This window comes from Bradyrhizobium sp. 192 (genome assembly GCF_023100965.1).
GTDB classification, from domain to species: domain Bacteria; phylum Pseudomonadota; class Alphaproteobacteria; order Rhizobiales; family Xanthobacteraceae; genus Bradyrhizobium; species Bradyrhizobium symbiodeficiens.
The window spans coordinates 1,708,764-1,824,106 of the sequence record NZ_CP064690.1; the positions used below are offsets into that span (position 1 = coordinate 1,708,764).

Here is a 115,343-nt window from a genome sequence, read left to right on the forward strand (position 1 = left end):
CTCCTCATGGAGCCTGACCACAACCTATTCACAAGTTCCGAGAGCAGCAGAGTCCCGGGGCTTTTCTTTCCAGGCTGTTGCACGGCGCATCTCCGCGGCATTGTTCAGCGATAGCGGCCCGAACGTAAATCGCATGGGAGGAGGGGCTCTCTACAGCAAATGCTGCTCGGATGATCCGCTCGACAGCAGCTATCGCCTCGACGCGATCACTGTGGCGGCGCTCTTTGGCTTGCGCTGTATAGGTTTCTGATTCCTGGTGGAGCGAGTAACTCGAACCTCAACCAGACCATTATGAGCGGCAGGCTATCGATCGGATTGGTTGATTTTGCTGCAGTTTCGTTCGAGCTCGATCGCTTTCTTTGCGGTTTGTTCACGCCGTTTCTGGTGCGATATTGGTGCGGTTGAATTTCGACCTTCAGTCTGTGGAACAGGAGGTCGGTGGTTCGAGCCCACCCAACTGTACCAAATAAATCATACAGTTACAGATAAATTCGGGGGACGGTAAATTGTTGCAGCTACCAGATAGCTACCACGACAATCCTGGTGCGTTGTGCTGTTAGGGCGCGACCTAATTTCGATCGTATGGCACGTCGTGCAAATGCGCCCTCAGTCCGGCCTCCAAGTGTAGGTTACGGTCGGCGTGTGTCTAAGGAAAAAGATGCACTCGCGCCGACATCGTCTCGGATCTGCCGGTCGATCAAACTCAACTTGCACGTGGAACGACAAGATACCCGCACCGAGACGAACGAGGCGACCGGCGAGAGTCTGAGCGCGATATTCCGTTCATGAAGAGTTGCACCGTGTTCAACGTCGAGCAGGTGGAGGCCTGCCGCCAGTTCGCGCTGACCAGCTGCCGATCTCGATGCATGGCTTAAGGTGTTGAAGCAGGACAAGCGCGCGATCTTCATTGCAGCCTGCAACGCATAGCGTGCGGCTGACTACCTAAACAGGCTGCAATCCGGTAACGAATAAACGCGGGCCGCGTGAGCGGCCCGTACGGTTCCACCGTTATTTGGCGGCTGCTTCGAACGCGCAAGTATACTGGTATGTCGCGTGGCCGATCCAATCCTTGTTTCGGCCTTCGCCAAGCGCCCGCCAGGTTATATTGAAATCGGGATGGATCTGGCGGTAACGCTGCGCTTGCGGTTCGCAAAAGTCCGCCGTGTTGTGACCTCCATCAACCCATGGTGACTGATAATTAGGAATGGATGGCGGTGACGGCTTTGCTGCCACGCAAATCCCCATCGCCTCACAGATTGGTTTCATCTGGCCGCCGAATTGTTCCATCGCGCCGAAGAACGCGACAACGGCGAGCAAAATTCCTGTTGGAACGCCGAAAAACACAACCAGCTTGTTCGCCCACCGAGGCCAGCCTTTTTGCGGCGCAATTACAGCTTCTGACATCATACGACTCCGTGCGCACAGATGTTGGGGCTGCAACGCTCGGGAGTCGGCGCGCGTTGCTTGACAACCCTTGTGAAGGTGCGGCGCGCAATGGGCCGCCCAGTCAGACCGCAGGTAAGCCGTATTGGCTGAGGGTCGGAAATAAGGGTGTAGGTTCCAGTTTCGTCGACGTGTTCGTCAGCGATAATGCGTTCATGGGCTTTCCGGCGCCGGACGCGCTCCTGCTCCGCATTGCGGATCCGTTCACGGCAGGTCCGCTGCCGCTGCTCCAGGCTCCGGCAGGCGTCTCGGTGGGCCTCAACCGAAGCCAGCGGGGGAACCAGCGTCGATTCCAGGACGGCAGCATCGGCGACTGCCGGCCGCAGGGTCTTCAGCAAGCGTGCAATTGCGGTCCTCGCCTCTTGTTCCTCGCGCTTCGAATTGGCGATCTGCCCGGCGGCATCGCCAAGTTCGCGCGTGGCCTTGATGACCGTCGCGAGCTCCGAGACGTCCGTCACCGGCCCTTGCGCTTCGATTTCCGCGGCGATCTCGCCGAGTTTCTCCTCGGCCTCGGCCTCGGCGCTCTTCGCATTCTCTACCGCGCCGGATTGCGCTCCGCGGCGGTTGAGCAAGCCGCGAAGGATCGCAACCTTGGTCTTGGCGGGAATGCGTGCGATCAACTGATCGACATCTTCGCTCCATTCGAGCTCGCCGGCGAGCCGGTTGAGAGTTGCTTCTGCCGCGGCCAATTCCGCCTGCCGCTTAGGCAGATCGGCTTTCCCGGCGCGAACCTGAATACGGCGATCTCGGAGCTGTGCGATGTCTTCGGCACGTGCCAGGAAGGCTTCGTCGAAGATCAAGGCCGTGCATTCCGCCTCAAGCGCCACGATCTGCTCGCTCAAGGTTGCGATGCGCGCCGTGGCGCCCGCTTCATTCTTCGCGGCCTTCTCCAGAATCTTGGAAGCGTCAGCATCAAACGGGATGACCTCTCGGAGCGCGTCGACAGCGCTTTGAATCTCCGCGCGCTTGCGAACGTCGCGGTAGACCCGGCGGATGCGGTTGAGCTTGCGCAATTCCGCCGATTTCAACTCGATTTCGCTTTCGATGACGCCATAAGCATCGTTGGCCGTCTCGAACGCGCTCTTGAGCGACTGCCACTTGGCGGTCGTCACGACATCGTCGCGCATCGAGGCTTCGGCAGCCTTCAGACGCTCCTCTGCCTGGAAATACTTTCGGTGCGCCGCGCGGCGCGACGCCCAAAGTGCGTCGGCTTCAACCTCCATAGCCTTGAGCGTTTCGCGCAGGCCCATGATCCCGGCGCTCGCCGAGAATAGCATCTGGCCGACATCGTCCTGCGCTTGCAAGATTTCCTTGCCGCCTTGGCGCAAGCGCTCGTGATCGAGGCTAAACATCCGCGTGTAAAATCGGCGATCGGCGCCCGCAAGAAACGGGGCAAGCGCCCCCTCGCCCGAAGGGATCGGCGTATCATCATCACCCAGCAACGTGTCCTTGTTGCCCTTGCGGCGGCGCACCTTGAGCGTATCGTTTCCCTTCTCCAGAAGCGCGCCGACGCGCATGGCGTTGTACTCGTGCAGGAAGTTACGGGACGAGTTGGCCGGGATGCCGAAGAGCAGGTCTTCGACGCCGTTCATCGCCGTCGACTTTCCGGCTTCATTCTCGCCGAGCAGCATCTGCAAGTCCGGCTTGCCGGCCGGCAGGGCGATGATGGCGTCCGTGAAGTGACCGTATCGAAGCAGATCGAGCTGCCGGATGCGCATGATTACACCTTCTCCGCTGCGAGACGTGCGCTGAGATACGCACCGCCATGGGCGATCAAGCTTGCGATGTTGCCGTCGATGGCTGCTTTCAGCACGGCGTCGTCCACATCCGTGCGGATGTCGTGGGGCAGCTTGCGGACGAGGTCGCCAAGATCCGTCGCGAGCCGCGCCTGCAGCTCAGCATCGCCGCCGGCGCTCTCGATCATGCGCTGAAGGTCGCCCAACGCATCTTTGCGTGAGGCTGCAGTTTCGGGGCTCGCGGTCGCAACGACGAGACGCTCGATCCACGCGACCTCCTCGCCCAAGCCCAGAGCTGCGGCCTTTGCTTCGGCAAGGAGGTGATCTGCCGACGTGAGCAGCTCGCCGTGCAATCCAGTCTGCCCCGTAAGCTCAATTCTGCAGGCGAGCAGACGCCCTTGCGCGTCGCGCTCGACGGCCATTTCGATGGCCTGCCGGACACGATCGACCGCATCGGCAACTGCGCTGCACCGTTCCACCGGAACCGGCAAATGGATCCAGCGCACGCAATCAACATAGAGCGGCGAAATCTCCTCGACCTCGCCGTCCTCGACCGTAACCAGCGAAGCGCCTTTCGGGCCACTTTCGCGGATGTGGCGGCCCTGCAGATTGCCGCAGAATACGACATGCGGCCGCTCGTGAAGGACAGCGGCTTGGTGCACATGCGCGAGCGCCCAGTAGTCGTAACCCTTGTTGATCAGGTCTTCGATGGCGCATGGCGCATAGTTCGCGTGTCCCGGCATGCCGCCCAAGCCGGTGTGCAAGACGCCGATGTTGAAGTAGCCCGTAATCGGTGACGGATAAGCCGGGACCAAGTTGTCTGTGATGTCGCGCTGCCGGAAGCTCTGACCGTGCAGGGCGACGTTGAGATGCGGCAGCCGAAAGGTCTCAGCCTTGCGCGCCGGAAACACGCTGACATTGGGCGGCAGTGTGAGCTTGCGGGTGATCTGGCTTTCGGCATCGTGATTGCCGTAAAGCAGGAAGACGGGGATCTTGGCCTGCGCCAACCGGCCCATCTGCCTCACGAAGTAGAGTCCGGTCTGGTAGTCGCGCCAATCGCCGTCGTAGAGGTCGCCGGCGATGACGATGAAATCGACCTCGTCCTCAATCGCTTGGCTAACGAGGTTGTCCAGTGCCATGCGAGTGGCAGTTCGGATCCTTTCAGCGGATGCGCCCTGTTGTCCGGATAGCCCTTTCAGGGGGCTGTCGAGATGGATGTCGCCGGTATGGATAAAGCGAAACGACTTCAAGGCGGAGCTCCTCCAATTCAACAAAGCGATGCTGGCAGAACATTTGTTCCGCAGCTGATCTTCACTGGGTGATCGAAAATCAGAGGGGTACCCGAAAAGCCAGACTCAGCAATCTTCAAGTGATAACCGCAATCGAACATAAAGTGAACGATCTGGTAGCATCGAAGCTGGGAACCCTCAATATCTTGTGGGCACAGACCCTTCTGAACCACGTTTTGGCTGCTCAACCCCGCTTAAAAGGCATCCGTCGCATTTTAACAAGTGTAAACTTATGATGGTTGCGTCCATATTTAACAAGTGCTAATTCTCGATTTTGGTGTGAGGAGGAGATATTGGCGCTTCCTTTTGATTATCGGGAAAGAATCCGAGGACTTCGCCGGACCATGGGCCTCAAACAGCCTGAGTTCGCCGCTCTGGTCGGGGTGTCTCCCATAACTGTCAGTCGTTGGGAAAATGGTCAAAACGATCCCACCGACCTCGCATGGACGCGGATCGAAGATCTAGCGGGCCGCTCTGCCGTGCCCGCGGGGACGCCCGGTGCGGACTCCCTCAACAGTCCCCAAATGGACTTTGGTGCCGACCCGGAGTCCGTCGCTGCTGTTGCCGAGTCCACTCGTCTCCTTAGCGGTCACCTGGCGAGCCCGACTTTCGCAACCGAAATTTCACTAATCGATCCGCTCCCGCATCAAAGGGTCGCGGTTTACGACCAAATCTTAAAATCGTGGCCTATCCGTTTCTTGCTCGCTGACGATGCGGGCGCCGGTAAGACCATCATGACTGGACTCACCATCCGCGAGCTTCTCTCTCGTAGGTTGATCCAGCGGGTGCTTATCGTTCCTCCAGCCGGCCTGGTGGGAAACTGGCAGCGTGAATTGCGCATCCTGTTTCGAATCCAGGCGCGCATCATCCGTGGCAGCGAAGCGGCAAAGGGTAATCCCTTCTTAGAGCCCGATGCAAATTTTGCAATTGTCAGCCTCGACACACTTCGGTCGAAAGGGACCTTTGCGCGCCTTCGCGAAGCAGGTTTAGCCGGCCACGGCTACGACCTTGTCGTCTTCGACGAAGCTCACAAGCTCTCAGCCGATCGTGATCCGATCGATATGACTGTTCGCAAGACAGCGCGCTACAGATTGGCTGAATCTCTCGCTGGCATTGTTCCCGAAGAGCCCGAGTTCGACTTGGGTTGGGCGCCTCAGTCAATGATGCTGCTGACCGCTACGCCGCACATGGGTAAGCCATATCCATACTTTGCCCTTTGGCGTCTGCTCGAACCAGATGCGCTGAGCACGCCGGAGGCGTTGGCTGATTTTCCGCGGGAACGCCGTGCACGCCATTTCATTCGACGTACCAAGGAAGAGATGGTTAAACTTGATGGAACGCCGCTCTATCCGCAACGCATCTGCGACACTCTCGGATTCGATTTAACTCAAGGGCCGGGTAGCGAACAGGAACTTTACGACGAGACGAGCAAGTATATTCGCGATATCTACAACAAGGCATCCACGCTGAATAGATCGGCCGCTCGGCTTGCGATGGCGGTTTTCCAGCGTCGTCTTGCGTCCTCGACATTCGCACTGAAAAGATCGTTCGAACGGCGCGCTGAAAAGCTTTCTGCAGCCATCAGAGCGATCGAGGAAAATGGCCTTGAGGCAGTAAGGAAAACGCAACGGGATCTTCAAAAGAAGGCCGAGAATAACGAACTCGATCTCTTCGCCAATGCCACGGCTGATGACGATGCCGGAGATGGTGGCGAGGCGGTTGAAGCGGGTGAATCAGAGACTCTTGGCGCGCTAGTTACCGAGAACCTCGCCGACCTGATCCACGAGCGGGATCGCGTCCTCAGTCTACGGCAGATGGCACAGGACCTACTCGATGCCGGACGAGAGTCCAAGTTCGCGAAGTTGCTTGAGACGATGAAAGATCCGCGCTTTACGAACGAAAAAATGCTGATCTTCACCGAGCACCGCGACACAGCGAATTATCTCACCGAACAACTGGAGCGCCTCGGCTTCGCCGGGCAGGTGGCTCAGCTGCACGGAGCCATGGACTATGTGGAACGCGATAGACAGGTCGACTTTTTCCGAAAACCCATCGATAGCGGCGGCGCTAAGTATCTCATCGGCACGGACGCAGCCGGCGAGGGCGTAAATCTTCAGTTCTGTTGGCTGATGATAAATTACGACGTTCCTTGGAATCCTGCGCGGCTTGAACAGCGCATGGGGCGGATCCACCGCTACGGCCAGAAGAAAGACGCCGTCTACATCGCGAACCTCGTGGCGTGGAAAACCCGCGAGGGCAAGGTCATGAAGATATTGCTCGACAAGCTGGAGACAATCCGTAAGGAACTCGGTTCGGACAAGGTGTTCGACGTCATCGGCCGGCTCTTCGAGAACGTATCACTGAAATCCTATTTTGATGCGGCCATTCGAGGCGAAGAAGTCGCAGACGGGATCGAGGGCGTGCTGACGATAGAACAGCTACGCGCACTCGAAGCTAAGGAGCGCACGCTTTATGGCGACGGCGGTGATGTGAAGGCCCGATTGCCTGTCATGCGCGAGGACATGGAGCGTGAACAGTATCTCCGTTTGATGCCGGGCTATGTACAACGGCTCGTCGAAAGGTCCGCGCCTTTGCTTGGTCTCGGAATCGATGGAGATGTGTCATCCGGCTTTCGCTTTAAGGTGCGGCAGCACGGCGCGATGGACACTATTGCGCCTGAGATAGAAACCTATCCCTACGAAGCGCGTCAGAAATTGATGGTCCATCGTCCAGGTTTTGGCGAGGAGGCGATCTGGCTGCACCCGGGTGAACCCGTTTTTGACGCGATCTCCAGTGAACTGCAGGAGCGCTTCGGTTCCGATGCGCTTCGTGGTGCTGCCTTTGTAGACCCGCACGCTAAGGAAGCGTCGTTGTTCCATCTCGCGACGACAACCGTTCTCCGCCGAGGTCCCACCGGGGAGGACGTGCTGGAACATCGTCTCGTTGGCCTTCGCCAAGATTCAGACGGATCGATCCGGGAGTGCCCCGTTGAGTGGCTGCTCCTCCTTAGGGGGGCGAAAGACGTCAAGCCGGGAGCATATCCTGTCGGCCGAGAGTGCCAGAGACTGTTGCGCGAGGCCGGTGAGTGGCTGTCCGACGTGTTCGGCGCGGGCTTGGTTACTTCGCACCGATCGATTGTCGAGACCGATCTGCCCCAACGCATCGATCTCGTGAAGGCAGGTTTCAACCGCCAAGAAGCGGAGTTGACACGCGCCCGCAATCGTCTCCGCCAAGCTGCTCAGGATGGAAAAAAACAAGCGTCGGTTCAGTTGGAACTTGTCAAAACCCGCCACTCAGCTCTTTCCGGAGTCCGAGAGAATCGGCTTGCAGCGATCAAGGCCGAACCAGATCAGATCATGCTCGGCCCCGTACGCTTCGTCGCGCACGCATTGATCGTGCCATCAGTCGACGCCGAAGACGAAAAGCGATTTGACGCCCAGGTTGAGGCCGTCGCCGTGAAGCTATCGATTTCGCATGAGGAAAATGCTCGGGGCAACGTCCGCGATGTTTCTACAGCGGCGCGCGCTCGGGCGGTTGGTCTATCGGACTTTCCTGGCTTCGATCTCCTGTCTGAGCGTCCCGGCACTACGCCGCGATGCATTGAGGTGAAGGGTAGAGCAGATCGCGGCGAAGTCTTCATGACCCAGAACGAGTGGGCAAAGGCCGCAAATCTCGGTGAACGCTATTGGCTTTACGTTGTTCTCGACTGCGCCTCACCCAAACCAAATCTATTTCGAGTGCAGGATCCCTTCACTCGGCTTCTTGGTGCATCAAAGACCGGGATGACGTTTACTGCCGGAGACATTCGCGCTCTGGCGGAACAGGATTGAGACGAGCCAATGTCAGACAAACGATTGATCGAAACTGCGTTCCCGCTGGCCGAGGCATCAGCCGCTTCTCTGCATGAGAAGAACATGCGTCATGGGCACATTTCCACATTGCATCTGTGGCCGGCTAGAAGGCCGTTGGCGGCATCGCGCGCGGCAATCGCTGCAGCGCTCCTCCCCGATCCAATTGATGACGAGGCGCGTAATCAACTGGTCCGTCGGCTGGGCGGCCGGCTTAAGCTGAAGAAGCAAACCAAGACTGAAGCTGGCAGTAAGGTTGAGGCCGCGAAGGTCGAAGCGGACGGTGGAATCTTATGGTGGGGTCAGGAGGCTTCGCCCGATGTCGCTTGGTTTCGCGAAAAGATTTCCAACGCAAACGGGGGGCGGCCTCCCCGTGTTCTTGACCCTTTCGCTGGAGGAGGCGCCATCCCATTGGAGGCAATGAGGCTCGGTTGTGACGTCGTGGCTAACGACCTCAACCCTGTCGCGTGGCTTATCCTAAAATGCACTCTTGACTATCCGCAACGTTTGGCGGGTCAGAAGTTTCCGTTGCCGAAACATGCCATGCGTGACCCGAGTTTCGCTACGACCTTCTTGAAGGCTCTGGATCTTAAGGGCGCTAGACTCGAACAAGCAGTGGAGGCGATGTCCGCGGCCGGACGTGGCGAAACGATTCAGCATGGTCTGCTAGACGACCATCCTTGGGAAGAGGCACCATTAGGGTGGCATGTCCGCGCTTGGGGCGGATGGGTTTTAGCAGAAGCTCGCCGGCAACTCTCTGCGCGCTATCCTACGTTCGCCGAGTGGCAAGCGTTGGATGGTGCGACGGCCGTTGAACCGAAATTACTCAAGCGCCTGCCATCAGATAGGGACAATTCAATTGCGATAGAGGAACTTAATAGGGACCTCACAGGTGCAGAGCTCCGTGATTCTCGCACTCCACGATGGATTTCTAAACCGACCGTAGCATACCTTTGGGCCCGCACACTTTGCTGTCCCGCCTGCCGCGCGGTTTATCCGCTCCTCAAGACAAGGTGGCTCTGCCAGAAGCGCACTAAGCGAGCGTTGTTGAAAATGGAGCCAAATGGAAAACGCGACGGAGTAAACCTTAGTGTCTACTCTGACGTTCCTGTGCCATCTGGTACCGCTAACCAGCGCAATGAGATCGATCGGGTAGCAGGGCAGGGAACATTGTCGCGGGCTGGCGCAACGTGTCCGTGCTGCAATCACATCACAGCACTAGAAAACTTGAAGTACGAGTCGGTAGCGGGACGACTAGGAACGAGGATGACTGCCGTGATAGTCGAGGGGCATCACGGAAAAGAGTACCGGAGTCCTCAACCTGAGGAAGAACAGGCTGCAGCGTCGGCAGCCGCGGACCTATCCGAAGTTTTTCAGACCGTTCCATACGGTATGCCAACAGAGCTTATACCGCTGGGCGGAAGTCGAGGTGGCGGCGGTACTCGGTTTTCAACGCCGCCATATGGGCTGACCCGGTGGGAGCATCTCTTTCTGCCGCGCCAACTCGTTTCATTGGGTACGTTTGTTAACATCATACGACACGCACCCGCTATGCTCCGCGACCACGGATATCCACCTGCTTGGATCGAGAGTCTGACGGCATATCTTGCCCTTGCGATTGACCGATTGGCTGATTATGGAAGCGTGATCTGCAGCTGGAATAACAAAAGAGAAACGCTTCGCGGAACGTTTGCACGCTATGCGATTCCGATCGTGTGGGACTTTACCGAAACGAGCCCGCTATCCAGTAGTACCGGGAATTATCTCGGCGGTATCGATTGGATCTCGAAAGTCGTTCTCCGTAATTCCGAATCTCTGCAAGGTGCTTCACCGCCTAAAGTGTTGTGCAGTAGCGCGACTCAAGTAGATGGTGAGTTCGACGCGATTATTACCGACCCTCCTTATTACGATGCGATTCCTTACTCGGACCTGATGGATTTTTTTTACGTCTGGCTGCGACGATCGTTGGTCGGCCTATCTCCCGAAATCGATGCAGCATTCAATGCGGCAGCCGGCCCAAAGTGGAATCACGCGGAGGGAGATGGTGAGCTGATTGATGAGGCGAGTCGCTTCGGCGGTAGTAAGGAGGCTTCGAAACGAAATTTTGAGGACGGAATGGCGACTGTATTTCGGAGATGCAGCGCGTGCCTACGTCCAGATGGTATCTTCGTTATTGTCTTTGCCAATAAGAATCCTGATGCATGGGAAACCCTTGTCAACGCGGTTATTCGGGCAGGGTTTGTTGTTGAAGGAAGTTTGCCTATTCAAACGGAGCGATCTAGTCGTCCGAACGCACTTACCGCGGCTGCGTTATCTTCCTCCGTTTGGCTCGTTTGTCGCAAACGTCCAGCAGTTGCGCGTCCGGGCTTTTCTGGTCCTGTGTTAGCGCAAATGCGAGAGAAGATTCGCACCCAGATGCATCGGTTTTGGGACGCCGGCATTCGTGGCCCAGATTTTCTTTGGGCTGCCACAGGCCCGGCACTCGAAGCGTTCAGCCGTCATCCGGTAGTCTACCGCGAAACTTCTAGCTCTGGTCAACGTGAGCAAATGCCTGTGTCTGAGTTTCTTCGCGAGGTGCGTCGCCTTGTGGTGGAATTTGCTGTTGGTCGCGTACTTAAACCCGCTACCGGGTCTGACGAGGACGTGCAGCGTATCGGCATGGACGACATCACAACTTACTACGTCTTGCACCGCGACAGCTTCGGTATGACTGAAGCGCCGATTGGCGCTTGTATCCTTTATGCGTTGTCCTGCGGGCTTTCGGACGCAGATCTTGCTGACCGTTTCGATATCCTCGTGCGCGCTGGCGGCAAGGGTACGATCGGGTCTAGTGACGCGGGCACGGAACAGGACGAGGAGTCAGAAGACGAAGAAGTGGCGGATGCTGAGAGCAGTGGCACTGGGAGCAAGGTGCGGCTTCGGCGTTGGGATCAGCGGAAACGTAAGTCTCTAGGTTTGGAGGGGGTCGGTGGGCTTCCGGTGCCCATGATAGATCGCGTGCACCGACTCATGCAGTTGTGGAAAGTCGGAGATTTATCGAAAGTAAATGCATATCTCGACCAAAATGGATTAGCGCGCGACACAATTTTTGCTCAACTCGTGCAGGCCTTAATCGAACTAGCCCGCCGCGACGACAAAGGCGATGAAGCGCCGATTCTGGAGTCCATTAGCAATCATCTGAGGTCGCGGGCTGGCATTTCCACGCTTGCACAAGCGCCCCTTATTTTTTGATAACCCAGGAGAAAGACCATGTCGGCGAACACTGTTAAATCCTGGGCGCAAATTGTTAGGGTCCGCGAAGATGTGCGAACTGGGCAACTTTCCTTGCAAGAATTTGCGGCGGATCTGTTCGACGTTGTTAATCGCACGGGTAAACGTCCGCTTTATGAAGACCCAGCGAAATTTTTCTCTCTCAGCTATGCCACGAGCGCTCAACGTGACATCGCAGCGGCCACCGCTGAACGCCTTCGCGGGAAGAGCGATAAGGCGATACGTCAGCTGGAGTTAACCTATGGTGGCGGCAAGACGCATACTCTAATCACGTTAACCCATCTTTTTCGAGATTCAGCGGCTCTTCCGGAATTACCTGCCGTGAAGGAATTTTTAAGCGCGATGGGCGGTGATTTTCCCAAAGCACGTGTGGCGGCCGTGTGCTTCGACAAACTCGACCCGGAGCTTGGCGTGCCGGTGCGGAGTCCGTCAGGCGAGCAGCGCACCCTGAAGTATCCGTGGAGTATCATCGCCTTTCAGGTCGCCGGAGCTGACGGCTTGCGAGTCCTACGCGCCGATGGAAAGGACGAAGAACGGGAAACTCCTCCGCGTGACTTGGCATTGGAAAAGCTCCTAGAGATGCCCGGCGAGGAAGGCCTTGCTACACTCATTCTATTCGATGAAGTGCTCATGTATGCGGGCGAGATGGCGAAGGATCCGATTCGCGGTGAGCAGTTTCGTGAGCAGTTCTTGAATTTCCTCCAGTCGTTGACCCAGGCTGTAGCAAAGGTGAGCACTGCTTCGATGATCGTTTCGCTCCTTGCATCAGATCCTAAGCGCGATGATCCGTTTGGGCGTCAGCTTCTTTCTGATATGTCGAACATTATGGGACGTAAGGAGGATGAACCGTTTCAACCGGTCGGAAAAGATGACGTCGCTGAGATTCTTCGACGCCGGCTCCTTGACCCAGATACAATAAGAGACCAAGAGGCATTTCGCCCGAACGTTGTTGCCATGGTGAAGGCACTGTCTGCAATCGACCCGGAGTTTGCCAAGACAGCAAAACAACGTGACGACAGAGAGAAACAGTATCTCGCGAGTTTCCCATTCGATCCGGCAATGATGGAGGTGTTCTACACAAAGTGGACAAGTGGCCTTCCCTTGTTCCAGCGCACTAGAGGTGTGCTTCGTAGTTTTGCCGTCGCGTTGCGCGATGCTGAGACTTGGGACACCGCACCGATCGCGGGAGCGTCCATACTTTTGGCGCAACCGGGAGAAGACAAGCTTTCACCCGCGCTCAGCGACCTCGCGGGAGTAGCGCGGGTTGATCAGGTAGACGGCCCCCCACAAGATTGGGTTGCTATTCTGCAGGGAGAGCTACGATTTGCTCGGGAAGCTCAAGAACAGTTACCGGCGCTCACGGGGCGTGAGGTCGAGCAGGCCGTGGCCGGTACGTTCCTGCACTCGCAACCTCAAGGCGCTAACCACGCGAGCATCACGGATCTCTATTCGCTTTTGGGCGCATCGAAACCCGACAAGATTGCGCTAGAGAAAGGTCTGCAGTCTTGGGCCACTCGCTCTTGGTTCTTGGATGAAATGCATCTCGACAGCGCCGAGAAGCGCGCGGACGGATCTCGTGGCGTTCCAAAAACCTGGAGACTTGGCTTCCAGCCGAATCTTAAGCAGATGCATGACGACGCCCGAGTGAATCGAGTTGGCAAATCTGCTGTCGACGAGATGCTTCTTGATGAAATAAAGATTGCTAAGTGGCTGGATGCCGGAGCGTCGACGCTAGGCGCTCGCGTTCACAAACTGCCGACCGGTCCGGATCAAGTGCCAAACGATGGTGAATTTCGGTACGTTATTCTTGGTCCGAATGCACAGTCTGAATCTGGAAAACCGTCTGCGTCAGCGGTGCGCTTCTGCGAAGAGGTTACTGGTCCTCACAACCCTCGTTCTGCCAAAAATGCCATTGTGATTGCCGCGCCGGATCGTGCGGGAATGGCCCAGGCTCAGGAAAGGGTGAAAGATTATCTGGCTTGGCTGGAGGTGAAAGCGCAGCTTTCGTCCCAGGCAGTTGACCCGGTTCGATCTTCAATGCTGGACAGTGCCGTCTCTGGGTCGAAGAAGGACATCGTCGACGCTATTAGGCAGGCATATTGCATCGTGGTTACAAGAGGGAGCGACGATTCAGTCATTGCTTTCAAGGTAACCGTAGATCCAGCCAAGCCGTTGTTCACGACGATCAAGGAAGATTCGAAATCTCGCATTACTGACGTAGCTCTGGCGCCCGATGCATTACTGCCCGGTTCGGGAAGTGGTTTCGATCTGTGGCGCGAAGATGAGGATAGGCGGAGGGTAAAAACCATCGTGGGTGCTTTTGCCGAACAGCCGAAGCTTCCAAAGATGCTTCGCCGTAAGGATCTGCTGGATACTGTGGCAAATGGTTGCGAGCAGGGCCTATTCGTACTTTCGCTTCAACGGCCCGACGGAAGCGCGCGCACCTGGTGGCGTACACAGATCGATGAAGAGGCGCTTAACGACGATGCATTGGAAGCCGTGCAGAACCCGGCGGCTATTCTTGACGGTATCGATGCAAGCCTGCTGGCACCATCGAAACTGGAGGGCCTCGACTGGAAAAATGGAGTCAAGGTCGCTGATCTCATCTCCTATTTCGGCGGCTATGTGCTTACGATTGACCACCCCGAAGATGGCTGGACCGAACAAAAGCCCATTCCGCGTTGTCCCGAGGGTAAAATTCTGGAGGCTGTGGCAGAGGCGGTAAAGGCAGGTTCCGCTTGGTTGGCGAGCGGAACAGCTTCAATTTGGGGCGAACTGCCACCCCCGGGGATTGTTTCGAAGACAGCTATCCTTCGAATTCCCCCACAGCCGATCGACGTTTCATCCCTTACCCCTGAGGCCTTGCCTGACGCATGGAGCGGAGGAAAGGCGACAGCACATTCAATCGAGCAGGCCGTCGCTGCGCAGCGTGGCGTGACATCGATGCCTTGGAAGTTAGTCGAGGCTGCCATAACGGGCGCGCTGAATAGTGGCTTTCTGCGTGTATTTCCTGGAGCCGTATCATGGCCATGTCAGTTTCATGAAGCAGCATCTCTCGAACTTGGGTTGCCTGAGGTCACACCTGCTGGCGGACAATATTCACCGGTCATGCAAGAGGCGGTTCCAAAATCGACTTACGGCCAAGCCGGATTTCGATCAGGGGTGCTGGATAGCAGTCAGCTGACAGAGCTTGTCGAAGCGATGGGAGATGTGTTGGCTGCGGCAGGCAATCTGACCCTTCGATTCAAAGTGACTGTTGAGTTCGCTGAAGGTGAAATGCCAACGCCCGAGGTGGCCGTGAAGCTTGGAGCTGCACTGAACAAGGCAACCGAAGCGTTCGGTTGAATGCGCCGAGTTCGTTCGCTGATATAAGCCCCCTAGCTCGTGATGCAGCGTCTGGGCTTTTAATCGCATGGAGGCTGGCCTCGCTTTCGGGCCGATCGCCGGATCACGTGACCTTGGAGGACCACATTCGCGCGCAACGCGGCAGGAAGAGCGTGATCGTCTTCTCCCAAAGATCCTGTCGGGACAGATCGAACTCAACGATCGACCTGAAAAGGAAATGACATGACGCGATCACATCGGCAGCGCTAGCTGCGATTCCGCGTCGTCGACATGCTGCAGCGCCTATAGCGAGACTCCCAGAAGCCGGACCGGCTTTGGGACCGGTATCTCGTTCTGCAGCAAAGCGACGGATAGGCGTTCGAGATCGCTGCGGCTCGAAACCGCGACGGGGACGGATTTGCTGCGCGTGATGATCTCGAAGTCGTTGAACTTCATTTTAAGCGTCACCGTGCGTCCCCGGTTTCCGGCGCCTTCGCAGTACCGCCAGACCTTGTCGATGAGCGGCTCGAGTTCGAGGACCATGGCGTCGAAGTCGGTGAGGTCGGTGGAGAATGTGTTTTCGGCGCCGACGGATTTCCGAATCCGGTCGGCGCGTACCTCCCGGTTATCGACAACTCTCGAGATCCAATAATAGTAGCTCCCGGCCTTGCCGAAGTTAGTTTGCATGAATTCGAGCGACTGGTTACGCATGTCGAGGCCGGTGTGGAGGCCTAGGGAGTTCATCTTGGCGCTGGTCGCCGGCCCGATGCCGTGAAACTTGCCGACGGGGAGGGCTTCGACGAATGCCGGCCCGATCTCCGGCGTGATGACGTACTGGCCGTTCGGTTTCCGGTAGTCGGAGGCGAGTTTCGCCAGAAACTTGTTGTAGGAGATGCCGGCCGAAGCGTTGAGGCAGGTAACTTCTTTGATCTTCGAACGGATCGCTAACGCGACGTCCCGTGCCAGCGATAGTCAACGGTCCTCGGTCTGCAACTGAGGACAAGGAGGCAAGTTGTGTGGTTCATATGGTTTCCATCTCCCCGGAATTTCAGCTTCCAGGGGAAAGTCGGGATTTAGGGGAGGGGAAATGTCTGAGAGAGTTAAAGAAGCAGTCGTCACGGAGACTTTGAGAGCATTCGTAGCGTACATGTCGGGAGGCAGAGAGATCGCAAAAGCTAAGGAAGCGGCGGGAAAGCTGCATTTCTGGGGCGAAGGAATGCTGGATGAAATAAAGCAGATCGCGAATGGGAAAGCGAAAGCCAAAACGTACAAGGAATTGCAGAAAGAATTCGACGAGAACGATGAGCCTGCACGGGAAGCGATGCTACGGTTGCGGCAGATGCGAAACAAGTTCGCCGGCAATCACATTGCCAGGGCAATTGAGCGATGCATTAACGCGGATGGGCAGGGCAAGAACAAAATCCTGAGCGATATTTCTGTCCTGCTGAACAAGAAAAAAGACTCTGACGCCCCAGCTTTCGCAAGCGAGGTTATCAGGGACATAGAAGTCCTTAACGCCAACCTCGATCATTTGCATCGTCTTCTGGAGGCGGAGCGTTAAAATGGCGAGTTTCAAAATTAATGATAAGTACAGCGCGAGATATTCGCTCGAAAAGGAAGGCAGCGGATGGGTAGCTGAAGGCGAGCTTTGGAAAGGCGACACGAAAACCAAAATTCGCTTCAGGGCGACGGGTAAGACGCGGCAAGCTGCCGTGAACAGCGCTCACAGGGAGGCGCGCAACTGCGTGCCGGACTAGTCGGGAAAAGGTGGCGTGCAACACACTTATACGTACGAGGTTTTCAAGGATTTCACTGCTCCGCTAGTGGCACTGGCAGGGATTGCGGTTACAGGTACGGTGGCGGCGCTCGGGTTGAGGTCGTTCTCGAAATTCAAACGAGAGAAGATCGAAGAGCGCAGAATTGAAGTTGCTCTGGACGCGCTGACACTCGCGTACGAATCGAAATTCGTCTTTCAGGCGATCCGAGCAAGAGCGATTGGAAGCCACGAATACGAAGATGGCACGGATGTAAGCCGATCCGTGCCGGGCGGCATCGTTGTGAAGATCAAAGAGGGGCAGCAGGGCGCTTATGCGGTCATACGGCGTATTGAAGCGCGGGAGGATTTCTTCGAGCGATTGCGCAAGATCGAGCCGCGGTTCATGGCAGTGTTCGGAGCCGAGACCGATAGTATTTTCGAGATGGTCTATAACGCGCGGACACAATTGGCTGGCGCAGCCGGGCAGCTCTTCGACATCGACAGAATCGAATATGACGAACAGGACCGGCGGATTAAAGAGGAGAAGCGAGAATTGCGCGAGCTGATCTTCCGTGGCCCAAACGAGGACAAGAAGAACGACAAGATCGGTGATCTCACTGACGGGTTTCGGACGCGTATCGAGGCGATTTGCCGCCCTATAGTCGATCACCAGTATGGAAAGACGAAGAGCCCCGGCTAGGGGCTCTTGTACTTAGCCATTCTGCTGTAACCTCGTTGAGGTAGTCGCGGATGAAAACCACCATTATTTGCGCTTGCTTTCCCATGTGCCCAAGTTGGGATTAGCGTCGTTCACTTGGTCAACATCGAGCGTCGGGTCTTGGCCGTGAGGGACAGGCGAGCGAATTCGATCCAGCTCGCCCGAAAACGGTGCCCAGCAGAGAAGCGCGGTGTGGAGTGTTTATTTTTCGTGGGTAGGTATTTTTCAATTGACATAACGCCTACCTGTCCCTTCTACTCTAGATAGATAATTTTTTTTGGACTTTTTAGAGAACGTTTTTGAGTTCTTCCAATCCCTGGGGGCGGGATGACGAAGATTTTTTTTCACGGAGACGGCAATAGTCCGGTATCTGCGTGGCTTGAAGCCGCACAGGATCAACCGCCGTTCAACGTCACCACGTTCAAGCTCAAGTTTTCCGGCGAAACCGGAGCGCTGGTGCTCGGTTCGCCGTTCTTGATCGACGCGATGCTTGTCCGCGACGCCGGTGGCTCCGACAAGCGCCTTGTCAACTGGAAAGAGGCGGTCGAGCAGGCGAGCGGCGAAGCGAAGCGCCTCGCGGCCATTGCGCTCAACGAACTGCACGACCGGCTGCGCAGCCTTCAGCTGAAGACGGACGGAACCGCGCAGGATGGCGTCGTTGCGGACTTTCTCGGCATCACCGGCGTTGCCGATGTCGCTACCAGCTTCGACCTGGAGCTGAATCCGGCCGGACTGCTCGGAGACACAAATTCCAATGAACCGGTCTTTCGCGCGCGCGCGACGGCGGTATTTTCGGCAGGACTCGACTCGCCCTTCGCCGTTGCCGGACTGGATGCGGCGGTGCACATCGAGGTGCAGCTGACGCGCAGCAACGTGCTCGAGGCCCTGCCACGCATCGAAGTGCCGGCGCTGCCGCACCTCGGCTTGCACTTCCCTCATATCCCACTGCCGAAATGGTCGCTGCACGCGCTGAAGATCCCCTTTCCGGATCTGCCTTTGCTTCGCCTTCCGCCGCTCCCCCACCTCGATATTGTCGTTGAATGGGACCCCAAGCCCAATCTGGATTTTTCGGTTGTTGGCAACAAACTGACGCAATCTTCGACGAAGTCGAAAGCGACGGTCAAATTTTCCGGCACTGAAATCCTAATAGCCGAGGATGTCGAGATCGCCGTCAACGGTAACAAGGTATCGATCACCGCGACAAACATCTCCACGGGCACGGCGGAGCAGACTCTTGCCAAGATCGACCTGCTAGACAAAGCGAACCCGTTCGTGGTCACGGCGTTCGGCGTGAAAGTGTCCGCCACAGCCTCCTTCTCGCAGATCGCAGGGCTGACGGTCGTGGTGACTATCAAGGTCGAGCGGCTGGTCATTAGCGCAAGTACTGATTCGAATCTGGTGCTGGCCGTATCGCCGGAACTCGAACTGACTTTTGCCGGCGACAAGCTGACACCTAAACTGACCAAATTGGACTTGGTCGAACCCTATCCGATCAAGCTCGCCCTCTTTGCCGCGCATGTCATCGAGGACGGTGCGGAGCGCTTGATGTCGCTGATCCACAAGTTCGAGGTGCCCAAGCAGGATTTGCCGGGCACGCCGGACCTGCCTTCACTCGACGGCTTCCTCAAGGTGCTGCGGCGGGTAGGGGAGCTTGCAGCGTCGGCCGCTGCCTGGCTGGCGCAACAGGGGGCGGCCGGTGTCCGGGCCCTGGCCGGTCTCGCCGAGGCAGCGTTCAAGATGATTGCCGAGTTGGTCTCCACCCTGGCTGAGGCAATCGCGAAGGAAGCGCAGACGGTCGCCAAGTACATCGTCGTGGAAGTCCGCGTCGATCTCGGCCAATGGCGCATCGTCCAGATTGTGGTCACCCCCAGTGATCCCGGCGCCAGCCTGAAGTCTTTCACGCGCGAATTTCTCGGGTTCAAGCTCGATTTCCCCTACAACCTGTCCCCCGCACTCGTCTGCGATCTGGATAAGGGCTGGCTGGCGCTTGCACTGCAGCCTGAGAGCGCCGGCTCCAGCAAGGTGACGCTTTCGACCGATCTCTGGCTTGGGCACGAGAACGGGCCGGCCGAGCCGGTGTCGGGACAAACGAACGGCACGGCAGACGCGCCGCTCATGAAGCTTGACGTCACGCCGAAGGATCCCAAGGCGGCGGTAGCGCTGATTGTCGTCGACAACGGTCGGGTAAAATTTCTTCAGCAGTTGAAGACCGTGCCGGTCTCTGCGCAACTCCCGGGTCAAGGCCCCAATGGGGGCGTGGTCGTTCCCGTCGGTCACCTGTTGCTGGCGGCCCGCTGGGTTGAACTCACAAACCTCGACGCATCGGCATTCGATATCGATGCCAAAATCGATCCCGATCGCATCCTCTCGCTGTTCCGCAAGCCGAAGGCGGACGCGACCCCCGGGGGGAATCTGTTGGATCAGTTCAGCCAGCACGTTCGGGTCAAGGCGAGCAACAAGCCTGTCATCAATCTGCCGACGATCCGGATCCCGATCGATGTCGAGGTCAAGATTTCCGACACGGCCGTCGATACCAAGCTGGACCTCGTCATCGACGTTTACACGCTCGCGATGGCGATCAAGGGCGGCAAGTTCGAAATCAAGATCGACAAGAATGAAATCAATCTGCTCGGTCTGCACGGCACATTCCTCACGAAGGACGGCGGCGATCCACCCGTGGATTTCGCGCCGCTTTTCCTCGATTTCAGCGACGGCGATCCACGGCTGGGCCTGAGCGAGGCGGCGAAGATCAAGCTGTCTTATGACAAGCTTTCGACCAGCGGCAGCACGCTCGATTTCGAGGTCGATAGCTTCATCGTGTCGCGCGACGGCATCGACCTCAGCGCGCAGGTGCAGTCCAACCCGGTGACGCTGGCCGGCGTCGACATGCCGTTCCGCTTCGACAAGGGGCAGCTCGCGGTCAAGCGCAGCCAGATCCAGACCTTTGGTCTCGCAGGACACGGCAATCTGCCGCCGGCGCTGGTTGGCGAAGCCAAGGCGTCGATCGAGCTCAACTTCACCCAGGAGAACGGCGCGCTTGCACTCCAGGCCGCCAAGGCGGTGCTGGACAAGAGCGGCGATCCGCTGCGTTGCGAGGGTACGCAATTCACCATCACTGTCACCAAGCTCGGCCTGAAATACGTCCGGCAAGGGCAGTATCACTTCTACTTCACGCTGACCGGATCGGCGGAATTCCGGCCAAGCTCCAACGCGTTCGCCGATGGCCTTTTGAAGAACATCTCTGCGCTGCGCATTGTGCTGGACGAAGCGCCGCTTGCCTCCGATCCGCGAGTGTTGATGAACCACATCGAATTCCAGGTCACGGTGGAGCCGCCGAAGCGGTCGACCTTCTTCGACCTGTTCTCGTTCGAACTCCGCGGCGTCGGCTTCCACCCGGCGTCGCCGGCGTTCGGAGGCACGCCGGCATTCTCGATTTCCGGCCAGGTGAATTTCACCGACTTCGGGGACATTGTGACGCCCCGCTTCGATTTCCACAAACTCTGGGTGGCGCCGCCCGAGCGTGGCAAGGCCTTGCCTCGGGTGCGGTTCGACGGGCTGGGAGTAGGCCTTTCGCTCGGCTCGATGGCGGAAGCATCGGGCACCGCGATCGCGGTCGACGGCAAGCTGCCGACGCTGTTCCAACCCGACGTCCTGCCGGCGGATGTGACGGCCAAGGGCTTTCTTGCCTCGGGATCGCTGCGGATATCAGGTTGGGCGTCGATGTCGGCCTCGATGGGATTCCTGCAACTCGAGAAGAAGGGCGTCGACGAGAAGCGGCCGGCGTTCTTCCTGTACGTTCAGCGCAACGACATGGCGGAGAAGATTCCGACGCCGATCGGAACCATCTATCTTCGCGAAGTCGGCTTCGGCTTCGGCTATCGCTACACGCTGGCGGGAATTGCCGCCGCCGAGCGCGCCGAGACGCCGAAAGAGCTTGTCAAGATTCTCGACGAAATCTCGAAATATCAGGGCAGCCTTTACGACGTGAAGGCGTGGTGGCCGACCTACGACAACTCCGCGATCACGCTCGCCTTGCGCGGAATGTTCTCGTTCACCTCGGTGTCGACCACTTCCAAGTACAACGAACAGGGCGAAAAGAATCTGCCGAACCTGGCGTTGTTCGACATCGTGGTCGCGCTCAGGACGGATCTCACATTCCTGCTGAACCTTCGCATCTGGATCGCCTACAATTATGCCGACTGGCGCGACGGCCGGCGCAACAATTCGGCATGGACCAACAATCCAAGCCTGACCGGCTACATGTATCTGTCGGTGCCGCGCCGCGAGTTTCTGGCCCGTGCGGTCTACAATCCCGGCGCCGAGATCGGCGACCACCCGATGCTGCCTGCCGAACTGAAGATGGCGATGAAGGCGGTGAAATGGTCGTCCACGCTCTATATCAGACCGGGCCTGTTCCACGCGGAATATGGCTGGCCGTATGAGCTGGGTTTCTCGGTCGGCAAGCCCAACGGCAATTTCTTCCTCTCGGTGGAGGGAGGAACCGTGCTGCGCATCGAGGACCTGTCGGTGCTGTACGGCCTGGCATTCCGCGCACGCGGCTTTGCGGCCTTCGCCTATGACACCGGCGGCGACTTCGGCGCGGCCATTACCGCGCGCGCAAATTTCGCGCTCGGCGCCAAGCTGATCGCCTATCTGTCGGCCAATATTTCCGAGTCGATGTTCTACGGCGTCATCACGCTCGACCTGTCGCTGGAATTTTCGGTGCGGATGTGGCTGCGCACGAAATGGTTCAGCCTGTCCTGCGGCTTCTCGCGATCGATCACGATCCATATCGGCGTCGAGCTGCTGATCGAGCCGGGCGGCCTTGCCGCGCGGATCGAGGCATCGGTCTCGGTGGGCGCGTTTGGACGCAACCTTTCGCTTGGAATCGGCTTCTCGCTGGGCAGCAGCGGCCGGCTCGCCGAGGCGCGGGTCAGGGTGGAACGGTTCCTGGCGCTTGGTCTGGCGACCAGTTACCCCAATCCGGAGGCCGGCGCGCCGGTGTCACGGCCGGCGCCATTGCCCGAGCCGTCACGCGCCGACAATGCGCGCAAAGCCGAAACCCGGCTCGACGAGGGCGTCGACAGGCGCGAAGCGACGTCGAGCACGGAGAAGCCGGTCCCGGGCAGCGAAACGCTCGAGTTCGTCGGCGTCGAATTCGGTCCGGTGTCGTACTGGGCGCTGCTTGTTCCGATTCCTCGGTCCGATGGCGCCAGCCCCGAATCCTACGTGGTCCAGCTGATCCCGCGTGACAATTGTCCCTTGGCCAAGGGCGAAGCGAGCGACCGCAGTCACTTTTATGCGGCCCCGATGGAGAAGGAGGACGAAGCCACCTATGTCTTGCAGGGAATGGCCAAGAAGGATGCTCTGCTGAGAAACGGAATGAGGTGCGATGAGGTTGGCACCGCGCTTCACGTCTGGACCGACTGGGACGCGCCGTTTGGCCGTGACGGCGACAGCGCCGGCTTCAGCGCCGAGGACAGCAAGAACGCCCGCCAGAATGCCAAGTTGAAGGAGATTTTCCAGCACTGCTGCTTCATGGTTGCGGGCAAGATAGGAGGAGTCGATTACGAGGCAACCGACATCAAGTCCGTGCAATGGGAAGACGATCCGGTCTTGCTGCCGGAAGACGCCGAGGCCGCCAATATCATGATCGCGCAGGCGGCGCGCTCGCGCGCCGACTGCGGTCCACGATTCAAGCGCATGCAGCAAGTCGACGAGGCGCGCTCGTCGTTCATTGCCACGGTGGCCGAAGCAGCGGAGCAGATTGCGGCTCTGGTGACCTTCCGAGCCGGTATCGCTGAACTGAACAAGGACGCCGAAGACTATATCGCCTCAAAGCTTGAATTCGATTTGAGGGCGCTTGGTCTCACTTTTGTCCTGCGCGGCGACCGTGTCGAAGAGCTCTTCGACACGAAGACAAAGTCCTCCGACTCTCCGATTACATCGGAAACTTTCACGATCAGGACCCGCATTCCACGTCAGCCGGGGCCGTCGATCGATCCGCCACCGCCCGGCGTCGTACTGTTCAATCCGCCCGACCGCATGTTCCGCATCATGTCGCCTGTGCTCGATCAGCCGGAGCTCGAGATCACGACCAAGGGCGTGCGCGCGACCTGGGATCTGGAGCCTGCCTGGAAAAAACCGTCCCCGCTCGAAAAATCGCTCTATAGCGATCCCGAATTCCACTTGAAGCACTACCGGGTGGAACGCCGAATCGAGGGGTTGGCGGATCATCCGTTGCTCAAGCAGCGGCCGGCGCCGCTGGAATTGACGATCAAGCCCTCGGATCACACGGCCATCGTCGTTCTGAAAGACAAAGACGGAAATCCCGATCGGGACGCCGACGGAAATCTGCAGCTGCGCAAGCGGCGCCTGCGTGAAGCAAAACCGCTGCAGTTCGTCGATGATTTCAAGGACATCGACCCTGGCTTGCGCGCGGCCTTGTTGCCGCCGGTCCTGCTGAATAACGGCGATGAGGCCAAACAGGCAGCGAAGTGGAAGGACGTGGTTGATCCGGACACGACACGCATTATCTATGCGATCGTTCCGGTCGATTGCGCGGGCACCCGCGGCCAGGTGGATACGCATGTCGTCGCGTTCGAACGGCGCAAGGAGATACCGAACAATCTCTTGAAGGCCATCGCGCGGTTCAGCTATCCGTCGATGCCTTCGGTTCTGAATACGCCTGTACTTTCCGGCACCTTCCTTGCACTCACCGTTGAGGAGGAGGAGACCCCCACGGAGGCGTCGAAGACGGACGAAAATTCAAAGCCCGAGCTTTCGCCCGCCCGGAATTATGTTTTTCGTGTCAGGACCGAGCGCACCGTCCCCGTCGGCGTGTTTGGGGCTGATGCGGTCTCCCAGGCGCGCAACGAGCCGCCGGTGCCGGATCGTCTGGAGCCGGGTGCGGATGAACTGGATGTCGTGCTGCAGACGGGTGCCGGGGCTGGCAAGAAGATCAGGGTCAACCGTATCGCGCGCCGCCTCAGGGCGCGAACGACACCGGGCCCGTTGCCCGAACCGGCAACGGAAACGATCGACTACAGAATATCGGACGGCGACTGGAAGAAGCTGCTGGCAAGGCTCGAGGTCGTGGTGGACGATCCGGCCAACGTCGCTCGCCTGCAGGCGGCGCGGATATATCTGCGGTTCGACGGCACCGAGCCTCGCAGCCCGGCATGGGTGCCGGCGCAACTCCAGTTGATGATCGACGATCCCCAAGCCAAGCCTGAAGAAGAACCTCCGGTCAACGTCACGATCGAGCGGTTTGAGCATCCGGTCGACGTCAAATTCCGGCCGTTCAAGTCGAACTTCATCTTCCCCGCGAGCGGGCGGCTGCATTTGTACTATCCTACGGCGGACGCCACGATCGACAGCTTTGTCGCTTCCAACGCCGATACCGTTCGGTTGCTGTGCGATGGCGATCAGCGCACGGCCGTCAAACTTGCCTGGACCGCGCGGCCAGACGAGATGACGGTTCAGGGAGATGAACAGGGCAGACTCAAGGCATCGGATCTGCACACGCTGATCGCAGGCTATGACCTGTTCTCGCTCGATGCGACCACGGTGCCGAAAAACGATGAAGGCGCAGATGCCTCCCTGCGGCTGGTCAAGCCGATCGGCCGGGTGCAGCGCCAGCCGGCGCTGGAGCGCGGCCAGGAGCCGTCCGAGACCGGCGACTTCGCGCGGGTCGAGGTGCTCTATCCCAGCGAAATGCAGCGCTTGACCGATCCGGCGCTTGATCGGCGCTTCGGCAAGCGGCGTACCAGCTGGTACTCGCCGGCAGAATCCTTCCTGGTCTGGCCGACGCGTCCGTTGCGGCGCTCGCTGCTGACCCTGCCGGAGGAGAACGACATTGCCGCGCTGTTTGCGCGGAGGCAGCCGCTCGCCATCCGCGTGGAATGGACGAAGGCGAAGCCGGGCGGACCGGAACTACCGACGTTGCCAACCACGTTTGGATTCGCGTCCGAGACGCCTGGCACTGGTCCAGCGTCTCTGCACGACGGAAAGCTTTCCGCAGGTCTTCTCGGCGGAGACGACAATAAACCGCTTACGGTGGATCAGGCGCGGCGTCTGCTTCGCGGTCTGGTCCTGATGGAGAGCCCCGAAGTAAAGGCGAAGGACCAGGAAGCCTACGCGAACCCCGATGGATTCTCGAATCGGGTGCTCAAGCTGACCTCGCTGTATAACGACCCGAATGACAATAGCGATCCGAGCACCGTTACCGTCAATGTCTCCCTGGCGACGCCTCAGCACCCGATCCTCGCCGACGTTCTCGACGTCGTCCAGTATCACTACGAGGGAATCGAGTATCGCGGCAAACAGCTGGTCTATCGCCGCTACGAGCCGGTGGTCGATCCCGCTCCCCAGCTCAATGCCGAGGAGATACTTGCGTTCCTCGACGAAACGGCGCCCGACCGCGATCCCGCGGGCTGGGGCATCCTGCGCACGCTCGGACTCGCGACGGCATTCAGGCTCTACGACATTGAAACCGGTAACTTCCTGGAGTCGGGCGAGGCGCTGAAGCGTCTGAATGTCGCCCTGAAGCTGGTGTTGCCGCGGTACCAGGGCACGCAATTCGGCGCGCCGTTTGTCGACGTCATGTTCACGACCGACGGTCTTTCCGAGGTGGTATCGCATTTCGGCACCGCACCGAGTGACGAAACCGCGGCAAAACAGCTTTGCCAGAACAAGGCACTGGCTCTGGTGCAGCTTGAACTGCGGCCGGCGGTGCAGCCGTTGCTCGGCCTCGACGGTCAGTTGAAGAAGCGTCGCGTTCGCTATGCAACGCTGAGGCTCGCAAAGGCGACCGAAACTGTTTCGATACAGCCTGCAAAGAGCGGTGACAGGATCGTCATCGAGTTGGAGCCTCTGGTGCCCACCGACGGCTCCAGCCAGCGGCGCGTCCTGATGGCGCAGGGCTGGAAGAACGAAAAGCAGTTTCCGATTGAAGGCGAGCCGATCAGCAACAAGCTGACGCTGCGAACCGCCGGCATGAACCCCGACGATGCGCTGGCCTATGTCCGTCTCGTCGCGCTTGATGATGCCACGGATTTGTCCGAACTTGGGGCGCTGACGCTGCCCAGCGACGTCAAGCTCGATCCGAGCGATACGCCGAAGGAAGACGACGGCACGCAGAAGGGCAGCAGTCCCTGGGGACGCTTTGCGAACCTGCCCGACAGCTGGCTTGCGGCGCTGATGTTCGGCGACAACATACAGATCGATCCCAAGATCGACCCGACGCTGCCTGATCCCGAGCGGTCTGCGCCGTTCAACACGGTTGCAACTCTGATCCGGATTCTCGGCCACTTCCCCAACAAGCCGAACATGAAGATTCCGAAAGAGCCAAAAAAGCGTCTGCAGATTGCTGCGCAGCTTGGATCGTGGACCCGCCGCTTCATGGAGCAGGGGTCTGCGAAGCCTGCAACCAGTCAGGCCGGGCTCGCGTTTGCGATGCTGACGCGGCCCAATCCCTGGCGGCTCGCACCGGACAGCGACGGACGGCTGTCGGTCACGCTGCTGGAGACCGATCGTTGGGGCAAGGCGCGGAAATATGCGGTTCGGCCGTTCGGACGCTACGAGAACCTGGCGATCGGCGCGGAAACAACGGTCGAAAATAGGAAGTCGGAGGCGAACCAGCCGGCCAAGACTGCGATGGCCGTCCAGGACTTCGCGGCATCGCTTCCGAAACCCATCGACGCTGACGTGGCTCTGCGGCAATTCTTTGCCGATGTGAGCATCGAACGCACCGAAGGGCTGGCTGCGCCCGTGATTTTGGCGACGCGCCGAAACAACAGGGCCGATAAGGGCGGCGTCGTGCGTCCCGGCGATTCAGTTCAGATCGTGGTGTCTCGCCACCCGGAAGAGATCCTTTCCGACGCCAACATCCGTGTGGACGCGGGACTTTCGATGCGCCACGTGGCCGTCGGCTTCTGGCGCGAGTTCTCGGCGCCGCAATGGGCCAAGCTCGTGCAGAAGAGTTCGGGCGATCCTGAATTCGATCTGCTCGAACCTTTCGGGCCGTTCAAGGACAATGGACGCGACTACAGCCGCCTGCCGGTGCCCAAAGGACTCTCCATTATCGAGGAGTCCAAGCGCGACGATTACCAGAACATCGAGCCCAAGGACGTCGACATCGGCATTATCCGCGAGATGTACGAGCGCCATCCCGATCTGTGGCGTGGCGCCTACGTGCTCAACATGTCCGCGATGCCCTATGGCTTCCGCCTGCATGCAACGGCGCATGTCGCGGCAGGCGTGGTGGTTTCGCCGCCCAGCGTCGCCACGGTGGATGAGGCCGGCTATCGGCTGGTCTTACCCTGGAAGGCCGGTGTAGATGGAGCCGTTGCCTGGCAGGACAAGAAGGTGATGCCGCCGTCCTGGCGGATCGACCGGCCGACGAGCGACGACAAGAAGGTGAAGGTCGTCGTCGAATGGCCGATGGTTCGCATTGTCGACGGGATGTTCGAGGACGCGCTCAAGATCTGGTTCGGCAAAAACGACGCCGGCCTCAGCAAGGACACAGCACCACGGCTTTACCAGATGCCAGATCCTGCGGTCAGCTACCGGATATCGGTCGAAACCGACGACGGCCAGGTGCGCGTTGGCGAGATCGAGCTCGGCGCGCTGAGCAGCGATCCCGACGGCAAACCGCGCGACTTGCTGTATCTGCCACAGTTGATCGGCGCCCGGTTCGACAAGCCCGACCTCAAAGCGCCCTCTGGCCAGGCCGTCAACGGCACCCATTATCCTGCGAGCCTCACCCTGGAGGTGAAGGGTGATCCGGATGCCAAAAAGCCGCTCGGGAAATTCGCGCCGGCGGCTCTCGATCCGGCGTTTGTGCCGGCCGATCTCTTGCTGGCTGCCGCAAACACTGCGCCGTGGGGCGATGTCGCGCCGGGGACGAGCAACGAAGAGATCGACGCGACACTGGACCTGACGATTACGCCGCCGCTCAATGTGCCCGATCCGCTTCCGCCGCCGCTTCCGCCGCCGCCGGCGCCGCAATGGACTGCATTCCGCCAAGACGTCGAGGCCTTCGTCAAGGAGATGCGGACCTACGAGACGACCGCATCGGCGTCACCGCGCTTCGCGAAAATCGCCAAGGAGATTGCAGACGCGGTCGAGCCCTTTGCCATTGACAAGGCAGCCGAGTGGAAGGCCAAGACCGGCGTGTTGCTTCCGCATACGGTCAAGGTGCACTGGGTCGCCGGCTTGCCTGTCGACAAGTTTCCCTCCATCACGCTTGGCCCGATCGCGTGGCGGTGGTTCGCTGCGCCCGAGAAGACCGGCACCATCAACGGGGCGGCGCGTGAAAAGATCAAGGCGGTGCTCGACGCGGCCATCGCAGCGGCGGCCGGCAATGCCGGCCGGGTCAAGTTGCTCGAGGAACTGAGACGTACCGTCCTCAACGCGATGCGCGCCCGCATGATAGCGCTTCGCCGAGACAGTGATGAACAACCAAAGCACAACCTCGTGCCCCTGCGCAGCAACCTTCCGGCGGATATCAATATCAATCTCGACGAGCTTCGAAAGCTTTCCGAGACAAGTCCCGTCGATTTCGTTGCGACGGTGCACTTGCCGGAAAATGCGGCGCGCACGGCCGACGAGATCGAGGCCGCGTTCACTGCGCTGGAAGACAAGGCCAATGCGGCCGACACGCTGGAAAGCCTGGCGGCGATGATGGACCGGCCGGGCGAGGCAGCCGATATCGCGATGCGCTGGTCAAGCCGCAAGGCGGTGGAGCCGGAACTCGACAAACTTCATCCGGAATCACCTCTGGCCCCGAAGACGATGATCCTGATCGAGCCAGCCACCAAGGATGAGATTGCCGAACTCAAACCGGCCCATGCCAGTTTGCCGGCCCTTGCGGGCGACCTTACCCAGACGATGGTGCTCGGTCCCCGGCGTCACCTGGTAATCCAGGCGTTCCACGGCCTTGCGCAGCCGCAAGACGACGTCGTGCAGCGGGAGCATTAAGCCATGGCGGAAACCACCGACCTTCGCACCATCAGGCTTGTGGGACCGAAGCAGCCGCTCAAGGCCTCGAACGAATTGGCCGACTTCTGCTGGAGCGCCGAACTCGCGCTGTCCTATCTCGGACCGAGCCGCACGGACCTTTCGATCGTCAATTCGACACCGGGATTGCGCGTGCTGCTGCAGGATCCGGAATCGGACAAGGTCAAGAGACAGATCGATATCAAGATCGACGACGCTGGCGGGACGGTGCAGGACAAGGTGTCGCTGCGCGTGCCCTATCTGTTGGCGGCAAACGCGCAGGCCCGGCAGGACCCGGATTCCAAGTCAAGTTCGAAGCTCTGGATCGCCGACAATACCAACCCCTACACCATCTTTGCGGCGAAGCCCGATTTCAAGCCGGATGTCGGGACGGATACCCGCGGCTTTTCGCATCTCCTGGTGGCGCCGCTCGATCGTTGGCCGACGCCGCAGAAATCGCGCGAGATCGAAATGCCGCGGTTAGCGCTTGCCGCCAACCGGATTCGTGTCCTGGTCAACGCCAAGGGCGGGACCAGCACCAGCCCGCTGGGCTTCCTTCGTCTCGTCAAGCAGTCGGCCGACACCGTCGCAGCCTTCTTGGGCATCGCGGACGGCGTCACCGCGCCCTCCAAGCTGCCAAGGGTCGAACTGCCCGCGGTCAGCCTCAACGGCTCCGCCGAAGGGCCGTTCGTTGCGCTGGATCTGACGCCCGACGGCATCGAGTTTCGCGGCACGATCGTCAACCCGCTGCGTGCGTTCGACGAGACCGCCGTACCGGTCCGCATCAATGTGGTTCTGCGCCTTGTCTGCATCGTCGACCCGCTGCGGCCGACCAAGACGCGATGGACACTCGAACTGGTGCGCGAGGAAGACGATAGCAACGCCACCACCGGGATCGGCAGGCGGATCCGCGACGCGCTGGGCAGAGTGAGATCCGAGATGCGGCCCGGTGTCGGCAACCCGGTCTTTCTCGATATCAACACGGTCGCCGATGACCTCGCGGTACGCTGGCCGCTGACGCTGCAGGACAACGCGCTGCAACTCCCCGGCACGAGCGCGGATGTATGGAGCATGTGGGTCGATCGCGCGGCGCTCCGAACCAGCCTGGCCGGAACACCGGTGCGGGGCGGCGAATTGCCGACCGAGGTCGCGATTGTAGCCAACCGCCTCGAGCTCAATGGCTCCAAGGGCAGTGTTGGCCTCATACTCGACGCGGACCGCCGCGAAGCGGCGTCACAGGACGGCAAGCCGGACGACATTGCGGGGCCGCGAGTTACGCTCGGCGCGAGAACCACGATCAGTGCGAGGCCGGAGGCCGGCAAGACCGTTGTCAACTGGTTCGTCGACCAGAAGCGCCTCGCGCGCAGGCTGGTGGAGCGTTACGCCAAGGCGGGCGTGCAGCCTGATGCCGCCAAGAGAACCTATGCTTTCCTTCCGCTCACCGACGGATGGCTGCAGCTGCCGTTCGATTTGCCGAAACCCGATTCGGATGCCACCGCGTTGGGCTTGTCGGGTGCCGCCTCCAACTCGATCGGTTTCGCCGGCGCGGTCGACTATGTCCTCGACGACGGGACGTTCGGGGACGGGCCGGTCGGCCGCCGGATATCGATTGCCGCCGCGGACTATGTCCGGGTCGACGCGACCCTCAAGCAAGGCAAGCTCACTACCGTCAAGGTCGAACTCAAAGGCGCGGCGGGCACGGCAGACGGCCTGCTGTGGCTGGCGGCCGGAAGTCCCACGGCTGAAAACATTCTGCCTGGCTTTGGCGCCGGACCGGCGGCGTTGGAGAGCCCGGCGCTGACCTTCTCGCGCAAGACCGCTGCAACCGGAGAACTCTTAGGGATCACCTCGGGAGTGTTCACCCCCGGCAAGGCTGTTGAATTCTCGATCCCGAAGGGTGGCGCTCCGGCTCCGGCCTATGTCTGGCAAGGCTATTCCGAGATGCCTTTCGTCACCGCCATTGGAATCACGCGAACCTCGGAAAGCTCGGGGCTTCCTTCGTCCACGCGCGACCTGCTTTGCAGGGAACTCGATCGCACCCAGTTCGACATCACGCTCAAATACGACGGCATTCGCGGCATTCCCGCACTCACGCTCGCGAAACCGGTGAACGAACTGCCGCTGGCGGGCAAGAAGCTGTTGCCGAACGTGCCGCTTGTTCCGGTCACCTTGCCCGGCATCGAGATGAAGCCGGCCGCCGCCGCCTACGCCGGCTTGCAGACCCGGTTGCGCTTCGATCTTCCGATCCTCGATGAACTGTTCGCCACCACGCGCCTTCCGGAGAAGCCGCCGGTGCCGTCGAACGATGCACCCGCGCCGCAGCCGCCTCCCGACCTGCCGACATCGCTCGATTTCGACTCCCTGCTGCTGGCCTGGCAAAAGGCGGTCGACCGGCTCGATCTGTCGCGCGTGCAGATTGCGAGCGCGTTCGAATTCTCCGGCCAAAGCGGGGCGGTTGAGATCAAGACCATGATCGAAGGGATCACGTGGTCAACAAACTTCGCGCTCGAGTCGGCAAGCGACATTGGCGGAAGCAAATACGCGTTCGGCACCTATGCGCTTGGCAGCAGGCGATTCCAGGGACGCACTGCGCTCGAAGGGCTGACGGAGACGACGTTCGATCACATTCATGACGTCGCGAACGGAGACGGCGATCGCGTCAAGATCATCGGCTTCGCCGCGCCGCTTCGCAATCAGAAGTTCGATGGATTGCCGCTGTGGCGCGATACCCGCGCCGCACTGATGGCGAGCATGCCGACGACCGACAAGTTCGGCGACGAGCCAAACGGCATCCTGTTTCGAGAAGCCGGCTACTTCCTGCGAACAGGCGGTGCCGTGCAGGGGACGACGTCGCGCTATTCGTGCACGACCATCTTCGAGCCGGTCGAGATTGTCACGGCAAATGACAAGCGCAAGCTGGCTCTCTGGTTTCGGGACCTTCCGCTGGAAGCGACGGCGGGCGGCAAGTCGCTGGTGGACGACCCCGGCGGGCCAGAGCTCAGCATCGGTCCGCGCCAGGAGGCGTTCGACGCCGAGCAGCTGCCGCGGGCGCTGTACGAGTGGCGAGTTTGCAACGATGCGGCAACGCCGCCGGAGCAGGCGTTGCCGAAGAGCGCCTATGATTTCGATATCGGACCGCTGCGGTTGCGGCCGCTCCGATTGCTGGACCTGAGCGTCAGCAAGCAGTCCGGCAACTGGCAAATCGACTCCGCCAAGATCGTCTTTACGGCATCGCTGCGCTCAAGCCTGGCGAGGACGAGCGATCGTGGCCCGTTCGAGCCGGAGCTCGCCTATGCGACCGGAAATCTTGTCGCGGTTTTGTTAAGTCTTGTCACGGTTTCGGTGGACGGAAAGGACCGCAAGCTGCTGAAGTTCTCGGAATGGGAGGACGTTCAGGTTGCCACCTCCGAGCCGGCCGCGGGCAAGGCGGCTGTCACGGCCGGCGGCCTGGCATCGGTCTCGTTCCGGATGGCGGCCGTGCGAACGAAGCTCGGCAGCGCGCAGGAATCTGTCGGCAACACCACCGCCAAATTGACCCTGAACATCAAGCAGGCCGCCGGTGAGGGAGGCGTTCCCCAGTTCGGCGTCGCATCGCTTGAGACCGTGCTGTTCGGCTGCAGCGTCGCTCTGACCAACGGCACGGTCACGCAGCCCGCAGGCAAGACTCTCGCCGTCGAGTTCAGGGCGCCGGTGGACGCCAACCCGGCGAATTTCAGCGGCGTGAAGCTCGACACCATCAAGCTGGAGATTGCCGACAAGCCTGAAGCTGGCGAAGAGTCGGCGTGGACGTTGTTCCTGCAGGGGACGTTGGCGATATCCGCCAACGACCCCCAGCCGAAAGCGGCGCCGCCGAGCACAGGCAAGAACGTGGTCGTATACACGCTTGGTGGCGCGCTGCGGTGGCTCAACCAGCAGATCACGGCGGCGACGGTCGCCATCGATCACCAGCGCGGTGTGATGACCTGCCGTATCGACGCGGGGCAATCGAAGCTGCAACCGATCGTCGGGTTGATTGCAGAGCAGGGCTCGGTGCGAGGCATCCTGATGGTGGCGGTTGCTCCGCGCATGCCGACTGACCCACAATTTCGATTCCGATCCTTCTCGGGCTTCGGTGAGCTCAATTTGCTCTCCGAGAAAGGACCGCTGCAGCGGTTCGATCACATGATCGCCGGACAGGAGCGGCGTTCCGGGCAGGAGCCGCCGTGGTCTTCCGAAATCACTGTCGATCTCGTGCTGGAGAAGCGCCTCAGCCGGATTCGATGGCCGATCAAGAGCCTGCCGGATAACGTCAAGACAATCGATAACAAGGATGTAAAGCTGGAAAATCTCGGCGCCCGGCTGACGGGGGCAGCCTTGCGCGGCGAGTTGAAGGCGTTCGACGATGCAAGTGCGCTCACCCACAGCTTCACCACCTCCGTGAAGGGGCAGGCCATCGAAACCGATGCGCTCGACGCAAACGGCGCCAGCCTGGTCAAGCCATGGTCGTTCCACGCGGTGACCGAGCATACCGTCAATGATGGGGCGCAAAGACAGCTGACCTGGATGTCGCTCGATCATGTCAGCGCAGTCGATGCGCGCGCCCTGGTGAGCGCGGCGAAGGCTGCGACGAAGCTGCCGCCGGCGGCGACCGACCGTATGTTCGCGTTTGCGCCCCGCTACAAGTTGATCGACGACACGCACGAAAACGACGCGATTGCCGTCAAGGCTGGGCTGGTGTTGCGTGCATTTGCCCAGGCCGGTTTCCCGGTCGAGGCAATGGCGCGGGCGATTGCCGACAAGTTCAAGACCAAGGACCCCGGCGATGCAATCGTCGTCAGCGGCGCCGGGCCGGCGATCGTCCAGACATCGGACCAGAAGGAAGGACCGTTCTGGCCCGCCGCTGCGCCGGCTTACATTTCCAGCGATTCCCAAGGTGTTGTGCTTGCTCTGCCCTGGATCGGTGCGGTGGACGATTCGTACAAGCTCGACGGCCTGATCGAGAAGTTCTGTCAGGCGCCGAGCACGGGTATCGCCAAATGGGATGCTGGCGACGCCGATTGGGCCGTCGGATCGCCGACGCCGCTCGAGCGCAAATCCGTTCCGGTTCAGGCGGTCGGAAGCGCCAGCGACGAAATAAGGGCGCTGCTTGGGCGCGCAATGGGAAATGCCGGCGAGAAGGATGCCAACCGGGCCTTGGCGGCCGTCGAACAGCTGTTCCTTCGCCTCTCGAGCGGCGGCGGGACACTCGGCGAACGGCCGATGTGGTTGCGCAGCTTGCTGGCGCTGCGAACGGTCTGGGACAAAGTACCCAGTGACGACAAGCGGCCGTTTGCCGAGCGCGTCACCACGGTACTGTCATCCGGAAAAGCCGACGGCAGGGCCGCTCGCGTCAGGCTCAAGCGACGCGATGAGGCTCCCGACAAGCTTCCGTTGATCCTCGCCCGGCGGGGCGTGCTCGTCGCCATCGACCGCAACGTCACGCGCTTCGAGGAATTACCTCCGGGGGAGGGCCAGCCCCAAGGCGTCAAGGACGCCGCGCTGGGACGCGCGCGTCAGGTGGCGCGCGCCGACCGTCTGGTCAGCGAGGCGGTCGCCATCGTCGTCATTGCCGAAACGCAGCGCCGCGACATCGGTGCAGGCGAATTGTGGATCGAGGTCGACGTACCGCGCGATCCCGATAATTCCGTGCTCGACATGCCGATCAAGATTGATCCGTCCGATCGCCTCTATGCCTCTCCCGCGCTGGGCTGGCCGACCAGGGACGGAACAAGGGCCGCTGCCTCGGGTGCATTGGGGATGGGCGGCGACTGGCCGTTCCAGGATATCGTTCCCAAACCAGATCCGGTTCCTCCCGCATCCGAACATGACAAGGACGACGTCAAACGCTACGGCTCCGGCCTGTCGGGACGTGCCGCCAGCATTTCCCTGCCGGCGCGCGCTGACCGCGATAGCCGGTTGACGGACGAGGACGTCGATACGATCTCGCCAACATTCTATACGCTTTCGCGCAAGATGATTTTTGATCGCCCAAGTTCTGCTCATCTGCCCCTGGTGTCGCCTCCGGCACGCTATCTGACCTCTTCCGAGGCGCGCGCGGTCGTGCCGGTTGCGCGAGAGCTCAGGTCTGCGCTAGCGCGAGTCGTCAAGGGGAAGGCGGCGCCGATCGTCCCGCCGCACCTGGAGCGCATCACCTTCGGCTTGCGCCCCGGGACGATCCAGGCTGAATTCGACACGCTGCTGTTTACGGACGGACTCTTCACCCCGCCGGCGCAGCCGCAACCGCAGCCGCAGGAGGACATGAGCGGCGACACGTCGCGATATGGCCGCCCAGGGCATGGCGGGCCGCGGCTGCTGCGCCAGTTGCGGCCGCCGCGTGCGCCGACGCTGCCGCGGGTGCCGAAGAAGTTCGTCGAGACGCACGGACGGCGCACCTTCGTCGAACTCGACGATCTCGACAGTGAAGGAGGCTTTCCCGCGCCTTTCCGGGTGTTCGAGGGTGTGGCCACCGTGCTGCGCAAGGGCAACAAGAGCTACCGGATTCGCGTGCTGGATACGCCGCTCGTGCCGGAATGGAACCTGCCGGCGTTCGGTGACTGGAAGCAGGGCAATGTGACGCTTGAGGTCACTTCGCCGAGCTTTACTGCCGATAACGATGAGTTGGCGAAGGCTCTTGCGAATCTCGGCTTGCTGCGCGGCAAGCCCGGATTGTACGCCGCGTTGTCGATCGACCGATCGGTCGTGACGTTCAACAAGGCCAGATGGTCGAAGGTCGGGAAAGACGCCATCAGGCTTACACTGCATGCCGACGACATAGCGGGTGCCCAGGCGCGGCTGGATGCAGTGGATGGCGACTCCGTCGTCGCGCTGATGCTGCAATGTGGCCAGGACAGCGAGAGCGCGAAGCTACCCGATCAGGACAAGGTCTTTGATCTCGGAGCGGCTGGCTCGAACGATCCGGACTCCTTGAAGGATCTCGTTGCAGAGACCCGTCGTCAATTCGCACTGCGCCTGCCGGTTCGCCCGACATCGCGACCAAGCGTAAAGATCGACACCTCCACACTCGTATTCGCCGATCCCTCCTACGATCGCGCGTTGTGTGGTCCAGGGGCGTCCGACACGCAGCGTGACAACAACGGTAAGTCCTGGAAAGTCGGACTCGATCGATTTGAGTATGGCAGCGATACGCCGCTATATTTGGCGTTCGGCAGGATCGACGAAAAGACCGGCACATTTGGCAATGGCACCGCCGTCATTAAGGAGCCTCTCCTGCTGGTGCAGCGTCAACGGCAAAGCGGAAAAGATGGCGCGGATACGGCCGTCGAGCCGTTGTCCATCGCCGGCATAAAAGTCGGCAAAGTCGTGACGATGCCGGACGGGAAGCTATGTCCTGGCTACGTCGTAGCCGCACGGCAGGCCTATGCAATCTCGTTCGATCAATTGCGCAGCAACAACCAGCCTGTAACGCTCGAAGATGGCGACGAAATCGTCGTCTCGATCTCATTCACTCAGAACGAACCGGACCCAGGTGATCCCAACCTCAAGAAGGACGTACTGCGGACCCTGTCTGCACGAGCCAAGGTCGTTCCGCGCCCGGTCATTGCACCGCCGCCGGCGGTCTACAGCCTTGTGGTGCCGCAAGGCCCGTCCGTTGCGCGGGTCGCGTTGCACGCCACCGCACCGTTGCCGCAGCGGATCGAATTCCCTGAGTTGCTCGATGACCTTGCGATCGGCTTCATTCGCCGCCGCGCCCTGTTCGTCTGGCCGATGGGCGATTTGCCGGCCCGGTCGCCGGATTCGTCCACGCTTCTGAAAGTCGATCGGGCCGGCGGCGGACAGTTGCCGGAGAGTCCGCCCGACATCCGCTCGCGCCTGCCGCTGCCTGCGCTCGACCGCGTCATCTGCGCGGGACACGTCTTCGGCCTGACGCAGCTACTTGCGGGTACCGATACAAAGCTTGCCGAGGCCCGCCGCTTCATCGCCGGCGTCGCCTACGGGCGCGGAGGCAGCGGCATGCCTCCGGCGAAAATCCCATCTGCCGCCGATCTCGGGGATCCGCAAACCAAGGTGGTCTGGGATTTCTGCTTGGCGGCTGCCGACGCTGCCGCCGGCGATGACCTCGGCAACTGCCTGAACTTCGCGATCTGGTATTCGGACGATGGGGGCAAGACGCCATCCAAGAAGCCGTCGCGGCTTCCGGACGATTGGCCGTACGACCAGGCCGACAAGGTCAAGGACAACTGGGGTCCGTTTGTCAGCCCGGCCGCGCCGGCCGGAAACAACATATTTGTCATGAAATACTGTGGCGTGACCTGAGGGATATGCCGACGCAACGAGGATCAGCGTATCGCATTTTCGGTCTTCTCGCGGTTTGCCTGATGTTGGTCTGCTCGGGGACCATCGTCGCTTATGCGTACGATCAGACCGTGCCGCTTGAAGTCGAGCGAGGGGCCTCCCGCACCATCGATGCTTTGGAATACGGCAAGATACCAGGTGGAAAGGTGGATACAGCTACCGTTGACGATCCGAATCTCGGTTCATCCGTAGTCAAAGACGGCAAATGGATTACCTACACAGCAGCAGACAAAATAGGCGTCGCCACGGTCACTTATAAAGGCACCGATGTTAATGATAAGGCATTCCAAGGAGAGATCAAATTTTCGAATGTGTCTCCGAAACGAATTGTCACGTATGATTTAAGCCGCGTGGCCGGCGTGCTTGGAGTAATCCTGGTCTTGGCGATAGTCCTCGAAATCGGCCTGTCGACGCTCTTCAACTGGAAATATTTTCAGGAGCATTTGCAAGACAAGGGTTTGCGAACGCCTATCGCGATCGCGGTTTCTGGCTACTTCGTTTATCACTACCAACTGGACACAATCGCAGACCTGCTCAGTTCATTCACCGATAGGCAGGTGCCGTTCGCACGAACGACTCCAGGATACTTCATCACTGCTTTCATCGTCGCCGGTGGAAGCAGCACGGTCTATGAGTTGTTCCGGAAATTTGGAATTCGTACGCCATTCGAGCCGCCGGCGCAGATTGTCGTCGAGTTCAAGCGTCAGAACGTGCCCTCTGACCGACCCGTGAATGTGTCGATCGATGGCAAACTGGTGGCGACAGTTGCAGCGGACACAAGCCGCTTTCCGAAGGACGGCAGTTACGATCTCGATGCGGGCTCCCACGAAATCGAGCTTGAGGCGCCCGACGCGACCGGCGCGCCGAAGAAGGTAAAACAGGTCGTGAATGTTGCGCCGGCGGCGGACGTAAAGGTGACAATAACGATATAGCTCGCCGACAGAATCGAACGATAGAGATCAATCGTCCGGAGCGCGTCGTGGCGATGCAAATCCAGGACAATCGAATGCGTCGCGCGAAACAGCCGGGAACTTCTCGATGGAAATGAGGTGATCATCATGGCAAAGGCTCGCAAGAAAGCGGCGAAGAAGTCAGTCGCCAAAAAGAAGGCAGCGAAAAAAGGATCGTCAGCCAAAAGGAGGGCCGTTACCCGCAAGAAGCCTGCCAAGAAGAAACGCGCGCTGGGACTACGTGGCGCAAGCCGTTTCGTTGCCGTGGCGGCTGGACTGGACAAAGAGACTTGCGCCGGACATGTTTTTGGCGAAACGAGTGTCTTGTCCAATAACGCTGCCAAACTGGCGGAGGCCAGACGTTTCATCGCCGGCGTTGCATACAAGCGCAACGGAACGGGTATGGCTCCGGCGAAAATCCCGACTGAGGACGAGCTCAAGAATCCAAATACCAAAGCGATTTGGGATCGGTGTCTGCAAGCGGCCGGAGACGCTGCAGGCGACGACGTTGGGACCTGCAAGCACTTTGTGGTCTGGTTTTCGGATGACGACGGTAAGACGCCTTCAAAGCAGCCATCGCGCATTACTGATGACTGGCCTTACGATCAGGCAGACAAGATCAAGGGTAGTTAGGGGCCGTTCGTTAGCCCTGTTACACCGAAGGGGAATAATATATTCGTCATCAAATATTGCGGCGTCCCATAAGAGCTGAGCGGTTTGCAGCTATCGAAGGACTGCACCCACGGGTGCCCAACGTGAAGTCGGCTAGTTGAAGCCGCGGCAGCCGGAAAATTGAACCGCGCAAAGAACATTGAGGAGCATCAATTATGTCTAAATTGTTTGTATTGCATCTGACCTGTACGGAGCCGCCCGATAATCTCGGCAAGGAAGCGGATCTGCTTATAGCGCCAGATCATGGCCCGTGGTTTGAGCGGGAATCAACTTAGAATTGTCCCGAACGACAAGTGGTTTTCTTCAATACGCGAGGCGGCGCATACGCGGCTGGTGGCAATCCCAATCTGCTCAAGATCGATGGAACGACAGGCGTCGGCTCAGTTAATGGGTTTGATGCAGGTTCGGCTCATGTGGGTACAAGCGGCTCAGGTCACAGTCGCGAGACGCTCGCCGACTTCAAGTGGACGGTGACAGAGATTCGGAACATCTAGTGCGTGGGAGAGACAAAAAAGTGGGGCGAGCTGGGCAACTGCCTCGCCCGCCAGCACAGGTGCGTAAAGCGATCTCGGAGATAACTTGTGGCAACTGGCAAGCAAATGTTGGGATACCTTCCATGAACTGGAAACGAAGGATCGTGACGTTGTCACAATGGGCGACGTTATCTGTTGCATTGCTGTTATTGCCCACGATGGCAATAGGCCAATCTGGACAAGACGTCCGACAGCGCTGCGCGCAACTGACCAAGGAATCTGGTCAATATAGTCGGTGGAACACGGATGGGGGCTGGGAGTTCAGACGCAAATGGGAGAGACTAACAGCAAACCTATCTGTGGAGATTGTTCGTTTGGCGACGTTTAAGATGGATTGGGAGACTCGCGAGATGCCATCCGAATTGCCGAAACTTAAGATTACGTGCAGTGGGGGCGAAGCGTCTGTGGAGCTCATATTTGAACGCTGGGCGACGGTGCGCCCTGACAAGGTTGAAGTTGTTCTGAGCTGGGATGGCGAGGCGCCTAATCTTGAGACCGATTGGATCGGTATTAATCAATCGATCTGGCCCGGCCACCTCGGAGGATCGACGCCACGCGATAAAGCCTTGCAAACGGAGTTAGCGAAAAAGCTGTTCAATTCATCCAGACTCGACGTTTGTACATCCGATCGAAGCGGCGTGATAATGACTGAACATTTTGATCTTGATGGGATGAAAGAGCGAGGTGTCGAAGTTTTACAAATGTGTGATCTAAATCGCCAGTAGTTGAACTAGGTTGGCATCGTGCTCGGCGCCGGTCCTTCTAATCAGCAGGACATTCTGGGCAGGTATCACCGATCGAGTTGAGCACGTCGCGAACCTCGGCCGCCGCTGCATCGGGGGAGACACCTGCCGGCGGGTCTCCACGGGCGATATCGAAGGCCCGCTCACGTGCATGCGGATCGGCGCGTTCCTGCATCCAACCGTGCTCCTCGCACTCGCGGATGGCGCCCGCTTCCTGGAGCACGTCAATAGCCCATCCGCGCAGCGTCCGTATCGCCGGCCTTCGTGCACTTGTCATCAGCATGGAAATGGCTCCCTGATACGGCGAATCATTTTGTCCGTCATTCGTTCCGGCTGCTAACACATGGCTGGGATTCGCAACGGCGGGAGCTCAAGGTTTGGTTCGAATCTTTGACGCGCAGACACCCCGTCCCTGAACTTAGTCTTCCTGGCTTTTTGTTTGGACGCGTCCGCTGGCCGCGGACCGGGCTCTCGTGAACCGTGCCGCTTCGCGTCACGGCCATCCGGCTTCGATCCCTCGCGCGATCACGAGTCGCTCGCCGGAGGCACTCGCCCTCGGGCCCGCCGTCATTTCATTCCGGCGTCGCTATCACTGCCCTTCGTTCGGGTGCCTTCTTAACCGGTCTCGCGACTGCACTCGGTCCCGGGTCCTGCCGCTATCGCGTCGGCGCTATGCTGACCCCTCCTGCGGGTGCCTCTTTCTGCTGCCTGCGCTTCGCTCCGGCGCTTTTCGGTGCTTCCCCGCGACCGCTTTGTCGGCTGCACTGAAGCCCGCGTCGCGGGTCGTCACCCTTTCGGGGCGTCCATCCTGTCAAAAAGACAGTCGCGCGAATGCGCAGTCCATTTCCTCGTCACCGCCGTTGAGAGTGAGAGTGCAGGCCGGATCTGCCGCGACGGGTTGAAGATCGGAGGAGAGGCTTCCGGTGCCCGTCGCGGAGGACCGCGATGTCTGGACATACCGCCCGAGTTCGTGCCGGCAACGACCGCGCGAGCCTTTACACCGAAATCACAGACAAGATTATCACCGAGCTGGAGGCTGGCCGTATCCCGTGGGTGCAGCCATGGGGGACGGCGGCGATCAAGGCGCCGCTCGCGACGCCGCGCAACGCGTCGACGCAGCGCGGATATTCCGGGATTAATGTGCTGATCCTATGGGGGTCCGTCATCGAGCACGGTTTTTCCGGACAGAGCTGGCTCACTTTTCGCCAGGCGCTCGGGCTTGGCGGCCATGTCAGGAAGGGCGAACGGGGAACGATCGTCGTCTATGCCGATCGCTTCACCCCGGACGACGAACGTCGGCGCGCCGCGGAGGCCGGTGAAGAGCCGGGTGCCATCCCGTTTCTCAAGCGTTTTACCGTCTTCAACATGGACCAGTGCGATGGCTTGCCCGAAGGGGTCGCTGCCTCGGCCATCCCGCCGCCACCAGATCAGATTGAGCCACGAGCCGAGGCGTTAATCGCTGCCACCGGCGCGGATTTCCGCATCGGCGGTGCGCGCGCCTACTACAACACGACGGGCGATTTCGTGCAGGTCCCACCGCTGGCTGCTTATTTCGAGCCGATCAACTGGCACCGGACCGCATTTCATGAACTCGGTCATTGGACCGGCCAGGCGTCCCGCCTCAACCGCGACCACTCGGGTTCGTTCGGCTCAAAATCGTACGCGCGCGAAGAACTGGTCGCCGAAATGGCGGGTGCCTTCGTTTGTGCTTCGCTCGGCATCGTGCCGACCGTGCGCCACGCCGACTATATCGGTTCCTGGCTGGAGGTGCTGCGCGAGGATAATCGCGCCGTCGTGCGCGCCGCCAGCGCGGCATCGAAGGCCGCCGATTTCCTGCTCGCCTTTCTGCCGCCCGGGATCGATTCCGGCGTTGAGGGCAACGAGGAGGCCGCGTGATGCATCCGCACGTCGTTTCAGTGTCCGCCTTCAGTTGGTGCGGCGTCGTCAGAGAGTGAGAGGAGCGCCGGCTTGTCTGTGACGGGTAGGAGGTCGAGAGAGAGTCTTTCGGCCGCCCGTCGTGGAGAATCCGACATGGCAAGCGTCCAGAAAATCAAGCTCAGTCCCTCCCGCGATATTCCCTTCAACAAACTGGTCTTGAGCCAGTCCAATGTCCGCCGCGTAAAGGCCGGCGTCTCGATCGAGCAACTGGCGGAGAGCATCTCTCAGCGCACGTTGTTACAAAGCCTGAGCGTTCGTGCGGTCGTCGATGCCGACGGCCAGGAGACCGGCATGTTCGAGGTGCCCGCCGGTGGACGCCGCTACCGTGCGCTCGAACTTCTGGTGAGGCAGAAGCGTATGGCGAAGACGCAACCTGTCCCCTGCGTGGTCCGGGATGGCGGCATCGCCGAGGACGATTCCCTTGCCGAGAACGACGAGCGGGTCGGCCTGCATCCGCTCGATCAGTTCCGCGCGTTCAAGCTGCTGCGTGACGGTGGTATGAGTGAAGAGGATATCGCCGCGCGGCACTTCGTCTCGCCGGCGATCGTCAAGCAGCGCCTGCGTCTGGCGTCCGTGTCGCCGAAGCTGCACGACGTCTATGCCGACGATGGCATGACGCTCGAACAGTTGATGGCCTTCTCTGTCACGGCCGTCCAGGCGCGTCAGGAGCAGGTCTGGGACAATGTCAGCAAATCCGGCTACGACGAGACATATCAAATCCGACGGACGTTGACGGAGAACACCGTGCGCGCTTCCGATCGCCGCGCCCAATTCGTCGGACTGGATGCCTACGAGCAGGCCGGCGGCGCCATCCTGCGGGATCTGTTCGAACACGATGATGGTGGCTGGTTGCAGGATGTGCCGCTGCTCGATCGTCTCGCCACCGAGAAGCTGAAGGCCGAGGCTGAGACGATCGCGGCCGAAGGCTGGAAGTGGATCGCGGTGGCAGTCGACTTCCCCTACGGCCACACCAACGGGTTGCGCGAGATTGAGGGTGAACCGGCTGATCTGACGGAGGAGGAGCGGGCGACGCTTGACGCCCTTAACGTCGAACACGTCAAGATCGAGGAGGATTACCAGGACGCCGACGAACTGCCGGACGAGATTGATCAGCGCCTCGGAGAAATCGAGGCGGCGCAGTCCGTCCTGGAATCTCGATCGCTTATCTACGATCCGGGCCAGATCGCCCGCGCCGGCGTCTTCGTCAGCATCGATGCCGAGGGGTTGCTGGCGATCGCCCGTGGCTACGTGCGGCCGGAAGATGAGGCACCCGTGATCGTCGAGCCCGAAAGCGAGGTACAAGGCGACGGAGAAACCAACGATGACCGGCCCACCACCAACGGTGTGGTCCAACGCGCCGTCATCACGGTCGGCGGCGCGCCAACCGAACCCGTCGAGGAGGAGGACGACGATACGGTCAAGCCTCTGCCGGATCGGCTGATCACCGAGCTGACCGCACATCGCACACTGGCGTTGCGCAACGCGCTTGCAAACGAACCGGCCGTCGCCTTCCAGGCGGTGCTGCACAATTTTGTGCTGGCGACCTTCTACCGCTTCGCGTCGTCGAGCGGCTGCCTGGAAATTGCGATCCGTACCCCGACGTTCCCCGCTCAGGCGCCTGGCTTGAAGGAGAGTGCATCAGCGGAAGCTATCGACGGGCGACATGACGGCTGGAAAGCCCGTCTGCCCAAGGACGAAGCCGGTCTGTGGGACGTGCTCACAGCTTTCGACGGGAAAGAGCAGGCCGCGTTGTTCGCGCATTGCGCGTCATCCGCCGTCAATGCGCTCTACGAGCCCGCCAACCGCTACAATGAGGGCCGCGTCTCCGCGCACGGCATACGCCGAAGGCTCGATCACGCCAACGTTCTTGCCCGTTACGTGGGACTCGACATGGCAGCAGAGGGCTGGAAGCCGACCGTCGACAACTATCTCGGCCGGGTCACCAAACCTCGCATTCTTGAAGCGGTGCGTGAGGTAAAGGGCGAGCAATCGGTGCAGCTCATCGACCACCTCAAGAAAGTCGACATGGCGCGTGAGGCCGAGAGACTGCTCGAGGGGACCGGATGGTTACCGGAACCCCTTCGTCTCGATGAGGTGGGTACGGTCGGAGAGCCCGCTGCAGATCCCGAGGCGTTACCGGAGTTCCTCGCCGCCGGCGAGGACGACGCTGACACCGAGGCCGACGACGAACGGCCGCACATCATTGCGGCAGAATAATCTCCCAGGTGTGGAGGCTCCGGCCGACCCACACCTACTTATCCTTGGTCCTTCCCAAGCCCGGCATTCCGTGCCGGGCTTTTTCTTTCGAGGACGTCCGAGATCGTCCCTGATTCAGCTCGCAGGAAACTCTTGCCATCGCTTCTCAGCGCAGTTGCGTAGCTGAACCGGGTTCGGAATTCTCTGCGGTCTCGTTGTCATCCAATTCGACGAGATAGACCAGCAACATTCCATCGGATGGTTGAGCATCCCTGGAAGCATCACCGAATGTTGCGATCTCGTCCTCGTAGCCCATGCGCGCTCTCAGTTGGGCCTTGCCATCCCACAACGGTGCGCCATTGGAATATGCTGACGCGAAATCGTTTCGTAGCCACGGCGCGTTGCAAATTTCGTTTGCCTCACGGAGGCTCTTTGCTTCGAACGTCACCGTTGGGGTGCCGCCGATCTCGATCGTAAAGACCGAAGGAAACAGCGTCGGCGTCATGTTCGCTTTGCCCTTTCGGCGGCTTCCCGCGCCAATCGCAATGCTTTCAAGCGTTCGCGATTTTCGTGAAACGCCTTTTGTGCCTTTTCGTGCTCGCTTACGGGTTTCTCGGTCTTGACCTGCCCGAATACTTTCAGCGCCTCTCTTTCGGCTGGCGTGACCTGCCGTTTGAGCTTTTGGTCGTTCATCTCGTCACTTCTTTGCGATTCTCGATGGGCAGAAAGATAGCGCGCAGGATCACGAGACAAAAGGGCTGATTCCCTTAGCTCCCTCGGCAAATCGAGCCGCGTCTTTTGGCGGTCAGTTAGCGCCAGCGTCTGCGTAAGAGTGAGAGGCGGGCCGGGATGGGTTTGAGCCGACGCGGTCGAGAGAGCGCCCTGCGGCTCGATCCTTCCCCGCTCTCTGAGGCTCCCGACTATGCTGCTAGCTTTGGAATTGCGCTCTCGACCAATCGCAAGAATCGGGTGTTGCGCCCTCCCGCAACCAACGATACCGGTGATTCCGAATTTTCGGGGTCGCCGGATTCATTCCGCAAGGATCGAGTGTTGCGTGTCCTCGCAACAACCGATCGCGGCGATTCCAAGTTTGGGGCTCCGACTCCGTTGGATTTGCACTTGCTCAGCAACATCCAAAGCCGTGGTTGGATCGCGCAGACATTGCGCTCCTGTCGGCCATCAAGATCGCCTGACATCCAGTTCGTACGGTTCGACGACTATCATATGAGCTTGCCACGGATTGAACTGGGCAACATTAACCACGGCTGATGATCGGTGACTCAGGCCTGCGCGCCGCGTTTGATCGGCATCACCTTCTTGGGATCGAGCCAGTGGTCGATCCGGTCAGCCCAATGCTGCATCAACTTCGTGCGCGAGCCAATCAGCGCGAGCGGTCCGTGCCTCTTGTAGAGCCCTTCCACAGTCGAATTATCGAGATGCGCGAGCTGCAGCTCGACAACATCGCCATCCCATGCCTTGGCGTCCTTGATCTCTTCGTGGTGAGACAGGGTCGAGAAGGTGGTCCGGAATCCGTGGGCACAATGATCAGTCTTGGTGTCAATGCCAAGCAGCCGCAAGCGCTTGTTGAGCGTGTTGTTTGATAAAGGCGCGTCCTTCGAGCAGGAAAACGCGTACCGGCGATGTCCGGTCAGCTTCTGAACGCTGCGCAGGATTGCGAGTGCCTGCCGTGACAAAGGCACGACATGGTCCCAACCGGTCTTCATTTTGGCGGCTGGAATAGTCCAGCGTTCGGCATCCCAATCGACCTCGCTCCACTCCATTTCATTGACCATGCCGGGGCGGGGAATGGTCAGAGCGTCGAAGCGCAAAGCAAGGCCAACAACGTCACTAAACCTCGCTCTCGTCCACGGTGCGCTGATGAGCTTGAACACGCGCGTCACGTCGCGTGGTTCGGTGACGCCGGGACGCGGCGTCGAAATGTTGGCAATCATCTGCCCATTCAGGTTGCGGAATGGATTGTAGCCGTCGCCTTCGACATCGGCATAGTTGCAGATTTGCTCACCGATGCTGCGCACGCGGTCGCGAGTTTCCAGCTTTCCCTCGGCTTCATATGAACGCATGAAAGCGAGCACGTCCGGACGCTTGATGTCCTGCCTGCACAGCTTGCCGAAGCGATCCTTGACATAGCCGACACGCAGCTCAAGCACCTCGATGGTCTTCGGGTCATGCACCGCGACGATCCTGCCGTGTTGTCGTCGACCGGGTTGACATTTGCGCTGTTTCGGTACGTCATGTGCCTCTGGGGATACCGCGATGACCCGTGAGGCGGCAGCCAAATATCGCGTCCAAGCCCTCGATGACGAGGTGGACGCCATGCTGTCACCAACCGAAATTTCGGTAGCACAGCTATCCCGCATCATCGGTCTTGCCAGCGCACCGGTGCTTGTCGACGTTCGTCCGTGATGGCGAGGATTTAGGCCGGCAGGCATTGCCGACAGCGCGGCAAATGATCCGAGACCGTTTCGATCTGGGCTCATAGCTTTTCCGGGCGACGCGTCATTGTGTATTGCCGGAACGGCGGCAATGTCAGCCAGGGAACCGCGGCCTGGCTTCGGCAAGCCGGCAAGGGTTGGCCATCGTCGCGACGGGCCGATGACTTCCGAACCAAGCTATTTGCATTCGGCGATGTGTCAATCGGCGTTCAAATTTGGCTCTGACTCATTTCTGATGAAGTTCGTGACTCCTCAAAGACTGCTTCACGCGCGGACCGAAAATCTAGTGAAGGCCATCAACGATTGAAGACTGCGGCTCGCCGAATGCTATCTCTTCCCGGCAGGCATGATGTCGTCGTGCTCCATCGCAATCTCGACGTTCTTACGGAAGGTGCGGTGCAGGTCGAACTCAAGTGGCTGGTCCAAACACGTACCGGCCGATCGGACGAGCGCGGATAGCGAACCTTTAATGTCGGCCAACAGTCCAAATTTCAGACAAAAATACGCGCCAGGGCTCCAATTCGAAGGCGCCACCTGACCCAACATGTCAACGCGTGCGCCTCCGGCTGATCCCGAACGGTCAATCATGCTGCCCGAGATGGGCAACGGAGGCCCGCGTGAAGCGATTTTACGGGAAAAAAACATTCGAGATAGCAATGGACAATTGATTGATTTTGCGTTTCAATTGGTGGTTGAAACGGTCGGTGATTGCTCCGTTCCACATCGCATTTTCAAGTGGGCTTTTTGCCGGCGCCTGCAGCCGGTAACCAATAATTGTCGAGGAGAAAATGGCAGCGGAAGGCACCAGCGTCTCTATTTCAGAGACAGTTCTCAGGGAGATTGCGCGGCAGGCACATGGCACGGTCGATGGCCTTCCGATGCATATCATCAGGTTCGTTCTGGAATTTCCGAGTGAGCCGGACCTGGCAGAGGCCAGAGTACAACTCACATCCATTCTTGGGTCGGATAAGTTCGATCTTCGTCCGTTAGATGAGCAACTGCCAAAGTTTCTCGTGCTTCAATTCCCGGGTGTGCCACGGACCATTGCGCCGCCCAGGCTTTTTGCTGCGGCCGATTTCCTTTGCGGTAAGCTCGGCCTTGTATCCAGCGTGCCTGACATAGGATCAACCCTCTATGCCGAGCCCGATGCACGCTTTCTGCGTGATGGTGCGCCTGAGTCGGCAATCACGAATGCATTCTGCTGGTCAGATGCCGCTGCACCGGAGGACATGCACTGGGCTCCCAACGCGATCAAGGCAAACCTGGCTTGGACTCTGGAGAACGGCAAGGGTGATGGCATTCTCGTTGCTCAGCCCGACACGGGCATTGCTACGCATCCCGAGTTGGAGCAGGGGATGTTTGACCTCGAGCGAGCCGCGAACGTGCTCGAAGGAGGCACGGATCCTAAAGATCCGCTACGCGCCGGGACTGCCAATCCGGGCCATGGTACGGCAACTTCCAGCGTTGTGGCCAGCAGGCTACAGGGGAAGATCATCGGCGCGGCCCCTCTGGCCAAAGTCATTCCCATCAGGTGCATCGAGGATGTTAAGATTTTCGATGGTGCTCCGGTAGCTCGTGCAATCTTGCACGCAGTATCGGTCAATGCCGACGTCATCTCGATGAGTCTCGGCGGAATTTATAGCCCTTCGATTGCTGCGGCACTCGAAAAGGCGGTCGCCGCCGGCTGCATCGTGGTGGTTGCGTCCGGAAATTGCGTTGGCTTCGTGGTTTATCCCGCGTCCGACCGCAGTTCCATAGCACTTGCTGGCGTGAATGCCGACGACGTGCCATGGAAGGGCACGAGCCGCGGTTCGGCCGTTGACGTCTCGGCTCCAGCTGAGAACGTCTTCGTCGCCCGTCGTACCCCTGAAGACAACGGAACTGGGGTTGTTGCCGGTGGCCAGGGCACGTCCTTTGCTACGGCGCTGACGGCTGGCGTGGCCGCAATTTGGCTTTCCCACTTTGGCCGGGACCGTGTTCGTTCCGAAGCGAAGCGCCGCAATGTCCACGTTCAGGAACTGTTTCGCACGGCGTTACGGCGGACTGCTCGCAAACCTACGGGCTGGAACACGAATCTCTACGGTGCGGGGATCGTCGATGCGCAGTTGCTCCTGCAGTTACCCCTTGCCGAAATTCCGTCCCCCCCTGCGACGGTCGAAGCCGCAGCGCCGACTGGCTTGTCAGATGAAGAACGAGACACGGTGTCGGTGTTCGAACTTGCAGCGTCGCGTGCAAAACTCGATGGGTTCGATTGGGCAAGATACGGTGCCGAAGCGAGCTTCTTGGCCGCGGATGAGCAACGCCGGTCGGATCCGACAAAAGCGGGCCTCGTCGAGTCACGCATTCGGCCGAAGCCGACGTCGGGGCTCAGTGCTAACGCACCCCCCGTACTTCAACGGGTGCTGATGCGGTTAGAGCATGCTCCAGAACTGATCGCCCCACTCGATCGGCAACCAGACCCCAAAAGCACATTTCGAACGCTCTTGCCGCGACGTCGCATCGTGCGGCCCGGAGTCAGCGCAGAGCCTCCACTTCGAGGAAGGAGTGCACAAGAGATACAGGATCGGCTCGACAGCGCCATCAAGAAAATGGATGGTCGTCCCGACGCCACGCCCGAAAGCATGTCTCGACGGCGCGACCTGTTCAATCGAAGTGAAAAACTGCTCAAGAAGGCTCAGGGAGCAGGCGGGCACAATCTGATCTGGACCGAGCGCGCAGACATAGAGGCGCTTGTCCGATTAACCGGACGACCCGCCTTGAAGGTTACAGACGGAACGATCGATCCGGCCGCGTTGGCGGCGACCGAATGGGAAGACACCTTCAAGGTCGACCCGAAGGGTCTGCAGGCGCTTTTCGAAAGAGTCGGTCGCGTCGATCTGGACGGCGAGCATGTCGGGACAGGCTTCGTCGTCGGTGAAGGTCTGATTATGACGAACCGTCACGTGGCGGAAGCCATCGCGGACGAGATCCGCGGAAGCAGGGCGTCTACTTGGATTGTGCAAGGCAACGCCACCATCAATTTCGACGACCGCGGCCTGGGCTCTGCAAAAAAGTTCCAGATAAAGTCGTTGGTGTTCGCTGGCAGCGATACAATAGGGCGCGAGGTGAATTTTGCTCACCTGGACATGGCCTTGTTTGAGGTCGAGACCAGCAACGGAAAATCGAGTTTTCCTACAAAGATATCTCAAGTCGGTGACAGAGATGTCGGCGAAAGCAAAGTTGAGCTCATCGTCGTAGGCTATCCTGCGAGGCCGGACATATCGGCTCTCGAAGATCCCGAAACCCACGAAGTTCGCGACGACATTGCTAAACGGCTCGGTGAAATCTTTGGCCTCGACTACGGGCGGAAATACTTGGCGCCGGGACGCATTGAAGATGTCGCTGGCAGCCTAGACGACGATCGATCTTATCGTTGGGTCTTCTCGCACGACTCGACGACGCTCGCCGGATGCTCCGGCTCGTGCGTCTCGCAACTTGTCGATTTTTTCCCGATCCTTGGTCTGCATTTTGCTGGACGAAATCTAACGGCGAACTACGCCCATTCTCTTGCGGCTGTGCTTGCATCCGGTCAGGTGCCAGCCGCGATCCTTGAGCGATTGGGATGGACAGCCTGAAATGCCGAACGGAGGCAAAACCGCTCTTACTCCATCTAAGCTCGCCCAACAGGTCACTGCGTCGCGAGATATCTTCAAGAAGTGCTACGACGAATTTGCGGCAAATTACGAGGCCGCCAGGCGCTTTATGACGATCACGGCACTTCGTCAAAAGGGCGCACCCCTGGCGTTGGGACCCGGCCTAAATCGTGCGGACTTCGAGGCCGTTTTGGAGGAAGCAGAACGTAACGGATTCCTAGCTTCATTCGTTAAGACGTATTCGGAGCGGCTGTTCACGTCGTCGGCAACAGAAGTCGAAGCCTCAGACCTGCTGGATGACGAAGAGGGAGAAGAAACGTACCGGGCCACGCTTCAGAAGATCCTCGATGATTTTACGCCCATGACCGATGCGGGCACAATCAAAGAGGGAATGCCGAGGCTCGCAAGGAACACCTGCAAGCTCACCGTCAAGCTCTCGGAGGGATCACTTGAAACTGGGACCGGCCTGCTGATAGGGCCGAGGCTGGTGCTCACATGCTGGCATGTCATTAGTTCGCTCGTAACGTTCGAGGCTGGCCTAGAGGGGCCCCAGGGCGAGCCCGATTGGCCCGGCGATCCGGATAGGCGGCTGTCTTCTCGTCTTTCGGTCGAGTTCGACTACGAAGTCAGGGCGAGCCAAATTGGAAACAAGTGGACGTATGGCGTCACGGAAGACTGGCTCGTGGTGGGTAGCCGACTTAGTGCAGATCCAGAGGAGAGGTTGGGCAATTGGAAGCCCAAGCAGCTTGATACCTACCTAGATTTTGTAGTGATCGAGCTGAACAAGCCGGCAGGCTTTGATCGACCATACTACAACCTCGTGAATGAGATCCCTCGCGAGGCTGCGGGGAAGATGATCGTATCGCATCATCCCGGAAATTTCAGCATGCGCTTCTCGCCCGGCGAGTTCGAATCCAGCAGCCCTGTGCCGAAGTTCAATGGCATCGCAGCCAGCGGCGATCGGGTTCTACATACGGCGAACACGATACGCGGATCGTCGGGCGGACCTTGTCTCACCTACGACATGAAGCCTACTGCTCTGCATCAGTTCGTCTACCAATCAGAAAAGAGAACCAAGGGCAAGGTCGAACGGCACGCGACGAACGTGGCAATTCCGCTGACGAAAATCATGCAGAGAGCCCAGGAGACGATTAAGGCGCGCATGGGTAGCTTGAGCGCTCCGCGCTGCACGCTCCAGAGAAGTGGAAAGGCACTTATCGGTCGTTACAGTTTGCAGGAAGCAATTGCTGCCGCCCAGACGCCAGGCGGCCCCAAGATTATTGTCGTTCAGATTCACTATGGCTTGGATCGCAAGCCTCTCAGTCAAATCGGTAAATCGTTCTCGTACGAAATTCTTGATGATGCCCTTGCGCCAGGCTGGCATCGACTCATTACCATCAACGCATCGGATATTAAGGACAATGCGTATTCGACGGCGCAGCTGTTTCTAGATAGGATCAGCGTCGGAAATAATCTCTCAAGAAAATTGACTTCACCGAGTCAGTTCGCTGGTGCCGGAGAATCGACTGAGATCAACGATTCGATCGCGACACTTGCCCGCGATGTAGCAAACGTAATGGAAGAGGACGCAGCGCGGGACACGATCTGGATTGCGATCGACGAAATGGACCGGCACCAGATCAGCGACACGTCGACGAGGGTATTTCTCGAAAAGCTCTATCCGGAGATAGCTACGCGACAGAAGTTGCGTCTCGTTCTGATTGGCATGTCCGATCCGGACATGCCGGCCCTTAAAAGCGTCAACTCCAAATCGGTTGATCCACTAAAGGATCACCTGAATATCGAAGACGTCATTGCCTGGATCCGTAACAGACTCAGTGCAGATCCCGACCGCATGCTGCTCAGCCTTGGTCGCATCGCGACCATGCTCGCTGACCGAGAGATGCTTACCGAAGAAGAGAAACAAGCCGAGCGCGAGCGCGAAAAGCGGACGCGGGAACGCCAAGAGGGGGCTATGAGCAGGAGTGCTGCCATCGCCAAAATCGTAAATGATATCTTTATGCCGTCGACCACGACATGACAGCCCACACCGACCAGCGTCTCCGAGAAAAGACCGACGAGGTGCTGGCCCGCGCCGCGCTTGTCGGCGTCTTCGATCCGCTGGAGTTGCTGGAGTTGGCCCAGAGCGGCGACATGGGCGAGCGCATCCTGGACAGGATCGTTGATCATGTTCAGGAAGTTGTGTTCGAAGATAGAATGTATTGGAAATTGACGGCAAGAGCGCGGCACGACGCGTTGGAACGAGCGATTGCGCGCACGGACTTTGAAACTCTTGTTCAAGAAGCGAAACCCCATCCTAGCGAGCGCTTCTCACATTATCTCATCGCACTCCTCAGAGAGAACGAAGACTACGAGAAATCCCTTGAGGACCAGCAGCTATCGAGGTCCGAGCTACAGGACCTTGCTGGAGCTCAGGACTTCGTAAATCGGGCACGTAAGAAGCCTTCACCCAGCGGCAAGTCGGATCCTCGTTGGAAGCTCGCCAGGATGGATGATGAGCAAAGGTTACGTCACGTCGCGCCGAAGTTGGTTGGACGAACTCACGAGCTAGGACTACTCACGGCTTACGCTGCCAATGGAAACGTCGAAAGCTCAATTGAACTTGACACCATTATCGCTGATCCAAAGAAGTTGGATTGGTTGCGGCCGCTTCTCCTCACCGGGATTGGGGGGAGTGGAAAGTCGGCGCTGGTGGCCGAACTGGTAAGAACGGTGCGGAAGGACGATTGGAGCGGCCCAATTACGGTACTGCTCGACTATGATCGGCCAAATCTGGCGCTGGGCGCGGAGAAAGAATGGACGGCGGAACTGACGCGCCAAATTGGACGCGCGCGGACCGAACTGGACGGTGAGATGGACGGACTCAGACGCGACGCGCTTCGCGTCGCTTCTGAAACCAATAGCGACCTCAAGTCCGCGGACATCCTACTTGAGCGGCTCGGTGACACCCTCGGTCGTCAGACGGTTCGGCATGACCTCCTTCTGGTCGTCGATACATTTGAGGAACTGATTGTTTCCTCTGAAATGGGACTGGCCGACGAGGAACTTGAGCGTGAGCCGTTCGGGCTGGTCCTATCCTGGATAGACCGGCTCATGGACCTTCAAACTGAAAATGGGTCGCCGGCGTTCAAGACCGTCAGGGCTATTGTTGCGGGGCGCATCCAACCATTCGTAGGCGAACCCCGGAGGCTGCCAGCTTGGTTCTGTGGTCACCTCGAACTCGGACCGTTCTCTCCACAGGAGACCGGAGACTTTTTGCGAGTAAGGGACACGGAGAACAAATTCAATGAGCAGTGGATTGAGCTCATTTCGGAGTCCAAGATCAGGTGGTATCCACTTTTCCTCATCGTGCTAATCAAATTTGCGGCACAAAAGAGCAGCCAAGAGATCGACGAGATCGCTCGCGATATGGGGGGCGCGACGTTATACGGAACTGTCGAGGCAATGAGAGTCCTGTACTCGAGGTTCCTGTATAGAATTAAGGACCACATAGTATCCAGAGGGCCGAACGACAGAAGAACGATACCGAAAGAGCAGATCTGCCAACTCGCCCACCCTGGTCTTGCGCTTAAGACGGTTACTGCTGAACTCATTCGCGATGTGCTCGCCGGACCTTGCGGGCTCGGCAATATCGACATTGACCGAGCCAGGGATCTTCTACGCGCGTTGTCCAAGGAAGCGTGGTTGGTCGACTCTTACGGGCCAAATGAGGTCCGGCACGTAACGAGTCTGCGTCGGCTTATGCTGCCGATGCTTTGCGGTACGACGCGAACACCAGACGGTGAGCCATCGGATCTGCATATTCGGGTACGTTTTGTGCAGCAAAGGGCCGCGGAATGGTACGAGGAGCCATCTCGGGTGCAAGAGCCGGAGTCGCCCGCCATGGCTGCCTACTATCGAGCATTCTACGGGGACGTTTCCGCGATCGCTTCGGATGAGGCGCTCGCGCGAAGGGTACTCCATATTGGACGGGAGGACGTTCACGCGATGCCTCCTGCCGCACGCGCAATTCTGCTGAAAGATGAACAGTCTTTGACTTCCGAGGAAGAGGCCGCGCTACCCGAACCCCAGAAGCGGGACGTCGAAGTCCGCAACTTAAACAAGCGATCGAAAGCGGGTGTCATCCGCGCCTCCAAGCCACCGAGCGCCTCCGCGCCGCAGCGCATCGAAACTTACGGCGTCCCGACCGAAGCGCCGGGCGCCCCTAGTTCCCCTTCAATCCGTCGACAAGCGACGCTCGAGGATATCTTCGACGATGCTGATTTGGCCGCTCGTGTCGACGTCGCATTCAAATCAGCGGACTTTCTGGAGGCGACGAGGCTTGCGGCGCCTTCGATGGAGAGCTTATCGCGGCAGATGATTGGTAGACTGCCGTCTTCGATGGTTCAACGCCTGACTACTCATTGGACGTGGAAGTGGGCTTGCGCGCACCTCGCCTTGGGGAGCGGGAGAACAGTGGTCGAGCAGTGGCAACTGCGCGATCTCGACATACGCCCGGGTTGGGTTGACTACGTTCCTTTGATCGCCATTGCTCGCATAGCAGCGTGCGACGTTTCGCTGTTCCAATCGCGTAGAAACCGACCGTGGTTGACTTCGGGCGATATGCTTGATCTTGACGGCATGAGAATGATCGCGCTGGACCTGGTTGCGTTGGATATCGATCCTGTACTTCCAATGTCGCTCAGCCAGGCGTTCTCAGACGAAGGGTGGTCATCAGCGGAAAGAGGATCTGGTCCGTTCGAGTTTTCTGAAGAAGCAAGGGTTCAAATGCTCGTTCTTCAGAAAAGCGACGTCCATCGCTATCTCGCGCTCAGTGAGATGTACAATTCAAATCAACCGGTTCGCCCGCACCCCGAGATTTTGGAAAACAGCCAGCTGCGTGCTTTCGTTCGTGGTCGAACGCCCGAGCTCTATGATCCCATCCGAGCCGCGCTAATCGATGTCGTGCGATATGCCCCGGGGCAGTTAGGCGACGTGCTTGAACGGTTATCACGCGAGCGCCGAATGTGGCCTGCTGATATGCGCCCGGAGCGACTGCTCTCCGAACTGCAAAAAGCCCGCCAGGCTGATTTCTTGTTGCTCCGCCTTGTCGAGTTTGTCGATGTTTGCGGCCTCCTGAAAAGCTTTGTCACCAGCTTTCACGGTTTGGCCCTAGAGAGAGTACGAGTGATGTCGCAACTCATGGAAAAGTACGACTCGCTCTTGCTCACCGGAAAACAGCCAAAGCCCAGCAATAATGCTCGCGTGAGGGGAAGACGATGAAGTTCAATCTGGAGGCGCGTCCCTTTCTTTCCGACTTAAAGTTCGTGGCGCCTCGCGCCGGTGATCCCGGCCTCGAGGCAGCTGAGTTGGAGGGCGCCCGCAGGGTCAGGCGCTCTCCTCCCGAGCGGTTCGAAGGTCGAACGGGATACAACGCCAACTTCCTTGGTTTTGCGATCCCGCTCCCGGATGCTGCCAGACTAAGAGGGGATATGCTGGAAATCGAAGGTAACGCGGAAAGTCGCCTGGATTACGAACACTTCTCGGTGGTGATGTCGAAGTCGCGACGGATGCCGATGTTCGTAGGCGTCAATATCGACGGCGAGGCAGCCGTCAAGGTGGTCCGCAGTCCGCCGGATAAATGGTTCTACGACGGGCGCATCCCGGACGAAGCCCAAATTGGCGAAGACCTATACGTCGACAATATCCTCGATCGTGGCCATCTGGTCCGCAGGGAAGATCCCAATTGGGGAGAGACGGCTGAGACTGCAAACTACGATACATTCCATTTTACGAATTGTACGCCGCAGGCTTCACATTTCAATCAACAGACATGGCTGAGCCTGGAAGACTACATCCTCAAGAATACGAAGGCTCAGGAAGCCAAAGTGAACGTATTTAGCGGCCCGATCTTCCTAGACAATGACCGTCTTTATCGCGGGGCAAAGATACCAGTGGCGTACTGGAAGGTGATCTCGTTCGTGTCCAATGCAGGTAGGCCGTCCTCGACCGCTTACACGATTGATCAGGTGCAAGAACTGAAGGAGCTCGAAGCGGTCTTTGGAGCCTTCAAGACCTATCAACGGAGCGTGCGCTCCATTGAGAAGATGACAGGCCTTTCCTTCGGGCAACTGCGCGATTTCGACGGCTTCTCTAACGAGGAGCAGCGAACCAGAACGTCCATCGTCGCGGAAGTGCGCGATGCGTCCGATATGCGTGTCTGAACATGTCCTTGGCTGCCGATCAATTTTGCTGTGGATTGCGGGAAAACGAGCCGCGGGTCGTGCTGCCCGTGCGAGACTCGCAACCACGAATCGCAGCTTCGCCGGGAGATTGTCAGGTGCAGTTGGGCTTGCCATTCGCTGAGCGAGTGCCTGAACCGGTGTCGTACGTCTGGCTCCTTGCATGCGAATCTCGTTTTGAAGAGGCTGTCGCCGCGCGCTTTCGGCAGCGAGCCCATGCAATCGTGGATGGGCGCGACGGCAGGCCGGTGGTCCTTCCTCAAGACGTCATTCTTTTGCATCGCTCGGACGGCTCGTTCTTGGCGTTCGGGCCTGTCGGAGTTGACGGAGGCTCCGTGCTGGAATCGATCCGACGCTTTATTTTTATCAGCAGAAACGTCGTCGCTCGGGAACCTACCTGTGACGTGATTGGGCTGTTTTTGGGCGATGGCGGAATAAGCAATTGGACGCCGCCAACATTGAGTACCCCGCTCGAGCGGGCATTAGCGACTCTGCGTCACCACTCTACGCGTGATCTTCCCGAAGTTCGTGAGCAGAGATGCCGCGCGATATTGGAACTCCTGCCGCGAGATGCGGATCCGCTGCTCGTCGCGCTGGTCGAGCTTGAGCGGATCGACGCGCGTTGGATGGCACAATCCGGAGTGGACAGGCGAGAGTATCTGGAATGGACAGACCGCTTCTCGCAGCTTGGGGCAACGCGAATGGCGCGGCGGCCGCATCGGGTGTTCCGTCAAACCGGCGAGTTTCCTGATCTTTTCGGTGATTCCGCTAAGGAACAGCCTTCGTGGTATCGCGCCGGATATCGTGCGGTACCGATGCTCGCTCAACGACTGACCGTAAACGAGTCGATGAGGGGTACCGCGCGCGGCGGAGGTTATCGTGACGAATTACCGCTGCCGGCGATACCGGAAGCGCAACTGTGTGCATGGATCAGAGGTGTGCCATCGGCAAAACTTCAGCCGATGGTTGGCGCGCGACCGTTAGGCACCTCGTTAATCGATTTCGAAGTTCGCGCCGTCCTTGACTCGGAGCTGGCAGTTCGTCTCGGCATTTCCGGCAAAGCAGGGATTAAGGACGGGATTTGTGAACTGCGGGCATACAGTACTTCCTGCGAAGTGGTTCCCACCCGCATCGAGCGTTCGATTGGTGAGCCTGGATATTTCCATGTCGCCGCCCGACGTCCCGGCAATGGCGCCGTTGACGTCGAGTTTCACTTTTCTAGTGGTTCGCCGCTGGTGGTCAGAACCTCTCTCTCAAAATCCCGTGTAGCAGTATAATGAAAATAAATCGCGTTCATTACAGTGGCCGGCGGCCCGTCTGCATTCGCAACTCGATCGCCAACGGCGATCTGATCACTTCTCTCGTTTTCGACGATAAGGACGACATAGACTTTTATGCTCCGGCCAAACATGACGAAATCAGAAGGCACTCTAACGACATATTGGACTTTGTCGGAGGCAGCGACTTTGAGCAATTAAGGTTTGATAGTCTGTCCGACGAAAAGAAGGCCGAGCTTCTCGATCAGGTCGCAAAGAGAGGATCCGAGCTTTTCGATGCGCTGATCGCGGACGAGGACAAAGAAGAGTTCATCAAGATTCTTCACGATCATGCGGGAGAGGACGGTGCAGTTAGTGTGCGTTCGACGGCCGTGCGCGTTCCCTGGGAATTCGTCTACATCAAACCCGCCACAGAGCGTTACAATCCGCTCGGCTTTCTAGGGCAGCTGTATCTTCTGCCGAGAATCGCTCCACCGCTGCATTCACCATCGCGGAGTGACGGTAGCTACCGTCCCTACCAAAGCGAGGGCGGCAAGCAAACAGGTACAGGGAAGTTAGACGTCGGCGTGATCTACGATGATTGGAAGGATAACAAATCATCCCGGCATATTTCTTCGGCTTGGTTTTCTTCTCGCCCCCACATAAGCGTCCAAGCACTGCCCCAACTGACGGCCGCCGCTTCCGTTCGCCCGCAGATGCTCGACCGTCTTCGAACTTTTCTCCTTCAGCCCGTCGATAGCTTTCTATTCACCTGCGGACTTTGGCGAACTCCGCGGCCAAGCTATTCGGTAGATATCAGAATCTGGGACCGTTTCGAGTGGCGGTTTGCGGACACTACAAACTTGAAGCTACGTGGTCACGACCACTTGCTGGTGTTCCTTGATGTCGATTACGCGGCGTATAACGCCCTGTCTCCCGCGCCGAGTCTGGCCGAAAAAATGCACCACAACGGTGCAGCCGTCGTGGTCGCGCCAATTGGAAAGGTCGATCATCTGCTTTCGGAACAGCTATCGGATCAGTTTTTTCAGAACGTCATGGGCGGGCAGGGGATCGGCCTTTCGTTGCTTTTCGCGCGCAGGCATATCCTGCAAGTGAAATCGAATCCAACCGCTCTGTTTTGGACTGCGTTCGGCGACGTCTGGACCGACCTTACTGGGGAAGGAGCGGCAGCGTGAGGACCGGGGTGTTAGCTGTTAAAGAGGGGATGTCGCGGGTCTTTGACGCCAGCGGCAATGTGGTTCCGGTTACCATTTTGCGACTGCCGAACTGCCAAGTTCTTGGGCACCGCACGGAGGAGAAGAATGGCTATGTCGCCATGCAATTGGGGGCGGGAACTCGCAAGACGGTTAACATGCCGAAGGCCTTGCGCGGGCAGTTCGCCGTCGCGAAGGTCGAACCGAAGGGACATTTGGAAGAATTCCGTGTGTCGGAGGACGCCCTTATCCCGGTAGGGGCGGAAATCACGGCCGATCACTTCGTGGTGGGTCAATTTGTCGACGTCACCGGCACTACAATTGGCAAAGGCTTCCAAGGAGGCATGAAAAAGCACGGGTTCGGGGGTTTGCGTGCCACCCACGGAGTATCTATTTCCCATCGATCGATCGGCTCGACAGGCGGTCGCCAAGATCCCGGAAAAACTTGGAAAAACAAGAAGATGCCGGGGCAGATGGGCGGCGAGCGGGTAACCGCCTTAAGCCTGCGCGTCGTGGAAGTAGATACATTCCATGGCGTCATAAAAGTGTGCGGAGCTGTTCCTGGCCCAAAGCATGCTTGGATACGGGTTCGGGATGCAATCAAAAAGCCGCTACCTAAAGAGGTACCTAAACCGGGCCGCTATATCGAACCAAATTTAAACGACTACGTGCTGTCGTCTGATACAGTCGTAGGGTCGGAGAACGAACTGTTGAGTGCGTTTGTTGATCTCGAGGAGGGGGACGTACCGGGCCGCCTCGCCGCGGTCCGGTCGATGCTGGCGCACGTCGGCGTCGTTCGTGCGCAGTCATCCGAAAAGCCGGGCCGGGCTAAGCGGGTTCGTGCCATCGAGAAGGCTTTTGTTGATGCACTTTTCGACGAGGCGCCTGACGTCCGCTGGGCGGCGGCATATGCCATAGCCACCCTAAAGGACAAGGACCACAAGCTGGACCAGTCGCGCATTCCCGACTACGGCAAGAGCAAAGGCGACGAGCCTCGCGTGCAGCGGATGTTAGAGGCGTACCTCCAGGATGCGGATGTCGACTTGCTCACCGGCCTCTCAATCGACGTTACACAAAAGAGCAAGCGCACCATAAAGCTGAAGCTGGAAGCGCAAATATCGCGTGAGTTACCTATCGTGCTCAATGGCAAGCACGTGTTAACCGGATCGGCGGATTCGCTCAAAGTTGGAAGCATTGTAACGGTGACAATTAGCGATGCGCTAGGCGGCCTGCATGCGACCATCAAGAAAGAGGTCGAAACGACAAACGGAGTGTCGGCAACCGCGGAAGTCGAAGTCCCGGCCTCTAAGGACAACGAGATCTATGTCGACTTCAAGATAGGTGGCCGCTCTCTCGACACGCTAAGCGCGCCTCTTCAGAACGTATTGGAGCAATGAGCTGCACCCGGTTCTGTTGACACCGGCTTAAGCTAATCCGACCTTCCGTTCGAACTCCATAGGGCTCAGATATCCGATCGTCGAATGCCTTCGCTTCGGATTGTACAACGACGTTTGAGAACGCCCACAGGACCGTTCTTCGCGAGGTTCTTTATCGGCATCATCCTTGGTTTGGGCGCCGAGTTTGCGTTCATGGGGCCATCGACAAGGCCGACGATGTCGTTTTTCGCTGCACCCTGGACGGATCGCAAGCAGACCGTTGGCTGGAAGTTCCCGCATGGATGTTCGACCGGACGGCATGCCATGATGCCGGGTTTCTGACAGCTCAGCCGCTTGTTAGGATCGATGCACTTGCGGCGCTTTCTGCGCTTCTCGATGTAGCGTTGAAGGATCGAACGCCATCAGCTGCCCCGCTTTCTGGCGCATCCAGAGGCTCTCACGGCCAGAATCGGGGAGCGACTCATGTCAAGCCAGACGGCAATGCCAGGGAGCGGATACCGACACAATCAACGACCGCGGCCGCAGGAGCAGATGGATCTGTTCGGGAGCGGCCTGTCGAACGGCGCCATCGGCGCGCCGGCATGGTCGGAGCTGCCGGCGGAAGCGCAGGCGGCCCTTATGAGTCTGATGACGCAGTTGATCCTCGACCATGCTGCGACGACGGCGACGCCGCGCGCGAAGGAGGTCGGTCATGATTTCTGACAAGGTCAGGCCTCATCATCTCGAGCGCAAGGCGCTTCTTTACGTGCGTCAATCCTCAGCGCATCAGGTGTTGCACAATCGCGAGAGCAGTGCGTTGCAGTATGCCATGCGGGACCGGCTGACGGCGCTCGGGTGGTCAGAGATTGAAGTGATCGATGATGATCTCGGTCGTTCAGCCGCCGGCGGGGTACAACGCGCCGGTTTCGAGCGGATGGTAGCGGAGGTTTGCCTCGGTAAGGTTGGCGCGGTTTGCGCCCGCGAGGTCTCGCGCTTCGCTCGCAACAGCCGGGATTGGCAGCAACTCATCGAGATGTGTCGTGTGGTCGATACCGTCCTGGTCGATCAGGAGACGATCTATGCACCGAGGCACGGTAACGACCGCCTGCTGCTCGGGCTCAAGGGCAGCCTCAACGAGTACGAGCTGGATCTGTTGCGCCAGCGCTCGCTCTCGGCCCGCTACGAGAAGGCGCGCCGGGGCGAGTTGGTTGTGGCGGCGCCCGTCGGCTTCGTGAAGGCCGGCGACCATTATGAGAAAGATCCGGATGGGCGTGTCCAGGAAGCGATCAAGCTGGTGTTCGACAAGGTCGAGGAACTGGGCAGCGCGCGACAGGCGCTCTGCTGGCTCCACGAGTACAATCTCGATCTGCCGGTGAAGCAGACCAGCGGCGACACGGCCTGGCGGCGACCAAGCTACTCCGCCATCCACCGGATCATTGAGAACCCGGTCTACGGCGGCGCCTATGCCTATGGTAAGACGGCTGTGGCGGCGGGATACAGCGCCGCAGGCGTGAGCGTGAAGATCCGCCGCAAGGCGCGGAACGAATGGCTGGCGCTGAAGCCCAACACCCACGAAGGGTATGTGAGCTGGGAGAGGTTCGAGGCGATCCGCACTATGGTCAGCAGCAACATTCCCACCGGCCGGCATCACGGCGCGCCCAAGCATGGTGACGGGCTGCTGGCCGGCCTGATCCGGTGCAAGCGCTGCGGCCGCAAGCTCACACTCCGATACTCCGGCATGAAGCACCATATCCCGCGCTACAGCTGCAGCCGCGCCTGGATGGACAATGGTGGCCCTCACTGCATCGGCTTCGGCGGACTGCGCGTCGATGATGCAGTCGAGGAAGCGCTGCTTGGCGTCGTCGGTCCGGGCGCTATCGCCGCTGCAACCGCGGCCGCCAAGGAAGCCAGGGAACGGCGGGATCAGGTGCGCGATGCTCTCAGTCGCGACCTCGAAGCGGCGCGCTATGCCGCCGACCGGGCCTTCCGGCAGTACGATGCCGCTGACCCCGCGAACCGGCTGGTGGCGGGCGAGCTTGAAGCGCGCTGGAACAGGGCGCTCGCTCACGCGGCGGAGGTCGAGGGCAAGATCGCAATGCATGAGGCGGCGACGCCCGCCCCCATTGCCGATCCAGCTTCGCTCGGCGTTCTAGCCTCGAACCTCAAAGCGGTCTGGGATGCGCCGACGACGGATGCTCGCCTCAAGAAGCGCGTTGTGCGCACCCTCATCCATGAGGTCGTGGCCGATATCGACGATGCGGCCTCCGAGATCGTCCTCATCGTCCACTGGGTCGGCGGCGTTCACAGCGAGATACGCCTGCCCAAGCGCCGGCGCGGGCAGCGTAACAGCACCTCCGCCAACATCATCGAGGCTGTGCGCCGACTGGTGCTGATCGCCAGCGACGATCTGATCGCCGGCCTCCTCAACCGCAACGGCCTCGAGACCGGTAACGGCAATCGCTGGACGCGCGAGCGTGTTACCTCGCTGCGCTCGAACTATCGCATCCCGGTGTTCAAGCCCGCCGAGGACGGCATCGAGCACTGGCTAAACCTCAGCAACGCCGCCAAGCTCCTGAAGATCGCGCCCAAGACGCTCCGGCTGGCCGCTGAAGCCGGTGAAATCGAAGCCATCCATCCTCTGTCGGATGGTCCTTGGATCTTCGCCCGCAGCTCGCTGATAACAACTGCTGCTCGATCTATCGCCGAACGAGCGCGACAGAACCCAAGATACCCCACGGGATCGAATCCCAATCAGCAAAGTCTTTTCTCTTCAACAACATAGACAGATGGGTGTTCCGATGCGCGGTTGTAGAAGCGCTCGATGTAGTCGAACACGTCGGCCTTGGCCTCGTTGCGTGACCGGTACACTTTGCGCGCTGTTCGCTCGGTCTTCAAGGACGAGAAGAAGCTCTCCATTGCAGCGTTGTCCCAGACATTGCCTGACCGGCTCATCGAGCAGACCACGCCGTGATCGGCCATCAGCCTCTGGAACTGTTCGCTGGTGTATTGGGCGGATTCAAACGGTCGTCGCAACACCAGTTACTTTCACTCATAACAGAAGATCGTCAAGCGCCTCCGCCGGCGTTTTCCAACCTAGTGTTTTCCGCGGTCGGGCATTGAGGGCCGCTGCCACAGCGGATATCTCCTCGGCGCTGTGGATGCTCAGGTCCGTGCCTTTCGGGAAGTACTGCCGCAGCAACCCGTTGGTGTTCTCGTTAGTGCCGCGCTGCCATGGGCTTTGCGGGTCGCAGAAGTAGACCTGGATACCCGCATCGATCTTGAGACGATCGTGCTGAGCCATTTCGGCTCCCTGATCCCAGGTTAGCGAACGGCGCAGCTCTTCGGGCAAAGTGATGATGGTGCGCGTGATCGCGTCGCGCACGGCTTCGGCCCCATGTCCCGCAAGGGCTGGTCCGTTTTTCACGCGCGGAGCTTCGCCATGCCCCGCCAACCGTGGAAGGTGCAAGAGCATCGTAAAGCGCGTCGTGCGCTCGACTAGCGTGCCGATTGCTGAGCTGCCAACACCGAGGATGAGGTCTCCCTCCCAATGTCCCGGCACTGCTCGATCGGCAGCTTCAGCAGGGCGCTCGCTGATCATGATCTCCGGCGAGACAAAGCCCTTGCCTCGCCTGCGTACGCGCGCTCTGGGCATCCGTAACACACGCCCTGTTCGCAAGCAGGCCGTCAGCTCGCGGCGTAGCGCGCCACGGCCCTGAACGAAGAGGGCTTGATAGATAGCTTCGTGGCTGATGCGCATCGTCTTGTCGTCCGGGAAGTCGATCGGCAAGCGTCGGGCAATCTGCTCAGGGCTCCAGGCTTTGGCCCATCGCCGATCCTTGCGCGGGCCATGCCGCCGCCCCTTCCACGGAACGGCGGGACCAGGAACGGGAGCGCCGGTCGGGGCTACGACGCCGCCAGCAAGTCTTTCCTCCACATAAGTGCGCAAGGTTGCATTGAGCGCAAGCTTGGTCGGCTTAGGCCGGCGGGCGGATCGATCCGCATGCCATTGGGCAGTTATTGCCCGATACCCCAACCCGCCGCCGCGAGTGGCCGCGTTGCGCCGCAGTTCACGGGAGACTGTGGAAGCAGCCCGCCCCAGGCGACGTCCAATCTCCTGTATGGAATGGCCCTGCACCTTGAGAAGTGCGATCTCCTCGCGCTCATTCAACGAGAGATACCGCCCGGAGAGAGCCTTTGCCGAAGATCTGAACATCGCTGGTGGCATGCCGCCCGCCTTTCGGAATAATCTGCTTCCGACAGGTTGTGACAATCCGGCTTCGAGTGCAGCATCTTCGCTGCTTAACCCAGCGGCAATCGCCCGCCAAAATTTATTCTGTTCATCGCGCCCCGCAACAGAGGGCCGTCCTGGCGACGGCAATGGGGCTCGTCCTGACCGCGCCGATCTGCGCCTTACAACGTTCATCGCAACCTCCAAACTCCTGGTGTTGCGACGACCGTTTGAATCCGCCTTGGCTGCCGCGATCGGAATGATGCAACAGCGCGTCCGGCTTGCCTCGTCGCCAGATCGCCATCACCAGGGCATCGGTGACGAGCTGTGCCGTCATTGCTGTACTCATTGACCAGCCGACCACCCGCCGCGAGAACAGATCAACGACTGCGGCCACATAGAGCCAACCCTCCGCCGTCCAAACATAGGTGAAGTCAGCGATCCATTTGCGATTGGGAGCGGGCGCTTCGAAGGAGCGGTCGAGCACGTTGGGAGCGAGGGCGGCGATCTGCCGCTCACCCAGATCGGGCGGCAGTCGACGCCGTCGTGGGCGTGCTTTAAGGGCCTGCAGCCGCATCAACCGTTCGATCCGGTGCAGCCCGCAAGATATCCCTTCGGCCAGCAGGTCGTGCCACACCCGCCTGGCGCCATAGGTCCGGTCGCTGGCCAGGAAGCTGGCTCGAACCTTCGCGCCAAGCTCTTCTTCGGTCCGGCTGCGTTCACTGCGCGGCCGTGTCAGCCAGGCATAGAAGCCACCCCGCGAGACACCGAGCGCCTCGCACAACCATTCCGCCGGCCAGATCCTTCGGTGCTTCGCAACGAAACCGAACTTCACGTCGATTCCTTCGCGAAGTAGGCCGCGGCTTTTTTTAGGATGTCCCGTTCGGCTTTAAGCTTGATGACCTCGCGCTTCAGCTGCGCGATCTCCAGTTGCTCCGGCTTCATCTGACCGTGGCCAGGGAATGCATGTTGCGGATCGTCCGCAAGCTGCTTCACCCAACTGCGCAACTGTGTCGGATGAATACCAAGGTCTTTGGACGCCTGCGCATACGACACGCCGCGCTGCTTGATCAGCCGCACGGCCTCAAGCTTGAACTCCCGCGTAAACTGCCTTCTCTCCATGACGCACCTCCTGCTCCATAAAACACCTAACTTGGTGTCTTCGGAACCGGGTGCAGCTCAAACAGTGCGCGATCCATTCGTCTCCCCCCCCGTCTAAATGCAATTAGACAACGACGAGAAGTGTAGCACCGCGCGGCCATTTGTTAACGAATTTCGCTCGGAAAGGCGGCTTCACTCTCCGGTTGTCCCATACGTTACGCGTTGGGAACTGTTTGACTTTCTCAGTTCGAGGAACATGAGGTCTCTTGTTGTCCCATCGCGGCCCATTGCTACACCAGCGCTCGTGTCCGCGCCTGACTTCTAAGCAGACGTTCCCCAACGAAGCGGGCCGCACCTGGGGCTTCCTATGGATAACCTTGGTGCGGCCCTTGGCTGTTAGGCGGCCTTCACGAGGAAGCTCTTGGCTCCCCTCCCTTTTCCTTCCGAACCATACGTGACCCCCAGCTGCTTGAGCTTCAAGGTGGTGGGGTGGTTCTCGTCACGTAAGGCCTTCTGGAGGTCTTTCCGCTGGTAAGGCTTGAGGCCAAACTCGCGGCCGATGAGGCTCATGGAGGTCCTTCCGGGGCTTCGGTTTGACATGAAGATCACCAGTCGTTCGGCGGGCAGAACACGGCGGTCCATACGTATCTTGGGGCCATCGAGTTCAAAGTCCCAATCTCGCACTGAGACGTGGGGCAGCTCTTGACGGATGTACTCGAGGATTTCCGGGCCCCGCGCGCCGCTCGGTAGCACGATGAATACGTCCGTGGGAGCGCACCGGCCTTGCTCGTCAATGACCTTGCGAAGCCGTACCCGTCCCATCGCCTGTATGATCGATGTCGCGAGATGTCTGCGCTGCAGCAGCTCACGGACGTTGGTGTGTTCCTTCCAGCACGGGTTCTCGTGCCAGTCGTCATCCTGGACGCCTTTGAACGCAAAGAAGACATTGGTGCCCCAGATGCGATCCCTGAACGGTAGCCCGAAGATGACCGCCGTTTCAAAGTCCTTGTAATCGTTGCTGCCATCGATTGCGCCCCAATGCGCTGAAGCCACTTCGGTTACCCCAAGGTCCGCCTGGGTGGGCACCAGATGCTCAACGTGCTTGTGGACGCAGAAAAGGACTTTGCGGTCTTCCGATAGCCGTTCAGCAAGATTTGCCTGTAACTGTGGAAATCGCTTTGTTGCCAGCTCCTCCATTTTCGTCTTGCCGATGCTTGCGGTGCGGGCGACGTGAAGAGTTACGTTGCTGTAGTCACGAACACCGGGAGGCGTCGGAATGATGTCGGCACGGTCTTCCATGAGCTGGTACATCAGATCGACACCGGCCGTTGCGTCGAGGACCACTGGCCCCGGAAGCTCCAGCGGGACCGCGAGGGCCGCAGAATTTAGCGAGTGCTGGTTGCCCGTGAGCGTCATCAAGGCATACTGATCTAACAGCGCTTCAGCGGCACCGAGTACCTTGTCGTACCGCATAGCGAGACGTTGACGCTCCTTCTCGTCGTCCCTGCCGATTTGCTTGTCATACCTGAGCTGACGCATAGCGCCTTTCAGCGCGGTTAGGTCCGCCGATACCGGAGCCTCACCCTCTACCCATGCCAGCGAAGTGCCGACCTCGAACCCATCATTGAGGCCCGCATGAACCAGCATACTCTCCCGCAGGGTCTCTAAGACTTCCACCTCTTTCGTGTGAGCTAGGGCGCATCAGACGGCGCCTTTCTCATGTAAGGCCGGTACTTCGGCTCCTGAGTTGTTGAAATCATTGAGGTCGCGGCTGAAAACCAATATTTCTTCAATGATTTGGCATCATGGCCAAAGGGGCAGGATTGGCAGATGCGCTTACGCCAATATACTCAGCGGCCTGCATGCGTGACGGTCCGCGCGGCGGCAATGATGTAGGCAGATCGCTTTGACGTTGAGGTCGGAGACTAGCTTCGTTCATTACTTCAGTCCCGAATACAAAATTGCAAAACCTGTTCGGTCTATTGCGGACGATTTAGTTTTGGTTCTACGGCCAAGCCGATCTCACTTCGGCTGCGTACCATCATTAAAGAGTTCCGCTAGAGACCAGAGAGTGAGCATTCCAAATGACCTCATTTGTACAAAGTCTATTTGCGGATCGGGTGAATCCATCGGCTCGTCATCGATGGTCCGATAGTAATGGATCGTCTCCGCCAAATCGGGCTCGAACGAACCCTCAGGTGTGCGTTCGAGTCTTAATCGTTGCAGTCGATCTAGGGGCGTAGAGATCAACTTTGATATTGATGTGATAGGGATATTCGCCGCGCTGAGGGATGATCCCGTTGCTATTTGGCAGCAGCGCGCCTTTCGACAAATGGTCGATTATCCACGAAAGAGCTTCCAACAATGAGTGTCCATCAGAAAGGCCGCACAACGCCTATTGTCAGCCAGCTGCCAAATGTTGCCCTTCAACAGATCTACGGCATGCAGGTTCGCATAGGATTCGTAGTTGGCGATGCTCATTGCCGGTCCGGATATCGGCGTGGCGGCGACGGCAATGAGAAGAGCGGCTGCATCACTTGGTGACGCAGTTGCCGATCAGCCGCGATCTGAGATCTTCCGCTGCCCGTTGATATTCCCGAAGATAATCGCGTAACGACGGGTTGATGAACGAAACGGTGGTCGAGCTGATAGCGAGAATCCGCTTTCCATTATCTTCAATGCCTCTTCAAAGTCCTTCGGGCCCGCCCCAATCCTGAACTGCCCGCACATTGCTGCGTGGGTCGCGTCGAAAACCAGTCTGAGGTCGGAGATCCGAGACCCTAATTCGCTGCAGAAGAAAAGGCCGATCAAAAGGTGCCGGCATTTGTCTGGGATATTTTTGAACGGCTTTTCCCAAAGGTCGTTTGGGGATCGAGGCTGGAAATGCAGAAGTCGGGATATCCCGCTACGCTGACGGCCTCGGTGTTCAGGGTGTCAGTAATGGCGCGAATGGTTCTTGGATTGTAGTTCTTGTGATCAATGATTGAAGCTAGCGTTTCGTGATCGATAAGCGCCCCGAGATACTCTTCACCGAGATCCGATGTCGCGAGGTGATTGTAGAGGATGTGCGCCTTGATGCGCCTTGTGTACTTGCCGAACCGAGATGGTCCGCAGCCTCTTTTCGATCCGGCTCGTCCACACCATTCAGGTCGACCGCCCCGTACCCGGTCGCCGTTCCAGGCGCCGCTGCCGAATCCTTGGTATGGGACGACCTGGGGCCGCCCGGCGCCCGGACGGGTCAGCCGTCGCGATGAGACCCACCGCCGAATTCGCCGAACGCGGCGCCGCCCCGCACAGGTCAGCGTCCGGGCGAGAATCGACGAGAGGAGGGAAGCACGCCTGCCCCCCAGACGCCTCCAAATCGCCTGAGGTTGATGGCCTGCCGGGCCGATCCGGTGGTACACAGCGGCGGTCACAAAACTCGACCCGTTTTTTTGCATCCTTGTTTTTAGGCGGTTTTAGTGTATTCGCGGGATCGGGGGAGGGAGTCCCACTCTCTCCGCCACCGATTTTCAGTGGCGAAAAAATCCTTCAAAGTCAGAGGTTTCGTGAACCGATGGCTTTTTGCGGTGGAGCACTACGGTGTAGCACTCTCCACCATGATTTTATGACATTCTCGACTCGAAAGTCCGGGCGACAGAGGCGATCGGCGCTGAATCCTCGCGCAGCCGCTGGATCGACGCTCGCGTCGTTTGGAGAGCGCAAGGAGCGTACCGTGAGGGCCGACGGCGAGGGGGTTTCAGGTGCTCGACGGCAAAGAGGGCGCGCCCTCACGGGTCAATTTCACTCCGTTCCCACCAGAGAGGGCTTGTCCGCCTCGCGAGTCATTGCTTCCCGTGCACGTCGTCCGCGGCTGCGCGCAACCTGCTGGGCCCGAGAAAGCCGTCCTGCCCGACGCGCGCCTCGCTCCGGGATAGCCGCTCTCCGATTGATGGAACGGTATTGCGTTTCGTCACGAAAATCCAAGAGCAGTTCTGCGCCGCAGGCAGCACTGAGCCGCTTTCTTGCAACCTTGAGACTGGCATGAGATGCCTATCGCGCAGCGGTCGACAAGCGAAATGTCCTTGCGCAGGAACAGCCAGCGCAACCTGATGATCAGCGAGACCAAATGGCGCTCAAAAGACACTCCACTTTGCTCCGGGAAAATACATTTCGCCCCAATCAGCCCGTTGTAGTGAAAGAACTAAAGAGCTCTTGTTGAAACAAGAGCCCTGATCGGGTGGTCGAACCGGCGGCAGCTTATGATTCGCTTCCGTGAATTAAGTCGCCGCCTGCGCGATAGAGTTTCCGATTCTCACTAGGCAATTCGCTTGGACCTGGCCCACATACTTGCAAGTCTCGGTGGCCAACATGAAGAAGGATCTACACGAGGCCTCCACAGCCGGGAATTGGTGCGAAAAACTCTAGCCAAAATCGTCACACTCGGCTGCCGCCCCTGATCGATGAGCTGTCCCTGGTTAAGGGTGACGGTCGCATCGCCGCGCGCATGAAAAGCCTCGCCAGGGTCGATCTCCTCATCCTTGATGGTGTGAACGGCCTCACCTCAACGGCATCATAGTGCCAAGGCGTGGCCGCCAGAGCGCCACAAAGAAGGAAGACCGTCCGCGACGAAGTTTACGTTGATCCGCCACAACGTCAGGCCGCCGTAGCTCGCGATCGCCGAGCTCGGGGATCTTCATACACAGCCCTGTCTGCCAATCCGTAGCGATCAGAGATGCAAGCTGTGCTTATGACGTAGGGGCGATCGCCAGATCCACAGCACGGAGGCCGCGCCCAGCACGCTGCTGGCCAATAGCGTAGTGCGCAGGCCAGGCCCGGCGCCGACCACACCGCCAAGCAGTGCACCTAGTGGTGCAAGCCCCCACACTACGCTTCGGATGCTCGCGTTGACACGACCCTGCACCCGGTCCGGAGCTAGCGCGTATCGAACGAGGACCTGGTGTACGTTGTAGATCTCCTGACCGAACCACAGCACGAACTGCGAAAGCGCCACGCACACGATTGCCGCCCATCGCGGCTGCGTGAGAAGCGCTGTCAGAGTCATGCCTGCGGCGCTGAGCGCCAGGGCGACCATCAACACAGGCCCAAGGCCTATCGTGCGGCCGGCCCACGATGCGGTGAGCGCACCCACCACACCACCGAGGGCGCCGATGCTGAGTACTACCCCTGTCGTCCAGCCGTCCAAAGCTAGATGCTTCGTCAAATAGAGCAGAAAGACAGCGGAGTAAGCGTTGTAGCAGAAGATGAAGCTGCCGGTGGCCAACGTGACAGCACGCAGAATTGGGTTGCCAAACACCGTCGTCAGTCCTTCCGTGATCTGACCGAGTACCGAACCTGATCCAGCGGGCGGTGGCTCAGCCGCCCGCATTGGCACCAGTAGCAGCAACGCGGTCGCGAGCACGAAAGAGGCCGAGTCGGCGAGAATTGCGAACGGCGCGGAGAACGCGCTGACTAGCCAGCCTGCGAGGAATGGACCGACTGCCACAACGCCAGATCTGCTGAGCTGCCAGGAACTCTGCGCCCTGACGAGTCGAGCCCGATCCACGACCGTCGGCACACATGCCAAATAGGCCAAGTCGGCGATAACTGCGGCCGTCCCGACAAGCGTGGTCGCCATATATAGCAGGAACATTCCGAGTTGCCCAAGGCTGGCGAGAATCGGAATCGTTGCGAGCGTTACCGCCATCACCAAATTAGCGGTCAGCAGGATGCATCGGTGTGGGAGGCGGTCCACGAGCACCCCGGCGAACAGGCCGATCATCAGGTTCGGCGCCCGGCCGCAGGCAAGCAGTAGCCCGGTCTGTGCCGGGCCGGCCTCCAGCAGAGTGATTGCTGTCAGCGGTAGCGCCAGCACGGTCACTTCGGAACCCAATTCCGACACCGTACGCCCGGCGAGCAGTGCCAAATAGCTGCGTGGCAATCCACGAGCTGTTGTGGAGATCTCAGCGGGATTCACGCGTCGATGACCAGGCTCGAGGCCGACAAATAGCCCAATCGGGCCAATTCACTGCCGGCGATGCCCTCGAACTCCGCGATCTGCGCGGGCGTCAAATCCTGCGTGTGGCGACCAAGGCGACCGGCGTGCAAAGGCTTGCCCGTGGACTCGGCCGCCGGGTGGCCGTAGGGCCGTTCGAACAATGCGTGCTCACATTCGGCGTGTCGCAGCACGGCCCCGTCCCAGGGCAAGTGCAAGTGATTCAGAACTCGTATAAGGCTGGAGCGGGGACTCGTCACCAGATCTTCATAGCGAACCTCAAGATAGCGCTCTGGCGGCGCGAGGCGATGCGGCTGAAATACAATCTCGCGCCAGCCGTGCGCGGCTTCAGCTACGGTCCGGTAACCCCACTCCGGTACGGTTCTCAAATGCGAGGCCGCTAGGTCGCGACCATCGCGTACGATGTGCACGAAATGCGCATCTGGCCACAGACCAGCGAAGACGTCGATTTGGGCGATCTTGCGTTGCAGCTTCAGGCCCCATCGCTTGGCTCCGGTTTGCGCTCTGCGGAACTCACCAATCTCGTTGATCAGACTGCATCTGTCGGTGAACGAAACGATGTCGCTCGCTAACTCCTTCATCACGTTCGTGACGAGTCTACGCACGTCGTCGAAGTTCAAGCCGAACCGCAGGCATTGCACTACGAAGTGCGCGCCGTCATACCAGAACGGGTCGATTGCGCTTTTGACAATGCCGGCGACCCGTGGGTCATTAGCAGCGAGCAAGTCGGTCGCGTCCAGGACATGCGGGCCGAGGTTCGGCGGTTCTAGGAAATCGATCTCCGGCCCAACGACCAGATCGCGATGCGAATCCAGCACGACGCTCAGCAAGGTCGTGCCGGACCGGTTATCGCCCCCGAGCAGAACCGGCGAGGTGGAGAACGCGGCGGCCTCGAGCATGGCGGTGTCCCCTATTCGACTTCTCGTGTTCATGGATGGCTCGGCTCGGTGAACCAACGCCGGACCGAATCCGCGGTTGCGAGGAAGTGATCACCGGCAAACCGCACCGCCGCGGCCATCAGGTCCGTATCGCGGCCAGTACTCTCTAGTCGAACCAGAGCCGCCGGCAACGCCTGCCCGGCGGCTTCAATCGCGGCCTGCACGTCTGCATCGGACAGCGCGGCAGACGGCATGAAACGGCCACCGTACTGCATAAGGAAGCCGCGCGACCACATCTCCTGGAAGAACGCGAAACCAAGATCGGCGTTGGCAAACACGACGTCGAACATCGTGGGCCATGCGAACGCGCGAGCCCGCACCTGTTGGCTAGCGAAGACCCCGTTGAGACCGTTGATAATTTGCATGCCAACCTGTCGCATCCGGGCGAGCGCGGCGCCGTTGCGCAGGGCATCCAGGGTGCTCAGCGCTGCCGCAAATGGGGTGATCTCGCGTTGATAGGTGTTGCCCAGGTAGGTCTTCTCGGCGGCGTTGAGCACCTCCGCTCGCCCTGCGATCGCCGAAAGTGCCATGCCGTTGGCCAGTCCCTTGCTAAGTGTGATCAGGTCGGGTGCAAGCCCGACCGCGGTGTGATAGCCGCCGAGGCCGTAGCGGAATCCTGTCATAACCTCGTCCAGGATAAGCAGGGCGCCGCGCCGGTGGACGAGATTTTGCAATTCCCGGTGATATTCGGGTGGGAAGTGACCTCGGCTGTGATGATTACCGCGGCGACGCGCTGCTCACCGGAAAGTTTCTCGAATAGGTCGAGATCGTAGCGGAAGTCGACACTGTCCCGGTCCCGTTCGGGGTAGCCCCATCGCGGGACGGTCCTGCAATTGCCAGTCGTGCCAACCGTGATACCCGCTGGTAAGCACCAGATTCGTACCCATGTGCGCGCGAGCTAGGCGGATTGCGGCGGTCGTAGCGCAGGAGCGGGTGCGGAAAAACAACGAGCGTTGCGCTCGTGGGAATATCTCCGCGAGCCGTTCGGCCAGCTCGATCCGGTGCACGGACAATGGCCCGGGCAGGATGCCGCCGGTGCGGCGCAGCTCTGAGACGACATGATCGACGACCGGTTCATATCCGGCTCCGAGCGGTGCAGCTCCACCACAGGAGGTGAGATCCACGTATCGTCTTCCGTCGACATCCCAGACATGCGCGCCGGAGGCACGGCTCATCACGAGGGGAAAACGCCGATTGAGATCCCATTTCTCTGACGCGGTAACCCGTAAGGCACGGCGCAGTGCCGATTTGTGCGTATCCGTCACCGCCAACGTGGCATGGGGCGTGCTGAGCATAAGAATTCTCCGGTCTCAGCCGATCAGGCCAGTTGCGTGATGATTCTGCGCGCGATCCGCAGCGCATTCGCCTGAATGGTGAAGGTCGGGTTGACCCCTCCGGGATACGGGAAGAACCCGCCGTCCGCGACGTAGAGATTGTCGATGTCGTGCACGCGACCCCAGCGGTCGACCACGGACTCCCTTGGATCATTCCCCGCTCGACAGCCACCATGCAGATGACCGCTACCGAACTGATACATGGACTCCTCGTAAGCGATCTTTTTCACGCCCGCCGCAGCAAGCAGGTCCGACGCGCGCCGGGACAAATAACCTAATCGCCGCTTGTCCAGTGGATGAGTCCGGTATTCGAGAATGATGTTGGACAAGCCTAGCTGATCGTGACTGTTAGCTAGTCGAACCGCGTTGCTGCGCATAGGTTGGTCGGCCGCTAGGAAATGCACTCTCAGCGTGACGTTTCGGCCACGGACCTCCCGCTGTGCCGGACTAGCTTCGTAAATAAGTCCGCCTAGCCCGGAGGGTGCCTCGGCGTCGAGGTAATGATCGGTCATTGCAACGGTTGAGAACGGCCCGCCGGGCGGATGCGAAGGCACGCGGTCGATCGTGACGGTGCCAGACACGTAGCCGCTGACCTTGAAGCAGATGCCGCGCCCGAGCATGCCACTGGCGTTGCCGATGCCGTTAGGCGCCGCTCGCTGCGCTGAGCGTAGCAACAAGGCGGCAGATTGAATCGCATTGCCAGCGAGCACCACGCAGCGGGCGCGGACCCGGGCGCGGTGCCGAGTGAGCACGTCCAGCCATTCCACGGAGTCCGCGCGGCCAAGGCTACCAAGCGCGATATGTACAGCTTTGCTGCCAGGGGCGATCGACAGCGCGCCCGGCGGCAGGGAGACGTCAGTGAACGAGGACCGCGCATCGGCCCGCGCGCCGCTTGGACAGAGGTGTTCGTTACAGGGGCCGCAGCGGTCACAAGCCGCGTGGCCGCGGTACGGGATAGAATTGATTGCCAGCGGGGTGGGAAATGGCAGCCGGCCGAGACGTCCGCCCGCAGTCGCGATCAGTTCGCCCTGCAAGCTATATCTGTGCGGCGGCAGCACGGCGGGATCGCTGGGGGGCTCGAGCGGATCGGCACCAGCTAGTCTAGCTATCCCGATCCGCTGTTCGAGCTCCTCGTAGTAGGGACGTAGTATATCGTAATCGACAGGCCAGACCGGATCGAGCGCGTCCGCGGCGACATGCGCTCTCGCGTCGAAATCGACGGTGCGATAGCGGAATGCGATGCCTGCGTACAATGTCAACCCACCGCCGAGCGCCGAGACTGTCCAGGGTCGACCCAACGGCCTCAATGTACCGGTAGGAGCGCGCGCCAGGGCGGCATCATCGACGCCGTTTCGAACCGTTGCCAGTGAGGCACCGGCGGGAAGCGTCCGGCCTGCTTCGAGGACGAGCACCCGGAATCCTTTTCGGGCGATCTCGTGGGCGACGATTGAGCCACTGGCGCCACTGCCAACTACACATACGTCAACGGACTTGGACGTCATTGTCCCACCTGTCGCAAGAGATAGCTGCTAGAAAGGCTGCTTGTGCTGGGGGATGATCGCAAATGGCGGACCCTGCATGGTCGGGGGTGTCGCCAGACGTGTCCCATCAAAGCTCATGTAATCGTACTCGAATTTCAAGGACCAAGCAGGCGTGAGCGCTTGCTCAATGCCGGCTCCGACGGTCCAACCGAAACGGCCGTAATCGAATTGCGTGACGTGCCGCGGAAAGCCGGCAAAGCTTTCATCCCAGAATTCGTTGTTGTTGGCGATCTCGCCGCGATTGTTTTGCCAGGCCACCCCTGCCTTGACGTAGCCCAGCGTGCGGCCCTGCGGGCCAAACGCGTAGCCGACACGAGCGGTCCCTGAGACAAAGACGTTTGGACCTGCTTTGCAGGTAGCAATCACGACATTGCCTGAGAAGGCAAGGCAGCTGTTCGTGCCATCGGAGACAGCATGGCTCGCGTCTAACTCGGCGCCGAACACCCAGCCATTCGTCTGCCAATTGTAGCCGATCTGTCCTCCGGCCAGAAACACAGGCGTGTTGACGATGTCGCCATAAATTGATGGACCGTAGGGGTCACTGAAGGAAGTGCGGCCATGGCCGCCGCCGCCGTGCACGCCGATATATCCTCCAGTCCAGCTCCACAGAGCCACTTTCATGGCCGGATGGAGATCCGCTGAATGGGCGGCGCCAGATGCGACGAGTGCAAATGCTGCTGCGCCCCAAAAAAGAACTCCAGATCCCATATCACCACTCAACAAACGACGATCTTCAATGCAGCTCGAGGCGTGCGTTGTGTTATCGCTTCTACGCCGCGTGTGGTGTGCAGGATCCGGGCCAGCGCGCGCTATGCACATTCCGGGTTTTTTGGTCGCGATGTCATCTTTCCGACAAGACCCGTTGTGATCGAAACAAGCCGTGCGTCTTTGGTGAAACACAACGCATGCTGTACGCGGCACCGCCGATCGACCGTTCCAGCCAACGCTCTTGCAAAAGGCGGTGATTGCTTCAATCTTCTTGCACCCGCGCGGTGAAATAGCAGTCCAAGAAAGTTCAGCTGAGATACATCAAATCGCAGCTGAATTGCTGGACATATAAACACCGATCGCAAACGCTATCTGGGCCGCGTGATCACAGCAGCAGGCTATGTCAGCTGGGAGGAGTTCATGGCCGACCAGGGGCGACTGGCAGATAACGTCTGCCGCTATGAGGCGGGACACTCTGGCGTTCCGCGCAAGGGGCAGCTCTGTTACAACGAATTGCGATCTGCGGCCGTTGCGGACGGCGCATGAGCATGCGCTACACGGGCCCGAATGCCGATCATCCGGTCTATTGCTGCCGTTCAGATCGGGATCAGCAAGGCAGTGCACTTTGCCAGGAAGTCCGGACCTTTGGCGGTTGACCCGCTGGTTGAGCCGGTGGTCCTCGATGCCCTGGTGCCGGATCAGATTGAGATCGCACTCGCGGCGGCGGGCCAACTGGAGCAGGAGAGCCGTCAGCTCGGGCGCCAGGCGCTTCGGGTGGAGCGCGCCCGCTACGAGGCCGAGCGCGATCGGCGTCAGTATGACGCCGTAGAGCCCGAGAACCGTCTTGTGGCGCGCTCGCTTGAGCGGGTTTGGGAAGAGAAGCTGCGTGTCGTCGAGACGGTCGAGTAGCAGGATCGGTCATCCCCTCCGGAAGCGGCCAACTTGACCCAGCAGAGCGGGCGCGGCTCAGATAGCCGTACACAGCGCCGTTGCTGCCGACGCTCCGTGCGAAGGCCCGCTCCGGTGCGCCTTGAACATCCTTCAACCGAAGGACTTCCTTGATCCGGCGCATCGACAATCTCTCCGGTAGGCATTGGGCTTCCTCGTTAACGACGAGGTCATCCCTAAGCCGTAGAGTTGTCGGCCGAAGCGGCGCAAGCCTCCGAAAACCTTGCTCACGATCCCGCGAAATCGTTGCTCACGATCGTCTGAAACCTCTGCTCACCATCCCCTGAAATCCGCGCTCACGATCCTGCGAAACGCGCACGCATTGGATTTGGCTCGCGCCGATAAAGACCAGATGCTCCTGCGTTCCGAATGGCACTATCAGCGCTTCCAAGAGGAGGCGCTCAGTTGGCCAAGAACCAATCCGGGATGAAGAACGTGGCCGCGCGCATGGAGCACTGCCAGCTGGCTATTTGCCCCCCGGTGACGCCGCTAAAGAAGCCGGCAAAGACCGGTCAGCCGAAAATCTCCAAAAATCGCAAGCTGGCGCTAGGATTTCAGTTGCGGTCTCCCGCTGAGAAAGCGGTGACATACGACACACCCGAGCGCTTACTTGTGACTTATTTCGCCGCCGGCTTCATCATCGCTTCGACTTCTGCGCGAAAAGCCTGGCCCGATGCATCACGCGAGTAGAACATGAGGCCGCTCGGATAGACCGTGAGTTTGACGCGCGGCCCTGAGGCAAAGGCGGGCAACTGATCGAGCAAGAGCTGCGAGCGGAAATAGGGCGTTACGAGGTCGAACAGGCCGTGCCCGACCAGCACCTTCATTTTCGGATCCGTCGCAAGGATCTGGCGCAGCTCAAACAAGGACTGCGGGGGACCGGCGCCAAAATCCCAGGCGCGCGTAACCGCGGCGTTGCTCAACTTCATAAGAGCCATCTGGCCGCCAGTTCAGCTTGCGCGTCAGGAGATCGACGGCTGCACTGGTCAGCGGCGCCCGACGCGTCTCGCCCGAGGGATCGCCAAATCCGGGGCTACCGAAATCCGGATAGGGATCGAAGCCACGCACGGAGGCGTCGTAGAGGCCGGTCACCTCGCCGTTGTTGCGGTCGAGCTCGCGGCTGAATTCGGTGATACCGAAGCGGCCCCCGAGCCTGCGGCACTGTCTGGTCAATGCCGGTTAGCGTGGCGACCTTGTCAGCCAGCCGCGTGGTCGCCTCCTTGTCCACCTTGCCTTTGACGAGGTCGGTCAGGAACTCGCCGCGCGCGTAAGCTTCGACGTCGGCGAGATCGGTCCGCTTCACCGGTCCCTTGGCTCCGCGCACGGTCGCGACATAGCTCGGCAGCGTTGCGACGTATCGAAGAAGGCTCGTGCCAGACTCGCGGTAGTCAAACACGGGTGAGATCATGATCAGACCCTTGACGCGGACGCCCTGCTGCATCTGCAACTGGCGCACCACCTTTGGCCCGCGAATACCGCCATAGCTTTCGCCCGTGACATATTTTGGCGACAACAATCGGTCGTGCTTCTCGAGCCAGCGGCGGATCACCAGAGCGAGCGCGTTGACATCGCCGTCCACGGAAAAGAACTGCTTGCGGACATCCTCGCCGGTCGCCGCGAAGCGGCTATAGCGGGTCCCGACCGGATCGATAAAGACGAGGTCGGTGAAATCGAGCCAAGTCTCCGCATTGGGCTTCACCTCCGGAGAGGTCGATGGTGTGACCTCGTCGGCATTGATCGGCAGCCGCCAAGGACCGGCAGATCGGATGCAGCTTCTGGCGATGGCGATGGCCATATGTGTTTTGCCGGTGCCGGTACCGCCGACCAGAACGGCGTTACGTTGCTGGGCGATGAAGCCGCCGCCGGCGAGATCATTGACCAGGGTCTGTTGATGGGGGTGCCTTCGAACTGGAAGTCCTCAAGGTCCTTGGCAAGCGGCAGCTTGGCGATGGTGAGCTGGTACTTGATCGAGCGGGCCTGCTTCTCGTTGATCTCGGCATTGAGCAGGTCGCCGACAATGCGTTGGGGTTCGTGCTGGCGTTTGATGGCGGTCGCCATGATCTCGTCGAAGGCAGCCTTCACGCCGTAGAGCTTGAGCTCACCCATGAGATCGAACAGTTGAGTACGCTCCATCAGATGGTTCTCCTGAGGTGGTCGTAACGAGCACAGTCGGCGATCGGGTCATGGCGCAATGTCAGCGCAACCGGGGTGAGGATGTTGGCCGGCGGCGCAGGATCACGCTGGCGGGCCAGAACGTTAAGCACGACATCGGCGGAATGAACGCCCTGAGCGATCGCCTCGGCACAGGTCGCCTCGACGGCCGGCAAGCCGTCGGTCAGAACCGCGTTGAGGATGTCGACCATCTGCCGGTTAAGGGCGCGGTGCACGCCGCTATTACGCAACCATGGTCCAATGGCCAAGTGGAAGCGCAGATCACTAAGCTCAAGCTGGTCAAACGGCAGATGTACGGGCGCGCTAAGCTCGACCTCCTTCAGGCAAGGCTGATTGGCGCGCCATAAAAACAATCACGATTATCGAATATGCGTCAGAGCCAATATTGGCTCTGACTCACTTTTGATGAAGTTCAGGCGCCGGCTCGCGTTGGTTTCACAAGGGAATCAACATGATGCAGCGAGCCCTGCGACCGTCGGCCCTGATCCCTCCTGGGTTTGACGTGGAGAGCGCCGTCTGTGATGGCGCCACGACCGTGATCACCGTCCGTCCCAGGAGCGACAAGAGTCTGTGTCCCGGATGCGGAGCCAGTTCCGGGCGAATTCATAGCCGATATCAACGATGTCTTACCGATCTGCCGCTGGCGGGGCGGCCGGTTCGCCTGGTGGTCGTGGCGCGTCGCTTCCGCTGCTTCACCGTTATGTGCAGTCGACGTATTTCCACCGAGCGGTTCGATGACGGGGCTCTGGCGCCGTGGGCGCGGCGAACGGCGCGGCTCGATCTTCTGGTCCATCACCTTGGGCTTGCCGTTGGTGGCCGCCCGGCTGCAAGTTTTGCCCGTCGACTTAACGATACATTTACTTCGGATCGTGCGAAGGCGCGGTTGCCAGCCCTTTGCTGTGCCGAGCGTGATCGGTATCGACGACTGGGCCTGGCGGCGCAATCAGCGGTACGGAACAATCATCTGCGACCCCGAGCGGCGACGACCAATCACTCTCTGCCCGACAGAGAGCCCGCTACGGCACAGGCTTGGCTGGCGGGGCAGCCGCAAATTGCTGTGGTCGCGCGCGATCGCGGCGGTGGTGTACGCCCTTGCTGTAGCCAAGGCGCTCCCGCAGGCCACCCAGGTTGCTGACCGCTGGCATTTGATGGAGAACGCCAGCCACGCCTTCCTCGATGCGGTCGGCAAATCCATGCACCAGGTTCGTGTGGCGGTCGGCGCCGCCACAATTAATCCTGCCTTGCTCACTTCCGCCGAGCGCATCCAGTACGAAGGCTATCTACGGCGTGAGGACACCAACGCGGCAATCTTCAGACAGGCTGAGACGGGTGTCTCCATAAAGGAGATCGTGCGACTTACGGGACATAGCCGGGGCCTCGTTCGCAAAGTTCTGCGAGGTCAGCGAACGGATGTGTTCAGGGTGCGCGAGAGCTCACTCGAGCACCATCTGCCATGGCTCGACGCCCAGTGGGCTTCAGGCCATTATAACGGAGCCGACCTGTGGCGTCGCCTTAAGGTGCTAGGCTTTAGGGGCTCTGAGCGAGTTGTTAGAGAGTGGACGACACGCCGTCGGCGCGCCGAAACGCCCGATGTTCAAAGTATACAGCGCGTGCCGTCTGCCAGAACCATCGCCCGCCTGATGACCAATGGCCGCGATGCGCTATCAAAGTCTGAGACCGTTACCATCGCGGCGATCGAGAAGGGCGTTCCTCTGCTGGTGGAAGCTCGCGAAATCATCATCGCTTTCCACGCCATGATCCGCAAGAAGACTCACGTGGATCTTGATCCATGGCTGGAACGAGCATGCGCAAGTCTCGTCGCATCCTTCGCCAACGGCATCACCAAAGACAAGGCCGCCATCAACGCTGCGATTACAACATCTTGGTCTAACGGGCAGACCGAAGGTCAGATTACCAAGCTCAAGCTCGTCAAGCGTCAGATGTACGGGCGCGCCAAGCTCGATCTTCTTCAGGCGCGCTTGATCGGCGCTACATGATCACCAATGCACCAAAATTGCGTCAGAGCCAAAGTTGCAAGCCGATTGACACCTCCACCGCCGATCGCGGCACGCACCGCGCGTTCCGTTCGCGAATCGTTGTGAGCATTTTCGCAGCAGCACGGCCGGCGAGGGGGCAACGGTCAGTACCCCGGCTAATCAGCAATCCTTCGGATTTCCTCTAACGGACCAAGCCGGAAACCGCTTCGCAAGCGACTGGCAACCGCGGGCCGTCAATCCTCGTCGGCAGAAGCCGCACAGGCTTCACCCCGGACAATGCTTACGGCTCCCCATTCCGGTCTTCGGGAGCGGCGGCATGAGAGATCTCACCGAAGTAGAACTGCTGTGGCTGGAGAAGCGTATCGAAAACCGCATTCGGTTCGGCCGCATCATCGAGGAACGGAAGATTGATCGCCACTGACGTGTGCTGTCATTCGCGCCAGGCAGCATCTTTGCTTTCGTTCGCTGGACGTCCAATGACTTTGGAACGGTCATTTCGCGGATCGACATCCTGCGCGCGGTCAGGCCTGGACAGCGCTGCTCGACCGTCCCCTATGTGACACCCGGTGGAGAGATTCTGCTGCGCCTGTCAGGCTGGCCGAAGGTCGAACGCTTGCTGCAAATGACCGATGCCGTTGAGGCACTCGGCATCGATCCCGCCGACGTAGCTCCTGATCATTGGCATCACGTTCATAACCGTCTGTCCGTCAACGAGAACCCGCGTTCATATAAATGCGCGCCACCAGGCTTGGCTTCACCGTCAGAAGGTGATGCGATGACGGGCCGCCTGATGATATTGACGACCACGTTTGCGGTTGCTGCCGCGCTCGTCTCCACGATCGCCATGCAGCCGCTTCCACTCTACATTTGGAACGCATCGGCAAGCGTTCCAATCGGCCTCTATGGCGTACGATCGGAGAAGCGCTTCCATCTCACCGAGCTGCTCGCCGTTCAGCCGCCTGAGCCGCTTGCGACCTTTCTCGACCTGAATGGCTATCTGCCGGTCGGCGTGCCTATGCTCAAGCGGGTCTTGGCGCTGCCAGGGCAGACCGTCTGCAGAAACGGACTCACGATTTCGGTCGATGGCATTGCGGTGGGTGCGAGGCGCGAGATCGCGATGGACGCGGCCGGCCGCTGCCGAAATGGCAGGGCTGCAGCGTCGTCGGCGACGGCGAACTCTTTCTCATGAACTGGCAGTCGGACGACTCTCTTGATGGCCGATATTTTGAATTACTTCCGGCGTCGGCCGTGATTGGCCGTGCGCTGCCGGTGTGGACCAGGGAGAAGTGAACGTGCGTGTTCCACGTGTTCACCCCGCCATTCCTCCGTTCGATCGATTGCGGGATCATTCCTCCATCCCGATCAGTGTCTGTGAGGCGACCGCGTGCAGCGGCAGTCCAGGGCGGCCGAATACCCGGCGCGGAGCAGCTTTACCGTGGACGGACGCGAGCGCGATGGGCATGCTTGGCCCAGTTGTGCGCGTGTGTTTTGGCTATCGCTTCGATACTGCTCATCTGCGCTGTGCCGTACGGCGCCGCTGTCGCGGAGAGCGCAGCGGCCGCGGTTCGAGCGGTCACTCAAACGAGTAACCGATTTGCAGCTTTCGTCGACGAAGCCTCAGAGCGCTTTTCAGTTCCGGTGAACTGGATTGGTTCAGTCATCAACATCGAAAGTGCTGGTGACGTGCACGCCAGATCGCCTAAAGGCACAATGGGCTTGACGCAAATCATGCCGTCGACATGGGCAGAACTGCGCGAGCGCCATAATCTCGGCAGCGATCCCCACGACCCGCGCGACAACGTTCTGGCAGGCACGGCATATCTGCGTGAACTGCTCGACCGATATGGTGGCCCGGCGTGTTTGCCGCGTACAATGCGGGACCAGCTCGCTACGAAGAGCATATCGCGGGCGGCGCATTGCCAGACGAGACGCAAGCGTATGTGGCCAAGCTTGCAACTCTGCTTGGCATCGAGTTGCCTCCGACGCTGACCACCGGCCGCCAGTTATCGACAGCTGCAACGTTGTTCGTCGCGCCATCCGATCGGATGAAGACACGCGATCGGTCGTCGGCGCTCATTCCTTCAAGCGGCGCCACGACCGCAATCTCGGCGCCCCATGTTTCGCCCCTGGTACCTCGGCCTATTGGCGTGTTCGTCCCTCGATCGATTTCGGGAGCGTCGCACTGACCAGGTGTGCGGGTTCGCAAGCCATGGCGTGCTTCAGCGAGCAATTGGCGGAAGGGGGAGAGCAGTGGGCAAACACGACGGCAGGACTGCCGCCCGTAATCGGTCTGCGCCGGGACGTGCGGGAGGCGATCAAGTGGCCTGCGGGATGAATGACGGGCACAATGCGCATCTACAGCAACGCGGGAGGCGCGCGATGGAATTCTTCTGTGGCTTGGACGTCGGCATGGACGAAACGGCAATCTGCGTGGTGGACGACACCGGCAAGGTGGCGCTGGAGGTGACAGTGGTGACCGATCCGGACACGATCAAGGCGGCGTTGAACCCGTATCTTGGCCGCTTGCGACGGCTCGGCCATGAGGCGGGCTCGCTGTCGCCCTGGCTGCATCCGGAGCTGCTCAAGCTCGGTCTGCCGGTGATCTGCCTGGAGACTCTCCACGTCCGCGCAGCGCTGAAGGCGCAGCGCAACAAGACCGATCGAGCCGACGCGCTCGGCATTGCCCACATCATGCGCACCGGCTGGTTCCGGCGCGCCCATATCAAGAGCGAGCCCTGCTACCGGCTGCGGCTGTTGCTGACGCACCGCCGCAATCTGAAGCGCAAGTTTTTGGATCTCGAGAACGCGATCCGTCACTCGCTGAAAGTGTTCGGCATCCGCCTGAACCGGGTTGGGCGCGGCGGATTTGCGCAAGCCGTACGCGAGGCGGTCGCGGGCGATGCGCTGGTCAGTGAGCTGATCGACGCCATGCTCAATGCGCGCGCCGCGCTGTGGAAGGAGTACTGCCGGCTGCTGCACGATTCGGTGGTCCGCCTGGTCGCCGGCCACGAGTTGTGCCGGCGGTTCATGCAGATTCCCGGTGTCGGCCCGATCGCGGCGCTGAGCTTTATGACCGCGGTCGATGATCCCTGGCGCTTTAAGCGCTCGCGCGACGTGGCGGCGTATTTTGGCCTGACGTCGCGGCGCTGGCAGTCGGGATCCTCGGTCGACGTCAAGGGTCGGATCAGCAAGGCGGGCGACGGCGACGTGCGGCGGGCGCTGTACGAGGCGGCGAGCGCGCTGCTGACGCGCTACAAGAAAAAGGACAGGGTCAAGGCCTGGGGGCTGGCGCTGGCGAAGCGTTCCTCGCACCGCAAGGCGACGGTGGCGGTGGCGCGCAAGCTCGCCGTGATCATGCATGCGACATGGACCGGCGGCACGTTCTACTGCGGCGACCCGGACGCGTCCGCGGCAGATCTGCGCGCCGAGCGGACTGCCAAGCAACGTAAATTGCTCGGGGCTTACGCATGAGCCGCCGATCCACCGACCGACCAACGACGCGGTGATCGCCGCGTCCTGAACATGGAGCTCCGCCGCTGGCGGATGAGGACTGGTGCAGCACAACGACGACGGAGCGCACGTTATCTTGCCTGCGACGGTGCATCTTCGGATGCCGACCGATCGCGCCGGATTGCCTGTGATGTGGCTCCGTCATGCCGATGGAAAGATGCGCCGCGACGGCATATTTTGTGCCGTCGCTGAGCGCGGAAGACTGCACGGCGCATCAGGACTCGTGACCATCGCGGCGCATCATGTCATGGCGTGGATCAGAGAGACTTGTCGTAAACGAGAAAGGGCGCGAGAATGGCTGAGATCAAGCAGACGACCCGACCGATTAAGACGGCAGGATAAAAGCCGCAAGGTGCGGCCGGTCGGTTGTGAGAGAAAGTGTATGGATTTCAATGATCGACTAAACATTGCGGCGACCTGGAGCAAAGTTCAGCTTTCCCCAAGGCGCTGTTCTTACACCGCTTTCGATGCCTTGCGGCGGCCGGAATGACGCGCGAGGATGATCTTCGGATCCGTCCCGGCTGTATCCGCTCCACGCGCGCGCCCCGGACAAAGCCGTTTGTGCCGCAGGTACTCACAGCCGCTCAGAAGGCCGGCGGCCTCTCGCGAGGCAAGGATGGCCATGGCGGAAAGTTTGGACGCGGCCGCGCCGCGAGCATCGCTGCGGCACGGCTTCTCAACGCCAGCGGCCGCGGTGCTATGGTCAAGGCGCGGGTGGTGCGGCGGATGCGTTCGCCGGGCGCGTTGCGCGCCCATATCGGTTACCTGCAGCGCGACGGAGTCACACGAGACGGCGCTCAGGGCAAACTATTCGACGCCGAGGCGGATGATGCGGACGGTTGCGCCTTCGTCACGCGTTGCGAGGGTGACCGCCATCATTTCAGGTTCATTGTCTCGCCTGATGATGCGACCTCGTCATCAGTCCCGGTTATATCGCTATGGGCTTGCGCGCCGGCGCCAGCGACCTTGTCATGCGCGAACTTGGCCCTCGTTCGGAGCTCGAGACTCGCCAGAGCCTTGAGGCGGACACGACAGCCGAACGCTGGACCACACTCGATCGGATGCTTGCCCGGGAAGCGGGGACGGCGGACGGCGTTATCAATTTGAGGTCCGAGCGGGATGCCGGGCGCGATCCATTGCGGGAAAGCGGATCGGGCGCATGCGGACGCTCGCGCGGCGCGGTTTGGCGGAACCTGCGGGCCCCGCCGTCTGGGTTCTGGCCCCCGATGCGGAGGCGAGGTTGCGCGCGCTGGGCGAGCGCGGTGACATCATCAGCGGCTGCACAAAGCCCTCACGCGGGACGGCGCCAGCCGCACCCCCGCATGCTGGGCACTGGAGGCGAAACTCATGGCGAACCAATCGTTGGCCGTCTCATCGGGCGCGGGCTTGATGAAGGGCACAGCCTTTGCCGTTGTCGACGGGATTGACGGGCGTGTGCATCACGTGAAGCTTCCTGCTGTCGAGGCGGCCGGCGATGGGCCGATCGGTGGGATCGTGGAACTGCGCCGGTTTGCGGACACCCGTGGTCGAACACGGATTGCGCTCGCGGTTCGCTCGGAGCTCTTTCTGGACCAGCAGGTCGCGGCGGATGAAGCAACGTGGCTAGACCGGCAGCTCGTCGCGCGAGGTCCTGCCGAGCTCTCGCGCATTGCGTTTGGCGCCGAGGTCCGTGCGCACTTGAATGGCGCATCGATGTTTTGGCCGACCAAGGACTCGCCCGGTGCGATGGCAACAAGGTCCGGCTAAGCCGCAACGTGATCGAAAGCCTCCGCGACCGCGAACTCGACGTCGTTACACGACGGCTCATGGAGCAAACGGGGCTTCCGCACTTGTCATCTGATGTTAGGTGAGCAGATCTGAGGGGATTATCGTGGACGTCTGTCACTGGCGTCCGGGCGCTTCGCGATGATCGAGAAAGGCCTCGGCTTTCAGCTTGTGCCCTGGTCGCCTTCGCTCGAGCGGGAGTGGCCGCGTTCGCTGATCGTCCACGAAATCAAGCGCGAGAATTTCCAGTTGACCTCGGGATGGCGCGCGCGCCTTGGAGATGTAATCTTATTCGACCGACAAACACGGCAAGCGCCGCCTACAATTTGCGAAGTACGAGAAGCGCAAAATGTCTGCATATCCTGGTTGATCCCGAAGGGGCGCTCGAGCGCCGCAACCATTGGGAAAAACCAGCCATTCTCTGCTCGTCGGCGCTATCCTGCATGTCCTCTACCTGAAGCTGACAAGACACTTGCCGGGGCTCAACTCGGTGATCGCGTTCATCCCGTCGTCGCTTCAGCAGCGCGAGAGCTGCTCAACAAGAGCGAGAACGAGCGGTCGGGCGTGCTGTCGACCACAATGAGCTTCTTGGGCCTTTATCGCGATCCGGTCGTTGCTAAGGTCACCGCGCGGAGCGATTGGCGCATTCTCGATCTCGTCGACAAACCGCAGCCCGTTTCACTCTGTCTCGTCGTGCCGCCATCCGACATCGTCCACACAAAATTCCTGATGTGGCTCATCCTCAATCAGATCGGACGGCGCCTGACCGAGAGCCTGGATCCCGACCGGCGCCGTCAAAAGCTCCTCCTGATGCTCGACGAGTCATGCAGCTCTGGGCCGCCTCGATTTGTTCGAGAGCCAGCTTGCCTTCATGGCCGGCTATGGCATTCGCAGTTTCCTGATCACTCAGAGCTTGAACCAGTTAGAACGCGCCTATGGGCCGAACCACGCGACCTCGACAATCGTTACATCCGGATAGCCGTCTCCACAATGACGAGCGCACCGCTAAGCGCGTCTCGGATGCGCTGGAGACCGCGACCGAACTGCGCGCCATGAAAAACTATGCCGGGCATCGCATAAGCCCCTGGCTTGGACACTTGATGGTGAGCCGCCAAGAAACGTCCCGTCCTCTCCTGACGCCTGGCGAAGCCATGCAGCTCTCATCGGAAGAGGCGATTGTGATGGTGTAGGGCCTCCACCCGCTGCGTGCCACCAAGGTTCGTTATCACGAGGACCCGCAATTTCAGAAGCGAATCTTCAAGCCCCTAAAGCAGCAACAATTCTCTTGTCCTCGCGCCCGGATGAGGACTGGTCGGGGCGCCCACCCCCTGCGCCCTCGATCGAACTGCTTGCGACTCGGCAGCGAAAGCATGGCGACCCGAACGGGTGGCTCCGGCGCGAGCCAGAATTGCCGCAGCACGAGGAGATCGAAATCAAGGCACCGCTCGCGGAACATGAGTTCGATGCTGGTCCCGTGAGCCCGACGCAGATGCGGTCCAGGCACAAGCGCTAGGCCGCGTAATGCAGGGATTAGCGCGCGCGACCAGCCTCGACCTGACGATGTCATGGACCTCTGAGTGGGGACAAATCGGTGAAAAAGGTTCAGCTCAGTATCTAACTTGATCCGCAGACATTCAGGACCGTTGATGTCTTTGCGGAGCGTCGTGGCCAGCCCAAGTCGCTGGTCGCAGCGGCCGCGATCGCGTCATTTCTTTCGCCTGACAATTCCGACCGACGCGAGGCGGCTATTGCCAAGCGGCTGGATCGCATCGCACGGCTGCTCGAGCGTCTCGAACGCAATGACAGCATCACGCTCGAGACGCTCGCCCTTTTCGTTCGCTTCTGGTTGACATCGCTGCCGACATTACCAGAACAATCCAGTCCAGCCGCTCGCGCCAAATGCGCCGAACGCTATGATCGATTCGTTGAAGCGCTTGGCCGAAGGCGTTCCAGCGGATCAACCGTTCTGAAAGAGGTGAGCTTGGATTCGAACGCCGCAATTCCAGAGTAATTTAACAATCGTCGGAGCAGGCGGACGATGCAGGACTACAAGGGAACTTGCGAGGGTGCTCGCGCCGAGTAGTTCGGCCGCAGATAACGACAGGGCCAAATCGAACGGACCGAGCGCCTTAGATCGGGACCGACGGCAGATATCTGAGGGCTGGGAGGCCGCATGACATGAATGCTGAAATCTGAAGCGAGTTGAGACGAGGTACGGCCTGCATTCGAGCTGCCGCTCGATGGAGTAACGCTGCTTGCTTGAGCAAGCGGAAGCCTCTCCAGAGTTCCGGAAGCTCTTCTCAATAGTTGGCCTACCAGTTTTTGCGGATTGCATCGCAGGTCCTCTGTGTTAGCAATCCACGTTGCACGGTCTTAGTCTGCGAAATCCTGTCGAAAATGCGAGAACTTGCACTGCCCCCAACTTCAGCAAACTGGTGTAACGTTATCCGTTTACGTCAGATTGCAATGAGGCAACCGCTGAGACCGCCTGCAATATGTTTCCACAATTCCAGAGGAACGGAACTACATCGTCCACTTTCGATGGAAGGACAACTGGAGAAGCACATTGGCTTGGAGCCGTTGAATGAGGCCCAATCCCGCCGGATGGCGATGATGGCCAAGCATCCTCACACCAAGATCAATCTGATCAGCTCGCTGGCCTCGCGACAAGACGGCGTTACGCAAGCAGAGTTGCGCAAGGCCACAGGATGGAAGCTTGTCCCGATGCCCCTGATCGCGAAGCGGTGCAAGATGAAGCTGATTACCAAACGTGAGAAGGGCAGCGTCACTCGCAAGAACGGTAAGATCGCCAGCAAGAGCGGCCACTTCACCACGTACTACATGATGGCGCATCATTTGACTACGGCAGTTGCCGACGCGACTACCGACACAGTGGGCAGAAAGCCCTATCCGTCAATGCATAAGCCAAGTGATGCGGAAAACGCGTCATGAGCCAAAGGCCTGCAGGGAAACGCGAAGCTATCCCGACAGCGAGGCTCGGCTATTTTTCGCGCCGGCTATCCCGCTTCGGAGGAAAGCGCGAAACTGTTATAGCCCATTTCGATGCCAATGCCGAAATTGCGAAACTCGGCTCGCTCGCGCAAACAACTCAGCAGAGCGTTGACGTCTTCGTCAATTTCCCCGGATTCTATTTCAATACTCACAAGGCGCTGCCTCTCGCGCGCAACCCGAGCGAGATCGTCTTCACGGCTTCTTCGTCCAATCAGGTCGGAATCGCGGGAACATCGGTTGTGTCGGCATCCAAGGCCGAACTGTGCCACTTGACGCGAGCCCTTGGCACCCAACTGATCCGCCGAAGCGCTCGGATAAACGCCGAGAGCTCGGGCGTCACCGAAAGTCCGCTGTTTAGAAACATCGGCATTTCCGAGACCAGCGTGCAAGACCGCGGAACGGTCCCGCTGGAGCAGATAGCCGCGAAACACTTCGGTAAGCCACGGAAGATCGCGGCGCGTGAGCTTCCTCGCTTTCGACGACGCATCCTACATCACCGGCATCGACGTGGCTGTCGATGGCAGACGCATACAGCCCTGAGTCCAACAAGCCCCCATGGGCTCGAAGAGCCCCCGTGAGAGTCATCCGTCATCCTCTACACCAGTTGCAGTGCAACGCTCGGATACTCACAATGTGCAGAAGAAGAGAATGAGGAAAATCGTTAAGGCAGCCGCCGTACAGATCAGCCCCGTGTTGTACAGCCGAGAGGGGACAGTCGAGAAGATCACCAGAAAGATTCGCGAATTGGGCAAAAAGGGGGTGCGTTTCGCCACGTTTCCCGAGACCATCATTCCCTACTACCCCTATTTCTCGTTCGTCCAGCCGCCCTTCACGCTTGCCAAGGAGCATCAGAGGCTGCTTGAGCAGTCCCTTACGGTACCCTCTGCGGAGACGCATGCGATCGGTGATGCGGCCAAGGACGCCCAAATGGTCGTTTCGGTCGGCGCCAATGAGCGGGACGGAGGATCGATCTATAACACTCAGCTCCTGTTCGATGCGGACGGCACGCTGATCCAGCGTCGCCGCAAGATCACCCCCACCTATCATGAGCGGATGGTCTGGGGCCAAGGCGACGGTGCCGGCCTTCGCGCCGTAGACAGCGCCGTTGGCCGGATCGGCCAGCTTGCGTGCTGGGAACATTATCTCCCGCTGGCAAGATACGCCTTGATTGCCGATGGCGAGCAGATCCACTCCGCGATGTACCCCGGCTCAATCTTCGGCCCTCTTTTTTCCCAGCAAACGGAAGTGAGCACCCGACAGCATGCCCTTGAATCGGCCTGCTTCGTCGTCAGCGCAACCGCATGGCTCAACGCCGACCAACAAGCCCAAATTGCCAATGACACGGGCGCTGCTATCGCCCCGATTTCCGGCGGTTGCTTCACGGCTATCGTTGCCCCCGATGGTCAATTGATAGGCGAGCCCCTGAAGGAAGGTGAAGGAGAGGTGATTGCCGATCTCGACTTCATCGAAATCGACGGGCGCAAGAGAGTGATGGATGCAAGCGGTCACTACAGTCGCCCTGAACTGATCAGCCTCCTGATCGACCGAACACCTTCTTCGCACGTCCATGAACGGACTATTCCTCCGAGGAGCGTGGCGACTGCCGGCCTTCATCGCGAGGACCGTGCTGCGGACGCCTCTTGACATTTTTTGGTCCTCCCCGCCCGAGCCGGAGATGGCGCATCCCCGCTTCGACCCGAACGGCCGGAGATCAGGTAATCGCCCGAGAGTCACGTGCGCAAAGAGAAAGAGCTAGTTTGCAGCAGGGCCATGCGGGCCGCTTGGCATGATCCAGACCGATTCTCTATTGGAAATGACTAGCTGCGGAGCCTCGCCAATGACCTTCAGCCTACAGCGCACCCGGTCACTGCAGCGGCAAGTTCGCTTCAGGTGTTCGAAAAGTTACGCTGACCGCCGCGCCCATCCTTGCCGCGCCCCGCCTTGAGATCTGGATGTTGCCTCGATGAGGACCCGCTCATGTTGGGAGCCTACATCGTCAGCTCGAGACGGCTCGTCACGGCAGGTCTTTCCGAGTGGCGCCAAACGGCGGACAGATCAGGTCCAGGCGATCCTCGCCGGGGAAGCTGGCGGCTGAAGGTGAACGCGCACTCAAGCTATGTGATCTCCATGCAAGGGCAATCCTGCGCAACACGAGCGCCCATTCGGGTTAGGAATTTTATGGAGGACGACAAAAACCAGATTACTCGCCGAGAAGGTGCCCACGGTTGCGCTCAACGATCCGGACCCAGCCCGCGGCTCGAGAAATGGGCCAAAGAGTACGAAAAGCTGTGTCCTGGACCCGGCCTCCAGATGCGATGAAAATTCATAACTGCCGCCGCACGGTGCTCTGGAAGGCGCTGGCACGCTCCCAGTAAACAACCGCACTTTCAGGGCGCAGTATCCAGGCCTATGCTGGCGGGATAGAGCAATCAGTACTTTTCAGGTGCCCGCGCAGACGGGCATGAACGTGCAGCAACTGCTGACGGGACTGGAGCAGATCGGTCCCGATACTCATCTACCGGTCGTTTGGCCGGCATGCTCCTCGGTCCATCTGGTGAATGCCTCCACCGGCAAGCTGTGACCACAGTGCTTCTGAAGTGCGGTGAGGGCAGTCGACGGGTGCCATCCGGCATGCTCACTCCGGTTTGGGTGCGCATCCTTTCCCGGCGTAGTTCGCGTACCATCCCTGGAAAATGCAGCGCCTTGGAGGGGTGATGCTTGCTGCCGCTGCAGGCGTCGCAGTCGCCCTCGCTGCCGGCGCTCTTCCTCAAGCTTCGCCACCATCAGAAATGGCGCTTACGGCTGGCACCGTGCGGTGCAGAGGCAGCGTGCGTTGAATATTGCGGCTGGCCGGCGAAGGTTTCCCCAGCTTAGCATCGTATTTCTCGGCCAGCACCAGAAGCCGCTTTCGCGTGAACGGATCGGCCTGATCAGCCATCGTGGGCCCGCTTTGCAAAGCTCCTGTAGAACTCGACATCCATGATGTGCCCTCACTCAACGCCACCAGGATTTGCGCTTAAGTACATCGGCGGCTCCGATGCCAAGGCGGGCGAACAGGGGGGCCTTTCGCAGAATGTTCTGCAACGCGGCTGTAGCAGCCGATTTGGCGCAAGTAAGCTCGCCGTCGGCAGGGGCAATTCACATGTCAGTCCTCCATCGATCCGGAAGCGACGCCCGGGGTGCGGGCGGACCGATGAATCGCGTGGCTGGCGAGGACCGGCACAACGAGCGCTACGTCTGCAGCCATAACCAGGGGGACCCGCTGCGCGATCCACCCGCCTGCCAGTGCGACCGACAGTTCCCCTGAGGCCTCCTGACAAGTGAGTGGTCGCACTGGGCCTGCTTATACGTTTGAACAGCCGTAGGACGGGCTCGACGTGCGGCACGCGAACGGGTGTAAGTCCTATCGCACGCTGGTGATGCATGCCGGAAATCGGAGGCGCGGGTGTATTTGGTCGCGCGCATGAGCTGGTGCGCTTCTTACGAGGCGCATCACCGCACAGGGAATAAGGCCGGTGCGTCCGCGCGGGTCGTTCGCGACCTCGAGGGCGCGAGGGCGCATCTAGATTGCGCCTGCGCCTCGTTTTGGATCGGTAACTTTGTCGATTTGACGTAAGGGTGCACGCACCGTCCGCGAAATCGCGCGTCTATCGGCGACCTGACTGTCTAGAGGCACAAGAGGCTACGACGTCTGGCGCTGGTCTTTAGGAATCCGCCCCTTCTTTCTTTCGGTACGCCAGGCTGCGACCAGAATGTCCCCGCGGTTGAAGCGGCATGCGGTCTCGGCCCTTTTGTCGTGCGTCATCGCAGGGCGATTCATCTGTTTCGACCAAACATCCAGACCACGCGCGAGCAAGCGCAGGCGGTGTGCGGTCGCAGAAAGAAGGAAGCTGGAGTATGCAGATTAGCGGCGGGCGCCGGGAAGAACCGAGCTCAAGTCGGAATGAAGCTGAGGTGGACGCGCAGCCGAGTCCAAGCGAAGCTCAGCAGACCAGAATGATAACAATTCAACTTTCTGAGTGCATTTTCCAGCGACTCGAAGCCGCGACTGACCGCCCTGGTATGGGCAAGAGCGTCGTCGTCGAGGCGGCACTTGAGCGCTTCCTGGATCCGGCGCCGCGTATAGAGGGTCTGGTTTACGAGGCGATCGAGCGAACGAATAAGCAGGTGCTCAGTCTGCGGACGGACCTTGCGGTGATCGCGGAAACAGTGGCCCTCCATGTGCGATACCACCTCACGCTGACGCCGCCGATGCCGCCATCCAAGCAGGACGAGGCGTGCGTACTGGGCCTCGAGCGCTTCAAGGCGTTTGCCGAGCAGGTCGATCGTCGCGTACGGTTTGGCCGGCCCTTGCTGCAGGAGGCAATTGATAGCTCGGGAAGTTCCAGCCGATCAGGGCCTGAAATGGGCGGCGGAGCGTCACGCGCCGTTCCACGAGCGCCAGTTGAAGAAGAAACCCACTGCGTGGCCGTCGTAGGTGAAAACTCAAATGCGGGTGCTGTCGCCGAGGAGGGCGGCAGCAATATCCACTTTCGACAGCTGCCAAACGCCTTGTGTTAAAGCCAGTGGCCGCGTTTCGAGCAACACGCGCAGCGATGCCGCTCGGCTGAGATCAGGCGAGAAGCCGGTCAATCGGGGTTGGAGCTGGCGGATCATCTCTTGCGTGTTCCTTCCCTTTGCAGCGGGATGTTATCTTTCCTACCTGTTTCGGATGATCAACACGCTCATTTGTGACCGCCTTGCCTCTGAATTGGAGCTTGGTACGGCCGATTTGGGGCTGTTGGGCTCGATCTACTTTCTAGTCCTTACCGGCAGCCAGATTCCGATGGGCATGCTCTTGGATCGCTTCGGTCCGCGCCGAGTCCAGGGTGCGCTCTTGCTGCTGGCTGCCGCAGGCGCTGCGCTTTTCGGACTATCGAATGGATTTCTGTCGCTTCTGATTGCTCGCGCGATGATAGCATTCGGTACCGCAGCTTCCCTCATGTCTGGCCTGAAAACAGTCGTGCTCTGGTTTCCGAGAGAGCGCGTGGCGCTCATCAACGGCTGTATGATCATGCTGGGTGCACTGGGCGCGGTAACGGCAACCGCACCAGCCGAGGCATTGCTTAACTGGATAGGCTGGCGCGGTCTATTTGAGGTGCTTGCCGCATCCAGCGCCTCCGCGGCCGCTTCGATCTATTTTTTGGTTCCAGAGCATGAGGCAACTGCGAAGAGCCCTCCAGGGACAGTCAGCCTGAAGACCGTCTATACGGATGGGCGGTTCTGGAGAATTGCGCCGATTTCTTCAACATGTATCGGGTCCGCGTGGGCCCTGCAGTCCTTGTGGGCAGCGTCCTGGCTGAGCGATGTGGAAGGGTTGGATCGAACAAGCCTTGTCACTCGATTGCTCGCAATGGCGATAGCCCTAAGCATTGGCGCATTGCTGCTCAGCGTGGTCGCCGATTCACTGCGCCGGCATGGCAAGAACATTGAAACGTTGCTCTCAATCGTAGCTGCTGTGTTCATTGCAGCCGAACTCGCGCTGATATTGCATCCGCCATTTCCGTCGCTACCGTCGTGGATCGTTGTGGCGCTGGTCGGATCAGCAATCGTCCTCAGCTACGCGATCATCGGAGATTACTTTCCGGCCCAACTGATCGCGCGCGCAAACGGCGTGCTCAACGTTCTGCATTTCGGGTGGGCTTTCCTCGTCCAGTACGGGACGGGGTTAATTCTAGAGCAATGGCCGGTAAAGGACGGACACTACCCCTCAATCGCGTATCAGACGGCGTTCAGTATGAATGTTGTGCTGCAGCTGGTCGCTCTAGTCTGGTTCATCGCCCCTTGGTTCAAAGAGTTGAATTGGAAATCTGAGATCGCCGTCAAGCGCAAGCCGACGGTCCAAAGCAGGTCAGTTCACGTCATGATCCCGAGCGCCGAAATGGTTATCCTGGAAACCGATCAAGATGTGGAGTGGTGAACTCGGCCTTCTGCCTGACTTCCCGCCTCGTCGGTCTGCGTCAAGAACGTCCGGCCGACTGATTGCCTGAGAAAGCTCCAAGCAGCTGGTCGGATATGCGACATGCGTCGCAAGGTCGACAGGAATGATACGAAAAATGCGTAATATCAATGAGCGCTGGCTGGCATGCGACTTGCTGTTGTTCTCCGCAGAGCCAGGTAAAGCGAATTTGAGCAATGACCAGTGTGACTGAGAGCGCAAGTCAAGTCGGTGCGGAGAATGTGCTGAGAGTCGGTTCGCCGGCTCCCTCCATCAAAGTTGAGGACTGGCTACGTGGCCAACCCCTTACAAAGTTCGAACCTGGGAAAATATACATCATCGAGTTTTGGGCAACGTGGTGCGGACCATGTATCGCCTCAATGCCGAATTTGGTGACCCTGCAAAGCAAATACAGGAGCAACGGAGTTGAGGTGGTGGGCATCGCGGCTCACGAACAAGCTTCGACGGCAGATGAAGCGAGAGCCAGCTTGGACGCTTGGTTGACGAAGAGCTTGCCAGATCTGAACTTCGCGATCGCATTCGACTACTCCGGCGAAATGAACAACCTTTGGATGGATCCCAGCTTTTCTGTCGGGATTCCCTCGTCATTCGTGGTCGATCGTGACGGCCGCTTCGCCTTTATCGGCCATCCGACGCAACTCGATAACTTGTTGCCCAAAGTTCTGAACGGCTCCTGGGCAGTGAGCGACGAAGCCAAAGCCCTGGATGCGGAGAGGATAACCACGGGCAGACGCAGAAAGCGCGAACTATCGCAGAAGCGAGCGCTGGTGGAACCGATCTTTGCCAGACTTGAAGCCGCCATGAATACTAAGGATTGGGCGGCAGCCCTTTCAGGGGTTGAGGAGGCACTCGCTGCGATGCCGGACGATGTCACCTTCCGTGGGCTTCATGCGGAATTGTTGCTTCACAAGATGCGCGACATGCGGGCCGGCTTGGCGGTATTGCGCCAATTGGTTCGCGATGCGATCGACAAGAAATCTGTGGTTTGGATGAGCGTGGCCATCCGCCAACTCTTCGACCCCGCGAAAGACTACTCCGGTTTCCCACATGCCGAGCGCTTTGCCATGGGCAAGGACCTCTCCGAACACATTCTCGCGGCGAATCCGCCCCAAGGCAGCGAGGGCGCGAAGTTCCTCTCGTACGGGGCGGTCGCTCGGTACTATTACGAGACCGGTAACAGGAATCGCGCGATCGAATTGGTCGAGGTGGCGCTGAAATGGCTGGATGCAGCGCCTGCCTCCGATGTAGCGAAACGGGATCTCGTGCAGTGCTCCCTCCAGGCCTTGGCGAGCTACAGGAGTGAGAAGCTCTGTTACGAGGAGTGTTGTTCGGCACCGCAAAACACAGCTCCCGAAAAGGCGGAACCGGGATCGCCAATGGAGGCAGCGTGAGCAATGCTACTGGCTATGTCTTCTCGGCCCTTGTGGTTTTCGATCGAAGTCGATGCCTTTGGGAATGTCCGGGCATTCACCTGAAGCCAGGATAGGACGAGTGAAGGGGTGAACGCAGGCGCGCCGCACCACCACAAGTTCTTTACGGTGAATGTCTCTTCAACGCACGGTCGCTGTCCGGCGCGATAGCGGCGAGAATGCCTCAGGTGAAGAGTGGTCGCCGGCTGCTAAGGGTGGCGGCTTTTAGCATGCTGGTGGCATCTTCGAACAACCAAAAAAGATAGAAATGGGTGGTGACGCTGATGCATTCGAACTCTCAAGGAAGCTTTCTCAAGTTTTTACCGCTGGTTTCAGAAGGGATTCAGGACTTTGTTTCGCGTTGGCCGCAAGTCCATTCGGGAGATGCGGCAACCGGTGGCAACGGACGGGGCTTTTTAAAGCGGTCAGTGCGCTGTGCGCGCCGCGCTAAGGGAGCACTGAGCGAAGCCGTGCCTTCATTGTCACCCCGCTTTGGTACCACGGCGCCGGGTCGAGCGTGATGTACAATCACCGCCAGCGCCGCTCTGTTAAAGTCGCCGCCCTGTTCCAGCCATCTGGCCCCTGGTACAATGTTCTTTATATCCAGGTACTCATCGCGATCCTGATTGGCGTTCTCGTTGGCTGGTTGTGGCCTTCTGTGGGGACGAACAGCTGGGTCAAAGCGCTTGGTGACGGATTCATCAAGCTGATCAAAATGGTGATCGCGCCGATCATCTTCTGCACTGTTGTGTCCGGAATTGCGCATGTTCAGGATGCACGAAAGGTCGGCCGAGTCGGCGTCAAGGCGCTGCTTTACTTCGAGATCGTGTCAACCTTCGCGCTGATCCTGGGTCTCGTGATGGGCAATCTCGTTCAGGCCGGTCATGGGCTTGCTCCCAGGGCTGACGCCGCGGCGGTAGCCAACTACGTCAAAAGAGCGGAAGGGCAGAAGGCGGTCGATTTCCTCCTCAATATTATTCCGGATAGCGTAGTTGGCGCTCTGGCCCGAGGCGACGTGCTACAGGTGCTGCTGTTTGCCATCCTATTCGGGTTCTCCCTGATGGCGCTTGGCCAGCGGGGTGAGCGGATGCGCAGTCTGGTCGACGATGCTGCACACGCGGTGTTTGGTGTCATTAGGATCGTAATGAAGGCAGCGCCAATCGGGGCGTTCGGCGCCATGGCCTACACTATCGGCGAATTCGGACCGTCCGCGCTCGGTAAACTCATCAGCTTGGTTGCTCTGTTCTATGTGACAGCCGGGCTCTTCGTGATCATTGTGCTTGGCCTGGTCGCGCGCTTGGTCGGTTTTTCTATTCTAAAGTTCATCTTCTACATCAAGGATGAGCTGTTGATCGTGCTCGGAACGTCGTCGTCCGAAAGCGCGCTGCCGCAGTTGATGGAAAAACTCGAACGGCTGGGCTGTTCCAAGCCGGTCGTGGGCCTGGTGGTGCCGACAGGATACTCTTTCAATTTGGATGGGACCAACATTTACATGACGTTGGCGACCTTGTTCATCGCGCAGGCGCTCGGGGTCGATCTCGACTTCGCCCAGCAGCTCACGATACTCGTTGTGGCGATGCTCACCTCGAAGGGCGCAAGTGGTGTTACCGGTGCCGGGTTCGTCACCCTGGCCGCAACGTTGACCGTGGTCAGTCCTGACCTCGTCCCGGGCATTGCGATCGTATTCTCGATAGACAAGTTCATGAGCGAGGTGCGCGCGCTTACCAACATCATCGGGAACGGTATTGCGGCGGTGTTTGTGTCGTGGTGGGAAGGTGAACTCGACCATGTCTCGCTACACGCGCAGCTCAAGTAGATCTGCGATTTCAGCTCGGCCATTGCGGACTAGAATCACTGTCTGAATGCCTGCATTCTGCGTCGGCAATCGTCGTGCAGTACTGGGCCACCCTGATTCCAGGGGGAATGGTGCAGGGTCATGCTACGCTCACGGTGGTGCACCAGACCAGCGTCGGCATTTGTGCCTGCTGCAGCCCGCCGGCTGATGTGGTTCATTATCCCACGTTTGAGCTTCCTCGAAAACTGGGAACTCAATCGTGCCCACGCGAGGGAGCGACATTGGTTCAGGAGAAGCAATGGAGGGTGAGCAAACACCGCGGCCGGGAAAGGCGTAAAAATAGTAAGCTCAGGACCATTGCTCATTGCTGATTTCTCGCCTCGCGGTCGAGGGGCCGGGGCGTCAAGCCGGCGCTCTTTTCAAATGTTCCTTTCTCTACGCTAGACTACGAACAGCATATTCCCTTCGTTGCGGTAACACGCGATCTATCTTTTATTTGCCTTCAGATGAGGGCGCGAAAGCGGCCTCAGCAGCTTGGGGCAAATCGTGGCGATCCATTCTTTTGATTCAGAAGCGAACTTGCGCGGAGCGCGTATGCTGCGTACCGCGTTGGGGCCCGCCATCGCAGGGTTTTTGGAAGATCCGGCAATCGTCGAGGTGATGCTCAATCCCGACGGCCGGCTGTGGATCGACCGACTGTCGAGCGGCCTTACAGACACCGGAGAGAGCCTTTCGGCAGCGGATGGCGAACGAATCGTCCGACTGGTCGCGCACTATGTAGGAGCAGAAGTTCATCCCGGCTCGCCCCGGATTTCGGCTGAGCTGCCGGAAACGGGGGAACGTTTCGAAGGATTGCTGCCGCCGGTTGTTGCCGCGCCGACCTTTGCCATCCGCAAACCGGCGATCGCCGTGTTTGGCCTGAACGAGTATGTCGCCGCGGACATTATGAACGCGAGCCAAGCGAGCGCGCTTCGCAACGCGGTCGCCGCACGGAAGAACATCTTGGTCGCCGGCGGCACCTCGACCGGCAAGACCACGCTGACAAATGCGCTGCTTGCCGAGGTTGCCAAAGGTTCGGACCGCGTCGTCCTCATCGAAGATACCCGGGAGCTTCAGTGCAGGGCACCAAATTTGGTGGCGCTGCGGACCAAGGACGGCGTGATCTCGCTCTCCGATCTTGTGCGCTCCTCTCTTCGCCTGCGCCCTGATCGCATTCCGATCGGCGAGGTCCGTGGGGCCGAAGCGCTGGATCTTTTGAAAGCCTGGGGCACAGGACATCCCGGCGGCATCGGAACGATACACGCCGGGACCTCGCTTGGCGCGCTGCGCCGGCTCGAGCAGCTGATCCAGGAAGCCGTCATCACCGTCCCACGCGCCCTGATCGCAGAAACCATCAACGTCATCGCCGTTCTCTCTGGCCGTGGCGGCGAACGGCGGTTGAGCGAACTCGCCAGCGTCGAAGGCCTTGGATCATCGGGCGACTACAGCCTTTCGAACATCGGAGATCAGTCATGACCACACGATCGTCTCTCGGGCGCGGCTTCATCTCAATTGTGGCGTTCGCCAGCCTTGCCCTAGCCAGCGCGCCGGCCTGGGCCGCCGGCTCGAACATGCCTTGGGAGCAGCCGCTGAACCAGATCCTGCAATCGGTCGAAGGTCCGGTCGCAAAGATCATTGCGGTCATCATCATCATCGTGACCGGGCTGTCGCTCGCCTTTGGCGACACCTCGGGTGGTTTCCGGCGGCTAGTCCAGATCGTGTTTGGCCTGTCGATCGCATTCGCCGCATCGAGCTTCTTCCTTTCGTTCTTCTCATTCGGCGGCGGAGTGGTGATCTGATGGACGAGCCAGTCCCGGAATTTGTGGCTCCCGTCCACCGCGCGCTCACCGAACCGATCCTGCTGGGCGGCGCGCCGCGCGCGGTTGCCATCCTCAACGGTACACTGGGCGCCGCACTCGGTCTGGGCCTGCGCATGTGGCTGGCCGGCCTTCTCCTCGCTTTCGTGGGTCACATGGCTGCGGTCTGGGCCGCAAAGCGCGATCCGGAATTCGTGGAAGTCGTGCGCCGGCATGTTCGCGTTCCCGCTCACCTCAGCACCTGAAGTCGTCCCATGATGAATCTTGCCGAATACCGCCGTTCAAGCACACGTCTTGCCGACTTCCTGCCCTGGGCTGCCCTGGTCGATGAAGGGATCATTCTCAATAAGGATGGATCGTTTCAGCGAACGGCCCGGTTCAGAGGGCCGGATCTCGACAGCTCCGTGCCAGCCGAGCTCGTTGCCGTCGCAGGCCGCCTCAACAATGCACTCCGTCGTCTCGGATCCGGGTGGGCCGTGTTCGTCGAGGCGCAGCGGCATTCGGCCGGACGCTATCCGCCGGATACATTCCCGGACGTCGCCTCGGCGCTGGTGGATGCGGAGCGGAAGGCGCAATTCGAGGAAGCCGGCAGTCATTACGAATCGAGCTACTACCTGACTTTCCTTTATTTGCCTCCGGCAGAGAGTGCGGCCGCAGCAGAGCGCCTGCTGTACGAGGGCAGCCAGCGCGCTGCGGGAGCCGATGCACGCGAGCTGCTCGCCGGCTTTAGTGACCGGACCAGCCGCGTGCTGCAGCTGGTCGAGGGTTTCATGCCGGAATGCCGTTGGCTTGATAACGAGCAAACGCTGACCTACCTGCATTCGACGGTCTCGACCAAACGGCACCGGGTGCGTGTGCCAGAAATCCCGATGTATCTCGATGCGTTGCTAGCCGATCAATCGCTGGTAGGCGGACTTGAACCCATGCTGGGCGACGCGCATCTGCGCGTTCTGACGCTCGTGGGGTTTCCGACTGCGACCACGCCCGGGATTCTCGACGAGCTGAACCGGCTGGCATTCCCGTACCGCTGGTCGACGCGCGCTATCATGCTCGACAAGACAGATGCCACAAAGCTCCTCACCAGGATCAGGCGTCAATGGTTTGCCAAGCGCAAGTCGATCGCCTCGATCCTGAAGGAGGTGATGACGAACGAGGCCTCCGCGCTTTTGGATACCGATGCCCACAACAAGGCGATGGATGCGGACAGTGCGCTCCAGGAATTGGGTTCGGATCAGATCGGCCAGGTCTTCGTCACGGCAACGGTCACAGTCTGGGACAGGGATCCGCGCGCAGCCGACGAAAAGCTCCGCCTCGCCGAAAAGGTTATCCAGGGCCGAGACTTCACCTGCATGGCCGAGACGGTCAATGCCGTCGAAGCCTGGCTCGGCAGCCTGCCGGGACAAACTTACGCGAACGTCCGCCAGCCGCCGGTCTCGACCCTGAACCTCGCCCATATGATCCCGCTATCTGCGGTATGGGCCGGAGAGGTGAGGGATCACCACTTCAAGGCGCCCCCATTGTTCTTCGGCAGGACTGAAGGTTCCACGCCATTCCGGTTTTCTCTGCATGTCGGAGATGTCGGCCACACGCTGGTCATCGGACCGACGGGCGCCGGCAAGTCGGTCCTGCTGGCGCTCATGGCGCTGCAGTTCCGCCGCTACAGCGCGGCGCAGATCATTGCGTTTGACTTCGGCGGCTCGATCCGCGCATCGGCCATCGCCATGGGCGGCGACTGGCATGATCTCGGCGGCGCGCTCGATCCGTCAGAACTCGTCGCCCTCCAGCCGCTCGCGCGCATCGACGATCTCGGCGAGCGAGGCTGGGCATCCGACTGGATCGCATCGATCCTGTCGCGCGAGCGGATCGAGGTCACGCCTGAGACTAAGGATCATGTCTGGTCGGCGTTGACCTCGCTCGCCTCGGCGCCGGTTGCCGAGCGGACGCTGACTGGGCTCTCCGTTCTCCTGCAATCCAACGCTCTCAAGCGCGCGCTGCAGCCCTACTGCCTCGGGGGGCCATACGCGCGGTTGCTGGACGGCGAGCACGAAACGGTCGGTGAAGCCTCCGTCCAGGTGTTCGAGACCGACGGATTGATTGGGACCTCTGTCGCGCCCGCAGTTCTGGCGTATCTGTTTCACCGGATCGAGGACCGCTTAGACGGCCGTCCGACACTGCTCATCATCGACGAAGGCTGGCTCGCGCTCGATGATGCCGATTTTGCCGGCAAGCTCCGCGAATGGCTCAAAACGCTTCGCAAGAAGAACGCCTCCGTCGTTTTTGCGACCCAGTCGCTCGCCGATATCGACGCCTCCAAAATCGCGCCTGCCATCATTGAGAGCTGCCCGACCCGGATCCTGTTGCCAAACGATCGCGCCGTCGAGCCGCAGATCATGGCGATTTACCAGCGCTTTGGGCTGAACGACCGCCAGACCGAGATCCTCGCCCGCGCCACCCCCAAGCGACACTACTACTGCCAATCTCGACGCGGCAACCGCCTGTTCGAGCTCGGACTTGGCGAAATCGCGCTCGCCTTCGTGGCCGCCTCGTCCAAAGCCGACCAGGCTCTCGTCGAACGGGTGCTTGCCGAGCACGGACGGGACGAGTTCGTGACCGGTTGGCTCAGGGCGCGCGACCTCGGCTGGGCCTGCAATCTCACTCCGCAGCTCGCCCAACAAGGAGCGCTCTCATGAACTGGATCCGGCCGATTCTGGCGGCAAGCATCATCGCCATGATCATGGTCCAAGCGCCCGGCAGAGCAAAGGCGCAGTGGATCGTTTTCGATCCCAACAACTACGTTCAGAATGTGCTGACCGCCGCGCGTGAGCTGCAGCAGATCAACAACCAGATCACCTCGCTGCAGAACGAAGCGCAGATGCTGATCAATCAGGCGAAGAACCTGGCCAGCCTGCCTTATTCGTCGTTACAACAGCTCGAGCAATCGATTCAGCGCACCCAGCAGCTACTCTCGCAGGCACAGCGAATTGCCTATGATGTCCAGCAGATCGATCGCGCGTTTTCCACAACCTATGCGCCGGCATCGGTCAGCATGTCCAATGGGCTCCTTGTCGGAAATGCGCAGACGCGTTGGCAGAACTCCGTTGCCGGGCTGCAGGACGCCATGCGGGTCCAAGCGAGTGTTGTCCGCAATCTCGACACCAACCGCACCCAAATGTCGGCCCTGGTGACGGCGAGCCAGGGCGCATCGGGTGCGCTTCAGGCAAGTCAGGCCGGCAACCAGCTCCTTGCGTTGCAAGCTCAGCAGCTTGCGGACCTTACGGCTACTGTCGCGTCGCAAGGTCGTGCGCAAACGCTCGAGTCTGCCCAGCGCGCAGCTGCGCAGGATCAGGGCAGGGAGCAACTGCGGCGCTTTCTTGCCCAGGGGCAGGGCTACCAACCAACAACCGTGCAGATGTTCCACTGATCATGAAGAAACGACTTGAACGACTGCTCGCCGCGGCAGCCCTTGGTCTTGCTGTCCTGGTGGTTGGCGTCTGCGCCATTCGGTTGCCTGAGGACGGGAGCGCGACCCAATCTTCCGTCTATCTCGCCTCGAAATCCGATGCGACCGCAGCAAAGCTCGAGCAATGCCGCACCGTCACCTACCAGCAGAAAGAGGCTCTTCTGGAATGCCAGAAGATCTGGGCCGAGCAGCGCAGGCAGTTCTTGGCAGGAAGTAGATCGACAGGTGATCCGGACAGCCGGACAGGCGCCGCGCCATTCCTCTCTCCTGTCCCGCGCAAGGACGAAAGTCGCCTCCCGTCCGGTTTTCCCTCCATTCCAAGCCAAAGCGAGTGACCCATGGGTGGTACCTCCGTCATCGATCAATTCCTGGAAACCTTCACCCGCTACATCGATTCCGGGTTTGGCCTCGTCGGAGGCGAAGTGGGGTATCTCGCCACGACGTTGGCGGCGATCGACCTCACGCTCGCGGGCCTGTTCTGGTCCTTTGGCACTGATGAGGAGATTCTTGCCCGGCTCCTCAAGAAGACATTGTTTGTCGGCGTCTTTGCCTATCTGATCAGCAATTGGAACAGCCTTGCGCGCATCGTCTTCGAGAGCTTTGCAGGCCTTGGGCTAAAAGCCTCAGGCACAAGCCTGTCGTCGGCAGATTTTCTGCGGCCGGGCCGGATCGCGCAAGTTGGCCTTGATGCCGGCCGACCCATCCTCGACTCGATCTCGGGGCTCATAGGTTACGTCAGCTTCTTCGAGAATTTCGTGCAGATCGTGGTCCTGCTGTTCGCCTGGATCGTGGTGCTGTTGGCCTTCTTTATTCTCGCGATCCAGCTTTTCGTCACGCTTATCGAGTTCAAACTGACGACACTTGCCGGCTTCGTGCTGATCCCCTTTGGCCTCTTCGGCAAGACGGCCTTTGCGGCCGAGCGAGTGCTGGGCAACGTAATCTCTTCCGGCGTCAAGGTCCTGGTCCTGGCCGTCATTATCGGCGTCGGATCGACCTTGTTCTCGCAGTTCACGGCAGGCTTCGGCGGCAACCAGCCGAGCATCGAGAATGCGATGGCGCTGGTGCTCGGTGCGCTCACACTTCTGGGGCTCGGGATTTTTGGGCCCGGTATTGCCAACGGCATCGTCTCCGGAGGTCCGCAGCTTGGCGCCGGAAGCGCTGTCGGGACAGGCCTCGCCGCCGGTGGCGTTGTTGCGGCTGGCGCAGGTCTCGCCGCCGGCGCGGCCGGTCTCGCCGGCGGCGCGATTGCTGGCGCGGCACGTGGAGGCAGCGCGATTGCAAATGGTACGATGAGCGTGTCGCGGGCGGGGAGCATGTCCGGCGCAGAAGCAAGTGCGTCAGGTGCGGCTAGTCCTTTACGTTCGGTCGCCACTGGTCTTGGCGGAGCGCCGAACCATGCCGGTCGTGAAGAGGGGGACTCTTCCGCCGCTGGGTCCGACGCGCCCCCTTGGGTTCGTCGGATGAAGCGAGCGCAGACGATCAGCCATGGCGCATCAGCGGCTACCCAGGCGATCCGTTCCGGCGATCACGGCGGGGGCGGCGGATCTGTCGACCTCTCGCAACAAGACCGCTGACGCTTCACATCGACCATTTCCATTCCTGAGCATCTCTTGAGGTCAAACAATGTTCAAACGATCGGCCGTTCACTATGGCCGCATGCCGGAGCCTGTCACTCCGTATCAACGCGCCGCCCAGGTCTGGGATGATCGCATTGGGTCTGCGCGCGTCCAGGCCAAAAACTGGCGCCTGATGGCGTTTGGCTCCCTCTTCTTGTCCGGCTGTTTTGCCGCCGCTCTGGTCTGGCAATCCGCACACGGGACGATCACGCCGTGGGTGGTTGAGGTCGACCAATTGGGGGAAGCCAAGACTGTCGCTCCGGCAAATGCCAGCTATCAACCGACGGACCCCCAAGTCGCTTTTCACCTGGCGCGATTCGTCGAGCATGTGCGTGGTCTGCCGATGGACGCCATCGTGCTCCGCGAAAACTGGCTGCGCGCCTACGATTTCACGACGGATCGCGGTGCCGCGGCGCTCAACGATTATGCCCGCAACAACGAACCATTCGCCAAGCTCGGCAAAACGCAAGTCGCGATCGAAGTGTCTAGCGTCATCCGGGCCTCCCCTGAGAGCTTTCGCCTGGCCTGGATCGAGCGGCGCTACGAGAACGGTCAGCTTGCCGCAACGGAGCGGTGGAGCGCGATCCTCACCATCGTCGTGGAAATGCCTCGCGATCTGGATCGCCTACGCAAAAATCCCCTCGGCATCTACGTCAACGCGATCAACTGGTCAAAGGAGCTCGGCTAACATGCCATCAGGTCTCGTTATTGTGTCACGAAAAGCGCGGCCGTGCTTGCCTCTGGCTCTTCTGGTCTGTGTCTCGACGCTGGGCGGCTGCACGACCTTCAGGCCGCCGCAAATCAGCTACGACAACGAGCTCCCGCCGGCACCGGACTTGCCGGCGCTTGCCGATGATCGCCCGCGACCGCTGCATGTGCCGCCGGCCTGGAAGGCTGCACGAGGCGGCAACAGCGCGGAGCCCAAGGAGCCTGTCGAGCGCATCGAAACCGCAAATGACGCTGCACGCGTGCAGCCTCGCAAAGCCGGCTACTACAATGCGGTGCAAGTGTTTTCCTATAGTCCGGGCGCGCTCTACCAGATCTATGCCGCGCCGGGGCAAATTACGGACATTGCCCTCGAGCCCGGTGAGCAGCTGATCGGCTCAGGACCGGTCGCCGCAGGCGATACCGTCCGCTGGGTGGTCGGCGACACCGAGAGTGGCAGCGGCGACACCCGCCGCGTTCACGTCATGGTCAAGCCCACCCGTCCCTCGATCGAGACCAACCTCGTCGTCAATACTGATCGCCGTACTTACCTGATCGAGCTTCGCGCCAAAGAAAAGCCCTATATGCCCTCGGTCGCCTGGTTCTATCCGGCGGATCGTGGCGGGCGAACGCGAGCTCTACCGCCGACAGCCTTTATTCCGGACCTGCCGGCGCGCCGGTACCGTTACGCGATCGAGGGCGACAGCCCGCCGTGGCGTCCCGTCAACGCTTATGATGACGGCCGCAAAACCTATGTCGAATTCTCCTCCGGCGTCAGTCAGGGCGAGATGCCGCCGCTCTTCGTGATCGGGCCCAACGGTAAAGCCGAGATCGTCAACTACCGCGCTTACGGAAATGTGCTGATTGTTGACCGGCTGTTCGCGGCCGCCGAGCTGAGGCTCGGCGAGGAGCACCAGCAGAAGGTCAGGATCGTGCGAACCGACGGGAGGTCGCTTTGAACGATAGTGACCAGGCGATCGATGAACCAAACGAACCACCTCGGGCCAGGCCACCGGAAGAGATCGCCGAAGCGCTGCGGCTTCGGCCGGATCCTCCGCAAGTTGCGCGCCTCTCGCGAAAGGTCCTGATAGGCGTCAGCGCTTCTGTGCTCGTGCTGGTCACCGGCGCGGTGCTCTGGGCGCTGCAGGAGAAACGGTCTCATACTTCAGCGCCTGAGGAGCTTTACGCCACCGACCACCACAATATCGCCGATCAGCTCGCGACCTTACCAAAGGATTACACCGAGATCCCGAAGGACGTGCCGCGTCTAGGGCCGCCCTTGCCGGGCGATCTCGGCCGGCCGATCGTCGCAGCACAGGGGTCTTCGACATCCAGCTCCCTCGGCATCGATGCCGAACAGCAGCATCTCAGCCAGGAGAGCGAGGCGGCACGGATCAGCAAGGTATTTGCCAGCACCAATGTCCGGCCACAGGTCCCTGCCACCTCATCGAGCGAAGCTCGTTCATCCGCCGCGCCATCATCCGACGAAGCATTTGCTCAAAATGGCCAAGACCGAAAGCTTGCGTTCGTCAGTGCAACGGTCGATCGTCGGACGACAAGCTCCGATCGCCTTGTGAGGCCCGCTTCGCCTTTTGTCGTTCAGGCCGGAACGGTCATTCCGGCCGCGCTGATCACAGGAATCCGCTCCGACCTGCCTGGCCAGATCACAGCCCAAGTCACAGAAGCGGTGTACGATTCTCCTACCGGGCGAGCTCGCCTTATCCCCCAGGGAGCAAGGCTGATCGGGAGCTACGATAGCCAGGTCGCATTTGGACAGTCGCGCGTGCTCCTGGTGTGGACGCGCCTTATCATGCCGAATGGAAGGTCGATTGTTTTGGAACGGCAGCCCGGCGCAGATGCGGCAGGTTACTCTGGTCTTGAGGACGAAGTCGACAATCATTGGAAGGAATTGTTGGGGGCCGCCGCTCTTTCGACGCTGCTTTCCGTCGGCACGGAGGTGAATTCCGGGGCGGATAGCGGCAATACCAACAGCGATCTCATTGCCGCGCTCCGCCGTGGAGCTGGGGAATCGATCAATCAAGCGGGCCAGCAGATAGTCCGCCGCAATCTCAACATTCAGCCAACTTTGACGATCCGTCCGGGATTTCCGGTGCGGGTGATCGTCAACCGTGACCTGGTGCTCGAACCGTATAGGGGGTGAGAACGATGCCCAAGTTAAAGCTCGGCGCAATCCACGACGACAAGCCGATCAAGATTACGCATGAACTGCCCGCGAGCGTGCACAGGGATCTCGTGGCATATGCCGAGATCCTTGCGCAGGAGACCGCTCAGCCGATCGGCGATCCAGCTAAGCTTATCGCGCCCATGCTGGCCCGGTTCATGGCAGCCGACAGGAGCTTCCGGAAAGCGCGCCACGCGCGTCAGCGACCACTCGAAGGCGATGGGTAGCGCTCAGAGACCAACTTCAGGAATTCGTGCAGCGCCGGGTTTCATTGTCGGCGCGCCAATAGGCAGAAAGCTCGAATCGGCTCGCACCCGCGCCATCGCGCAGCTCCCGGTAAACAAGGCCGGCAAAATTTGCGCCTATGTCGGCCTCGAACACGAGGCTTCTTCCTGTGTTCATGCTGATCAAGCTTTTGATGATGCCGCGACTGACGTCGTGGCGCCAGATTTTTGGGCGGACCTCAGCTCGGAGCTTGGAAACGCAGAAGATCTTCGAGCTCGTTTCCGAGGTCGTAGTGGCTGAGCAGCACCGTCTCGCCGCACAGGTCGTTCCAGTAGACAGTTTCGCGCGAACTGAGGGGATGGTCATGAGAAGGCCACGAGAACACCCTCGCTCCACAGAGCCATGGCTTTATTGTCCAACAACGGCAAGCGCCCGGTGACGATCAGGAGATCGAGCGCTCCGTTACGAAGTGCCGCTGCTAAACGTGTCCGTGATCGTGCTCTGCGGGAAGCGCTGCTTGAACTCAAGTAGGGAGGCTTGCAGATTGCCGTCCGAAAGTGATGTGCAGAAACCGACGCTCAGACGGCCGGTTTCGCTGTTGTGAACGGATCGGGCCGTTGCAATAAGCGCGCCGAATTCCTCCAGGATGGTTCTGGCCAACCGAAGAACGTCGCGGCCGGGCCGCGTTGGGCGCACACCTCCGCTGAAGCGCTCGAAAAATGGAACGCCCAAGTCGTGCTCAAACTCGCTGATTCTGCGGCTAAGGCTCGATTGTTGCGATCCGAGCAACTCGGCGGCTCACGAAAGCTACCGCAATCGGCGGCAGCGACCGCCGATCTCAGGTGTTTCAGTTCGATCGCTCTGGTGGCTTGGAGTGACGGAAGTGTGGGACCTGGCTTGTGCATGGTAAGTCTTGAGAGCGCAGAGTGGCTCTCCGCACCGATCTGCAGCCGTTACGTTTGCTTCCCAGAAGCTAGGCAGCGACTTGAATGACCGGAGCCCAGAGCACCGGTCCCGAGATTTGCGCCTTGCGGATGCGGTCCAACGCATCGGACGAAACCTCCAGGTAGCCCGCGACAGCCGTGGTGTTTCCAAGGGGGCGCGCTTTTCCCACTCTGCGAAGGGGCCATCCGGCCCGGCGAAGAATCCGCCCCATGCGGGCGTCGGTCACAGTGACGATTTCGATCAATTCGGTAACTGCCCAGGTCCGTTTGCTCGGTTAGGCGACGCTGAGTTTGTGGATGAGTTGTGTGGGGCATCGGGACAATGTTTCGAGCATGTTCCATCCGCGCTTTCGAGCGGTACCGATCAGGGTGCGAAGCGTGGCGAAATTGTCTGCGCCTTGTGAGGTGCGGAAGCCTGCAGAGATCTTCTGCCGCAATTTCATCATCCGAGCATCGCGCTCGGCCTCGTTGTTGGTAAACGGCACCGCCGAGTTGTGCAGAAACAGCAGCACCGCCTCTTTATGTAACTTGAGGCGCAACAGGAGATTATGGCCCGTGCGCCGTCTGATCCGCCCGCGCTTGATGTCGCGAGGCAGCGCGGGTAGCGCCTCGTGCCAGGCGATACCGGCGCGGATAATGCGGTCATAAAGTCGCTCGGCGGCGCGGATTCTGTTGGGACGCAGCGCGCCTGTCTGATCGGTTGGATGCTCTGACGCCAGATTGACCTCGTGGCACAGGCAGCGGAGCAACCCGCGCATGCGCCGGGCCCAGGCCTCGCCATCGATGTCCACCAGCGCCGTCAACTCGCGCAGGTGATGCGCATTGCACAGCGCATGCGTGACACCGGACATCTGAAAATAGGATGTCCAATGGTCGTGCACAACGATATGCGCCGCTTGCGTCAGCACCTCGCCGCGCCTGGGTGAGACGCGATAATGCACCAGCCCATTGATCCCGGCGGTGCCCGCGACATGCAGCCATTGCGGCGTGGCGCCCACCCAAAACCCGGTCTCATCCAAATGCTTGACCGGTGCCCGGCGGATTTGCTCGCAGACTGCCGCAGCGAAATCCTGCGTCCGGCTGGCAGCCCGGGCGATCATTTGTCCGATCGTGCCGGCCGAGATGGTCACGCCAAACAGATCGGAGAGGATTTGCCCGAGCCGATCTTCAGGCAGAAACTGTCCCGCCGACAGATAGGTCACCACAGCGGCCAACCGGACGCCATATTGCGCCGGCGCCCTTACCTCGGGTGGAAACGATCCTGTCGTGACCGCGCCACAGCCGCTGCATTTGCAACGATAGAGCTGATGCTCCGTGACGAGCAGCGGCGCCGGCGCCGGCAGATCGAACACCTGACGGCTGCCGACAAGTTCCAGCAGTTCACCCTCCAGCGCCATTCGGCAGCGCCCGCATCTGACAGGGCGATGCATGATCGTATGATCGACCCGTTCGGACCGCTTCAAGTGTTTGCCTGCATGGCCGGGCTGGCCGCCGGGCTTCTTCAACCCTCGCTCACGCAGGCTCTGTGTCCGGCGAGAAGCCTGGCCCGGTCCATCGCTCGAAGGCGGCTTGCTGCTATTGGAGCTATCCAGACCAAGCCGACGCTCCAGATCGGCCACACGCACCGTCAGCAATGCGTTCTGCTGCTCCAACATCAGGTTGCGCTCCTGCAACTCCCCAATCAGGGCCAGCAGGGCATCCACAGACAATGAGGAATTTGGCGGCGTCACCCATACCTTGACTCACAAACACATGTGGTCAGTCAAGAGAATACAAACGGCCACCTGGGCAGTTACTCAATTCGATGGAAAGGCCAAATTCAATCATGCCCGCAAACAGCACGTAAGTGGCAGCAGCAACTCCACCGCTCGCCGGCGCATCCGCGGGAACATCGAGCGCGAATCGGCTGCTCTCCAGATCCAGTCGCTTCGTGGTGCCGGCTGCCCGTCCAGCAGGATCGGAAAAGTGTCCCTCAGCATGGTTGCCCCGGTGGAAGGCAAAAGCCGCACGCAACCTTGAATTTGTCCGGCTCCCGAGCGGTTCAGTAGACGCACCGGTCGAAGGACGTCAAATTCGTCCACTTCCATGTCGCCGCTGACTTCGACGGTCCAATCCAGACGCTGCTTGAAAGCGCGGTAGCGCAGCCGGTGCATCTCGGCGCGATCGTTGACGAATTCCCCGTAGTACTCCGGCATGATGAGCTGCATCATTCTCGCCTCCCTGCTTGATTTCGGCAACTAAGCAGAGAGGCCTAGGCGAGCGCATCCTGTGCAGTTCCAGAGGCGTTTATGGAGGGCTGGCGATCCATTTTCGAGATTTTGATTCGGTCAACAGCACGATCGCTTGACGCAGGGAGCTGACACGGAGCTTCGCACGGGCGCTGTCCAGGTGAAAACCCGCGGTTTGCTCTGCGATACCGAGAATGATCCCGATCTCCCCGGCCGATTTACCGCGCGCGGACCATTCGAGACACTGGTACTCGCGAGGAGACAGCACCACGCCGCCGACCATGCGATCAATCGTCCAGAACCGTTTTGCATGTTCATGGAAAACGGTTGCGACTAACCGCAGGCTCTGGGCGTGCTCGAGAAGCGCGCGCGCGAAACCAGCTCGACGCTCGTCAGTTGCAAAGCTCAGCGCGGCGATTACGCACCTGTCATCGAGGATAGCGAATGTAAACCCGCAGCGGATTCCAAATTTGTCGGCTTCTTCGAACAGAGCGCGTTCAGGCTTCGGCCGATTTTCGCACTTCAAATCCGGGCCCCGATCGGAAGGGCTTAGGCTGGCGCATTGCCCGACGTACCACCGGATCGACGGAGTCGTAGCCGCGCTGCAGATGGATGACGGTCCAGGAGGGGGATATGTCGAGATCAGGTTGCAAGCACTGCCTGGCTCGCGGGAAGAGCGAGATATGCGAAGCACGATAGCTTGAGCGCAGCGGCGACCCAAGCCATGCTCTGCTAAGCTGCGTCTCGATGCGTACTTTCGATCAATCGTTCAGCAGACCTTTGAAAAACCCGATCCATCCTTTGATGAACTAACGGGCCTCCATCGCAAGCGCTACTCATTTTAGCAAATCGAGCATCGTTGCGAATGAGGCAAAACAACGAAGAAGTCGATCCAATCCGGCGTAGATCAATCCTGATCACGACTGTTTGGTTTGGCTGCCGGGGCCGCATCAGGTCTCGCCACCCTGTGGTAGCATCCTGCAACTCGGCAGTATTCGGTTGTCCGTTCGAAATCCTGCAAGCAGGCATGTAAGATCGCCGGATTACTGCGCTATTTGGCCTCTCGCCCCGAGGTTTGTGACGCTCTTCCGATTACAACGAGCTGCTCACCATGGAGATTGCAAATGAAGGTCGGTGTTCCCAAGGAAATCAAGACGCACGAGTACCGCGTCGGCCTGACGCCTGGGGCCGTCCGCGAATACGTGGCCGCTGGCCACAGCGTATTGCTCGAGACGAACGCCGGCGCCGGGATTGGCGCAACAGACGAGATTTACCAAAAGGCTGGAGCAACGATTGCGGCCTCTGCTCGCGAGGTGTTCGCGTCAAGCGAAATGATCGTGAAAGTCAAGGAGCCGCAGCCCTCCGAATGGACGCAGCTGCGAGAAAACCAGATCCTCTTCACTTATCTGCATTTGGCTCCGGATCCGGAGCAGGCGAAGGGCCTTATCAAGTCTGGCTGCACCGCAATTGCCTATGAAACTGTGACTGACGCGAACGGCGGCCTTCCACTGCTTGCCCCTATGAGCGAGGTTGCGGGACGACTTGCGATCGAGGCCGCGGGTGCCGCGCTGAAGAGGTACGCCGGCGGACGGGGACTGCTGATTGGCGGGGTACCGGGCGTGCCACCCGCTCGCATCGTGGTGATCGGCGGGGGCGTTGTCGGCACTCACGCTGCAAGGATGGCGGCAGGCTTAGGCGCTGAGGTCACAATCCTCGACCGTTCGATTCCCAGGCTTCGCGAACTGGATGAGCAGTTCGAAGGGCGAGTACGGACCAGATTCTCGACGATCGAGGCCGTTGAAGAAGAGGTATTTGCGGCAGATGTTGTCATTGGCGCCGTTCTCGTTCCTGGCGCGAGCGCGCCGAAACTGGTCAGCCGAGGTATGTTGAGCTCGATGCGCAAAGGCTCCGTGATCGTGGACGTGGCGATCGATCAGGGCGGATGTTTCGAGACATCGCGGGCGACGACACATGCCGATCCAACCTATGAGGTGGATGGCGTGATCCATTATTGCGTTGCAAACATGCCCGGAGCTGTGCCGCTCACCTCAAGCCAGGCACTCAACAACGCTACGCTACCTTTTGGTTTGGCTCTCGCAAGTAAAGGATTTGCAGCTGTGCTCGAAGATCCGCATCTGCGCGCCGGCCTAAATGTCTATCGGGGCCGGCTAACCTATAAGGCTGTCGCCGAGAGTCTTGGGCTTCCCTTCTCGCCGATCGAACAGGCTGCGGCCTGATCCCAGAGGCTCTGCTGCGGACATTCTCTCGCAGACTTGGGCCACTCATCAGAGTGGCCCTTTTTTTGTGCCGAGTATCAGCCACAGCTTGGAGTGGAAGTCCTCTAGGCAAGGCGACGGCGAGGGGCTCGCGAAGCGCAAGCGCGTCAACACGCCCGGGGCTTTTTCAATGCGGGGCACGGAAGGGACGACTGCTAGTGCCTTTGCGCACGTCCAACCCGCAGCTAGAGCTCACTCGGGGCGCGGTCGGGCACATCATCCTTCCAGCGTACCGATCCAAACGGGCGCTCCAGCATACGACGGAGACGCACGGGCTCAGGCCCGACATGGAAAGCCGTGGCCTTGCATCTAATGCGCGCTCCGAGCGCGTCCAGCGGTTGCGTTGGCGCAAATAATCGAGCCATGTCGGGCAGTGATAGCGCTCGGTCCACAGCTCGGGTCGGCGATATCACGCCCAATCGACCAGCCATAGGCGCCGTTGCGTTGCCCATAGCGCTGCACATTCTGCATAACGTTGTGG

General features: G+C 59.9%; 71 protein-coding genes, 1 tRNA gene and 15 pseudogenes (2 of these 87 cut by a window edge). 56 read left to right on the top strand and 31 right to left on the bottom strand.

Annotated features, from left to right (window positions below):
* Positions 1 to 250, top strand: partial view of a hypothetical protein gene (locus IVB24_RS07980; RefSeq protein WP_247341897.1) — the 3' portion only. The gene continues 17 nt to the left of window position 1, outside the view; the window shows 250 of its 267 coding nt (coding positions 18–267); its start codon lies off the left edge, out of view; it ends in the stop codon at positions 248 to 250.
* Positions 251 to 397: 147 nt separating this feature from the next.
* A tRNA-OTHER gene (locus tag IVB24_RS07985) sits at positions 398 to 465 on the top strand.
* Positions 466 to 1,008: 543 nt separating this feature from the next.
* On the opposite strand, the gene IVB24_RS07990 is transcribed toward IVB24_RS07985, so the two are convergent.
* From IVB24_RS07990 to IVB24_RS08000, 3 genes are read right to left on the bottom strand one after another with little or no spacing between them, the layout of a single operon-like run.
* A complete protein-coding gene (locus tag IVB24_RS07990) occupies positions 1,009 to 1,407 on the bottom strand; it encodes a hypothetical protein (RefSeq protein WP_247772605.1) in 399 nt (132 codons plus the stop codon).
* On the bottom strand, positions 1,404 to 3,161 hold the full coding sequence (locus IVB24_RS07995; protein WP_247341901.1) for an AAA family ATPase: 1,758 nt from the start codon (positions 3,159 to 3,161) through the stop codon (positions 1,404 to 1,406). Before IVB24_RS07995 ends, IVB24_RS07990 begins: the two co-directional genes overlap by 4 nt.
* Before the next feature lie 2 nt (positions 3,162 to 3,163).
* Positions 3,164 to 4,453, bottom strand: coding sequence for a DNA repair exonuclease (locus tag IVB24_RS08000; RefSeq protein WP_346730928.1), 1,290 nt, complete (start codon positions 4,451 to 4,453; stop codon positions 3,164 to 3,166).
* 359 nt (positions 4,454 to 4,812) lie between these two features.
* Between IVB24_RS08000 and IVB24_RS08005 the strand changes: the two genes are divergently transcribed.
* From IVB24_RS08005 to IVB24_RS08015, 3 genes are read left to right on the top strand one after another with little or no spacing between them, the layout of a single operon-like run.
* Positions 4,813 to 8,298 (top strand): helicase-related protein, encoded by a 3,486-nt coding sequence (locus IVB24_RS08005; protein ID WP_247772606.1) that lies wholly within the window; start codon positions 4,813 to 4,815, stop codon positions 8,296 to 8,298.
* A 9-nt stretch (positions 8,299 to 8,307) separates the two neighbouring features.
* The gene (locus IVB24_RS08010; protein WP_247772607.1) at positions 8,308 to 11,547 is read left to right on the top strand and encodes a DUF1156 domain-containing protein; all 3,240 of its coding nucleotides are present in this window, start codon (positions 8,308 to 8,310) and stop codon (positions 11,545 to 11,547) included.
* Between the two features lie 18 nt (positions 11,548 to 11,565).
* Positions 11,566 to 14,931, top strand: coding sequence for a DUF499 domain-containing protein (locus IVB24_RS08015; RefSeq protein WP_247772608.1), 3,366 nt, complete (start codon positions 11,566 to 11,568; stop codon positions 14,929 to 14,931).
* 282 nt (positions 14,932 to 15,213) lie between these two features.
* On the opposite strand, the pseudogene IVB24_RS08020 reads toward IVB24_RS08015, so the two are convergent.
* Positions 15,214 to 15,876, bottom strand: a pseudogene (locus tag IVB24_RS08020) (DNA polymerase IV); the annotation flags it as partial.
* Between the two features lie 121 nt (positions 15,877 to 15,997).
* On the opposite strand from IVB24_RS08020, the gene IVB24_RS08025 reads away from it, so the two are divergent.
* From IVB24_RS08025 to IVB24_RS08060, 8 genes are all read left to right on the top strand, one after another.
* Complete coding sequence (locus IVB24_RS08025; RefSeq protein ID WP_247772609.1) at positions 15,998 to 16,471, top strand: hypothetical protein; 474 nt, start codon at positions 15,998 to 16,000, stop codon at positions 16,469 to 16,471.
* 1 nt (position 16,472) lies between these two features.
* Complete coding sequence (locus tag IVB24_RS08030; protein WP_247341919.1) at positions 16,473 to 16,667, top strand: hypothetical protein; 195 nt, start codon at positions 16,473 to 16,475, stop codon at positions 16,665 to 16,667.
* Between the two features lie 15 nt (positions 16,668 to 16,682).
* Complete coding sequence (locus IVB24_RS08035) at positions 16,683 to 17,366, top strand: hypothetical protein (protein WP_247341922.1); 684 nt, start codon at positions 16,683 to 16,685, stop codon at positions 17,364 to 17,366.
* 345 nt (positions 17,367 to 17,711) lie between these two features.
* The gene (locus tag IVB24_RS08040) at positions 17,712 to 29,366 is read left to right on the top strand and encodes a hypothetical protein (protein WP_247772610.1); all 11,655 of its coding nucleotides are present in this window, start codon (positions 17,712 to 17,714) and stop codon (positions 29,364 to 29,366) included.
* A 3-nt stretch (positions 29,367 to 29,369) separates the two neighbouring features.
* On the top strand, positions 29,370 to 37,676 hold the full coding sequence (locus IVB24_RS08045; protein ID WP_247772611.1) for a hypothetical protein: 8,307 nt from the start codon (positions 29,370 to 29,372) through the stop codon (positions 37,674 to 37,676).
* A gap of 110 nt (positions 37,677 to 37,786) precedes the next feature.
* A complete protein-coding gene (locus IVB24_RS08050; RefSeq protein WP_247772612.1) occupies positions 37,787 to 38,647 on the top strand; it encodes a hypothetical protein in 861 nt (286 codons plus the stop codon).
* A 117-nt stretch (positions 38,648 to 38,764) separates the two neighbouring features.
* Complete coding sequence (locus IVB24_RS08055) at positions 38,765 to 39,298, top strand: hypothetical protein (protein ID WP_247772613.1); 534 nt, start codon at positions 38,765 to 38,767, stop codon at positions 39,296 to 39,298.
* 655 nt (positions 39,299 to 39,953) lie between these two features.
* On the top strand, positions 39,954 to 40,595 hold the full coding sequence (locus IVB24_RS08060) for a hypothetical protein (RefSeq protein ID WP_247772614.1): 642 nt from the start codon (positions 39,954 to 39,956) through the stop codon (positions 40,593 to 40,595).
* A 37-nt stretch (positions 40,596 to 40,632) separates the two neighbouring features.
* On the opposite strand, the gene IVB24_RS08065 is transcribed toward IVB24_RS08060, so the two are convergent.
* Positions 40,633 to 40,896: a hypothetical protein gene (locus IVB24_RS08065; RefSeq protein WP_247341943.1), complete on the bottom strand. Its 264-nt coding sequence runs from the start codon at positions 40,894 to 40,896 to the stop codon at positions 40,633 to 40,635.
* Between the two features lie 662 nt (positions 40,897 to 41,558).
* Between IVB24_RS08065 and IVB24_RS08070 the strand changes: the two genes are divergently transcribed.
* The gene (locus IVB24_RS08070; RefSeq protein WP_247341946.1) at positions 41,559 to 42,509 is read left to right on the top strand and encodes a zincin-like metallopeptidase domain-containing protein; all 951 of its coding nucleotides are present in this window, start codon (positions 41,559 to 41,561) and stop codon (positions 42,507 to 42,509) included.
* 135 nt (positions 42,510 to 42,644) lie between these two features.
* On the top strand, positions 42,645 to 44,768 hold the full coding sequence (locus IVB24_RS08075) for a ParB/RepB/Spo0J family partition protein (protein WP_247341950.1): 2,124 nt from the start codon (positions 42,645 to 42,647) through the stop codon (positions 44,766 to 44,768).
* Between the two features lie 145 nt (positions 44,769 to 44,913).
* Here IVB24_RS08075 and IVB24_RS08080 read toward each other — a convergent pair whose 3' ends face one another.
* The 3 genes from IVB24_RS08080 to IVB24_RS08090 all read right to left on the bottom strand — a co-directional run bounded on the left by IVB24_RS08080 (position 44,914) and on the right by IVB24_RS08090 (position 46,939).
* Positions 44,914 to 45,252 carry a hypothetical protein gene (locus IVB24_RS08080; RefSeq protein WP_247341953.1) on the bottom strand — a complete coding sequence of 113 codons (339 nt, stop codon included), beginning with the start codon at positions 45,250 to 45,252 and terminating at the stop codon, positions 44,914 to 44,916.
* Entirely contained in the window at positions 45,249 to 45,440 is a 192-nt protein-coding gene (locus tag IVB24_RS08085; RefSeq protein ID WP_247341956.1) for a hypothetical protein, read from the bottom strand. Before IVB24_RS08085 ends, IVB24_RS08080 begins: the two co-directional genes overlap by 4 nt.
* A gap of 587 nt (positions 45,441 to 46,027) precedes the next feature.
* On the bottom strand, positions 46,028 to 46,939 hold the full coding sequence (locus IVB24_RS08090; RefSeq protein WP_247772615.1) for a site-specific integrase: 912 nt from the start codon (positions 46,937 to 46,939) through the stop codon (positions 46,028 to 46,030).
* 82 nt (positions 46,940 to 47,021) lie between these two features.
* Between IVB24_RS08090 and IVB24_RS08095 the strand changes: the two genes are divergently transcribed.
* Positions 47,022 to 47,171 (top strand): hypothetical protein, encoded by a 150-nt coding sequence (locus IVB24_RS08095; protein WP_247772616.1) that lies wholly within the window; start codon positions 47,022 to 47,024, stop codon positions 47,169 to 47,171.
* A 657-nt stretch (positions 47,172 to 47,828) separates the two neighbouring features.
* Here the strand turns inward: IVB24_RS08095 and IVB24_RS08100 are convergent.
* A complete protein-coding gene (locus tag IVB24_RS08100; RefSeq protein ID WP_247341962.1) occupies positions 47,829 to 48,005 on the bottom strand; it encodes a hypothetical protein in 177 nt (58 codons plus the stop codon).
* Between IVB24_RS08100 and IVB24_RS08105 the strand changes: the two genes are divergently transcribed.
* The 9 genes and pseudogenes from IVB24_RS08105 to IVB24_RS08145 all read left to right on the top strand — a co-directional run bounded on the left by IVB24_RS08105 (position 47,989) and on the right by IVB24_RS08145 (position 63,702).
* Positions 47,989 to 50,814, top strand: a complete 2,826-nt coding sequence (locus IVB24_RS08105; RefSeq protein ID WP_247772617.1) for a S8 family serine peptidase — start codon at positions 47,989 to 47,991, stop codon at positions 50,812 to 50,814. The two genes, IVB24_RS08100 and IVB24_RS08105, sit on opposite strands and share 17 nt — an antisense overlap.
* A 1-nt stretch (position 50,815) precedes the next feature.
* Positions 50,816 to 52,873: a trypsin-like peptidase domain-containing protein gene (locus IVB24_RS08110; protein WP_247341967.1), complete on the top strand. Its 2,058-nt coding sequence runs from the start codon at positions 50,816 to 50,818 to the stop codon at positions 52,871 to 52,873.
* Entirely contained in the window at positions 52,870 to 56,115 is a 3,246-nt protein-coding gene (locus IVB24_RS08115; RefSeq protein WP_247341970.1) for an ATP-binding protein, read from the top strand. Before IVB24_RS08110 ends, IVB24_RS08115 begins: the two co-directional genes overlap by 4 nt.
* Positions 56,112 to 57,056 (top strand): DNA/RNA non-specific endonuclease, encoded by a 945-nt coding sequence (locus IVB24_RS08120; protein ID WP_247772618.1) that lies wholly within the window; start codon positions 56,112 to 56,114, stop codon positions 57,054 to 57,056. Before IVB24_RS08115 ends, IVB24_RS08120 begins: the two co-directional genes overlap by 4 nt.
* Before the next feature lie 353 nt (positions 57,057 to 57,409).
* Positions 57,410 to 58,351 (top strand): hypothetical protein, encoded by a 942-nt coding sequence (locus IVB24_RS08125; protein ID WP_247341976.1) that lies wholly within the window; start codon positions 57,410 to 57,412, stop codon positions 58,349 to 58,351.
* Complete coding sequence (locus tag IVB24_RS08130) at positions 58,351 to 59,526, top strand: hypothetical protein (protein WP_247341979.1); 1,176 nt, start codon at positions 58,351 to 58,353, stop codon at positions 59,524 to 59,526. The genes IVB24_RS08125 and IVB24_RS08130 overlap by 1 nt, the downstream gene beginning before the upstream one ends.
* Positions 59,523 to 60,188: pseudogene (rplC, locus tag IVB24_RS08135) on the top strand (50S ribosomal protein L3); the annotation flags it as partial. The gene IVB24_RS08130 and the pseudogene rplC, both read left to right, overlap by 4 nt.
* Positions 60,189 to 61,472: 1,284 nt before the next feature.
* Positions 61,473 to 61,643: a hypothetical protein gene (locus IVB24_RS08140; protein ID WP_247293539.1), complete on the top strand. Its 171-nt coding sequence runs from the start codon at positions 61,473 to 61,475 to the stop codon at positions 61,641 to 61,643.
* Entirely contained in the window at positions 61,633 to 63,702 is a 2,070-nt protein-coding gene (locus IVB24_RS08145) for a recombinase family protein (RefSeq protein ID WP_247293541.1), read from the top strand. The genes IVB24_RS08140 and IVB24_RS08145 overlap by 11 nt, the downstream gene beginning before the upstream one ends.
* Here the strand turns inward: IVB24_RS08145 and IVB24_RS08150 are convergent.
* The 4 genes and pseudogenes from IVB24_RS08150 to IVB24_RS08165 form a co-directional block, all read right to left on the bottom strand.
* Positions 63,672 to 63,932: pseudogene (locus IVB24_RS08150) on the bottom strand (IS3 family transposase); the annotation flags it as partial. The gene IVB24_RS08145 and the pseudogene IVB24_RS08150 overlap by 31 nt on opposite strands.
* A gap of 37 nt (positions 63,933 to 63,969) precedes the next feature.
* The gene (locus IVB24_RS08155) at positions 63,970 to 65,343 is read right to left on the bottom strand and encodes an IS30 family transposase (RefSeq protein WP_247446682.1); all 1,374 of its coding nucleotides are present in this window, start codon (positions 65,341 to 65,343) and stop codon (positions 63,970 to 63,972) included.
* A 46-nt stretch (positions 65,344 to 65,389) separates the two neighbouring features.
* Positions 65,390 to 66,270 (bottom strand): annotated as a pseudogene (locus IVB24_RS08160) (IS3 family transposase); the annotation flags it as partial.
* A 375-nt stretch (positions 66,271 to 66,645) separates the two neighbouring features.
* The gene (locus IVB24_RS08165) at positions 66,646 to 67,896 is read right to left on the bottom strand and encodes a hypothetical protein (protein WP_247342308.1); all 1,251 of its coding nucleotides are present in this window, start codon (positions 67,894 to 67,896) and stop codon (positions 66,646 to 66,648) included.
* Positions 67,897 to 68,716: 820 nt separating this feature from the next.
* On the opposite strand from IVB24_RS08165, the gene IVB24_RS08170 reads away from it, so the two are divergent.
* Positions 68,717 to 68,863 (top strand): hypothetical protein, encoded by a 147-nt coding sequence (locus IVB24_RS08170; RefSeq protein WP_247342312.1) that lies wholly within the window; start codon positions 68,717 to 68,719, stop codon positions 68,861 to 68,863.
* Between the two features lie 2,094 nt (positions 68,864 to 70,957).
* Here the strand turns inward: IVB24_RS08170 and IVB24_RS08175 are convergent.
* From IVB24_RS08175 to IVB24_RS08195, 5 genes are all read right to left on the bottom strand, one after another.
* Complete coding sequence (locus IVB24_RS08175; protein WP_247342315.1) at positions 70,958 to 72,154, bottom strand: MFS transporter; 1,197 nt, start codon at positions 72,152 to 72,154, stop codon at positions 70,958 to 70,960.
* A gap of 47 nt (positions 72,155 to 72,201) precedes the next feature.
* The gene (locus IVB24_RS08180) at positions 72,202 to 73,143 is read right to left on the bottom strand and encodes a sulfotransferase (RefSeq protein WP_247772619.1); all 942 of its coding nucleotides are present in this window, start codon (positions 73,141 to 73,143) and stop codon (positions 72,202 to 72,204) included.
* 29 nt (positions 73,144 to 73,172) lie between these two features.
* Positions 73,173 to 73,856, bottom strand: a complete 684-nt coding sequence (locus tag IVB24_RS08185) for an aminotransferase class III-fold pyridoxal phosphate-dependent enzyme (protein ID WP_247342320.1) — start codon at positions 73,854 to 73,856, stop codon at positions 73,173 to 73,175.
* A gap of 644 nt (positions 73,857 to 74,500) precedes the next feature.
* Positions 74,501 to 75,769 carry a GMC oxidoreductase gene (locus IVB24_RS08190; RefSeq protein WP_247342324.1) on the bottom strand — a complete coding sequence of 423 codons (1,269 nt, stop codon included), beginning with the start codon at positions 75,767 to 75,769 and terminating at the stop codon, positions 74,501 to 74,503.
* 276 nt (positions 75,770 to 76,045) lie between these two features.
* Positions 76,046 to 76,678, bottom strand: coding sequence for an outer membrane beta-barrel protein (locus IVB24_RS08195; RefSeq protein ID WP_247342327.1), 633 nt, complete (start codon positions 76,676 to 76,678; stop codon positions 76,046 to 76,048).
* Between the two features lie 654 nt (positions 76,679 to 77,332).
* Here IVB24_RS08195 and IVB24_RS08205 point away from each other — a divergent pair.
* Entirely contained in the window at positions 77,333 to 77,674 is a 342-nt protein-coding gene (locus tag IVB24_RS08205; protein WP_247342333.1) for a hypothetical protein, read from the top strand.
* A 4-nt stretch (positions 77,675 to 77,678) separates the two neighbouring features.
* Here the strand turns inward: IVB24_RS08205 and IVB24_RS08210 are convergent.
* The 4 genes and pseudogenes from IVB24_RS08210 to IVB24_RS08225 form a co-directional block, all read right to left on the bottom strand.
* A pseudogene (locus IVB24_RS08210) lies at positions 77,679 to 77,837 on the bottom strand (IS21 family transposase); the annotation flags it as partial.
* A 493-nt stretch (positions 77,838 to 78,330) separates the two neighbouring features.
* Entirely contained in the window at positions 78,331 to 78,636 is a 306-nt protein-coding gene (locus tag IVB24_RS08215; protein ID WP_247772620.1) for a hypothetical protein, read from the bottom strand.
* Between the two features lie 110 nt (positions 78,637 to 78,746).
* Positions 78,747 to 79,846: pseudogene (locus IVB24_RS08220) on the bottom strand (ATP-binding protein).
* Positions 79,846 to 80,085 (bottom strand): annotated as a pseudogene (locus tag IVB24_RS08225) (IS21 family transposase); the annotation flags it as partial. The pseudogenes IVB24_RS08220 and IVB24_RS08225, both read right to left, overlap by 1 nt.
* A gap of 254 nt (positions 80,086 to 80,339) precedes the next feature.
* Here IVB24_RS08225 and IVB24_RS08230 point away from each other — a divergent pair.
* The 13 genes and pseudogenes from IVB24_RS08230 to IVB24_RS08295 form a co-directional block, all read left to right on the top strand.
* Positions 80,340 to 80,518: pseudogene (locus tag IVB24_RS08230) on the top strand (ISL3 family transposase); the annotation flags it as partial.
* A gap of 101 nt (positions 80,519 to 80,619) precedes the next feature.
* Positions 80,620 to 81,882, top strand: coding sequence for an ISL3 family transposase (locus IVB24_RS08235; protein ID WP_247772621.1), 1,263 nt, complete (start codon positions 80,620 to 80,622; stop codon positions 81,880 to 81,882).
* A gap of 316 nt (positions 81,883 to 82,198) precedes the next feature.
* A pseudogene (locus IVB24_RS08240) lies at positions 82,199 to 82,661 on the top strand (DUF2840 domain-containing protein).
* Positions 82,658 to 83,172, top strand: a pseudogene (locus IVB24_RS08245) (S26 family signal peptidase). The pseudogenes IVB24_RS08240 and IVB24_RS08245 overlap by 4 nt, the downstream one beginning before the upstream one ends.
* A 348-nt stretch (positions 83,173 to 83,520) precedes the next feature.
* A complete protein-coding gene (locus IVB24_RS39965) occupies positions 83,521 to 83,871 on the top strand; it encodes a lytic transglycosylase domain-containing protein (RefSeq protein WP_247403332.1) in 351 nt (116 codons plus the stop codon).
* A 390-nt stretch (positions 83,872 to 84,261) separates the two neighbouring features.
* Positions 84,262 to 85,353 (top strand): IS110 family transposase, encoded by a 1,092-nt coding sequence (locus tag IVB24_RS08255; RefSeq protein WP_247339239.1) that lies wholly within the window; start codon positions 84,262 to 84,264, stop codon positions 85,351 to 85,353.
* 1,198 nt (positions 85,354 to 86,551) lie between these two features.
* Complete coding sequence (locus IVB24_RS08260; protein ID WP_247339222.1) at positions 86,552 to 86,782, top strand: DUF3363 domain-containing protein; 231 nt, start codon at positions 86,552 to 86,554, stop codon at positions 86,780 to 86,782.
* On the top strand, positions 86,740 to 87,138 hold the full coding sequence (locus tag IVB24_RS08265; RefSeq protein WP_247339225.1) for a DUF3363 domain-containing protein: 399 nt from the start codon (positions 86,740 to 86,742) through the stop codon (positions 87,136 to 87,138). The genes IVB24_RS08260 and IVB24_RS08265 overlap by 43 nt, the downstream gene beginning before the upstream one ends.
* Before the next feature lie 201 nt (positions 87,139 to 87,339).
* Positions 87,340 to 88,489: pseudogene (locus tag IVB24_RS08275) on the top strand (type IV secretory system conjugative DNA transfer family protein); the annotation flags it as partial.
* A 258-nt stretch (positions 88,490 to 88,747) separates the two neighbouring features.
* A pseudogene (locus tag IVB24_RS08280) lies at positions 88,748 to 89,167 on the top strand (CopG family transcriptional regulator).
* A 530-nt stretch (positions 89,168 to 89,697) separates the two neighbouring features.
* Positions 89,698 to 90,108, top strand: a complete 411-nt coding sequence (locus IVB24_RS08285) for a hypothetical protein (protein WP_247406699.1) — start codon at positions 89,698 to 89,700, stop codon at positions 90,106 to 90,108.
* Positions 90,105 to 90,746, top strand: coding sequence for an SDR family oxidoreductase (locus IVB24_RS08290; RefSeq protein WP_247406696.1), 642 nt, complete (start codon positions 90,105 to 90,107; stop codon positions 90,744 to 90,746). Before IVB24_RS08285 ends, IVB24_RS08290 begins: the two co-directional genes overlap by 4 nt.
* 70 nt (positions 90,747 to 90,816) lie before the next feature.
* On the top strand, positions 90,817 to 91,812 hold the full coding sequence (locus IVB24_RS08295) for a nitrilase-related carbon-nitrogen hydrolase (RefSeq protein ID WP_247406693.1): 996 nt from the start codon (positions 90,817 to 90,819) through the stop codon (positions 91,810 to 91,812).
* 1,123 nt (positions 91,813 to 92,935) lie between these two features.
* Here the strand turns inward: IVB24_RS08295 and IVB24_RS08300 are convergent.
* A complete protein-coding gene (locus IVB24_RS08300) occupies positions 92,936 to 93,106 on the bottom strand; it encodes a hypothetical protein (protein ID WP_247406690.1) in 171 nt (56 codons plus the stop codon).
* Between the two features lie 1,058 nt (positions 93,107 to 94,164).
* On the opposite strand from IVB24_RS08300, the gene IVB24_RS08305 reads away from it, so the two are divergent.
* The 15 genes from IVB24_RS08305 (at position 94,165) to IVB24_RS08375 (ending at position 109,416) form a co-directional block, all read left to right on the top strand.
* Positions 94,165 to 94,728 (top strand): hypothetical protein, encoded by a 564-nt coding sequence (locus IVB24_RS08305; protein WP_247406686.1) that lies wholly within the window; start codon positions 94,165 to 94,167, stop codon positions 94,726 to 94,728.
* A 151-nt stretch (positions 94,729 to 94,879) separates the two neighbouring features.
* Positions 94,880 to 96,127 carry an MFS transporter gene (locus tag IVB24_RS08310; RefSeq protein ID WP_247406706.1) on the top strand — a complete coding sequence of 416 codons (1,248 nt, stop codon included), beginning with the start codon at positions 94,880 to 94,882 and terminating at the stop codon, positions 96,125 to 96,127.
* Positions 96,128 to 96,342: 215 nt separating this feature from the next.
* Positions 96,343 to 97,557, top strand: a complete 1,215-nt coding sequence (locus IVB24_RS08315) for a TlpA disulfide reductase family protein (protein ID WP_247446655.1) — start codon at positions 96,343 to 96,345, stop codon at positions 97,555 to 97,557.
* A 538-nt stretch (positions 97,558 to 98,095) separates the two neighbouring features.
* Positions 98,096 to 99,391, top strand: a complete 1,296-nt coding sequence (gene dctA, locus IVB24_RS08320) for a C4-dicarboxylate transporter DctA (RefSeq protein ID WP_247406679.1) — start codon at positions 98,096 to 98,098, stop codon at positions 99,389 to 99,391.
* A 573-nt stretch (positions 99,392 to 99,964) separates the two neighbouring features.
* The gene (gene trbB / locus IVB24_RS08325) at positions 99,965 to 100,885 is read left to right on the top strand and encodes a P-type conjugative transfer ATPase TrbB (RefSeq protein WP_247406675.1); all 921 of its coding nucleotides are present in this window, start codon (positions 99,965 to 99,967) and stop codon (positions 100,883 to 100,885) included.
* On the top strand, positions 100,882 to 101,208 hold the full coding sequence (locus tag IVB24_RS08330; protein ID WP_247338342.1) for a TrbC/VirB2 family protein: 327 nt from the start codon (positions 100,882 to 100,884) through the stop codon (positions 101,206 to 101,208). Before trbB ends, IVB24_RS08330 begins: the two co-directional genes overlap by 4 nt.
* The gene (locus IVB24_RS08335) at positions 101,208 to 101,471 is read left to right on the top strand and encodes a VirB3 family type IV secretion system protein (RefSeq protein ID WP_247343533.1); all 264 of its coding nucleotides are present in this window, start codon (positions 101,208 to 101,210) and stop codon (positions 101,469 to 101,471) included. The genes IVB24_RS08330 and IVB24_RS08335 overlap by 1 nt, the downstream gene beginning before the upstream one ends.
* Before the next feature lie 9 nt (positions 101,472 to 101,480).
* A complete protein-coding gene (gene trbE / locus IVB24_RS08340; RefSeq protein ID WP_247406660.1) occupies positions 101,481 to 103,916 on the top strand; it encodes a conjugal transfer protein TrbE in 2,436 nt (811 codons plus the stop codon).
* Positions 103,913 to 104,647 carry a P-type conjugative transfer protein TrbJ gene (gene trbJ, locus IVB24_RS08345; protein WP_247406658.1) on the top strand — a complete coding sequence of 245 codons (735 nt, stop codon included), beginning with the start codon at positions 103,913 to 103,915 and terminating at the stop codon, positions 104,645 to 104,647. Before trbE ends, trbJ begins: the two co-directional genes overlap by 4 nt.
* Before the next feature lie 2 nt (positions 104,648 to 104,649).
* Complete coding sequence (trbK-alt, locus tag IVB24_RS08350) at positions 104,650 to 105,021, top strand: putative entry exclusion protein TrbK-alt (protein ID WP_247772622.1); 372 nt, start codon at positions 104,650 to 104,652, stop codon at positions 105,019 to 105,021.
* A 3-nt stretch (positions 105,022 to 105,024) separates the two neighbouring features.
* The gene (gene trbL / locus IVB24_RS08355) at positions 105,025 to 106,260 is read left to right on the top strand and encodes a P-type conjugative transfer protein TrbL (protein WP_247406652.1); all 1,236 of its coding nucleotides are present in this window, start codon (positions 105,025 to 105,027) and stop codon (positions 106,258 to 106,260) included.
* A 49-nt stretch (positions 106,261 to 106,309) separates the two neighbouring features.
* Complete coding sequence (gene trbF, locus IVB24_RS08360) at positions 106,310 to 106,990, top strand: conjugal transfer protein TrbF (RefSeq protein WP_247289301.1); 681 nt, start codon at positions 106,310 to 106,312, stop codon at positions 106,988 to 106,990.
* Position 106,991: 1 nt separating this feature from the next.
* Positions 106,992 to 107,966 carry a P-type conjugative transfer protein TrbG gene (gene trbG / locus IVB24_RS08365; RefSeq protein WP_247406649.1) on the top strand — a complete coding sequence of 325 codons (975 nt, stop codon included), beginning with the start codon at positions 106,992 to 106,994 and terminating at the stop codon, positions 107,964 to 107,966.
* Positions 107,963 to 109,168: a TrbI/VirB10 family protein gene (locus tag IVB24_RS08370; RefSeq protein ID WP_247406645.1), complete on the top strand. Its 1,206-nt coding sequence runs from the start codon at positions 107,963 to 107,965 to the stop codon at positions 109,166 to 109,168. Before trbG ends, IVB24_RS08370 begins: the two co-directional genes overlap by 4 nt.
* 5 nt (positions 109,169 to 109,173) lie before the next feature.
* A complete protein-coding gene (locus IVB24_RS08375) occupies positions 109,174 to 109,416 on the top strand; it encodes a DUF2274 domain-containing protein (RefSeq protein WP_247289307.1) in 243 nt (80 codons plus the stop codon).
* Between the two features lie 16 nt (positions 109,417 to 109,432).
* Here IVB24_RS08375 and IVB24_RS40155 read toward each other — a convergent pair whose 3' ends face one another.
* The 7 genes and pseudogenes from IVB24_RS40155 to IVB24_RS08400 all read right to left on the bottom strand — a co-directional run bounded on the left by IVB24_RS40155 (position 109,433) and on the right by IVB24_RS08400 (position 113,112).
* The gene (locus IVB24_RS40155) at positions 109,433 to 109,570 is read right to left on the bottom strand and encodes a hypothetical protein (RefSeq protein ID WP_345947090.1); all 138 of its coding nucleotides are present in this window, start codon (positions 109,568 to 109,570) and stop codon (positions 109,433 to 109,435) included.
* A 306-nt stretch (positions 109,571 to 109,876) separates the two neighbouring features.
* Complete coding sequence (locus IVB24_RS40160) at positions 109,877 to 110,146, bottom strand: hypothetical protein (protein WP_345946929.1); 270 nt, start codon at positions 110,144 to 110,146, stop codon at positions 109,877 to 109,879.
* Positions 110,147 to 110,203: pseudogene (locus tag IVB24_RS40165) on the bottom strand (hypothetical protein); the annotation flags it as partial.
* A 184-nt stretch (positions 110,204 to 110,387) separates the two neighbouring features.
* Positions 110,388 to 110,570, bottom strand: a complete 183-nt coding sequence (locus IVB24_RS08385; protein ID WP_346771375.1) for an acyl-homoserine-lactone synthase — start codon at positions 110,568 to 110,570, stop codon at positions 110,388 to 110,390.
* A gap of 63 nt (positions 110,571 to 110,633) precedes the next feature.
* On the bottom strand, positions 110,634 to 112,088 hold the full coding sequence (locus tag IVB24_RS08390) for an IS66 family transposase (RefSeq protein WP_247772623.1): 1,455 nt from the start codon (positions 112,086 to 112,088) through the stop codon (positions 110,634 to 110,636).
* Positions 112,089 to 112,152: 64 nt separating this feature from the next.
* Positions 112,153 to 112,568 (bottom strand): annotated as a pseudogene (locus IVB24_RS08395) (acyl-homoserine-lactone synthase); the annotation flags it as partial.
* A 76-nt stretch (positions 112,569 to 112,644) separates the two neighbouring features.
* A complete protein-coding gene (locus IVB24_RS08400) occupies positions 112,645 to 113,112 on the bottom strand; it encodes a LuxR C-terminal-related transcriptional regulator (RefSeq protein ID WP_247406640.1) in 468 nt (155 codons plus the stop codon).
* Positions 113,113 to 113,710: 598 nt separating this feature from the next.
* Here IVB24_RS08400 and ald point away from each other — a divergent pair.
* Entirely contained in the window at positions 113,711 to 114,823 is a 1,113-nt protein-coding gene (gene ald / locus IVB24_RS08405) for an alanine dehydrogenase (RefSeq protein ID WP_247338333.1), read from the top strand.
* 224 nt (positions 114,824 to 115,047) lie between these two features.
* On the opposite strand, the pseudogene IVB24_RS40170 reads toward ald, so the two are convergent.
* Positions 115,048 to 115,343, bottom strand: a pseudogene (locus tag IVB24_RS40170) (aldehyde dehydrogenase family protein); it runs 1,384 nt beyond the window's last position.

Bases quoted from the DNA above. Each gene is read 5' to 3' on its own strand.
- IVB24_RS08310 (WP_247406706.1), top strand. From the start codon at position 94,880: ATGATCAACACGCTCATTTGTGACCGCCTTGCCTCTGAATTGGAGCTT.
- IVB24_RS08165 (WP_247342308.1), bottom strand. From the start codon at position 67,896: ATGCTGGTTCATGCGGGCCTCAATGATGGGTTCGAGGTCGGCACTTCG.
- IVB24_RS08080 (WP_247341953.1), bottom strand. From the start codon at position 45,252: ATGACGCCGACGCTGTTTCCTTCGGTCTTTACGATCGAGATCGGCGGC.
- IVB24_RS08290 (WP_247406696.1), top strand. From the start codon at position 90,105: ATGAGCCAAAGGCCTGCAGGGAAACGCGAAGCTATCCCGACAGCGAGG.
- IVB24_RS08040 (WP_247772610.1), top strand. From the start codon at position 17,712: ATGACGAAGATTTTTTTTCACGGAGACGGCAATAGTCCGGTATCTGCG.
- IVB24_RS08075 (WP_247341950.1), top strand. From the start codon at position 42,645: ATGGCAAGCGTCCAGAAAATCAAGCTCAGTCCCTCCCGCGATATTCCC.
- IVB24_RS08045 (WP_247772611.1), top strand. From the start codon at position 29,370: ATGGCGGAAACCACCGACCTTCGCACCATCAGGCTTGTGGGACCGAAG.
- trbJ (WP_247406658.1), top strand. From the start codon at position 103,913: ATGAACTGGATCCGGCCGATTCTGGCGGCAAGCATCATCGCCATGATC.
- IVB24_RS08065 (WP_247341943.1), bottom strand. From the start codon at position 40,896: ATGCTGATGACAAGTGCACGAAGGCCGGCGATACGGACGCTGCGCGGA.
- IVB24_RS07990 (WP_247772605.1), bottom strand. From the start codon at position 1,407: ATGATGTCAGAAGCTGTAATTGCGCCGCAAAAAGGCTGGCCTCGGTGG.
- IVB24_RS08335 (WP_247343533.1), top strand. From the start codon at position 101,208: ATGGACGAGCCAGTCCCGGAATTTGTGGCTCCCGTCCACCGCGCGCTC.
- IVB24_RS08260 (WP_247339222.1), top strand. From the start codon at position 86,552: ATGCGGACGCTCGCGCGGCGCGGTTTGGCGGAACCTGCGGGCCCCGCC.
- IVB24_RS08120 (WP_247772618.1), top strand. From the start codon at position 56,112: ATGAAGTTCAATCTGGAGGCGCGTCCCTTTCTTTCCGACTTAAAGTTC.
- IVB24_RS08255 (WP_247339239.1), top strand. From the start codon at position 84,262: ATGGAATTCTTCTGTGGCTTGGACGTCGGCATGGACGAAACGGCAATC.
- IVB24_RS08235 (WP_247772621.1), top strand. From the start codon at position 80,620: ATGACGGGGCTCTGGCGCCGTGGGCGCGGCGAACGGCGCGGCTCGATC.
- IVB24_RS08005 (WP_247772606.1), top strand. From the start codon at position 4,813: ATGGGCCTCAAACAGCCTGAGTTCGCCGCTCTGGTCGGGGTGTCTCCC.
- IVB24_RS08060 (WP_247772614.1), top strand. From the start codon at position 39,954: ATGAACTGGAAACGAAGGATCGTGACGTTGTCACAATGGGCGACGTTA.
- trbL (WP_247406652.1), top strand. From the start codon at position 105,025: ATGGGTGGTACCTCCGTCATCGATCAATTCCTGGAAACCTTCACCCGC.
- IVB24_RS08315 (WP_247446655.1), top strand. From the start codon at position 96,343: ATGACCAGTGTGACTGAGAGCGCAAGTCAAGTCGGTGCGGAGAATGTG.
- IVB24_RS08010 (WP_247772607.1), top strand. From the start codon at position 8,308: ATGTCAGACAAACGATTGATCGAAACTGCGTTCCCGCTGGCCGAGGCA.
- IVB24_RS08330 (WP_247338342.1), top strand. From the start codon at position 100,882: ATGACCACACGATCGTCTCTCGGGCGCGGCTTCATCTCAATTGTGGCG.
- IVB24_RS08385 (WP_346771375.1), bottom strand. From the start codon at position 110,570: ATGGGGCGGATTCTTCGCCGGGCCGGATGGCCCCTTCGCAGAGTGGGA.
- IVB24_RS08105 (WP_247772617.1), top strand. From the start codon at position 47,989: ATGGCAGCGGAAGGCACCAGCGTCTCTATTTCAGAGACAGTTCTCAGG.
- trbK-alt (WP_247772622.1), top strand. From the start codon at position 104,650: ATGAAGAAACGACTTGAACGACTGCTCGCCGCGGCAGCCCTTGGTCTT.
- IVB24_RS08285 (WP_247406699.1), top strand. From the start codon at position 89,698: ATGGAAGGACAACTGGAGAAGCACATTGGCTTGGAGCCGTTGAATGAG.
- IVB24_RS08115 (WP_247341970.1), top strand. From the start codon at position 52,870: ATGACAGCCCACACCGACCAGCGTCTCCGAGAAAAGACCGACGAGGTG.
- IVB24_RS08145 (WP_247293541.1), top strand. From the start codon at position 61,633: ATGATTTCTGACAAGGTCAGGCCTCATCATCTCGAGCGCAAGGCGCTT.
- IVB24_RS07995 (WP_247341901.1), bottom strand. From the start codon at position 3,161: ATGCGCATCCGGCAGCTCGATCTGCTTCGATACGGTCACTTCACGGAC.
- dctA (WP_247406679.1), top strand. From the start codon at position 98,096: ATGTACAATCACCGCCAGCGCCGCTCTGTTAAAGTCGCCGCCCTGTTC.
- IVB24_RS08195 (WP_247342327.1), bottom strand. From the start codon at position 76,678: ATGAAAGTGGCTCTGTGGAGCTGGACTGGAGGATATATCGGCGTGCAC.
- IVB24_RS08265 (WP_247339225.1), top strand. From the start codon at position 86,740: ATGGCGAACCAATCGTTGGCCGTCTCATCGGGCGCGGGCTTGATGAAG.
- IVB24_RS08130 (WP_247341979.1), top strand. From the start codon at position 58,351: ATGAAAATAAATCGCGTTCATTACAGTGGCCGGCGGCCCGTCTGCATT.
- IVB24_RS08095 (WP_247772616.1), top strand. From the start codon at position 47,022: ATGACCCGTGAGGCGGCAGCCAAATATCGCGTCCAAGCCCTCGATGAC.
- trbF (WP_247289301.1), top strand. From the start codon at position 106,310: ATGTTCAAACGATCGGCCGTTCACTATGGCCGCATGCCGGAGCCTGTC.
- IVB24_RS08375 (WP_247289307.1), top strand. From the start codon at position 109,174: ATGCCCAAGTTAAAGCTCGGCGCAATCCACGACGACAAGCCGATCAAG.
- IVB24_RS08295 (WP_247406693.1), top strand. From the start codon at position 90,817: ATGAGGAAAATCGTTAAGGCAGCCGCCGTACAGATCAGCCCCGTGTTG.
- IVB24_RS08205 (WP_247342333.1), top strand. From the start codon at position 77,333: ATGCCGATCATCCGGTCTATTGCTGCCGTTCAGATCGGGATCAGCAAG.
- IVB24_RS08030 (WP_247341919.1), top strand. From the start codon at position 16,473: ATGGCGAGTTTCAAAATTAATGATAAGTACAGCGCGAGATATTCGCTC.
- trbB (WP_247406675.1), top strand. From the start codon at position 99,965: ATGCTGCGTACCGCGTTGGGGCCCGCCATCGCAGGGTTTTTGGAAGAT.
- IVB24_RS08155 (WP_247446682.1), bottom strand. From the start codon at position 65,343: ATGAACGTTGTAAGGCGCAGATCGGCGCGGTCAGGACGAGCCCCATTG.
- IVB24_RS08140 (WP_247293539.1), top strand. From the start codon at position 61,473: ATGGATCTGTTCGGGAGCGGCCTGTCGAACGGCGCCATCGGCGCGCCG.
- IVB24_RS08015 (WP_247772608.1), top strand. From the start codon at position 11,566: ATGTCGGCGAACACTGTTAAATCCTGGGCGCAAATTGTTAGGGTCCGC.
- trbE (WP_247406660.1), top strand. From the start codon at position 101,481: ATGATGAATCTTGCCGAATACCGCCGTTCAAGCACACGTCTTGCCGAC.
- IVB24_RS08025 (WP_247772609.1), top strand. From the start codon at position 15,998: ATGTCTGAGAGAGTTAAAGAAGCAGTCGTCACGGAGACTTTGAGAGCA.
- IVB24_RS08085 (WP_247341956.1), bottom strand. From the start codon at position 45,440: ATGAACGACCAAAAGCTCAAACGGCAGGTCACGCCAGCCGAAAGAGAG.
- IVB24_RS08180 (WP_247772619.1), bottom strand. From the start codon at position 73,143: ATGCTCGAGGCCGCCGCGTTCTCCACCTCGCCGGTTCTGCTCGGGGGC.
- trbG (WP_247406649.1), top strand. From the start codon at position 106,992: ATGCCATCAGGTCTCGTTATTGTGTCACGAAAAGCGCGGCCGTGCTTG.
- IVB24_RS08300 (WP_247406690.1), bottom strand. From the start codon at position 93,106: ATGGCTGATCAGGCCGATCCGTTCACGCGAAAGCGGCTTCTGGTGCTG.
- IVB24_RS08070 (WP_247341946.1), top strand. From the start codon at position 41,559: ATGTCTGGACATACCGCCCGAGTTCGTGCCGGCAACGACCGCGCGAGC.
- IVB24_RS08305 (WP_247406686.1), top strand. From the start codon at position 94,165: ATGATAACAATTCAACTTTCTGAGTGCATTTTCCAGCGACTCGAAGCC.
- IVB24_RS08110 (WP_247341967.1), top strand. From the start codon at position 50,816: ATGCCGAACGGAGGCAAAACCGCTCTTACTCCATCTAAGCTCGCCCAA.
- ald (WP_247338333.1), top strand. From the start codon at position 113,711: ATGAAGGTCGGTGTTCCCAAGGAAATCAAGACGCACGAGTACCGCGTC.